The sequence below is a fragment of the uncultured Helicobacter sp. genome (genome assembly GCF_949282165.1).
Taxonomy (GTDB): domain Bacteria; phylum Campylobacterota; class Campylobacteria; order Campylobacterales; family Helicobacteraceae; genus Helicobacter_F.
On sequence record NZ_CASDOV010000001.1, the window covers coordinates 282,900 to 377,512 of the forward strand.

96 protein-coding genes and 2 pseudogenes (1 of these 98 only partly in view) are annotated in these 94,613 nt (G+C 47.0%); 33 read left to right on the top strand and 65 right to left on the bottom strand.

Features of this window, described 5'->3' with window-relative positions; all coding sequences use genetic code 11:
- The 3 genes in view from leuD to kdsB are tightly spaced (at most 34 nt apart) and all read left to right on the top strand, a layout consistent with a single transcriptional unit that may run on beyond the window.
- Window positions 1-128: the final stretch of a 3-isopropylmalate dehydratase small subunit gene (gene leuD / locus ACH2BK_RS01435; protein WP_395001805.1), read on the top strand. Its footprint begins 367 nt before the window's first position; 128 of the gene's 495 nt are visible here — the last part of the coding sequence; its start codon lies beyond the left edge, outside the window; its stop codon occupies window positions 126-128.
- 24 nt (window positions 129-152) lie between these two features.
- Window positions 153-1,235, top strand: coding sequence for a 3-isopropylmalate dehydrogenase (gene leuB / locus ACH2BK_RS01440; RefSeq protein ID WP_395001806.1), 1,083 nt, complete (start codon window positions 153-155; stop codon window positions 1,233-1,235).
- 34 nt (window positions 1,236-1,269) lie between these two features.
- A complete protein-coding gene (gene kdsB, locus ACH2BK_RS01445) occupies window positions 1,270-1,995 on the top strand; it encodes a 3-deoxy-manno-octulosonate cytidylyltransferase (protein ID WP_395001873.1) in 726 nt (241 codons plus the stop codon).
- A gap of 43 nt (window positions 1,996-2,038) precedes the next feature.
- Here the strand turns inward: kdsB and ACH2BK_RS01450 are convergent, their stop codons facing one another.
- A complete protein-coding gene (locus ACH2BK_RS01450) occupies window positions 2,039-2,218 on the bottom strand; it encodes a hypothetical protein (protein ID WP_395001807.1) in 180 nt (59 codons plus the stop codon).
- 236 nt (window positions 2,219-2,454) lie between these two features.
- Complete coding sequence (locus tag ACH2BK_RS01455) at window positions 2,455-2,892, bottom strand: DNA starvation/stationary phase protection protein (protein ID WP_395001808.1); 438 nt, start codon at window positions 2,890-2,892, stop codon at window positions 2,455-2,457.
- A gap of 276 nt (window positions 2,893-3,168) precedes the next feature.
- On the opposite strand from ACH2BK_RS01455, the gene ACH2BK_RS01460 reads away from it, so the two are divergent.
- A complete protein-coding gene (locus ACH2BK_RS01460; RefSeq protein WP_395001809.1) occupies window positions 3,169-3,678 on the top strand; it encodes a hypothetical protein in 510 nt (169 codons plus the stop codon).
- A 40-nt stretch (window positions 3,679-3,718) separates the two neighbouring features.
- A complete protein-coding gene (locus ACH2BK_RS01465) occupies window positions 3,719-4,660 on the top strand; it encodes a radical SAM protein (RefSeq protein WP_395001810.1) in 942 nt (313 codons plus the stop codon).
- Window positions 4,661-4,720: 60 nt separating this feature from the next.
- Here ACH2BK_RS01465 and ACH2BK_RS01470 read toward each other — a convergent pair whose 3' ends face one another.
- The 11 genes and pseudogenes from ACH2BK_RS01470 to folD form a co-directional block, all read right to left on the bottom strand.
- Window positions 4,721-5,740 carry an LLM class flavin-dependent oxidoreductase gene (locus ACH2BK_RS01470; RefSeq protein WP_395001811.1) on the bottom strand — a complete coding sequence of 340 codons (1,020 nt, stop codon included), beginning with the start codon at window positions 5,738-5,740 and terminating at the stop codon, window positions 4,721-4,723.
- Window positions 5,737-6,738, bottom strand: coding sequence for a RimK family alpha-L-glutamate ligase (locus ACH2BK_RS01475; protein WP_395001812.1), 1,002 nt, complete (start codon window positions 6,736-6,738; stop codon window positions 5,737-5,739). The genes ACH2BK_RS01470 and ACH2BK_RS01475 overlap by 4 nt, the downstream gene beginning before the upstream one ends.
- Window positions 6,728-8,191 (bottom strand): LLM class flavin-dependent oxidoreductase, encoded by a 1,464-nt coding sequence (locus ACH2BK_RS01480; RefSeq protein WP_395001813.1) that lies wholly within the window; start codon window positions 8,189-8,191, stop codon window positions 6,728-6,730. The genes ACH2BK_RS01475 and ACH2BK_RS01480 overlap by 11 nt, the downstream gene beginning before the upstream one ends.
- A gap of 511 nt (window positions 8,192-8,702) precedes the next feature.
- Complete coding sequence (gene ychF / locus ACH2BK_RS01485) at window positions 8,703-9,803, bottom strand: redox-regulated ATPase YchF (RefSeq protein ID WP_395001814.1); 1,101 nt, start codon at window positions 9,801-9,803, stop codon at window positions 8,703-8,705.
- 110 nt (window positions 9,804-9,913) lie between these two features.
- Window positions 9,914-11,308, bottom strand: a pseudogene (locus ACH2BK_RS01490) (leucyl aminopeptidase); the annotation flags it as partial.
- Between the two features lie 2 nt (window positions 11,309-11,310).
- Complete coding sequence (locus ACH2BK_RS01495; protein WP_395001815.1) at window positions 11,311-12,033, bottom strand: DedA family protein; 723 nt, start codon at window positions 12,031-12,033, stop codon at window positions 11,311-11,313.
- A 9-nt stretch (window positions 12,034-12,042) separates the two neighbouring features.
- Complete coding sequence (gene apt, locus ACH2BK_RS01500) at window positions 12,043-12,573, bottom strand: adenine phosphoribosyltransferase (RefSeq protein WP_395001816.1); 531 nt, start codon at window positions 12,571-12,573, stop codon at window positions 12,043-12,045.
- A gap of 28 nt (window positions 12,574-12,601) precedes the next feature.
- The gene (locus ACH2BK_RS01505) at window positions 12,602-12,940 is read right to left on the bottom strand and encodes a hypothetical protein (protein ID WP_394954676.1); all 339 of its coding nucleotides are present in this window, start codon (window positions 12,938-12,940) and stop codon (window positions 12,602-12,604) included.
- A gap of 29 nt (window positions 12,941-12,969) precedes the next feature.
- On the bottom strand, window positions 12,970-13,395 hold the full coding sequence (gene rpiB / locus ACH2BK_RS01510; protein WP_395001817.1) for a ribose 5-phosphate isomerase B: 426 nt from the start codon (window positions 13,393-13,395) through the stop codon (window positions 12,970-12,972).
- Window positions 13,396-13,405: 10 nt separating this feature from the next.
- Window positions 13,406-14,536: a signal peptidase I gene (gene lepB / locus ACH2BK_RS01515; protein ID WP_395001874.1), complete on the bottom strand. Its 1,131-nt coding sequence runs from the start codon at window positions 14,534-14,536 to the stop codon at window positions 13,406-13,408.
- Between the two features lie 2 nt (window positions 14,537-14,538).
- Window positions 14,539-15,384: a bifunctional methylenetetrahydrofolate dehydrogenase/methenyltetrahydrofolate cyclohydrolase FolD gene (folD, locus tag ACH2BK_RS01520; RefSeq protein WP_394994328.1), complete on the bottom strand. Its 846-nt coding sequence runs from the start codon at window positions 15,382-15,384 to the stop codon at window positions 14,539-14,541.
- Window positions 15,385-15,462: 78 nt separating this feature from the next.
- Here folD and ACH2BK_RS01525 point away from each other — a divergent pair, with 78 nt between their 5' ends.
- Complete coding sequence (locus tag ACH2BK_RS01525) at window positions 15,463-16,005, top strand: c-type cytochrome (RefSeq protein ID WP_395001818.1); 543 nt, start codon at window positions 15,463-15,465, stop codon at window positions 16,003-16,005.
- Window positions 16,006-16,104: 99 nt separating this feature from the next.
- Here the strand turns inward: ACH2BK_RS01525 and ACH2BK_RS01530 are convergent, their stop codons facing one another.
- The 7 genes and pseudogenes from ACH2BK_RS01530 to ACH2BK_RS01560 all read right to left on the bottom strand — a co-directional run.
- Window positions 16,105-17,058 (bottom strand): hypothetical protein, encoded by a 954-nt coding sequence (locus tag ACH2BK_RS01530; protein ID WP_395001819.1) that lies wholly within the window; start codon window positions 17,056-17,058, stop codon window positions 16,105-16,107.
- Between the two features lie 62 nt (window positions 17,059-17,120).
- The gene (locus ACH2BK_RS01535; protein ID WP_395001820.1) at window positions 17,121-18,665 is read right to left on the bottom strand and encodes an ATP-binding cassette domain-containing protein; all 1,545 of its coding nucleotides are present in this window, start codon (window positions 18,663-18,665) and stop codon (window positions 17,121-17,123) included.
- An 82-nt stretch (window positions 18,666-18,747) separates the two neighbouring features.
- Complete coding sequence (locus tag ACH2BK_RS01540) at window positions 18,748-19,353, bottom strand: UbiX family flavin prenyltransferase (RefSeq protein WP_394994317.1); 606 nt, start codon at window positions 19,351-19,353, stop codon at window positions 18,748-18,750.
- Window positions 19,350-20,225, bottom strand: a complete 876-nt coding sequence (flgA, locus tag ACH2BK_RS01545; protein ID WP_395001821.1) for a flagellar basal body P-ring formation chaperone FlgA — start codon at window positions 20,223-20,225, stop codon at window positions 19,350-19,352. The genes ACH2BK_RS01540 and flgA overlap by 4 nt, the downstream gene beginning before the upstream one ends.
- A 49-nt stretch (window positions 20,226-20,274) precedes the next feature.
- Entirely contained in the window at window positions 20,275-21,078 is an 804-nt protein-coding gene (locus ACH2BK_RS01550) for a hypothetical protein (protein WP_394994311.1), read from the bottom strand.
- A 57-nt stretch (window positions 21,079-21,135) separates the two neighbouring features.
- Entirely contained in the window at window positions 21,136-21,594 is a 459-nt protein-coding gene (locus ACH2BK_RS01555) for a low molecular weight protein-tyrosine-phosphatase (RefSeq protein WP_395001822.1), read from the bottom strand.
- 64 nt (window positions 21,595-21,658) lie between these two features.
- A pseudogene (locus ACH2BK_RS01560) lies at window positions 21,659-21,736 on the bottom strand (hypothetical protein); the annotation flags it as partial.
- A 582-nt stretch (window positions 21,737-22,318) separates the two neighbouring features.
- Here ACH2BK_RS01560 and ACH2BK_RS01565 point away from each other — a divergent pair.
- The 6 genes from ACH2BK_RS01565 to ACH2BK_RS01590 all read left to right on the top strand — a co-directional run bounded on the left by ACH2BK_RS01565 (window position 22,319) and on the right by ACH2BK_RS01590 (window position 27,606).
- Window positions 22,319-22,525: a hypothetical protein gene (locus ACH2BK_RS01565; RefSeq protein WP_394994305.1), complete on the top strand. Its 207-nt coding sequence runs from the start codon at window positions 22,319-22,321 to the stop codon at window positions 22,523-22,525.
- Window positions 22,518-22,790 carry a type II toxin-antitoxin system YafQ family toxin gene (locus tag ACH2BK_RS01570; RefSeq protein ID WP_394994303.1) on the top strand — a complete coding sequence of 91 codons (273 nt, stop codon included), beginning with the start codon at window positions 22,518-22,520 and terminating at the stop codon, window positions 22,788-22,790. Before ACH2BK_RS01565 ends, ACH2BK_RS01570 begins: the two co-directional genes overlap by 8 nt.
- Before the next feature lie 352 nt (window positions 22,791-23,142).
- Window positions 23,143-24,471 (top strand): aromatic amino acid transport family protein, encoded by a 1,329-nt coding sequence (locus ACH2BK_RS01575; protein ID WP_395001823.1) that lies wholly within the window; start codon window positions 23,143-23,145, stop codon window positions 24,469-24,471.
- 9 nt (window positions 24,472-24,480) lie between these two features.
- Window positions 24,481-25,839 (top strand): L-serine ammonia-lyase, encoded by a 1,359-nt coding sequence (locus ACH2BK_RS01580; RefSeq protein ID WP_395001824.1) that lies wholly within the window; start codon window positions 24,481-24,483, stop codon window positions 25,837-25,839.
- A gap of 131 nt (window positions 25,840-25,970) precedes the next feature.
- On the top strand, window positions 25,971-27,407 hold the full coding sequence (glnA, locus tag ACH2BK_RS01585; RefSeq protein WP_395001825.1) for a type I glutamate--ammonia ligase: 1,437 nt from the start codon (window positions 25,971-25,973) through the stop codon (window positions 27,405-27,407).
- 28 nt (window positions 27,408-27,435) lie between these two features.
- A complete protein-coding gene (locus ACH2BK_RS01590) occupies window positions 27,436-27,606 on the top strand; it encodes a hypothetical protein (protein ID WP_394994292.1) in 171 nt (56 codons plus the stop codon).
- Between the two features lie 45 nt (window positions 27,607-27,651).
- Here ACH2BK_RS01590 and ACH2BK_RS01595 read toward each other — a convergent pair whose 3' ends face one another.
- On the bottom strand, window positions 27,652-27,780 hold the full coding sequence (locus ACH2BK_RS01595) for a hypothetical protein (RefSeq protein ID WP_395001826.1): 129 nt from the start codon (window positions 27,778-27,780) through the stop codon (window positions 27,652-27,654).
- A 6-nt stretch (window positions 27,781-27,786) separates the two neighbouring features.
- Complete coding sequence (locus ACH2BK_RS01600) at window positions 27,787-27,921, bottom strand: hypothetical protein (RefSeq protein WP_395001827.1); 135 nt, start codon at window positions 27,919-27,921, stop codon at window positions 27,787-27,789.
- Window positions 27,922-28,220: 299 nt separating this feature from the next.
- Between ACH2BK_RS01600 and ACH2BK_RS01605 the strand changes: the two genes are divergently transcribed.
- Complete coding sequence (locus tag ACH2BK_RS01605; protein ID WP_395001828.1) at window positions 28,221-28,592, top strand: hypothetical protein; 372 nt, start codon at window positions 28,221-28,223, stop codon at window positions 28,590-28,592.
- 431 nt (window positions 28,593-29,023) lie between these two features.
- Here ACH2BK_RS01605 and ACH2BK_RS01610 read toward each other — a convergent pair whose 3' ends face one another.
- The 13 genes from ACH2BK_RS01610 to ACH2BK_RS01670 all read right to left on the bottom strand — a co-directional run bounded on the left by ACH2BK_RS01610 (window position 29,024) and on the right by ACH2BK_RS01670 (window position 38,817).
- A complete protein-coding gene (locus tag ACH2BK_RS01610; protein ID WP_395001829.1) occupies window positions 29,024-30,004 on the bottom strand; it encodes a glycosyltransferase family 2 protein in 981 nt (326 codons plus the stop codon).
- Window positions 29,970-30,239 (bottom strand): hypothetical protein, encoded by a 270-nt coding sequence (locus ACH2BK_RS01615; protein WP_394994278.1) that lies wholly within the window; start codon window positions 30,237-30,239, stop codon window positions 29,970-29,972. The genes ACH2BK_RS01610 and ACH2BK_RS01615 overlap by 35 nt, the downstream gene beginning before the upstream one ends.
- Window positions 30,240-30,254: 15 nt before the next feature.
- The gene (locus tag ACH2BK_RS01620; protein WP_395001830.1) at window positions 30,255-30,419 is read right to left on the bottom strand and encodes a hypothetical protein; all 165 of its coding nucleotides are present in this window, start codon (window positions 30,417-30,419) and stop codon (window positions 30,255-30,257) included.
- A gap of 15 nt (window positions 30,420-30,434) precedes the next feature.
- Window positions 30,435-31,415, bottom strand: coding sequence for a beta-ketoacyl-ACP synthase III (locus ACH2BK_RS01625; RefSeq protein ID WP_395001831.1), 981 nt, complete (start codon window positions 31,413-31,415; stop codon window positions 30,435-30,437).
- Window positions 31,416-31,424: 9 nt separating this feature from the next.
- Window positions 31,425-32,408 carry a phosphate acyltransferase PlsX gene (gene plsX / locus ACH2BK_RS01630; protein ID WP_394994273.1) on the bottom strand — a complete coding sequence of 328 codons (984 nt, stop codon included), beginning with the start codon at window positions 32,406-32,408 and terminating at the stop codon, window positions 31,425-31,427.
- 48 nt (window positions 32,409-32,456) lie between these two features.
- The gene (gene rpmF / locus ACH2BK_RS01635) at window positions 32,457-32,606 is read right to left on the bottom strand and encodes a 50S ribosomal protein L32 (RefSeq protein ID WP_095627775.1); all 150 of its coding nucleotides are present in this window, start codon (window positions 32,604-32,606) and stop codon (window positions 32,457-32,459) included.
- 2 nt (window positions 32,607-32,608) lie between these two features.
- The gene (locus tag ACH2BK_RS01640; RefSeq protein WP_395001832.1) at window positions 32,609-32,962 is read right to left on the bottom strand and encodes a hypothetical protein; all 354 of its coding nucleotides are present in this window, start codon (window positions 32,960-32,962) and stop codon (window positions 32,609-32,611) included.
- 53 nt (window positions 32,963-33,015) lie between these two features.
- Window positions 33,016-33,429 (bottom strand): nucleoside-diphosphate kinase, encoded by a 414-nt coding sequence (gene ndk / locus ACH2BK_RS01645; RefSeq protein WP_395001833.1) that lies wholly within the window; start codon window positions 33,427-33,429, stop codon window positions 33,016-33,018.
- Between the two features lie 151 nt (window positions 33,430-33,580).
- On the bottom strand, window positions 33,581-33,787 hold the full coding sequence (gene kcuS, locus ACH2BK_RS01650) for a KCU-star family selenoprotein (protein WP_394994266.1): 207 nt from the start codon (window positions 33,785-33,787) through the stop codon (window positions 33,581-33,583).
- Window positions 33,784-35,961, bottom strand: a complete 2,178-nt coding sequence (locus ACH2BK_RS01655) for a carbon starvation CstA family protein (protein ID WP_395001834.1) — start codon at window positions 35,959-35,961, stop codon at window positions 33,784-33,786. The genes kcuS and ACH2BK_RS01655 overlap by 4 nt, the downstream gene beginning before the upstream one ends.
- 210 nt (window positions 35,962-36,171) lie before the next feature.
- A complete protein-coding gene (gene dapF, locus ACH2BK_RS01660) occupies window positions 36,172-36,984 on the bottom strand; it encodes a diaminopimelate epimerase (protein WP_395001835.1) in 813 nt (270 codons plus the stop codon).
- Window positions 36,985-36,992: 8 nt separating this feature from the next.
- On the bottom strand, window positions 36,993-37,628 hold the full coding sequence (coaE, locus tag ACH2BK_RS01665) for a dephospho-CoA kinase (RefSeq protein ID WP_395001836.1): 636 nt from the start codon (window positions 37,626-37,628) through the stop codon (window positions 36,993-36,995).
- A 19-nt stretch (window positions 37,629-37,647) separates the two neighbouring features.
- Window positions 37,648-38,817 carry a glutathionylspermidine synthase family protein gene (locus tag ACH2BK_RS01670; RefSeq protein WP_395001837.1) on the bottom strand — a complete coding sequence of 390 codons (1,170 nt, stop codon included), beginning with the start codon at window positions 38,815-38,817 and terminating at the stop codon, window positions 37,648-37,650.
- Between the two features lie 108 nt (window positions 38,818-38,925).
- Here ACH2BK_RS01670 and ACH2BK_RS01675 point away from each other — a divergent pair, with 108 nt between their 5' ends.
- A complete protein-coding gene (locus ACH2BK_RS01675) occupies window positions 38,926-40,212 on the top strand; it encodes a hypothetical protein (RefSeq protein ID WP_395001838.1) in 1,287 nt (428 codons plus the stop codon).
- Window positions 40,213-40,425: 213 nt separating this feature from the next.
- Here ACH2BK_RS01675 and ACH2BK_RS01680 read toward each other — a convergent pair whose 3' ends face one another.
- A complete protein-coding gene (locus ACH2BK_RS01680) occupies window positions 40,426-41,424 on the bottom strand; it encodes an aminoglycoside 6-adenylyltransferase (RefSeq protein ID WP_395001839.1) in 999 nt (332 codons plus the stop codon).
- Window positions 41,425-41,497: 73 nt separating this feature from the next.
- Between ACH2BK_RS01680 and ACH2BK_RS01685 the strand changes: the two genes are divergently transcribed.
- From ACH2BK_RS01685 to ACH2BK_RS01695, 3 genes are all read left to right on the top strand, one after another.
- Window positions 41,498-42,328, top strand: a complete 831-nt coding sequence (locus ACH2BK_RS01685; protein ID WP_395001840.1) for an NYN domain-containing protein — start codon at window positions 41,498-41,500, stop codon at window positions 42,326-42,328.
- Window positions 42,297-42,437, top strand: coding sequence for a hypothetical protein (locus ACH2BK_RS01690; protein ID WP_394994245.1), 141 nt, complete (start codon window positions 42,297-42,299; stop codon window positions 42,435-42,437). Before ACH2BK_RS01685 ends, ACH2BK_RS01690 begins: the two co-directional genes overlap by 32 nt.
- Window positions 42,438-42,592: 155 nt before the next feature.
- Window positions 42,593-43,591 carry a YeiH family protein gene (locus tag ACH2BK_RS01695; protein ID WP_395001841.1) on the top strand — a complete coding sequence of 333 codons (999 nt, stop codon included), beginning with the start codon at window positions 42,593-42,595 and terminating at the stop codon, window positions 43,589-43,591.
- On the opposite strand, the gene ACH2BK_RS01700 is transcribed toward ACH2BK_RS01695, so the two are convergent.
- The 14 genes from ACH2BK_RS01700 to ACH2BK_RS01765 form a co-directional block, all read right to left on the bottom strand.
- Entirely contained in the window at window positions 43,588-44,298 is a 711-nt protein-coding gene (locus ACH2BK_RS01700) for a TonB C-terminal domain-containing protein (RefSeq protein ID WP_394994239.1), read from the bottom strand. The genes ACH2BK_RS01695 and ACH2BK_RS01700 overlap by 4 nt on opposite strands.
- A complete protein-coding gene (locus ACH2BK_RS01705) occupies window positions 44,299-44,700 on the bottom strand; it encodes an ExbD/TolR family protein (RefSeq protein ID WP_394994237.1) in 402 nt (133 codons plus the stop codon).
- Complete coding sequence (locus ACH2BK_RS01710) at window positions 44,697-45,269, bottom strand: MotA/TolQ/ExbB proton channel family protein (RefSeq protein WP_394994234.1); 573 nt, start codon at window positions 45,267-45,269, stop codon at window positions 44,697-44,699. The genes ACH2BK_RS01705 and ACH2BK_RS01710 overlap by 4 nt, the downstream gene beginning before the upstream one ends.
- Before the next feature lie 41 nt (window positions 45,270-45,310).
- On the bottom strand, window positions 45,311-45,703 hold the full coding sequence (gene atpC, locus ACH2BK_RS01715; protein ID WP_394994232.1) for an ATP synthase F1 subunit epsilon: 393 nt from the start codon (window positions 45,701-45,703) through the stop codon (window positions 45,311-45,313).
- Between the two features lie 15 nt (window positions 45,704-45,718).
- On the bottom strand, window positions 45,719-47,122 hold the full coding sequence (gene atpD, locus ACH2BK_RS01720; protein WP_394994229.1) for a F0F1 ATP synthase subunit beta: 1,404 nt from the start codon (window positions 47,120-47,122) through the stop codon (window positions 45,719-45,721).
- An 18-nt stretch (window positions 47,123-47,140) separates the two neighbouring features.
- A complete protein-coding gene (gene atpG / locus ACH2BK_RS01725; RefSeq protein WP_394994226.1) occupies window positions 47,141-48,043 on the bottom strand; it encodes an ATP synthase F1 subunit gamma in 903 nt (300 codons plus the stop codon).
- A gap of 17 nt (window positions 48,044-48,060) precedes the next feature.
- On the bottom strand, window positions 48,061-49,575 hold the full coding sequence (gene atpA / locus ACH2BK_RS01730) for a F0F1 ATP synthase subunit alpha (protein WP_395001842.1): 1,515 nt from the start codon (window positions 49,573-49,575) through the stop codon (window positions 48,061-48,063).
- 20 nt (window positions 49,576-49,595) lie between these two features.
- Entirely contained in the window at window positions 49,596-50,126 is a 531-nt protein-coding gene (locus ACH2BK_RS01735) for a F0F1 ATP synthase subunit delta (protein ID WP_394994221.1), read from the bottom strand.
- Window positions 50,123-50,641 (bottom strand): F0F1 ATP synthase subunit B, encoded by a 519-nt coding sequence (locus tag ACH2BK_RS01740; RefSeq protein WP_394994219.1) that lies wholly within the window; start codon window positions 50,639-50,641, stop codon window positions 50,123-50,125. Before ACH2BK_RS01740 ends, ACH2BK_RS01735 begins: the two co-directional genes overlap by 4 nt.
- Window positions 50,642-50,650: 9 nt before the next feature.
- Window positions 50,651-51,076 carry a F0F1 ATP synthase subunit B' gene (locus ACH2BK_RS01745; protein ID WP_394994216.1) on the bottom strand — a complete coding sequence of 142 codons (426 nt, stop codon included), beginning with the start codon at window positions 51,074-51,076 and terminating at the stop codon, window positions 50,651-50,653.
- Between the two features lie 107 nt (window positions 51,077-51,183).
- A complete protein-coding gene (locus ACH2BK_RS01750; protein ID WP_395001843.1) occupies window positions 51,184-52,047 on the bottom strand; it encodes a ParB/RepB/Spo0J family partition protein in 864 nt (287 codons plus the stop codon).
- A 16-nt stretch (window positions 52,048-52,063) separates the two neighbouring features.
- Window positions 52,064-52,846, bottom strand: coding sequence for a ParA family protein (locus ACH2BK_RS01755; protein WP_394994212.1), 783 nt, complete (start codon window positions 52,844-52,846; stop codon window positions 52,064-52,066).
- Between the two features lie 12 nt (window positions 52,847-52,858).
- Window positions 52,859-53,518: a biotin--[acetyl-CoA-carboxylase] ligase gene (locus ACH2BK_RS01760; RefSeq protein ID WP_394994210.1), complete on the bottom strand. Its 660-nt coding sequence runs from the start codon at window positions 53,516-53,518 to the stop codon at window positions 52,859-52,861.
- A 26-nt stretch (window positions 53,519-53,544) separates the two neighbouring features.
- Window positions 53,545-54,366, bottom strand: coding sequence for a carbon-nitrogen hydrolase family protein (locus tag ACH2BK_RS01765; protein WP_394994207.1), 822 nt, complete (start codon window positions 54,364-54,366; stop codon window positions 53,545-53,547).
- 137 nt (window positions 54,367-54,503) lie between these two features.
- Between ACH2BK_RS01765 and purB the strand changes: the two genes are divergently transcribed.
- Window positions 54,504-55,901 carry an adenylosuccinate lyase gene (purB, locus tag ACH2BK_RS01770; RefSeq protein WP_395001875.1) on the top strand — a complete coding sequence of 466 codons (1,398 nt, stop codon included), beginning with the start codon at window positions 54,504-54,506 and terminating at the stop codon, window positions 55,899-55,901.
- A gap of 95 nt (window positions 55,902-55,996) precedes the next feature.
- Here purB and ACH2BK_RS01775 read toward each other — a convergent pair whose 3' ends face one another.
- The 9 genes from ACH2BK_RS01775 to ACH2BK_RS01815 are packed head-to-tail and all read right to left on the bottom strand — an operon-like array spanning window position 55,997 to window position 72,440.
- Complete coding sequence (locus tag ACH2BK_RS01775; RefSeq protein WP_395001844.1) at window positions 55,997-59,107, bottom strand: DEAD/DEAH box helicase; 3,111 nt, start codon at window positions 59,105-59,107, stop codon at window positions 55,997-55,999.
- 3 nt (window positions 59,108-59,110) lie between these two features.
- Window positions 59,111-59,539, bottom strand: a complete 429-nt coding sequence (locus tag ACH2BK_RS01780) for a polymer-forming cytoskeletal protein (protein WP_394994202.1) — start codon at window positions 59,537-59,539, stop codon at window positions 59,111-59,113.
- On the bottom strand, window positions 59,452-60,390 hold the full coding sequence (locus ACH2BK_RS01785) for a M23 family metallopeptidase (RefSeq protein ID WP_395001845.1): 939 nt from the start codon (window positions 60,388-60,390) through the stop codon (window positions 59,452-59,454). The genes ACH2BK_RS01780 and ACH2BK_RS01785 overlap by 88 nt, the downstream gene beginning before the upstream one ends.
- Before the next feature lie 6 nt (window positions 60,391-60,396).
- The gene (locus tag ACH2BK_RS01790) at window positions 60,397-61,320 is read right to left on the bottom strand and encodes a peptidoglycan DD-metalloendopeptidase family protein (protein ID WP_395001846.1); all 924 of its coding nucleotides are present in this window, start codon (window positions 61,318-61,320) and stop codon (window positions 60,397-60,399) included.
- Window positions 61,305-62,597, bottom strand: coding sequence for a bifunctional folylpolyglutamate synthase/dihydrofolate synthase (locus ACH2BK_RS01795; RefSeq protein ID WP_395001847.1), 1,293 nt, complete (start codon window positions 62,595-62,597; stop codon window positions 61,305-61,307). The genes ACH2BK_RS01790 and ACH2BK_RS01795 overlap by 16 nt, the downstream gene beginning before the upstream one ends.
- A 9-nt stretch (window positions 62,598-62,606) precedes the next feature.
- A complete protein-coding gene (locus tag ACH2BK_RS01800) occupies window positions 62,607-63,881 on the bottom strand; it encodes a hypothetical protein (RefSeq protein ID WP_395001848.1) in 1,275 nt (424 codons plus the stop codon).
- Window position 63,882: 1 nt separating this feature from the next.
- Window positions 63,883-64,500: an LPS assembly lipoprotein LptE gene (lptE, locus tag ACH2BK_RS01805; RefSeq protein ID WP_394994187.1), complete on the bottom strand. Its 618-nt coding sequence runs from the start codon at window positions 64,498-64,500 to the stop codon at window positions 63,883-63,885.
- Between the two features lie 4 nt (window positions 64,501-64,504).
- Window positions 64,505-66,961: a leucine--tRNA ligase gene (gene leuS, locus ACH2BK_RS01810; RefSeq protein WP_395001849.1), complete on the bottom strand. Its 2,457-nt coding sequence runs from the start codon at window positions 66,959-66,961 to the stop codon at window positions 64,505-64,507.
- Window positions 66,962-67,007: 46 nt separating this feature from the next.
- Entirely contained in the window at window positions 67,008-72,440 is a 5,433-nt protein-coding gene (locus ACH2BK_RS01815) for an alpha-2-macroglobulin (RefSeq protein WP_395001850.1), read from the bottom strand.
- Between the two features lie 288 nt (window positions 72,441-72,728).
- Between ACH2BK_RS01815 and ACH2BK_RS01820 the strand changes: the two genes are divergently transcribed.
- The 6 genes from ACH2BK_RS01820 to ACH2BK_RS01845 all read left to right on the top strand — a co-directional run bounded on the left by ACH2BK_RS01820 (window position 72,729) and on the right by ACH2BK_RS01845 (window position 81,466).
- The gene (locus ACH2BK_RS01820; RefSeq protein ID WP_395001851.1) at window positions 72,729-74,009 is read left to right on the top strand and encodes an outer membrane family protein; all 1,281 of its coding nucleotides are present in this window, start codon (window positions 72,729-72,731) and stop codon (window positions 74,007-74,009) included.
- Window positions 74,010-74,275: 266 nt separating this feature from the next.
- A complete protein-coding gene (gene trxA, locus ACH2BK_RS01825) occupies window positions 74,276-74,593 on the top strand; it encodes a thioredoxin (RefSeq protein WP_394994173.1) in 318 nt (105 codons plus the stop codon).
- Between the two features lie 80 nt (window positions 74,594-74,673).
- On the top strand, window positions 74,674-76,152 hold the full coding sequence (gene nhaA, locus ACH2BK_RS01830; protein WP_395001852.1) for a Na+/H+ antiporter NhaA: 1,479 nt from the start codon (window positions 74,674-74,676) through the stop codon (window positions 76,150-76,152).
- Between the two features lie 105 nt (window positions 76,153-76,257).
- Window positions 76,258-77,661, top strand: coding sequence for a TolC family protein (locus tag ACH2BK_RS01835; protein ID WP_395001853.1), 1,404 nt, complete (start codon window positions 76,258-76,260; stop codon window positions 77,659-77,661).
- Window positions 77,662-77,675: 14 nt separating this feature from the next.
- Window positions 77,676-78,377, top strand: a complete 702-nt coding sequence (locus ACH2BK_RS01840; protein WP_394994165.1) for an efflux RND transporter periplasmic adaptor subunit — start codon at window positions 77,676-77,678, stop codon at window positions 78,375-78,377.
- A gap of 20 nt (window positions 78,378-78,397) precedes the next feature.
- Window positions 78,398-81,466: an efflux RND transporter permease subunit gene (locus ACH2BK_RS01845; RefSeq protein ID WP_395001854.1), complete on the top strand. Its 3,069-nt coding sequence runs from the start codon at window positions 78,398-78,400 to the stop codon at window positions 81,464-81,466.
- Between the two features lie 299 nt (window positions 81,467-81,765).
- On the opposite strand, the gene ACH2BK_RS01850 is transcribed toward ACH2BK_RS01845, so the two are convergent.
- The 3 genes from ACH2BK_RS01850 to cysK form a co-directional block, all read right to left on the bottom strand.
- Entirely contained in the window at window positions 81,766-82,083 is a 318-nt protein-coding gene (locus tag ACH2BK_RS01850; protein WP_395001855.1) for a hypothetical protein, read from the bottom strand.
- 91 nt (window positions 82,084-82,174) lie between these two features.
- Window positions 82,175-82,321 (bottom strand): hypothetical protein, encoded by a 147-nt coding sequence (locus tag ACH2BK_RS01855; RefSeq protein WP_395001856.1) that lies wholly within the window; start codon window positions 82,319-82,321, stop codon window positions 82,175-82,177.
- Between the two features lie 519 nt (window positions 82,322-82,840).
- Window positions 82,841-83,761, bottom strand: a complete 921-nt coding sequence (cysK, locus tag ACH2BK_RS01860; protein ID WP_394994156.1) for a cysteine synthase A — start codon at window positions 83,759-83,761, stop codon at window positions 82,841-82,843.
- Window positions 83,762-84,136: 375 nt separating this feature from the next.
- Here cysK and ACH2BK_RS01865 point away from each other — a divergent pair, with 375 nt between their 5' ends.
- The gene (locus tag ACH2BK_RS01865; RefSeq protein ID WP_395001857.1) at window positions 84,137-84,433 is read left to right on the top strand and encodes a hypothetical protein; all 297 of its coding nucleotides are present in this window, start codon (window positions 84,137-84,139) and stop codon (window positions 84,431-84,433) included.
- A gap of 56 nt (window positions 84,434-84,489) precedes the next feature.
- Here ACH2BK_RS01865 and ACH2BK_RS01870 read toward each other — a convergent pair whose 3' ends face one another.
- Complete coding sequence (locus ACH2BK_RS01870; protein WP_395001858.1) at window positions 84,490-85,242, bottom strand: SDR family NAD(P)-dependent oxidoreductase; 753 nt, start codon at window positions 85,240-85,242, stop codon at window positions 84,490-84,492.
- A 446-nt stretch (window positions 85,243-85,688) separates the two neighbouring features.
- Window positions 85,689-87,908, bottom strand: coding sequence for a phosphoribosylformylglycinamidine synthase subunit PurL (gene purL, locus ACH2BK_RS01875; protein ID WP_395001859.1), 2,220 nt, complete (start codon window positions 87,906-87,908; stop codon window positions 85,689-85,691).
- A 158-nt stretch (window positions 87,909-88,066) separates the two neighbouring features.
- Here purL and ACH2BK_RS01880 point away from each other — a divergent pair, with 158 nt between their 5' ends.
- The 8 genes from ACH2BK_RS01880 to dapE are packed head-to-tail and all read left to right on the top strand — an operon-like array spanning window position 88,067 to window position 93,649.
- Window positions 88,067-88,438 carry a hypothetical protein gene (locus ACH2BK_RS01880; RefSeq protein ID WP_395001860.1) on the top strand — a complete coding sequence of 124 codons (372 nt, stop codon included), beginning with the start codon at window positions 88,067-88,069 and terminating at the stop codon, window positions 88,436-88,438.
- Window positions 88,439-88,456: 18 nt separating this feature from the next.
- Window positions 88,457-89,194: a hypothetical protein gene (locus tag ACH2BK_RS01885; RefSeq protein WP_395001861.1), complete on the top strand. Its 738-nt coding sequence runs from the start codon at window positions 88,457-88,459 to the stop codon at window positions 89,192-89,194.
- 3 nt (window positions 89,195-89,197) lie between these two features.
- A complete protein-coding gene (locus tag ACH2BK_RS01890) occupies window positions 89,198-89,500 on the top strand; it encodes a hypothetical protein (RefSeq protein ID WP_394994134.1) in 303 nt (100 codons plus the stop codon).
- 8 nt (window positions 89,501-89,508) lie between these two features.
- A complete protein-coding gene (locus ACH2BK_RS01895; protein WP_394994131.1) occupies window positions 89,509-89,862 on the top strand; it encodes a hypothetical protein in 354 nt (117 codons plus the stop codon).
- Window positions 89,840-90,187 (top strand): YtxH domain-containing protein, encoded by a 348-nt coding sequence (locus ACH2BK_RS01900; protein WP_395001862.1) that lies wholly within the window; start codon window positions 89,840-89,842, stop codon window positions 90,185-90,187. Before ACH2BK_RS01895 ends, ACH2BK_RS01900 begins: the two co-directional genes overlap by 23 nt.
- Before the next feature lie 9 nt (window positions 90,188-90,196).
- On the top strand, window positions 90,197-92,344 hold the full coding sequence (locus ACH2BK_RS01905) for a heavy metal translocating P-type ATPase (protein ID WP_395001863.1): 2,148 nt from the start codon (window positions 90,197-90,199) through the stop codon (window positions 92,342-92,344).
- Window positions 92,319-92,504, top strand: coding sequence for a hypothetical protein (locus ACH2BK_RS01910; RefSeq protein WP_394994123.1), 186 nt, complete (start codon window positions 92,319-92,321; stop codon window positions 92,502-92,504). The genes ACH2BK_RS01905 and ACH2BK_RS01910 overlap by 26 nt, the downstream gene beginning before the upstream one ends.
- Window positions 92,504-93,649, top strand: a complete 1,146-nt coding sequence (gene dapE / locus ACH2BK_RS01915; RefSeq protein ID WP_395001864.1) for a succinyl-diaminopimelate desuccinylase — start codon at window positions 92,504-92,506, stop codon at window positions 93,647-93,649. The genes ACH2BK_RS01910 and dapE overlap by 1 nt, the downstream gene beginning before the upstream one ends.
- Window positions 93,650-93,677: 28 nt before the next feature.
- Here the strand turns inward: dapE and ACH2BK_RS01920 are convergent, their stop codons facing one another.
- Window positions 93,678-93,926 (bottom strand): hypothetical protein, encoded by a 249-nt coding sequence (locus ACH2BK_RS01920; RefSeq protein ID WP_395001865.1) that lies wholly within the window; start codon window positions 93,924-93,926, stop codon window positions 93,678-93,680.
- Window positions 93,927-94,613: the final 687 nt, after the last annotated feature.

Consider the following 94,613-nt stretch of genomic DNA (forward strand, 5'->3'; position numbering starts at 1 on the left):
ACAAAGGCGAGATCACCAACCTCGCCACAAACGCAACATTTAAAACCACACCATTCCCGCCATTTATCCAAGAAATCATCAATGCCAATGGTTATCTTAATTGGATCGCTAAGAGAAAGCAGGCATAGAATCCAACACAATAAGGGAGCAATATGCAAAAGAGTATAGCAGTAGTGCGCGGCGATGGAATCGGCGCAGAAATCATCACACAAGCCCTCAAGGTGCTAGAGAAAATCGCACAAAAATACAACCATAGCTTTGAATCCAAAGAAGTGCTAGCCGGAGGCTGTGCGATCGATGCGTGTGGCGAGTGCCTCCCAAAAGAAAGCCTAGAGATATGCAAGCAAAGCGATAGCGTGCTTTTGGGCGCGGTGGGCGGTCCTAAATGGGATAATGAGCCAAGCCACAACCGCCCCGAGCAAGCCCTGCTACGCATTCGTAAAGAACTCGGACTCTTTGCCAATATCCGCCCCGCCACGCTCCTCCCCCAACTCCAAAGCGCAAGCCCGCTCAAAGAGGAGATTCTGACAAAAGGCATTGATTTTATCATCGTGCGTGAGCTCATCGGTGGCGTGTATTTTGGCGAGCACAAAACCCAAGAAATCGGTGGCGAGCTCGTAGCAAGCGATGATATGCGCTATAGTGCCTCGCAGATAGAATCTATCGCGCGCGTGGCGTTTGAAATCGCAAAAGGACGCAAAAAAGAGGTGGTATCTGTAGATAAGGCAAATGTGCTCGATAGCTCGAGGCTGTGGCGCAAGGTTACCGAGGAGGTGGCTAAGGACTATCCCGATGTGAATCTAGTTCATATGTATGTCGATAATGCCGCGATGCAGATTTGCCGCGCGCCGTGGCAGTTTGATGTGATTTTGACTGAAAATATGTTTGGCGATATTTTGAGCGATGAAGCAAGTGTGATCACCGGCAGTATCGGCACGATCCCCTCCGCCTCGCTCGCACACACAAACAAGGGCTTGTATGAGCCAATCCACGGCAGCGCGCCAGATATCGCGGGGCAGGATAAGGCAAACCCTATTGGCACGATTTTGAGCGTGGCGATGATGCTAAGGCATTCTTTTGGATTAAATGATGAGGCAAAAGCCATAGAGCGCGCGATAGAGGAGGTTTTAAACCAAGGCTACCGCACGCTTGATACGCTAAATCCTAGCGACTCTTCGCTCAAAGCCGTGGGCTGTGAGGCGATGGGCGAGCTCATCACAAAGGCGATTAGATGATGTATCAAATGGCGTGCGTGTATCGGGGCGCGCGATGATCATTATCCCTGCGCGTTTAGAATCTACGCGGCTGCCAAAAAAAGTTTTGTGCGATCTTGGCGGCAAGCCTATGATCGTAAGGACTGCCCAAAACGCCCAAAAAGTCGATGAAGTCGTCGTGGCGTGCGATAATGAGGAGATCGCACAAGTGTGCAGGGCGCACCATATCACAAGCGTGCTCACTGCCAAAAGCCACTCTAGCGGCACCGATAGATGTGCAGAGGCAGCGAGAATCTTAGGACTCAAAGACGATAGTATCATTATCAATCTCCAAGCCGATGAGCCATTTATAGAATCTAAAGTCCTAGAAACCCTGATAGGGCTCACAAAAGAGAGCAATGCGTTTGTCAATACGCTTGCCAAAGTCATTCCGCCCGAAAAAATCGCTGATACCAATCTCGTAAAAGTCGTGATTGATGTCCGCAAGCACGCGCTGTATTTTTCACGGCTAGGCGTGCCCTATGCGCGCGATGGTGTGAATGATAAGATTCTAAGCAGCTACCCATATTTAGGACATTTGGGCTTGTATGGATTTAGGAAGCAATGCCTTGATGAGTTTTGCGCTCTGCCACAAAGCCCCCTAGAGCATATCGAGAAGCTCGAGCAGCTCCGCGCACTCTACCATAGCAAAACCATCGCGCTTGAGATCGTGCAGACAAATAGCGTGGGGATCGATACGCCAGAGGATTTATACGAGGCACAGAGGCGTTTTGGAATCTAAGGCTTTTGGATTCTGTAATGCCGCTTGGTGGCTTTAGATTCTATTATTTAATGCAAGTTTGCTTCACAAACTTGGTATCGGCAATGTGAGCTAAGCCCCCATTGCCTCCGCTTACGCGATCACTCACTGCGTTTTTTGGCAAGTTTATAGAATCTCTTGGTGCAATCGCGTCAGGAACGCGATTTGACAATGGCACAGATTCTATAAACCCGACTTGAGTCATTATTTAATGCAAGTTTGCTTCACAAACTTGGTATCGGCAATGTGAGCTAAGCCCCCATTGCCTCCGCTTACGCGATCACTCACTGCGTTTTTTAGAATCTAAGATTACCTAGATTCTGTAATGCCGCTTGGTGGCTTAGATTCTATCAATTTGGCTTAAGACAAACAAAAATATAAAAAAGTGTGGGATAAAAAAAAGGGGGGGGGTTAAGCCCTCACCAAAGTGAGGGGTGGATACTAGCTAAGCTGCGCTTTTAGCATCCAGATGGCTTTTTGGAGTTGCGCGCATTTATCATCAGCATACGCTGCACTCACCTTATCGCCTGCCTCATCAGCACTTTTAGAGAGAGCACTAAAGGCGTTTAGAAAATACTCATAGTCTGTCAAAATCGCCTTAAGGATTGTTTTAGAATCAAAGCTATGGGCACTCTCTTCTTTAATCTTAGCAGCCTTTAGCATATCAGCAAGGGTTACATAGGGCACGCCACCCAGCTGCAGCACGCGCTCCGCCATATCATCAAACACATCGGCAAACTCCTCATAGATCTCTTCTGTCGCCTTGTGTGTGGGGTGAAAATCCATGCCCTTAACATTCCAATGATAATTATGCACCTTGATATAAAACACCTGTGCGTCCGCCTGAATCTGCTTGAGTTGATCGATAATGTTACTCATCGTATCCTCCTTTTGGATTAATTTCTTAAAAAATTTAAGATGAGAAAATTCTAAAAAACTTTAGTAAATAAAGTTTGTAATAAATAATAATTTTTATCGTTTGTGTTAAGCTTAGATCAATTTTTATATTCCAGATTCTATGACTTCCAAAGACAAAATAACACCAATCCACGAGAAATGCCCTCATAGTGGCAGAGCCTCGCAAAACTTAAGAAACAACTTTGGGTTTTTGTATTAAAATATAACCTCAAACCATTTACCACAAGGAGTTTGGCAATGAAAAAGCTGATCGCATTGGCAATAAGCGGATTTATCGCGCTTGGATTCTTAGCCTGCTCGAGCAAAAATGAGTTAGGCAACACCTCTGGCTTCGATCTTGATGGCGCGCCGTCATGGGTGCTAGGCAAACCGGAAAAGGAAGTCTATGCCGTAGGTAGCTCGCAGGTCAAAAACAACAAAGTGGATTGGGCAATGAAAGAAGCCACGATCAAGGGGACTGCCGAGCTTGCGACGATCTTCCAAGGCAAGATAGAGCAAAAAGCGCGTATTTTAGAATCTAATGGAGAGAGTGAAAGCGTGATCGCTATCAAGCAAAGCGTAGATGCACTGCTCTCTGGTGCTACTCGCACGGATACTTGGATTAGCAAGGGCGGTATGCTCTTTGCCAAAGTGCAGCTGCGAGAGGTGGATCAAAGCGTTTTGCAAAAAAATCTCGCTAATCTCCAAAAAGTCGATCAAGAGGCAGCTAAGGCACTCGCTCAAACCGTCGATGAACTTCTACGATAGGTAAAGCCCCTTCTTGCTAGGGGTTTAGCACGATTTACCTATGCAAAACCTTATCTTTGGTCCTATCATCTCGCGCAGATTTGGCTACTCTCTAGGCGTAGATCTCTCGCCAAACACAAAACAATGCAACTTCGACTGCCTATACTGCGAGCTAAAGGGTGCTAAAACCCAAGATTCTATGCGCGAAGTAGTCCCGGTAGGCGAGTATGTGGATACCATATCGCGTTATCTCCGCACTCATCCAAGGCAAAAAATCGATGTGCTCACTTTTACCGCTAATGGCGAGCCCACGCTCTACCCGCACCTACTAGAGCTCATAAAGACGCTAAAGCCCTCCCTGCCTCCACATATCAAAACACTTATCCTAAGCAATGGCTCGCTCTTTTGGCAGCAGTCCGTGCGCGAGGCACTCCTAGAGTTTGACATCGTCAAATTTTCACTAGATTCACTAAATGCGAGTGCCTTTAGCCGTATCGATCGCCCACACAAAAGCCTAAATCTAGAATCTATCAAAGAGGGCATCGCCACCTTTGCCACGGAATTTACCCAAAAAACACAGGGCAAGCTAGTGGGCGAGATTTTGCTCCTAAAGGGTATCAACGACTCCCCTGCCCACGCCAAAGAGTTAGCGCGCTTCCTCTCTCATATCCCCCTCTCACGCCTTGATATCGGCACGCTCGATCGTCCGCCAGCACACCGCGCCACGCCCCTTAGTCAAGCAGAGATAGAATCTTTTGCCTCACATTTCACGGGGATTTGCGTCTATATCCCTAGCCGCACACCACAAGATTCACAATCCCCCAAGCGCACACTAAGCCGCTCCGAGCTTATCCAAGCCCTTAGTATGCGCCCTCTCACGCGAGAGGATATGCAGGCACTCTTTTGTGAAGACACGCTCGCCCTTGCCGACACGCTCACACACTCACACATCCTCCGATGGGAGCAGGTGGGCAACATAGCCTTTTTGCGCCCAGCCACATAGCCAATCCCACCAATGATCCCACTTAAGCCAAATGCACCAATCCCGCATTCTGTAAGATTCTCACACCAGCGGAAACACTTCCTTAGCAATATACTCTAGCTCCTCTTGCATATTCGCACACTGCACGATGAGCAGATCTAGCCCCGCTTCTTTGTAAGCGCGGATTTTCTCCGCCACCTGCTTAGGCGTGCCTATAAGCTGCGGGCGCAAGCCCCGATTGGACACGCTATAATCGTATTTAGAAACCTCCACATCGAGGTTAGAATTACCTGTGAAATCCTTATAGGAGTTCTCATACTCCGCATAGTTTTTGATAGTCGTGATACGCTCTAGCTCCTCTCTCGCCTCCTGCTCGCTTTGGCGCACTATCATATACACCGCCATACCAAAGCCCTCAAAAGGCGGCAATCCCGCCCTTTGCTTGCGCGCTTTCATATCTATGATTTTCTCGCGCACTTCCTCTAGCGTGCCTCCGTGCATTAGGTATTTATCCGCAAAGCGCGTGATAGCCTCCCTGCCACTCTCACTCTCGCCGCCCGCATACACAAGCGGCGTCTTTTGGGGCTTTGGCTCATTGTAAGAATCTGCAAACTCAAAATACTTGCCCTTGTAGCTAAAGGGGCTTTGCTCCCAAAATCCTCGCAAAACCTCCGTGTATTCGCGCGTGAGTGTGTATCTGTCATCGTGCCCATCAAAGCTTATGCCATACTGACGCGCTTCCTCCTCCCACCACGCCGATACCATATTGATACTAAAGCGCCCATTACAAATCTGACTGATTGTGGCGATTTGCTTTGCAGTGAGGGCGACTTGGTGGTATTGCGGACGCAGAGCAGCGAGAATCTCTAGCCTTTGCGTAAGTGCCGCCAAGCCATTTGCCACCGCCCACGCATCGAGTGCTGGGGCTTTGTGCCCTTTTATATCATTTAAGTAGAGCTCAGGCACGAGGGTTAGGACATAGCCTAGAGATTCTGCCTTTAGTGCCAAATCCCTGCAATACGCCCAAGTGCCCTGCGTGCTGTCCTCATCGACATTGCGTAGCCAGCTCCCAAAAACCGGTGTCCAATAGCCAAATTTCATTGCTTGCTCCTTTGTATTGTCTCTAATTGCGCGGATAAAAATTCCACGATCCTATCCGCTGCTGCCTGCCTGCCTTGCTCTCTTAGGCTAGATTCTACCTTGGCGTTGTAGTTTGTGTTGGTATTGATGTCATACACGACTATTTCGCCCTCGATACTTTCTATAAACTCCACACCCGCCACCTCTATCCTGTGGGCTTGCAAAAACCGCTCTAGCTCCTGCACGATAGGCGTGTGTGAATCTATATCCGTGCGCAGGGAGAATTTATCCGCCCCACCTATATCACACGCCCCACCAGCGAGCTTAGGTAGGGCTTGGGCGCGCTCTATCTCGCACGCATCAGCAGGGCATAGCTCAAACGCCCCATCGCTCGTATCCACGCGCACAGCATAGTGAAACTTCCCACCGATAAACTCAAGGCGCGTAATAAAAAACTCCTTTGCCCGAATGTATTCTTGCAAAAGCGTAATGCCATCAATTGGCGGCTCAAACGCGCTAGATTCTATGTATGCCCTTAATTCTTCAAGATTCTCAAACCGCTGCACGCCTAAGCCCTTGCCACCTTGATTGTGCTTAGTGATAAAGGGCGTAGCCATCTGCTTGGCGCATTCTAGCAAGTCCTCTTTGCCAAAGACAGCACGCGTTTTGGGTGTGCGGAATCCTGCCTTATTAAGTGCTAGGTATTGGCGCACCTTGCTCACTTCTAGCTCTAGCACGCTGCTACCATTTATCACGCGCCGCCCGTGGGATTCTAGCCACGCTAAAATCGCGCGCCCATAGTCTTTAGAGAGGGAATGATCGCGTGTGTGACTTGAGGCAGAGAGCCTGCTCCAAAACACGCCATCTGGCGGGAGAGAATCTATATCGATACTCCCTTGTGTGAGATAAATCTCCCCAAAGCCCACGCCAGCGCGCCTAAAAGCCTCCGCAAAGGGCGGAATCCACTCTGTGTTTTCGTGCAAAATATAAATGCCTGCTTGCAAGTTGTTATATAACATATTCTATATCCTTCTTTTTGGGTTGTCTCCTGCCGGTGCCGGCATAGTCGTTGATACTTGATTTTGCGCCATTGACGCGGTATTGTGAGGCGATATGATCGTGTCCTAGCCTATCGCCCTTGCCAAAGAGCTTATGGCGCAAACTCCCCTCGGTATAAGCCTGCTTATACACGCCGCGCCGCTGCAATTCAGGCACGATAAACTCCACAACATCCGCAAAACTCCCCGGTGTCGTGGCATAAGCGAGATTGAATCCATCGGCATCGGAATAGGCGATGAAATCCTCTAGCATATCTGCTACTTGGGTAGGAGAGCCGATAAATTTAGGTCCTTGGCAGCCTATGCCTGTGAGTTTGATTAAATCCCGCAAGGTCCAAGCCTTGCCCTCATTGGTCGTGGAATTGCTTAGGGCTTCGACTTGGGCTAACATCGCATTGGATTTGATATTGCTTAGTGGGTCATCAAGCTCATAGCGGCTCAAATCTATGCCTAGCCACCCAGAGTTTAGCACCAGCGCGCCCTCACTGCTTGCATAAGAGAGCAAGTCTTTGTATTTTGCCTGTGCTAAATCCTCATTAGAATCTGTGATGATAGTCGCAAGGCAGTAGATTTTGGCACTATGTGGGTCGCGCCCAGCGGCTATGAGAGCGTCTCGCACCTGCTTAACAGCGACTTTGGCGTATTCTTTAGTCGGTGGTGCGATAAATATCGCCTCGGCGTGTGTAGCGGCAAACTTACGCCCACGCGCGGAGTTTCCTGCTTGGAAAAGCATGGGAGTGCGTTGGATACTAGGCTCACAGATATGGATACCGGGCACATCGAAATATTTGCCATGATGTCCGATGTGATGAATCTTTGTGGGGTCCGCAAAATGCCCACTCTTAGAATCTAAAATAACCGCATCATCTTCCCAACTCCCCTCTAAGAGCTTATAAATCACTTCCATATACTCATCGGCAAGCTCATATCGCTCATCATGCGGTAGCTCACTCCCACCCATATTTTTATTGGCACTTGGGAGATAGCCAGTTACGATATTCCAACCCACACGCCCTTTGGTGAGATGGTCGAGCGTGCTAAGACGTCGCGCAAAAGGGAAAGGGTGCTCAAATGGCACACCAGCGGTTATCCCAAAGCCTATGTGCTTGGTTACACCTGCACCGATTATGGCAAGCTGCATAGGGTCATTGACAGGCACTTGTAGAGCGGTTTTTAGCGCGCCTAAGTCGTTGCCGCCATAGACATCATACACGCCCAGCACATCAGCGATAAATATCGCGTCAAATAGCCCTTTTTCGGCGATTTGTGCAACTTCCTGCCAATACTCTATGTCCTTATACCGCAGGGCTTTATCACCCGGATAACGCCACAATCCGGGGCTTAAATGCGCCACGCAGTTCATCTCAAAAGCATTCAGAGAGATCTGCTTGCGCTTGTTGTTGCTTTTACTCATCACGCACTCCTTGACTTAAAGAATTTCAAAAACAGGTCTATTATAACGCATTTTTTTAAAAACACAATATGTGTTTTTGATTTTTTGCATAACTGTGTAAAAATGTTACTTTTCTGATATGAAGGACAGCATAAAAATAGTTCGTGATTGGGTATCTCCAAAAAAATGCCAAAGATTATGAAAACAACCTAAATTAAAGAAGATGGTATGAAGGCACAAACAAAGTGTGAGCAAGATGGGTAATACAGATTCTATAGATAGAAGAAGTGCGCTGCGACAACCGGGCTTTTTGCGCAGTGCCATTTATTAGCGATGCATAATATACATAAACACCTGCGGTAAAAATGGTAGAGAGGTTGTCCCCTCATCACGACGCGCACTGCAATAAAAAACGCGGAGTTTGTGCTACTAAGCCACAGCTGAAGCTAAGGGGACTAAAGATGGTGACAAGGCTCAAATATTCCAAAAAATAAATAAAAACCTCCAAATTCTCTCTAGAAGTTAAGCTAACTCATACATTAAACCTAAAGTGCATCACATCGCCATCTTGCACGATATATTCTTTACCCTCACTTCGCATAGCCCCCGCCTCTTTGGCTTTTTGCTCGCCGCCATATTTGATAAAATCCTCATAGCTAATCGTCTCGGCACGGATGAAGCCCTTCTCAAAGTCCTTATGTATCACGCCAGCAGCCTGCGGAGCTTTATCGCCCTTTTTTATCGTCCAAGCCCGCACTTCCTGCACCCCAGCAGTAAAATAGCTGATAAGCCCAAGCTTTGCAAAGCCCACACGGATAATCTGCGCGAGCCCGCTCTCGCCAGCCCCAAGCTCGCCCAAAAACTCCGCACGCTCCTCATCACTCATACCCACCATATCTTCTTCTATCTTGGCACAGAGTTTGATCACCTCACTTCCCTGCTCCTCTCCATACGCACGCACTTTTTGCACGAGCTCATTATCCACACCCAGCGCGCTTTCATCGACATTTGCTCCATACACCACTTCTTTGTTACTCAAAAATCGCAATTCCCTATCAAGTCCTGCAAACTCTTCACTATAGCGAGATTCAAAGCTCTTAGCACTCTTGCCAGATTCTAAATGCGCAAGCAATGCCCTTGCAAGCTCGAGCGTCGCGTTTGCGCCCTTTTGCGCCTTGCTCTCTCGCTCTAGTTTTGCGATACGCTTTTGCAATGTCGCAATATCTGCCAAAATCAGCTCTAGCTCGATAATCTCAATATCGCCCAGCGGATCAATGCGATTTTCTACGTGCGTGATATCACTATCCTCAAAACACCGCACAATATGCAAAATCACATCAGCCTCTTTGATATTTGCCAAAAACTGATTGCCTAGCCCCTCGCCCTTACTCGCGCCACGCACTAGCCCAGCGATATCGACAAACTCCACCTGCGAGTGCAAGATTCTCTGCGGATTGACAATCTTAGCCAGCTCCCCCAGACGCGCATCCGGCACGCTCACCACCGCCTTATTGGGCTCTATGGTGCAAAATGGATAGTTCGCCGCTTGGGCGTTTTGGGTTTTAGTCAGTGCGTTAAAAGTCGTGGATTTCCCCACATTTGGAAGCCCCACGATACCGATAGACAATCCCATCATCGCGCCTTTTTTGTGGATTTTTTGGCTTTTAGATTCTGTGTATTTGGGCTTTTGTGCGCCTTTTTAGAATCTTGTGGCAAGCTCTTGTTAGAATCTCGCTTAAAATCCCCCCTAGATTCTAGATTCTGTATAAATTCCAATACCGCGCGCACTCCCGCACCACTCGCACCGCTTGGGTTTATATCCCACTCACGCTCCACATACGCAGGTCCGGCGATATCGATATGCAGCCATTTGTCCCTATATTCATCGCGCACAAATTCTCCCAAAAACATTCCAGCACTCACCGCCCCGCCATAGCGGCTTGAGCCGATATTGCAAAGATCTGCGATTTTAGATTCTAAAAGTTTTTTGATATGGCGATTAAAGGGCAGGCGCGCCATCAGCTCGCCGCTGCGCAATGCACAAGATTCAAACTCCTCTTTGAGCTCCTCATTATAGCCCATAATCCCGCTCGTGTATTCGCCAAGCCCCACGACACACGCGCCCGTGAGCGTCGCGAGATCTATGAGCACATCGGGCTTTAAGTCTTGGGCATAGCTTAGACAATCACACAGCACCAACCGCCCCTCCGCATCGGTGTTGCGCACCTCTATGCTTTTACCCTCACGCGAAAAGAGCACATCATCGGGCTTATACGCATTGCCCCCTATCATATTTTCTGCCGCGCCGATGATCCCGTGTGTCTCGATACTTAGCCCAAGTCCCGCCACAGCGTTCAAAATCCCTATCACTGCGCACGCGCCGCTCTTATCTGCTTTCATCGTTACCATATAATCACTAGGTTTGAGGCTAAGCCCCCCGCTATCGTATGTCAGCCCCTTGCCCACCAGCACAACGCGCGCTAGCGGCTTTTTGGGCTTATAGCTTAGATGCACGAGATAGGGCGGATTGCTTGATGCTCTGCTTACCGCGAGATACGCGCCCATACGCTCTTTTTGCAAATCCTTTTCATCTAGGATTTTGCACTCTAGTTCCCTTTTTTGCGCGAGCTTTTTGCAATACTGCGCGAGATAGAGCGGTGTGGCGACTTGGGGCATTGTATTGATGAGTTCGCGCGTGATACGCAAGCTTTTGGCGACAATCTTTGCCCTTTTAGCCTCCTGCTCAAGCGTGCGCGCTCCTTGTATGTAGATTTTTTTTAGCGCGTAGTCTTTTTTGTCTGATTTATACAGCGCGCCATCTTGTGAGCCTGCCAAAATCCCAAGCATAAGCGCGTAGTCGAGATTCTCATCATCAAACGCCTCTATACCCACACTCTCAAAGCTTAGATTCTTAAAAAATCGCGCGATATTCGCACCCGCCTCACGCACCATATCCACATCGCACGCCTGCAAGCACACAACCAAAGTCTTGCTTGCCTGCACGAAAAACTGCCCCTTGCCATCAAAGCCAAATTCCCTAGCCCTGTGCAGATTCTCACTGCTAGATTCTGTAGAATCTAGCACAAACTCCACATACGCCTCGCCCTGCTTAGAATCTATAATTTTAATCTCAATCATCGCTATCCTTTGTTTTGTAATTTTGTAATGCGTCTATCCACTCGCTTTGTCTGCGTCTGAAAATACCAAAGCACCCCACCACCGATACAAATCGCTAGCGGAATGAGTAAATAGGGATGATCCTTAAACCAATCAAGCACGATAAAAATCTCCTCGCCAAAATACCAAGTGAGCACAATCGTGATCGCCGCCCACACCTGCGCGCTCACAAAGTTAATAATCGCAAACTTCGTCCCATCATATCGCGTCGTGCCGATACTCATCGGGATAATCGTGCGCATACCATACATATAGCGTTGGACAAAGATGATGGGCCAGCCGTATTTTTGGAGCAAAAGATTGGCTAGGGCAAACTTGCGCCGTTGGGATTTGAAACTCTCTTGAATCCCTTTGCGATTAAACCTCCCGATATAAAAATAAATCTGATCGCCCACAAAGCCCCCAAGCCCCGCGACAAAAATCGAGGCTAGCAGCTGCATCTTACCATCATGCACCGCAAGCCCGGCAAAGATAAGCCCAAGCTCGCCCTCCAAAATCCCCCAACAAAACAAAATCACATAGCCCCAAGTCTCGACATGCTCCTCCCACAATGCCGTGATAAACTCCTCAAGCGAAAACCCTGTGCGCTGATAATACACCACAAGCCCTACAATCGCAAGGACTATAAACGCCCAAGTTAGCACCTTTTTAGGCTTTTGCTTGATAAAAGACCACACGCTGCGCATACACAACCTCTAAATATCTAGCACACAATGCACATCACAAAGCTCCTCAAGCTTTGCCTTCCCTCCAAGCTCACGCAAATACAGGATAAACACCGCCTCCACGCACTGCGCACCAAGTGTCTTGATAAGCTTCACGCCCGCCTGTGCCGTGCCACCCGTGGCGATAAGATCGTCAATAAGCACCACGCGCGCATTTTTTTTACGCTCAAACGCATCGATATGAATCTCCACTTCATCAAACCCATACTCAAGGCTATATTTTTCACTCACCGTGGTAAAGGGGAGCTTGCCCTTTTTGCGGATGGGGACAAAGCCCACGCCAAGTGCGTATGCCAACGCCGCTCCAAAGATAAAACCACGAGATTCTATCCCTGCGATAAAGTCAATCCCACGATCCTTGTAGCGCGCCGCTAGAGATTCTATAAGCTCAGAAAACACCTCATCATTGCCTATCATCGTCGTAATATCATAAAACAAAATCCCCGGTTTAGGATAGTCCGGGATCTTGCGTATAGAATCTGCGAGTTTTTTTGTATCCATAATTTGCTCCTTTGTGTGATTGCTTATATTAGAGCAATGCCTCGATTTTTTGCTCTAGCTCCTTGATACGTGCCTTGTATTTGTCTGTCTCGATTCTGTATTGTGAGTTGCGCGCCTTTAGCACCTTGACTTCGTTTTTGAGCGCGTTCATCTCTTGCTGCATATTATCGATATTGCCAAGTGCGCGCTGGAGCTGTAGTTGGTGCTTGCGCACGAGGATTTCGGCTTCGCTTAGTGTGAGTTTCATCGAGGCGGAATTTTTTTCTTCCTTGCGCGCGACACTTTTATAAAAAAATGTGCGCACAATCATATAGAGCACAAAAAGTATAAATCCCGTGAGAAAAAACCATTGTGCAAAAAAATTCATAGCTTCTCCTATCTATGCCCTTCTGTGCTTCATCCGAGCTTACGCACCCGCTCGATGTGCCTGCCACCCTCAAACTCCACGCTAAAAAACTGCGCTACCATCTCTTCTGCCTCGCCCTGCCCTATCACGCGCTCCCCCATACACAATACATTAGCATCATTGTGCAAGCGCGCCATTTTGGCTAGATACGAATCCGTGCAGAGTGCGGCGCGTATGCCGCTAAAGCGATTGGCAGCGATACTCATACCTATGCCGCTACCACAGATAAGCACGCCCTTAGATTTTGGCGTGGCGAGGACACGCTCACAGAGCTTTTGTGCAAAGTCCGGATAATCCACGCGCTCCTGTGAATCCACACCCAAATCACACACTTCCAAACCTCGCTCTGTGAGCACTTTTTTCACAAATTCTTTTAGTCCAAACCCTGCGTGATCTGAAGCGATAAATACTTGCATTATAACACTCCTACTGATGGCTTACACCCTCTTTGAGACCTTTAGATTCTCCACTACTATGCTCTTGCACAATGTCAGCCTTATCCTCTGCATATCTCCTTGCTAATTTCTCGACACCATCTAGCCCCTTAAACAAACGCTCCCATCGCACGAGATAACGCTCCGATGTGTCCATATCCGCGCCCGCCTCCTCGCTATTAGCCTTGGTAAGGCTAAAATAAATAAACCACGGCTGCCCTATGATATTGCTATATGGCACACTGCCCCAAAAGCGTGAATCCGAGCTGTTGTTGCGATTATCGCCCGCCATAAAGAAGTGATCCTGCGCAACCTTGGTATAAAAAAACACCTCGCCCCGCTCATCGCGTAGCTTGCTCATCGCTATATCAGGGCGCGCACTCATATCCTCAAAGCCGATATTTGGCACATACACAAACTCATCTTGGGGCAAATCACTATATTGCTTCACAAAAATATCGCAATCTAGCCGCCTATCCGCGTTAGAGAGCACGCCCTCATCTTTTTTACACACTTTGGTATAAAAGCCCCCTTCATCGCGAAAATACGCGCGCTTCCAAAGCGGTATAAGGCTAGGGTTTGTCGCATCGGATTTGTGCCACCATCTCGGTGCATACGCAATCCCCGCATACTGCAGCACAAAAGGATCTTTGATAAACTTCCTGCCCAAAAACTCGCGTATCTGCGCACTCTCTCCTAGCTGCACTCTTAATGCATCAATCCCGGCGTCGCCCTCATTTGGGCGTAGATAATACCCCTCTTGTGTGAAAATCACCTCATCGCCACCCACGCCAAACACGCGCTTGACAAAATATGTCCTATCGTCCTGTGGCGGGATAAATACCACAACTTCCCCGCGTTTAGGACGCTCGCCCTCAATCAAATGCCCATTACCATTAAAATCGGGCAAAATCGGTGTATTAAGCCACGGAATGCGCGGTGTGGGGATACCATAGCTGAACTTCTTGACAAAGAGCAAATCCCCCTCAAAAAATGTCCCAACCATCGAACGCGTGGGGATAACAAAGCCCTGCGCAATAAAAAAAATCACAAAAAGCACGATGATAATCGTCCCGCTCCAGCTCGATGAAAACGCGCGAAGCCCTTGCCAAAATCGCCTTATGCTCATTGTGCCACTCCTTGTATCTGCTTGGCTGCCTTGAGCGTGTTTTGGAGCAGTGAAGCAATCGTCATAGGTCCCACACCACCGGGCACGGGCGTGATAGCCAGAGCCTTTTTACTGACATTTTCAAAATCCACATCGCCCACTAGCGCGCCAGAATCTAAGCGATTTATCCCGATATCCACGACGATAGCACCGGGTTTTATCATAGATTCTGTGATGAGATTGGCTTTGCCCACGCCCACACACACGATATCCGCCCTGCGCGTGTATTCTCCCACATCTTTGGTGAGGATATGGCACACACTCACGCTCGCCCCGGCATTGAGCATCAAAGTCGCAAGCGGTCTGCCCACGATATTGCTCGCGCCCACGATAACCACATCCCTGCCGCGCACACTAATCTCATAAGCCTCAAGCAAGCTCATCACGCCCAAAGGCGTAGCGGGGACAAATCCATCAAGGTTGGTATTGAGCCGTCCGACATTATAGGGGTGGAATCCATCGACATCTTTATGCGGCACGATAGATTCTAAAACCACAGAAGTATCGATATGCTTTGGCAATGGCAGCTGCACCAAAATCCCGTGAATCTCAAAATCCGCATTAAGCTCTGCAATCAAATCCAAAAGCTCGCCCTGGGTGCAGCTCTGTGCTAGCTCATATTTACGCGAAGCAAAGCCCACGCGCTGACACGCCCGCTCTTTCATATTGACATACGCCCGACTTGGCGCATCATCGCCCACAAGGATCACTGCCAAACCCGGCTTTAGCCCCAAAGTCTCGCATTCTCTACTAATATCTCGCTGAATCTTATCACTCAAACCCTTGCCATCTAGAAGTATCACCGCTTTCCTTTGTGGAGTTTTTAATTTTGCGTATATTATAATATTTTGGATTAAAAAACTAGATTTTGGTGGCACTCTATGAAAAATTTCGCGCTTTTTTGCCTTTTGGCGACATCCACACTGACGCAAACTCTCGCGGGCGACACGCCCACTTCCACATCCACTTCTACACCCGATTCTACATCCACTCCTGCGTCCGATCCTGCGCCCACTCTGCCCACACAGGAGCACTCCTCTGCCTCGCTAGATTCTAAAGATTCTATAGATTTTCAAGACAGCGCGCAGGCTAGCGAGATAGAATCTAGCGCACCACACAAGGAGTTTGACAACGAGGGCTTTATCACATTTAAAGAATATGGCAAAAATCTCTATGAAAATCCACGCGGTATAGGTTGCCACCACTGCCACGGCGCAAAGGGCGAGGGCAGCATCATCGCGCATTATAAACACAAGGGCAATGCCAAGACACTAAGCGCACCAGCTATCAATACGCTTGAGTTTAGCGCATTTGCTAAGGCTCTAGATTCACAAAAAATCGGAGTTATGCCACGCTACTATCTCACGCCCAAGGAGATTCAAGCGATATATTTTTATCTGTATGAGGGGGATTCTAGGGAATAAAACATAAGTTTTGTTTGAGAATCTAGGGGGAGATTTGAGTGAGTAAGCGGTGCTAAAACACAATAACTCCCCCAAGTCCCCCATAAGGAGAAGTGAAGACTACTCTACTCCTGCCAACCCATTGCGCCTTATCTCTGTATAGAGCTCTTTACCAGAGATGAGAAGCACACTTACCACAATCCCAGAGAAGAGTCCCAAAACCAAAATAATCCATCTTTTCACGCCAAACTTAGGGTTTGGTGTGATATTAAATGTTACAAAAGAAGCATTTTTGATACTGCCATCTCCACGCATAAGGTTATATTTTGCGATCTCTTGCTCAAGCTCTAGCAAGGTTTGGTTTTGGATACTAAATTTGCTACTCTCCGATCCGTCGATAGAAATTTGTAGCTGACCTAGGTAGTTGCTGAGTGTTTGGTATTGAGTCGGGGTAAGGGATTCTTTTTTGAGTTCTTTTTTGAGTTCTTCTATATCGGCAGTTGAGCGAGAAATTTTAGTATCAATATAAGGCAAAGTGTTCTCCTGTATATTTTTGATACGTGCTTCAATCCGCTCGATGAGATAGTCTAGATTGATTTGATGCTTTTCTAATCTATCCTTGTTTTTGTCTTGGATATACTCGAGCACCGCATTCATAGCTGCTTTAACATCATCTTGTGTTTCACCACGCACAGTAACCTTGACAAAAGGCAATCCGGGGTTTTTGAGATCGACTACATCCACTTGTTTGATAGCCCATTTTCGCTCCTTTGCCTCCTCTGGCGTGAGAAATTTAGCAGATTCTATAAACACCTCTTCTATCTCTTTGATAACCTCTACCGTGTTTAAGATACGCCCTTTCCCACCATTTTCATTAAGGATATAGCCCGTGTCTATGACACCCATACCCTCATACATAGGTTTAATCATCATATACGCATAGACAAACGCCAAAACCACGCCAAGTCCCACACAAGTAGCAAAAACCCATCGATTTTTCCACAACAAAAACAAAAATCGCTTAACCTCAGCCTTATCGTTATTACTCTCACTCACGCTTTTTTCCGCTTCCATATACCTTCTCCTTATACAAAGTTAAAATCCCGCAATTGTAGCACAATAGTCTTTGAATCTCCTTAGCGACTCCCTAGCCCCAAAAGCTGCCTAAAATACGCGCTTTTGGGCGCGCTAAAGACTTCACTACTCGCCCCACTCTCCTCCACGCACCCGTTTTTGAGCACGATGAGCGTGTGGCTTAGAGCGCGCAAAATATCCAAATCGTGCGTGATAAAAATCATACTAAGTCCAAGCTCGCGCTGCAAAGATATAAGGAGTGAGAGAATCTGCTTTTGTGTGCTTTTATCAAGCGCACTTGTGGGCTCATCGAGTAGCAACACACTGGGCTCTAGTATCAACGCCCGAGCGATCGCCACGCGCTGCCGCTGCCCGCCACTAAGCGTGTGTGGATAGCGCGTAGCAAAGCTCATATCTAGCCCCACGCTTTGTAATGCCCTCTGCAGTCTTTGGGGCACATCGTCTATATGCTTGCGATGGTATTTTAGCCCCTCGGTGATACTCTCCCCCACGCGCATACGGGGATTTAGCGAGGCAAAGGGATCTTGAAATATCACACCCATTCGCGCACACAGCGCGAGCCGCTCCTCCTTGCTAAACTCCCTAATGTCCTTACCAAAAAATGCTATCTCGCCCCTATGCGCCATCAGCCGCATAATCGCTAGCCCGAGGCTACTCTTGCCCGAGCCAGATTCACCAGCGATGCCTACAATCTCGCCTTTGTGCAAAGACAGATTCACATCACGCGTGATAAAAAGAGGCACATTGCGCCAAAACTGCCTTTTTATCGCCACCGCGCTAAAATCCCGCAAACTCAAAACCTCGCTAGATTCACAGGGCTTAGGCGTGAGTGTAGAAAAATCTAGCGCGTCTAGTAGCTCCCTTGTGTAAGATTCTCTAGGATTGCTAAAAATCTCACTCGCCCTATTAGATTCTATAATCCGCCCGTGCTGCATAACCACAATACGATCCGCGATATGCGCCACCGCGCCCAAATCGTGCGTGATGAGCACCACCGCACTCTGTCGCGACAAAGAGCGCAAAAGCTCTAGAATCTGTCTCTGTATGAGTGCGTCCAATGCCGTCGTGGGCTCATCACAAATGAGAATCTTGGGAGCATTGATGATACTCATCGCAATGAGCGCGCGCTGCCGCTGCCCGCCGCTAAGCGTGTGTGGATAGCGCGTAGCAAAGCTCATATCTAGCCCCACGCTCTGTAGGGCTTTGGCGAGCACTTGCTTGCGCTTTGTGGCGGGGGTTTTGGGATTGTGCAGGAGGTAGGATTCTAAAATCTGTGTGCCGATTTTTTGCACGGGATTGAGCGCACTTAGGGGATCTTGGGGGATATAGGCGATCTCTTTGCCCCGAAAGCCACACCATTTTTGAGAATCTAGCGCGCTCATATCCCTGCCATCAAACATCATCTTGCCCCGTGGCAAATCCCCACATAGTCCCAAAATACTCTGTGCCAAAAGACTCTTGCCCGAGCCGGATTCACCCACGATGGCTAGCACTTCGTGTGCATTTAGCGTAAGCGTAATGTCTTTGAGCGCAAAGTCCTCGCTTACTCGCAAAGAAAAATCGCGTATTTGTAGAATCCCTGCCACATCTCTCCCTATTTTGTGTTATTGCGCTTTTGCTAGCCTACCCGCCTATCTTGCTGCCCATTTGCCCTGCACTAAGCGCACCCTACTGCGTGCGCGTATCGCCCCAGGGCGTAAAAAGGCTATGAGGTATGCCAAGCACATCATACCATTTGCCCACAAAAAACCGCTCCATATCCTCCAAGCTCTCCACCCCGCCATAATACCCCACAATCGGCGGCGCGACACACACGCCAAGGCGCGCGAGCTTTAGCATATTTTCTAGCATAATCGCGCTTAGGGGCATTTCACGCACTGCTAGCAGGAGTTTGCGCCCCTCTTTTAGTATCACACTAGCACTCCGTGTGATGAGCGTATCGCTCACACCCATTGCGATTTTTGCCACCACATCAGAGCTTGATGGAATGATACACATCGCCTCCATACGCGAGCTTCCCGAGGCGATACACTTATGCAGTGCATCGTTGCTAAAAATCGTGAGATTGTGCGGGCGCACAGAATGCAGGACATCGTGGAGGGATTGCGTGGCTTTGTGCTCGTGGGCATACACGCGCTGCGCGCCATCACTCACCACCGCATACACTGCCACATCACTAGGCAAATGCCGCACAAACTCCACGCCCAAATGCACGCCACTCGCCCCACTAATGCCCACCACAAGCCTTTTGGGATACTGCCCATCTCTTCTCATAACACTATGCCTTGATTTTTGCCCACTATCTTGATTTTTAGAATCTTCTTACTATCGCTCGCCCTTGCTTCTATCACTTCGCCAAACCTCCCGCTTTGCAATGCCTCTAGGCGCGTCTGCAGGGCAAATCCCCCGCCCACGCTCCGCACGAGCACAATCTCGCCCTTTTTGACAAGCACGAGCGGACGCACCTTGTCTTTTGTGAGCAAGGTGCCTTGGGGCAGGTAGCTGCGCGCACTGGCAAAGGCGATTTCTCCCTCACATACCGGCAAAGCCCCGAGCTTTTGGAATGCCACTTCTTTAGATTCTGTATGCCCTTCTATGCCCTCCCCTGCACTCAACGCCTTGCTCACATAGAATGCCCTAAAGCGTGCCTTAATCTCATACACAAATAAGATTTTAGAATCTTTTGTGCGCGCTATGAGCACCCCGCTAGGTTTTTTTAGCGTAGCCTGCCTGCCAAAAAGCTCAAAATCCGCGTGGGAGAGAATCTCACTAAGATCGCGTGAGTGCCGCTCATCCTGCAGGCGCACCGATACAGAATCTATGCTAAAGCTCCCCGGACACACGCCCTCAAAATACTCGGTGTAGAGTCGCTCTATCGCCTCTTTGGGCTTGCGCAGCTCCATAGAGGAGCGATAGACAAACTCCACATCAGTGTGTGGCGTGTGCAGCACAAAGCCATTTCTTTTAAAAATCGCAGCGACTTCATAGGCGCGCATTTTAAAGCTAAAGCCCTGTTGGGGGAAACTCGCGATAGGGAAGGATTTGGGGATTTGGGGGAAGAGGCTTGTGGAGAGAATCTGCGTGTGTGAGAGTATGTAGCTAGGCTCTAGGGTGTATTCTTTGGGTGCGATAGTGTGTGTGCTCATCTCCTCGCTTCCTAGCACGCCCCACAAGAGGCTTATAATGCACAAGATTCTAAAACACATACACATACCCAAAAGTCATACTCAAAACTTGCCGAAACACGATGGGATTTGAATTGACACTTAGGAGAGAATCCTTGCCCTCACGCACATCGGTGAGCCTCTTAAACATCACTTCAAGGCGGTGCTTGCTCCTAAACACATAGCCAAACCCTAGCCCCAAAGCCACTTTATTGCCCCCTATGAATCTATCCTCGCCAAAGCTTTGCACGCCACTTGCGTTGGTGTGCGTCCATTCTGAAACAAACCCGATATGTGGCACATACGCCAAATCCACAATCACGCTAAGCATATGATCGTATTTTTGCCCCAAGTTGGTATCTAGCACGATACTCACCCCGGCGTTATACATCTCAATCTCGTATGTGCGCTCATAGCCGCCACTGCCATAGATTTCATTAGCATACGATCGCCCATACTCGCCATACACGCGGAAGCCCACAAAGGGATTGGAAAAATACATATAGCCAAGCTTGACATCAAAGCCGCCGCTAATGGGGTAAATGTCGTTATATACCGCTGGCGTGGTGGTATCGGTGCGCACCACAGGTATGAGGCTAGCCCCCAAGCTGACAAACACGCCGCTTTTTGTTTTGGCAATGTCTTTCCACTCGATAGTGGGCTTGCCAAAGAGGTTTGCATAATCAAGGGGCTGCTTGTCTGTCGTATCGGGCGTGATATAGCGCATAGATTCTGGCTGGACTCTGAGGGAATCAAGCAACTCCTCATCGCCCTCCGCACCTTGTGCTATCATCGCACAACACATCAATACGCCACACACCCACGCTCTTTTCACAACTATGCCTTGTTTCAAATTTTTGGCATTATAGCAGACTTCCCCCAAAATCGTGGCTTATGCTTTTAGAAGGGCTAGCTCTGCTAGGAGGTTTTTCACACCGCGCTCTATCATCGCATACACTGCCTCAAAGCCCTCCATATCCCGATATGTGTAGGGATCTGGCACATCGGCACCATTTAATCCATAATCCCCGAGCTTGCGCACTTTCTCTTTTGCAAAGCCAAGTGCGAGAATGTCTCTATAATTTTTAGAATCTAGCGCGATGATGAGATCGAAGCGATCGTCAGCATACACACTTAGCCGCCTCCCGCGTAAATCATCGATACTAAAGCCGTGCTGCCTAGCCACCGCCCTAGAGCCCTCACACGGCGGCTCATCAATATGCCAACCACTCGTCCCTGCAGAATCCACCTCTATAGCGAGATTGTTTTGCTTGATGATTTCTCGTGCCACACCCTCAGCAAGCGGAGATCGACAGATATTGCCCAGACATACAAACAAAATCGATTGCATAAAACCTCCTAAAACTAGTCTTAGAATCTTGTAGTGTGCGTATTTTACCCCATTTATCCAAGGCTTAGCTTGGGATTATGGAGTTTTTACGCGCGGTTTTTTGGAGAGAGAAAAGGACTAGAAGCATAAGGATAGTATTTAAGCGGGCGATTTGGGACAATGTCAAAGTCAAGTATTGTTGGTGCTTGCTCGTTTGGCAAAAAGCTTGCGTTTTGTATGCGGGGCTGTATCTGGGCGAGATTTTCTTTAGAAACAGAAAGCCCGAGAAAAAGAGCGCCTAAAATCTCCTCTTGTGCCTTTTGTATCTCACTCTTAAAATCAACCTGTTTATCGGTATTCTCACAATCTTTCATAATGCCTCCAAAAACCATTAAATCTCTTTTGATTAATTTTAGTCAGAGCAATTTTTATACCAAACAAAAATATTATAACCCAAAGATTCATTCTCTTTGAGTATCAAGCCTCAAAGCAGATATGCAAAGAGCTCATAGCACATATTTAGATTCTCTAGGCACTCCTAGATATGGCTACAAACAAAGCAAAGGGGAGATACTACTTTGGCATATGAAGCGGATTTGGTCTCATAAGGTATTTTGATGAGGCAATGAATCTAAGTGCAAAAGAGCCAAATATGAGATATAATGGCTACAGGATTAGCTAGCTTAGGTGCTTGCCTCTTTGCTATGGAGGTAATTTACAAATATTGGTATAAAGAGAGGTGTTTATGACTATCACAATAACAAATGCAGATAAGAGCTTAGTCAAGATTCTTGAAACACTCAATGAAAAACTCCCAAACCCCTATGAGATCATCACTGATGATACTTTGCCCACAGATGAGACATTAGAGGCAATCCAAAATTGCGGAAAAGGATATTCTAAAACTTATAAAGATTTTTCAAGCTATATGCAAGAAGTGGATAATGCTTGAACTTGTTATCGAAAATAGCTTTGATAAGGATTACAAAAGAGAATTAAAGAGTGGGTTAGAAAAACAAACCCTCTTAGATGTTGTGAATAAACTTCAAGCACGAGAAACATTGGAAACTAAATACAGAGATCATCCATTAAGGGGCACACTAAGAGACTTTAGAGAATGCCATATAAGACCTGATTTGCTTTTGATATATCAAATAAAAGCAAAAAGTCTGCATTTGGTGAGACTAGGGAGCCATAGTAAGTTATTTAAGAAATAGCAAGCCTCTCTTTGATAAGCGTAACTCCTTAACTGATTGTAGTTTTGGGAAACAAAATACTTGGTGGCACTTCAGCTCCAAGCCTAACAAGCCTCAAAGCAGATATGCAAAGAGCTCATAGCACATATTTAGATTCTATAGGCACTTCAAATTTTGCTTGATAGACAAAGGGCTCTCATAAGGATTTATAAAACATATCCTTACCAAATACCCCAAATGCCAAAACTCCATACCGATACCACACAAAAAGGTTACACTCACACACAAAATCCACAGATATTGTGCCTAATGCCTTAATTTTGGTGCAAAATTTGCTACACTTGCGGATTGATGATGATTTAAGGAGGAGAAAATGTCTCAAAACAACAAATGGTCGTCCTTTGATACGCGCTGGATGCTTAGTCTCTTTGGCACGGCGGTGGGCGCTGGGATCTTGTATCTGCCTATCAAGGCTGGGGCTGGTGGATTTTGGCCTGTGGTGGCGATGTGTATCGTGATATTCCCTATGGTGTATCTTAGCCATAGGGCTCTTAGCCTCTTTGTCTCCCAAGCAGAGGGTGAGAGAGACATTACTCACGCTGCGGAGGAGTATTTCGGGCGTAAGGTGAGTGTGTTTATCTCGGTGCTGTATTTTTTCGCGATTTTTCCCATTTGCTTGGCGTATTGCGTGGGGATTACTAACACGATTGAGAGTTTTATCTACAATCAGATTCTGCCGCTTATTACAGAATCTAATGAAAGTATCACGGGATTTATCCAAAGCGTCTATGCGACTTCGATAAATGACAAGGGGCAGGAGATTCACAAGCTACTTCCACTTTATCGCGCGATTTTGGTGTTTTTGGGCGTGAGTGCGTTTATGGGGATTATGCTCTTTAGCGAGCGATTTATCACGCGTGTGTGCGAGCTGCTCGTGTATCCGCTGTGCGCTGCGCTGCTTATCTTTTCACTCTATCTTATCCCCTATTGGTCTTTTGATACTTTCACGCATACGCCACAATGGGGGGACTTCCTGATGGTTGTTTGGCTGACTTTGCCCGTGCTTGTGTTTTCTTTTAACCACTCGCCTGCAATTTCTACCTTCGCACTTAGCGTCAAGCAGGAATACGGCACACAGAACGCGCTCAAAAAATCCAATTCCATTCTCCTTGCCACCTCAAGCATATTGCTCGTGTTTGTGATGTTTTTTGTGTTCTCGTGCGTTTTGGCTCTAAGCCCCGATGAGTTTGCCCACGCTAGGGAGCAAAATATCCCCATACTCTCATACTTTGCCAACAAACTCAATCAGCCAATCATCGCCTATGGCGGTCCTCTCATCGCGTTTTTGGCAATCACGACTTCGTTTTTTGGGCATTATTTCGGTGCGCGTGAGGGAGCGTATGGGATCGTGCGCAAATGCTGCAAGCTCGCAGGCAATGAGAATCCAAACCTAAAACTCATCGCCATTAGCTGCGGCGTGGTAATGTATGCGATAATGCTCATAGTAGCCTATCTCGATCCTAGCGTGCTAGGCTTTATCGAGAGCTTGGGCGGTCCTATCATCGCAGCGATTTTGTTCCTTATGCCAATCATTGCGATTTGGAATGTCTCTAAGCTCAAAAAATTTCGCAATCCCGCCCTTGATGCCTTTGTGCTCATCACGGGGATTCTCACGATTATCACGGTTATTTATCAGTTTTAGGACTAAGCGATGTCAAGCAACTTTAGTATTTTTAAAATCGGTGTGGGTCCCTCCTCCTCCCACACGCTTGGTCCGATGCTAGCGGGCAATCTCTTTTGCAAAAAAATCCTTAGCAGCCTCGCACATATCGAGCGTGTGCTCATCACACTCTATGGCTCGCTCTCACTCACAGGCAGGGGGCATTTGAGCGATAAGGCAGTGATTTGGGGGCTTAGTGGATTAGAAGCAAAGCATCTAAGTGCGAGCGTGCAGGAGCAGACTATCAAAAACGCGCTACAGGAGCATACCATCACGCTCTGTGGGCAAAAAAATATCGCATTTAATTACCAAAGCGATTTGGTGTTTTCTCAAGAGTTTTTGCCGCTGCACGAAAATGGTATGAGACTTCAGGCATTAGATTCTAAAGGCGCGGTGCTAGAGGAGGAGACTTACTACTCTATCGGTGGCGGGTTTGTGCTAAGCGCAAAGGAGCTAGAAAATGAGCATAGTGCCAAAAAAGAGCGGACAAAACTCGCCCTAGAAGTCAATAACGCACATCAGGCATTAGCACTCTGTGAGAAGCATAATTGGGATCTCGCCAAACTCTCCTACAACTACGAGCTGCAATTCCACACAAAAGAGGAGATTTATAGCTATTGTTTGGAGATTTGGGAAGTGATGCAGGAGGTGTATTACAACGGCACGCACCCCGCACAAGAATACCTACCCGGATCGCTGCGCCTAAAGCGGCGCGCCAATGGGCTTAGAGAGAGAATCTCGCTCACGACTGATCCTATGGGGATTATTGATTTTATCTCGCTCTATGCCATTGCGATTGCGGAGGAAAATGCTAGCGGTGCCAAAGTCGTAACCGCCCCAACCAATGGCGCGTGCGCCGTGATCCCTGCAGTGATGCTCTATCTCAAAAACCACACCATAGGCTTTAGCGATGAAAAAGTCGTAGAATTTTTGCTCACTGCTATGCTCATAGGCTCGTTTTACAAAAAAAACGCAAGCATTAGCGGCGCAGAAGCGGGCTGCCAAGCAGAGATAGGCAGTGCGAGTTCAATGGCAGCGGGAGCTATGGCAACAGCCCTAGGCGCGGACGCGCACAAAGCGTGCAATGCCGCAGAGATGGCTATGGAGCACCATTTGGGGCTTACCTGCGATCCCGTAGGCGGATTGGTGCAAATCCCTTGCATTGAGCGCAATGCCTTTGGCGCGATAAAGGCGATTTCGGCAGCCAGAATGGCGATGACGCGCAAAAGCACGCCAAAAGTCGGGCTTGATGAAGTGATAAAGACAATGTATGAAACCGGCAAGGATATGAATTACAAATACAAAGAAACTTCGCTAGGTGGGCTTGCCAAAAATCTAAGTGTGTGCTAAGTGTGCGGCGCTAGAGCCTGTGAGATTGTAGCCCCTCATAGCCCACGCACAAGGCGTTTATGAGAATTTTAAGCTCCAAAAACATATAATTGCCCCCGCAGCATTTATCTCCAATGTGTAAGGAATCCAAAATGAGCAAAATCCAAATTGATAAACAAGCAGTGGCGAGATTTTTTGAAGAATGCAAAATGCACGAGGTGGAATTTATAGATTTTAGATTCACAGACATTAAGGGCGTGTGGAATCATATCTCTTTTAGCGCGAGTGCGGTAGATGAGAAGACTTTTGAGGGCATTCCCTTTGATGGGAGCTCCGCGCCGGCGTGGCAGCCTGTGGATAAATCCGATATGATTCTAATCCCCGATCCCGTGCGCTACTTCATCGATCCCTTTACCGCCGATACCACGATGGTGGTGTTTTGCGATGTGTGGGATATCTACAAAAACCAACCTTATGAAAAATGTCCTAGAAGTATCGTTAAGCGCGCTATGCAATACCTCAAAGATTCTGGAATCGGCGATGTGGCGTATTTCGGACCTGAAAATGAATTTTTTGTGTTTGACTCCATTAAGATAAAAGATTCTGTAAATTGCCAATACTATGAGATTGATACTGAAGAGGGCGAGTGGAACCGCGATAGGGAGTTTGAGGGTGTCAATATCGGGCATCGTCCGGGCACTAAGGGTGGATATCTGCCCGTGGCACCGGTGGATTCTATGGTGGATATCCGCGCCGAGATGGTGAAGGTGCTCAATCAAGTGGGGCTAGAGACTTTTATCGTGCATCACGAGGTGGCGCAAGGACAGGGCGAGATCGGCGTGAAGTTTGGCGATATGCTTGAAGCGGCTGATAATGTCCAAAAACTCAAGTATGTCGTCAAGATGGTAGCCCATCTCAATGGCAAGACTGCAACATTTATGCCAAAGCCTCTGTATAACGACAATGGGAGCGGTATGCACACGCATATCAGCATTTGGAAAGAGGGCAGGAATCTCTTTGCTGGCGATGCGTATGAGGGACTAAGCGAAATGGCGTTGCACTTCCTAGGGGGTGTGCTTAAGCACGCGCGCGCCCTAGCGGCTTTTACCAACGCGAGCACCAACTCCTACAAACGTCTCATTCCGGGCTTTGAAGCACCAAGTATCCTCACCTACTCCGCACAAAACCGCAGCGCAAGTATCAGAATCCCCTATAATAGCGGAGAGAAAGCCAAGCGTATGGAATTCCGCTTCCCCGATAGCTCGAGCAATCCTTATCTGGCGTTTGCGGCACTTTTGATGGCGGGGCTTGATGGGATTAAGCAAAAAAGCGATCCGGGCGAGCCTATGGAGATTAATCTCTTTGAGCTAAGCCTTGATGAAATCCGTGAAAAGGGTATCAAGCAGCTGCCACACACATTGCGCCACGCGATCGAGGAAATGCTCGTGGATAAGGCATATCTCAAAGAGGGCGAAGTCTTTAGCGAGGAGTTTATCCAAACCTACAAACAATACAAGTTTGAAACCGAGATTTGGCCTTGGGAAGGGCGTCCGCACCCATTTGAGTTTTTGACGACTTATAGCTGTTAGGAGGCTTATCGTTTGTGCAAATTTGCTTGTGGCAAATTTGTTATCGCTCGTGGGGGATAGTCCCCACTCGCTGCACTGCGCATACCATCGGTGCATTTTAGAATCTAAGATTAGATTTTGGAATGAGATTCAGAATTTAGCTCCACAGAATCTAACGCAGTTTCAAAGACAAACACACAATCCAAAGCGGAGATTCTAAAAAATGCACAACGACGGAATCTAAGCCCCAAAGAGCCCGCACAATCTACAACACAGAATCTAATATTCTAGCCTTTAAGATTCTAGTCTTATAGATTCTCAAGCCATTATAGAATCTAGTTTTTATAGAATCCACTCCAACAGATTTAGAATCTAGACTTAGAGATTCAAACACAAAATCTCATTTCACAGAATCTAAAACAGATTCACAAATCCACCCACCCCAAAAAACTTTGTGCGAGGCTTTGCCAAATATAAATAATAATGTGCGCAATAGCGCAAGCCGAGCAGAATCTAAGTCCTTAGATTCTGCCATTTTTGCGCAGCAAAAATCCAATCAATATGTAGGTGCGATAGCACCAACCGACACTCGCCCGCTTCGTGGTGTGCAATCGTTGGAGAAAGGAGGCAGGAGTGCCTCCGCAACGATTGTGCTAGAAGCGGAAAAAGCGAGGCTCTCTCCCCGTTTGCCGTGCCGAAGGCTTGCAAGCAAAGCGCAGCAAAAACAGTGGAGACTTTTTCGGGGCTTTAGCGAGTGGGGAGGGGATAACACCCCTTTTTGCGAAAAAACAAAGTAATACACAGAATCTAGAAAGTATTCGTGAGAATGTGACTTTGAGAAATGGAAAAATGCAGAATCTAAGCAATATGGAAATTACAGAATCTAAAGTGGATTCAGAATCTAGATTCAGAGTTTTGGTTTTAGATTCAGATTTAGAATCCAAAACAGATTTACAATCTCATCAAACCTTAGAATCTAGCCTCTTAGATTCACGCTCTCACGGATATGTTCCAGATTCTCATCATCACTTGTTTGCGCAAAAAGAAAAGGGGTTTCCCCTCTCCCCGCTCTCCCCAGCCCCGAAAAAGCCGCCGCTTTTTGCGCAGCCACAAAGTATATCTTTTGGCGGGAGAGCCTCGCTATCTCCTTGTCTAGTCAAAAATGCTAAAAATGCACTACTGCATTTTTTTAACGCATTTTTCTAAAGAAACTTCGTTTTCTAAAGAAGCTTACGCTTTGCCACACACGACAAGGGCGAGGGGCGGTATGCACTTGCGTGCTACACATTTTATTTGATTTTTGCTGCGCAAAAATGGCAGAATCTAAAGATTTAGAATCTTTAGATTCTGCTTCGGCTTGCGCTGACGCGCACACTATTTAAATTTGGCAAAGCCTTGATAAGGTTTTTTGGGGTAGGGGGATTTGTGAATCTGTTTTAGATTCTGTGAGATGAGATTTTGTGTTTGAATCTCTAAGTCTAGATTCTAAATCTGTTGGAGTGGATTTTAAAGTGGCTTTAGATTCTGTGAGGCTAGATTCTGAAACTAAATGATTAAATCTCGTTTTGTTTAGATTCTATTCGTGCTAACGCAATTTACGCGCTTGAGGGGGGCAAAGCAAAGCGCATAGCCTCCCTTTAGCGAGAATCCTTGCGCCAAAACAATGCTTTCCATATCTTAAGGATAAAGTTTTGCGCATAGCGTTTGTAGCGCGCTCTTTTTTTAGCATAAGAGAGCTTGCGTGAATCCCGCGGGCTAAAAGTGCCCTCACGCCTTTTATACTCAGCCTGCAAGCCCGCGATCTGCCACGCTATAAGCTCCAAATATCGAGCGCAAAACACCCTTTGCGCAAAGGAGCTCTCGTGCGCGATGGAGTGAAAATAACGCTGTATGTGCGCATAGACAAAGTTATGGTGGTGTATGTGTTGCGTGATACTTTCAGGCGTGTTGGCTGCGCTCATAGACTGCGCGTGTATGCGGTATGTCAGCAGCGGGGCTTGGAGCGTGATGGCATTGCGTATGAGGCTGCTGTATGCCGCATAGAGCAGACAATCCTCGGCTACCCCAATGCGTGTGTGGGGATCAATAAGCGCAAAAGCTTTGAGATAGAGCTCTTTTTTGAGGAGTTTGCCCCATATATTCCAATTTATCCACGATTTTTTGAGGCAAAAGAGATAAAAATCCTCCCTACTCGCGTAAATAGCGTCGCGATAATACAATACAGGGTGCGTGTGTGAATCTTGAAGGGTTTTATAATTAAAACAGACTAAATCTAATTCCCCCCCCCCCGGTTGTCGCATAGCATCTACACAAGCCTGCAGGGCGTCAGAATCTAGCATATCATCGGGATCGAGAAACATAATATACTCTCCCTGCGCGACTTTCACGCCCTCTGCCCGAGCCGCAAACAATTGGAGATTTTCTGCATTATGCACGATTTTTACGCGCGTATCCCTCTTGGCATATTCTTTGGCTATGGCTATGCTACCATCACTCCCGCAGTCATCAAGCACGATAATCTCTATATCTCCAAAACTCTGCTGTATGCAGCTCTCCATCGCCTCCGCGATGAATGGCTCTACATTATAAGTGGGCAATATAATGGAAACAAATGGCATACAATCTCCTTTTATTATAATCTATCCCAACAAATTGCCACCACAGGGTGTGAGACAGAGTCCCATCATTTAATGCAAGTTTTGCGTGGCAAAACTTGCTATCGGCAATGTGGGCAAAGCCCTCATTGCCTCCGCTTACGCGATCACTCACTGCGTTTTTTAGCAAGTTTATAGAATCTCTTGGTGCCGCCACCTCATTGACGCCGCTTGCGCTAGCACCTTTTCTATAAACCAAACTAGATTCTAACATTTAATGCAAGCTTGCTAAAGCAAGCTTGTTGCCGCTCGTGAGGAGTGAATCCTCACTCGCTCCGCTTACGCGATCACTTACTGCGTTTTTCAGCAAGTTTATAGAATCTCTCGGTGCCGCCACCTCATTGACGCCGCTTGCGCTAGCACCTTTTCTATAAACCAAACTAGATTCTATCCCTTATAAGCCATTAAAATACACGAGCGCAGAGCCCCAAGTAAATCCACCCCCAAACGCATCAAGCAGGAGCAAATCGCCATTTTTGAGCTTGCCCTGCTTGTAGATTTCATCAATCGCCATAGGGATTGAAGCGGCGGAGGTATTGCCGTATTTTTGCACCGTGAGCACGATTTGATCGGGCGAGAAGTCTAGCATCTCTCCCACTGCATTGATAATGCGTAAATTTGCCTGATGCGGGACAAAAAACCGCACATCTTGGGGCTTTATGGCATTGTGCTCTAGGATATCTTTGACATCTTGTGCGAGAGTTTTGACTGCTTGTTTAAACACTTCATTGCCCTTCATCTGTAGGCATTGCTTTGGCGAATCGCTCGTGGCATTGAATCTAGGCGTATAGAGCAAATCCCCATATTGCCCATTGGCAGCGATATGCACATCTAAGATGGATTTGCGCTGCTCTGTGGTGGCACTCACGACAGCCGCGCCGCCCCCATCGCCAAAGAGCACACAAGTGCCTCGATCCTCAAAATCTAGCACAGAGCTCACTTTCTCCGCCCCTATGATGAGGATATTCTCGTATGTGCGAGATTCTATAAAGGACTTAGCGACATTGAGCAGATAGACAAACCCACTACACGCCCCGCTAATATCAAACGCGGGCTTGTTGTGGATACCAAGTTTGTGCGCGGCAATGCACGCAGTGGAGGGCATCGTGAGATAATCTGGGCTTAGAGTAGCCACTATCACCGCGTCGATATCGCTCGGAGTGAGGTTGGCGCGCTCGATAGCCACCTTGCCCGCCTCATACGCAAGATCGCTGGTGTTTTGATCTGGATTAGCAAAATAACGCGTCTTAATGCCCGTCCTTTTGCTAATCCACTCATCGCTAGTGTCTAGGGTTTTTTCAAAATCCGCATTACTAACACATCGGGGCGGAATGTAGGAGGCGATGGATATGAGCGAAGCAAAGACTTTTTCCATAACTATCCCCTATCGAGATTCAAAGACTTTTTGGAGTTTTGCACAAATTTCAGAATCTAGCGCGCCCAAAGCCTGATACACGGCGCATTCTATGGCTCTAGCATTTGAGCTCCCGTGGCTGATGATGACGACTTTTTGCACCCCTAGCAATGGCGCGCCACCATACTCACTATGATCGATTTTTTTCTTAAGATTCCTAAACACGCCTTTCATAAGCCACGCGCCAAGCGCACGGATAGGGCATTTTTTGATCTCTGATTTGAGTATGTGAGAGATCGCACTCGCCACTCCCTCGCTTGCCTTAAGCACGAGATTGCCCGAAAACCCATCACACACCACCACATCCACGCTGCCATTAAAGATATCGCGCCCCTCCACATTGCCCTTAAAAAACGCAAATTCTTTGAGCAATGGAAAGGTTGCTTTTGTGAGTTCATTGCCCTTGGTATCCTCCTCGCCATTAGAGAGAAGCCCCACGCGCGGGCTGGCATAGCCCATCACGCTCTTAGCATACTCATACCCCATAATCGCAAAATCCACCAAATACTCGGGCTTGCAGTCTGTATTTGCCCCTGCATCGAGGATCATACTTGGATTTTCATAGATGGTGGGCATCGTGGTGCAGATAGCCGGACGCGAGACGCCTTTAATCCGTCCGAGCTTGAGTGTGGCAAGGCTCATAGTCGCACCGCTATGTCCGGGCGATACGAGCGCATCGGCTTTGCCCTCACGCACCAATTCCGTGGCGACAAAGATAGAAGATTCTTTGCGCTTTGAGGCACTCGCGGCACTCTCCTCCATCTTGATATAATCCACACAATGCACGATTTGCACACGATTTGTGAGCTCAGCTGGTATCAGCGGCGCGATTTGGGCTTCATCGCCCACGATGATAGCCTCAAACTGTTTGTGCTTTAGTGCCTCTATAACACCAAGCACGATAGGCTCTACGCCGTGATCCGCGCCCATTACATCAATGGCAATCTTTTGCATCGACACCTCCCATTTCACGCCACACACAAGTGCGTGGGTTTATTTGCCTTATTTGTATTGCCCGCTAAATTTGTTGATACGATGGGGCATTTTCCAACTGCCATCTTTGTCTTTGATAGGCATAGCGAGGCTTACCTTGTAGTGTGTCCTGCGCTTTGCTGCTCTAGTTTTGCTCACTCTTCTTTTTGGAACTGCCATAGTTACTCTCCTTTTATGTGATAATCCATTTTGATAGATTCTATCTCGCTTTGCAAGATATACTCTACATCTATAAAACCATCGAAAAACTCAATAACATCAAGACTATCAAGCCCACTTTGGCTTTGTGTATCCCAAAGTCCATCTGAGATATACAAAACCAAAGACTCATCAAAATGCTTCATAAACGCCTCGCCACTCCTATCACACACAAGCTCCAAATCGCCACTAAGCCTCCCATCAAGCTTAAAGGTTTGGGGCTCCACCCGCACGAGCGTGCCACTAAGCTCCAAGCCTTCAGATTCTATACTGAACGCTTTGGGAGAGGAAGCGATTTTTTTAAAAGCAATTTTCATAAAATTTATTGTGTGTTAGATTCTAAATGCGCGTAAGATTCTATAAAGCAAGCCTAGCAAATCTCTCGCTTGGCAAAGAAAAAGGCAATTTCGTTTTTGGCATTCTCAAGGCTATCGCTACCATGCACGGCGTTTGCATCGATACTATCGGCAAAATCCGCGCGGATAGTCCCGGGCTTCGCCTCTTTGGGGTTTGTCGCGCCCATAAGCTCGCGATTTTTAGCCACAGCATTCTTGCCCTCTAGCACCATCACCACCACGGGACCACTCACCATAAAATCCACGAGATCGTTAAAAAATGGGCGCTCCTTGTGAATGGCATAAAACTCACTAGCATCACAGCGTCCAAGCTGCAGCTTTTTCATCGCTGCTACACGCAAGCCATTGCTCTCAAATCTATCGATAATCTTGCCAATCACGCCTTTTTTTACCGCATCGGGCTTGATGATAGAAAGTGTCTGCTCCATAGCCAACTCCTAAAAGAAAATTAAAAAAAGTGAGGGATTCTACCACAAACAACTTTTCTTTAACCTTAGAAAATTTGTGGCTTGTGCTTTTTTCAGGATTTGGGTGCGTGGAGTGAATCTTGTGTATGCAAACCTTGCATTATCGCACTTATCAGCATTTTGTCCTTCCCGCGCCGTATTTTTTCTCCATAGCGTCTTTGAAAAACTCCCTTTGGCTCTTTGGAATCTCCCCGGGGTGGTGGAGGCGCATATGCTCTAGGTATTTGTCATAGCTAGGCATACCCACGAGCAAATGCAAGAATCTATCAGAACGCCTATAAATCTCTCGCACAGCCCCCCAAACTCTCGCAAATATCATTTATGCACAGCGATTTTGCCATCAAAATCACTAGCTTTCACATAGGGAGATTGGGCTAATGGTATCGTTGGCTTGCCACTTGCGGCTTTGAGGCAGATTCTAATACACTGCACAAGGATTAAGCAAGTAACAAGCATAAAAAACCCACACAAAATCGCATTAAGCAAATTGTTGCTAGCTATAAGGCTAAGTTTTTGCGCCTGTGCGGTGAGTGAGGCTACCATATCCGGATCTGTCTGTGCGGCTGCCTCGGCGAGCTTGGAGGCTGCGGCTGCCTTGTTGTTTTGCCAAGTGGCGATATGACTTACAGCATCGTGAATCTTCTCGCCATTTGCCGGAAGGAGCTTGAGCACCCCTGCATACAGCGTGCTTGCAAGCACCCAAACAGCAGGCACAATCGCAATCCACGCTTGCTTGCCCTTGCCCATCTTAAAGAGCACCACAATCACAGTGAGCAATGCCATACCCGCTAGCATTTGGTTAGAAACCCCAAAGAGCGTCCAGAGCGACTTCACGCCACCTTGTGGATCAGTAACGCCCTGATAGAGGATATAGCCCCAGCCAATCACACATAGCAAGGTCGCCAAGATTCCATAAAAAATCGAGTGGATATTGCCAAATGGCTTATAAACATTGCCTAGCACATCTTGCACCATAAATCTCCCCGCTCTCGTCCCCGCATCCACAGCCGTGAGGATAAAGAGTGCCTCAAACAAAATCGCAAAATGATACCAAAACGCAATGGATCCTTGTGAGAATAGCGGCACTTGCGAGATGATAGTCGCCAATCCGATAGCAAAGGTGGGCGCACCACCGGTTTTGCTCAATATCGTTTTTTCGCCAATCTCATTAGCAGTGTTTAGAATCTGCTCGGGCGTGATAACAAATCCCCAAGAGCTAATCGTCTGCGCCGCTGCTTGCGCCGCAGCTAAGGCGTCTTTGAGCGCACCACCCTCATAAAACGCCGCCGTGCCTAGCGCAGCAGGCGCGACATTGACAGAAAAATACAAGCCCGGCGTGAGGATTACCGCTGCGATAAGTGCCATAATCGCCACCGCAGATTCCATAAGCATCGAGCCATAGCCCACCATTCGCGCGTGGGATTCACGCTCTAGCATTTTGGGCGTCGTGCCGCTTGAGATGAGCGCGTGGAATCCACTTATCGCACCACAAGCAATGGTGATAAACAAAAACGGAAAGAGCTTACCGCTAAAAACAGGTCCGCTCCCATCGACAAACTTCGTAACACTTTCAAAGCGCACATCAGGTGCGACGATGAGTATCCCCGCAGCCATCAGCACAATCACGCCAATCTTTAAAAAGGTGCTTAGATAATCCCTAGGAGCGAGCAAAAACCACACCGGCAAAATCGCCGCCACAAACCCATAGCCAATCATTACATAAGTGAGTGTAACAGGGCTTAGTGTAAAAAGCGGTGCGAGCGTCTCACTCTCTGCCACCGCACGCCCATAATAGAGCGCTAAAAGCAACAAAGCAAAGCCAATGATACTCGCCTCCCCGATTTTGCCCGGGCGCAAAAACCGCATATGGATACCCATATAAATGGCAATGGGGATTGTCATCGCAATCGTGAAAAGCCCCCAAGGAGATTCTGCGAGGGCATTCACCACCACAAGTGCCAAAATAGCGATGATAAGCATCATAATGCCCAAAATCCCAAGCATTGCGATACTTCCCACACCCCTGCCAAGCTCAAGCTTGATGATCTCCCCCAAACTCTTGCCATCTCTGCGCATAGAGATAAAAAGCACGGTAAAGTCATGCACCGCACCCGCTAGCACCACGCCCACGACGATCCAAATCATACTAGGCAGATAGCCCATTTGTGCTGCGAGGATAGGACCTACGAGGGGACCCGCTCCGGCAATGGCGGCGAAATGATGCCCAAAAAGCACGATTTTGTTAGTGGGCACGAAGTCGCGTCCATCGTTATTTACCACCGCTGGTGTGGCGCGATTGTCATCAAGCCCTAGGACTTTGTAAGCGATGTATTTGGAATAATAGCGGTAGGCGATGGCATAGATACACACCGCTGCCACCACGATCCATATCGCACTGATACTCTCTCCCGTGTGGAGCGCAAGCACCCCAAAACAATACGCACCTATGAGCGATACCAACGCCCATAGCACAATACTCAAAGCCTTATTCATACTGCACCTTTGTGTTAGATTCTCATTTTGCAATGACTAGGTTTCATTCTATAAAAGTGCTTTTGTGTAAGTCAAGGTTTTTGTAATAAGTTTTAGCAACAGAGCGGAGATGTAACATTTTGGGATTTTGCGCTAGCTGCGATGAGATTTTGGACACTCGCCTGCTAAACAATACAAGTGTGAGGGAGAGCCTAAAAGATTCTGTATGAGTTACACCAAATCCTCCACCTCGCACACTGCCACGCGTTGCACCAAGCCTTTAAGATAGATGAGATTTTGAGAATCTATACGCACTTCTAGCATTTCCCCGCCCGGTGGCATAATGCACACCTTAGAATCCACTAGCCCAAGCCTATGTGCCGCTGCCACCGCCGCTGCTGCGCCCGTACCACACGCTAGAGTGATATCCTCCACGCCCCGCTCATAGCTCGCATACGCCATATCCCCTCGACTCTGTGCGCACGCGATAGTGATGTTGGCATTGTATCTCTCGCGCAAACCTCGCAAAAACGCATTGTGCGGGCTTTTGGGCTTTGGCAATGCACATTGTGCGTTTGTCAAACACACCAAATGCGGCACGCCCGTATCTAGCAGATACCACTCCTCGCCCCACAGGCTAGATTCACGCACCTGCTTTAAAAACGCATATTGTCCTAGCGCACTCTCTACCATAAGCGGATTGTGAGAATCCACCTCCACGCCTATCTCGCCCGCTAGGCTCAAAAACCTATGCGCCCTAGGTGCTAGCCCCTCGACATAGGCGAAGCTCCCCACGCAGCGACTTGCATTGCCACACATCTCCCCCACACTCCCATCAGCGTTGAAAAACTCCCACTCATACGCGAGAGATTCTATCGTGCTTGGCTTTAGCACCACAAAGCCATCAGCCCCTATGCCGCTATGCCGAGCGCACCATTTGCGCGCGCACTCCACATAATCTAGTGAATCTAGCCCAAAATCCCGCCCAAACGCGTTGTAAATCAAAAAGTCATTGCCATTAGCACAATATTTCACAAGCCTCATATCTTTCCTTAGCGTGTAGATTCTATCTTTGCCAAAACCTCGCCCACTAGCCCCTCTAGCGCCTCCCTCTCGCCTGTATTATTGATGATATAATCACTCATTGCGCGCTTTTGCTCGATATCCATCTGTGCGTTAATACGCGCCTGTGCGGACTCTCTCTCTAGTCCATCGCGCTTTAGGATACGCGCTAAGCACTGCTGCTTTGGCGCATACACGAGCACGATTTTTGAAACCGGGTAGCTCTGTCTGCCACCAGATTCAAAAAATAGCGGAATATCTAAAAAATAGACTTTCTGCTCTAGCTCGAGCTCCAACGCCCTAGAGAGTATCTCCGCGCGTATTTTTGGGTGCAGGAGGGATTCTAGCTTTTTGCGCGCGCTCTCATCGCCAAAGACAATCGCACCCAATGCCTTTCTATCCACGACACCATCACGCACGCATTCTGTCCCAAAAGCCTGCGCCACCTCGCTAGCACTCGCTTGCAAGATTCTATGCGCCACCTCATCGGCACAAATCACGACATAGCCTCTCTCTTTGAGTATGGCTGACACGCTGCTTTTGCCACTGCCGATACAGCCTGTGAGTGCCACGCCATAGACTAGATTCAAAGGCGCGTTAAAGTCAGAATCTAAAGAATTTGCCATCGCTTAAAGCCTCATTGCGCTAGCGCAAAATATGCGACACAAACTTCGCGTAATTATCGAGTATCTCGCCACCCTTGCGGAAGCCCAGCCCACAAGATTCATAGGCAAAAAACACATTTGCTTGGTAGTGCGCGCCATTATGGCTATTTAACTCGCAAAACTCCTGATACACGCGCTTTTGCACTCCATACATACCCTCTTTTGCGCTCAAAACCCTGCCTTGTGCGTCCAAAATCTCTACATTCTCCCCCTCTCTGCCAAAGGAGGGCTTGCTCACTTGCTTGCACCCAAGCGGGTTGAAGCTAGATTCTAAAAGCAGGGGGTGGCGCGGGAAAAGATCCCAGAGAATCTTTAGCATTCGCTTGCTTTGAAACATCAGCGTGTAGGCGGGGTTTAGAAAAATCGTGTTTTTGTTTGCCATCATTTCGCGCATTAGAGCGAGCATTTCGGGCTCATCGATAGCGATAAATTCCCAAGGTATGAGCTTAAACAAAAATTCATATTGTCTATTTTCATACACCACGCCATCTTGTGCGCTAAAGCTCACCGCATCAATAGGCGCATACTCGCTCTCAAACCCCGCTTCTTTAGCCAGCTGACACAAAAACCGCGTCGTAACCTCCTCCTCGAGATTGCCCTTAATGCTACAAAAGAGAATCTTCCAGCCCTCATAAAGCTGCTCAAATGTGCTCGTATCAGAATCTAGCGTGATGAGGCGTTTAAAATTTTCACGCAGAGCTTGAGAGATGTCATTAAACTGCAGGCTTTCATCAAAGCCATTGGCTTTTAGCAATGCCCATTGTATCAGCGCGCTCTCATAGAGCATCGTGGGCGTATCGGCATTAAACTCTAAGAGCTTTATGGGCTTGCCATCAAGCCCGCCGGATAGATCAAAGCGTCCATAAAGATGCCAGTGTATATCCTCCTCCCAACTCTGATAAATCATATCGTGCAGGCTCGGCGGTATGTCTAGCTCAAAGAGGAGATTATGCTCTAGCACATACTCCCCAGCCTCTATATACATATCATAGAGCTCATTCCCAGCGTTGTAAAACGCCTCTGCCTCCTCCTGCGTGATACACACCGCCTCATTATCGATGTATGCGGAGTTATCCAAATCCGTATGCCAGCCTAGCCCAATCTCCTCTAGTGTGCGTGAATCTAGGGGATGTAACGATACAATTTCCATAGAGTTTGTTTCCTTTGCTTAGAATCTCTTTTACAAAGTATTATACAAAAGCCGATAATACTTTTGCTTTAATTTTGTATTTCGCATCTTTCAAACAAAGGAGCAACGATGAAAAAACTATCTATCTCACTTACTTTGGTAGCGGCTTTGGGTGCTAGTGCTAGCGCAGCAGAAGTCACTCCATTTGGATTTATCGGTGGGTATTACTCCCAAGGCTTTAGCAATATGCCAACCCAAACAAGTGCCACTAATAGCAAAGAGGTGGGCGAGGCATACGCCGCCGTGGCTGCACACCTAGGGCTTGATGTGGGACTTAGCCCAAATATCAGCTTTGGCTTGGGATTTTGGGGTGGCTTGCCGCTCTATGAGACTTACTATACCGGTGGTGTTACGCCTGTAGGCGATAGATTCTATCCGCAAAATTGGGATGTCTCTGATGCGTATTTGAAGTTTGATAGTCAATCGGTTTCTGTCATCGGCGGGCGCTTTGATGTGAGCAGCTTCTATCACGGCAAAGACGGCAAGGACTACACCGGTATGGATTGGCTTTGGGGCAATATCCAAGGCGCAGCGTTTAATATGAAAAGCAAAAACATTGGCTTTTGGGCATTGTGGATGAACTCTAAACTCGGAGTAAATGGCAACTACAACAGAATGGCGTATGATATGGCGTCCTTTGGGACATACTCGGCGTTTAAGCACAACCATGTGGGCGAAGTGTTTATGGGCGGTGTTGATTTTGATTATGACACATTTAAGTTTAGTCCATTTGTGATATATGATACCAACCATCAGCATAGTGGCACTGCAGGCACACGCAGCGTGCTAAGCGCAGGAGCGAAAGTAGTGCTCGATGTCAAGGGCAATGGCGTAGAGTCCATCACCACACTCCGCGCACTATGGCAGCAGTATGAATCTGCAGGGCGTGATGTGAGCCCGCTACTACTATGGATCGATGAGGAGCTCATCTTTAGCGATATTTTCAAAGTCGGCGCGGGGTATATCAAAACAAACGATTATGGAATCTTGCTCTATGGCCATGATAAGAGTAGATTCTATGGGTATCGCTCTAGCGGTGCTTCAGGCATATACAGTAGCGGCGGTATATATGGCGCGGGCAACCCACTCTATTATGGTGGCAACTCCGGCACATATTATGTCTTTGCAGGCATTAAGCCAGATTCTAGATTGGAGCTTGATTTGCTCTTTGCTGGTGGGGATTATTCTGAATTCTCTGCAGTGGGGCAGTTCCGAGTGCTCGGACAAGCAGACAAAGTCAATCTCAAAGTCGGCGCGGGATTTGTCAGCACAAGGGGGTATAATTGGGATACTACCTCTGTTGATTTTGACAAGCGACGCAACAACCTCATCGCGTTTTTGCGCCTCTCTCTGTAGGGCTTATACGACTTAGATTCTATGCTAGGGGGCTTCTCCCCCTACGCTCCTCCTTTCTATCCCACACTTTTACTCACAAATCAAAACCGCCTTAACCCGCCTCTGTCTTAAACTGATTAAGCCAATGCAATTTGCCTCCACACCTTAAGTTTATTAGCCTTTGTGAATCTAGCTGCAGAGATTCAAGCTCTGTAGTTTATGGAATATAAATTCTTAGATTCTGTGTATTTTGCTAAGTGCCTTTGTGTAGGCTTTTAACGCCCTTTTATAGGGCGGGATTGCAAAGCCTGTGGTTTGAGCGATTTTTTTACTAGCTTTATCGCAGAGAATCTGCAAGGCTTTGAGGGCTTTTTTGCTTTGCTTGAGATTGCCGAGTGCGTAAGTTTGTAGCAATAGCTTATAAGTCTTTTTAGGCAGGCTCTTGGGAAGGTATTTGTAATGCTTGCCATAAGAAAAATTAAAAGTGTGGAGAGAATCTTGCTTAGATTCTATAACGCCACTTGTGGATTCTATCGCGCTTAACGCCCTCTGCCACGCTAGGAGTATCAGCACGCATTCTCGCATAGAATCCACATAGGCATTATACGCTAACGCCTCCCTGCGTAAAAAACTCCGCAACGCATAGCCTTTGAGATGATAAAATTCATTCAGACAATCCTCAAAACTCCTTTGTGTGAGCGGCTTTAGCCAAAAGTCCCTATCACTTGGAATCCCGCTTGTATCAATGCCGCTTTTTGCCACTATGTTTTCTTTATCAAGCAGCACCTGTGTGAGCCTCTCATTTGTGAAATAAAACTCCACATCACTTAGCGGAATGAGTGTAAAATCAATCTTTAGCCCGCTTGCGTAGATGGCAAGATAGCTAAACCACCCCGCCTTTAAATCCGGCGCGAAAAGCTCCATAGATTCTGGCATCTGCACCATAAGCACCTCGCCAAAACGCCCTAGCCAAGTGCTATCCTCACGCAATGGCGTAATATCTGGCATAAAAAAGCTAATATCGTAGTCTTGGAATTTATCTCTTTTGGCATTTTTATTCGCACGCGAACCCTCGAGCGTAACAAGGGCTATGTCTTTGTGGGAAGTGGCAAAGGCAAGAATTTGCTGCAAAGTGGTGTCGTAAGTCGTGTCGTGGGTGGTGTCGCGAGAAACATTGCAAGTCAAATCGTGGGCTAAATTGCAAGCCAAATTAGAAATTAAATGGGAGCGCATAACAATCCTTTTTGCACAAAAGTATAGCAAAATAGAATCTAGCGATGAGAGAGGCTCCAAAATTAGGAGCTAAGTGGCTTTTGGTATAATGCACAAACTTACCTTGCAACAAAGGGCTAAAGTGGCAAAAACAATAGCGGTGTTTTTTGATTGTGAAAATGTCTCGGCGCATTGCGTGAAGTTTGTGTTTAAAAAGCTTAAGAAAAAAGGTAAAATCATCGTCGCGCAGGCTTTTAGGGATTGGTCAAAAGAAAGCAATTGGAATAGAGAAGTCATCGAGCAATACGCGATTGAACCCGTGCAGGTTTTTGGTATCCCAAACAAAAATAGCTGCGATCTTAAGATTCAAAATGCTGTTTTTAATGTGCTAGAGCGCGGGGTGGCTAAGATTATCGCGATTGTTTCTAGCGATAGTGATTTTAGGCATATTGCGCTGGAGGTCAGGCGACGCGGGCTAAAAATGATGATTTTTGGAGAGCCAAAGGCTAAGCCACTATTACGCGCAAGTTGCGATAAGTTTATCGAGCTGCCTATGAAAGCAAAAAAGCAAGCTATCGAGGCAGCGGACACAAAGGACGTGGAAGCTAAAAAGGACGCGCCCCAAACAGAAACCAAGCTCAAATCGCTAGAGGAAAAAAGGCAAATGCTGCTTAGTGCTATCACTCACTGCAAAAAGGATAGCAATGGCTGGTGCCATATCCAAAATCTCGTCATCTATCTCAAGCAAAATCTCGCGCTTTCTCGCAAGAGTTTTGGGAGGAGCAAATGGGCAAGTGTTTTTGATATGTATCCGCAGGATTTGGAGTATGTGAAGCTAGGGAATGGTATCCTCATAGTGCGACTAAGGAGCGTGGATACAGGCGTATTTATTAATGGCTCTTATGGGAAGCTATTGTCGTTTTAGTCTCGCTCTCAAATCCTTGCAGATTCTACAAAGCTCCACACTGCTGTATGTGTTTAGAATCTTAGCGCGTGATTGGGACACAAAATCCACTCCCATAGATTCTGTTTGAATGCAAGTTTTGCTAGATTATAGAATCTTTTGGTGCCAGCGCGTCAGGAACGCCACTTGGGCTAGTGCCTTATTCTCAAACTGACTAGATTCTATAGCCACGCAACCTCCAAAAAGATTGGATATACTTTCTTAACCTCATACCAAAGGAAAGATATGCGACATTTTTACGACTTTATCAATGGCTTGGCTCTCGTGCTTCTCATCGCACTTGGGAGCCTATATATCGCCTCACTCGACGCACTGGCGCGCTACCATATCTCGCCGCTCATCATAGGCATAGTGCTAGGTGTCCTCGCTTCATCACTCTATCGCAATGCCCAACAATCCTGTGAAAAAGGCGTAACGCTAAGTGCCAAAAAGCTTTTGCGGCTAGGGATTATCCTCTATGGATTTCGCGTAAGTCTTGAGGGCATTATGAGCGTGGGGCTCTCTGGCACGCTCATTAGTCTTAGCGTGGTGGTGGGGATTTTGGTGCTTGGGAGCGTGATTGGGGTGAAGGTGTTTGGGCTGGATAGAGAGCTTGCGCTGCTTGTGAGCGGGGGGAGTGCGATATGCGGCGCGGCGGCGGTGCTCGCTATAGAATCTAGTATCAAATCCCAACCCTACAAAGGCATCATCGCCGTGGGGAGCGTAGTGGTGTTTGGACTCATCTCGATGTTTTTGTATCCGCTTGCGTATGCGATCTCAAGCCTCGGGCTTAGCGAGATTCAGTGGGGCGTGTATGTGGGTGCGACGCTGCACGAGGTGGCAAATGTCGTGGGTGCAGGCAGCGGGATCTCGCCTGAAGCGGAAAAAATCGCTGTGATTATCAAGATGATACGCGTGCTTTTGCTAATCCCCGTGCTCCTTATCGTGCCACTGCTCTTTGCCTCCACACAAAGCGGAGCCAAGCGCAACCTGCATATCCCGTGGTTTGCCTTTGGGTTTTTGGGTGTGGTGGTGCTAAACTCCGTGATTACCCTGCCCGAGTGGCTCATCTCTAGCGGGGAGAGTGCCTCTACATTTTTACTCGTGATGGCGATGAGTGCGTTGGGGCTGCAGATTGATTTCAAAAAATTCCTAGATTCTGGAGGCAAGGCATTTGGGCTTGCTTTTGTGCTAGCACTCATACTGATTTTTGGCGGATATGGCTTAGTGTATGTATGCCTCTAGCGATTTTTGCTCCTAAGACTCCCAAAACTCACACTAAAACTCTTTGTGCTCTTTGGCGGGGGGAAAGGGTAGGTTTCTAGCTCTTTGAGTGTGGCATCAAGCGCACGATCAAAGGCATCATCAAGCGCGTATCGCTTAACCATATAGTGCATTTTCCCCTGCGCGCTAATCTCAAACACCACCACGCCCTCCAAATCCGGAGCCAAAAATTGCGAGCGTCTGTCCCAATGCGAGAGCAAAATCTTGCTAATTATGGCAAACCATTCATCATACGCACCATCCTCTTGCTGCGCGCTCTCATTTTGGATTGTGATGGTGGTATTGAGGTTATGAAGTTGTTGGTGCAAGTCCTTGCTTTGCTGCGCGAGATCGCTAAGTTTTTTGGCATTTTGGGCGTGCTTGTCGCGATCATCAGGGGTTTCTTGGGATTTGGCAAAGGCATTGGCATCAATTTGGGCAAACATATTTTTGATACCACTGCCCTCGAGGGGATTGCTTGTGGGATTTTGGGGCTTGGATTCTTGTTTGGGTGTAAGATCGAGGTAGGCTTGTATATCAATAGATTGGATTGTGATTGCAGATTCTGGCAGGGTGGTGTATTTGGTAGGCTCTCCCCTAAATGCCCCAAAGAAAAACAACACAAGCAAGGCATAGAAGCAAAATGCAATCACGCCACTCGCCACAAACATCACAAAATTAAAGCGCATCTAACCACCTGTAACGAGCGAAACCTTTAAAAAACCAGATTCTTTGAGGGATTTGAGGACATAAATCACATCATCATACAGCAGGGCTTTGTCAGCGCGTATGAAAATGGGAATATTTTTGTCAAAGCGTGCGCTTTTTAGCACAAAATTTTCTCCAAAAGTCGCGAGATCATAGACTTCATCTCGCACATACACCTTTCTATCTAGACTCACACGCACTTCTAGGATAGAATCTTGGGCGAGCTTCTTGCTTTTTGAGCCACGGGGTAGCGCAATGTCCTCTTGGTAGGTTATGGTTGGTATGCCTATCATCAAAATCGCTAGGAGCACAAGCATCACATCCACTAGAGGCGTGATATTTAGCTCGGGCTTCTCATCGAGATCGAACTCATCTTCTCTCATAGACTATTTCTTTGCGAACTTAACATAAGGTTTATTTGCATTTGGATACAAACGCCTATGTTGTAGGCTTTGCGCTTTAAAAGGAGATAAAACGAATACGCCGGAATAGCCACCAAAATCCCGCAAGCAGTAGCCACGAGAGCCTTAGAAATCACGGGTGCGATGATATCAAAAGACACATTGCCACCGCCGAGATGCGAAAACGCCTCCAATATCTCCACCACCGTGCCAAAAAGCCCGATAAAAGGCGCAGTCGATGAGATGATACTCAAAAACACAAGTCCCCGCGTGGCTTTTTGTATAGCTCTAGTTTTCCAAACCTGTAACAAATCCGCATCGATGATATTGTGGCTATTTAAGAGCGTAGCGAGAATGGCGTTTTTGGGAATACTCACAGGGCTTGTGCTCAGCAAATCGACATTGTGTTGCTCTCTAGAGAGCCAATCCCCAAGCGTGAAAGTTTTGTAAATATAAATCCATAAAGTAGTCAAAAAATAGAGACTAAGCCACCCAAGCACCACAAGAGTAACAGGCGTGCTCTGGGCGATAAACACCAAAAAAGTATCCATACAAACCTCTACAAAAAATCACAAAATGTGAGTTTGTGAATCTAAAATTTTGTGCGTGCGGCAGTCTCTATGCGTGAAACGACAGAGGAGATAGCGACACGATCGTTGCTCGCCTCTTCTAAAAGCTTTCTAGCATCATCAATAGCAGCAGCCACTTGATCTTCTGTGCTACCATTGATAGATACCGCACCATCGGCTATAACATCGACTTTGTGCGGCGAAACCTCGGCATAACCCCAATTAATCGCTACAAGCTCTGAATCTCCACTAGGCATAAAAATCTCAATAACACCAGTTTTTAGCGAAGAGAGGAGATTGCAATGCCCCGGATAGACGCCAAACTCCCCCTCGCTACCGGGCATCACTACTGACTGCACCGCTCCATCGTATATTTTGCCATAAGGGGTTACGATACTTAGCATTAAAGTTTCCATACTATCGCCCTCCTGCTATGCCTTTGCCTTAAGTTTTTCTGCCTTTTCTAGTGCTTCTTGGATATTGCCTACCATATAGAAGGCATTTTCTGGGATATGATCGTATTTCCCTGACAAAATCCCCTTAAAGCCCTCTAGTGTCTCTTCAAGCGTTACATATTTGCCCGGACTTCCCGTAAAGACCTCTGCTACGAAGAATGGCTGAGAGAGGAATTTCTCGATTTTTCTCGCTCTATCCACAGTTTGCTTGTCTTCTTCAGAAAGCTCATCCATACCCAAAATCGCGATAATGTCTTGCAAATCTTTGTATTTTTGTAAAATCTGCTGCACACCCGTAGCAATTTTATAATGCGTCTCACCCACTACTTGTGGATCCAAAATCCTCGAAGTAGAATCTAGAGGATCCACCGCAGGATAGATGCCCTTTTCTGTAAGCTTTCTATTAAGAACCGTAGTGGCATCAAGATGCGAGAACACCGACGCAGGAGCGGGGTCAGTCAAGTCATCAGCTGGCACATACACCGCTTGTACAGAGGTAATGGAACCTTTCTTTGTTGAAGTAATGCGCTCTTGCAATTTACCCATCTCACTAGCAAGTGTAGGCTGATAGCCCACCGCTGAAGGAATGCGTCCCAAAAGCGCAGACATTTCGGCACCAGATTGCGCGTATCTAAAGATATTATCAATAAACATAAGCACATCTAAGCCTTTCTCGTCTCTAAAATACTCTGCCATAGTAAGTCCTGTAAATGCGATTCTATTTCTCGCTCCCGGTGGCTCATTCATCTGTCCATAGCACAATGCCACTTTATCGAGCACGCCGCCCTCTTGCATTTCGTTATAGAGATCGTTCCCCTCTCTTGTGCGCTCGCCCACGCCAGCAAACACAGAATATCCGCTATGCTTATAGGCGACATTGTGGATAAGCTCCATAATCACCACGGTTTTACCCACGCCGGCACCACCAAACAAGCCTACTTTACCACCCTTAGAGTATGGTGCGAGCAAATCCACCACTTTGATACCTGTTTCAAACATTTCTGTTTTGGTGCTTTGGTTATCAAATGTCGGAGCTTCTCTGTGGATAGGCCACTTAAGATCTGTGTTTATCGGCTCACCACCGTCTATAACATCGCCCGTTACATTAAAGATTCTGCCCAAAACTGCCTCGCCTACGGGCACTTCAATCATCTTACCACGAGCCTTGACACTCTCGCCTCTTGTCAAGCCCTCCGTCATATCCATAGCAATGGTGCGGACACGATTATCGCCCAAATGCCCCACCACTTCAAGCACAAGCTTATTCTTACGCCCTTCTACATCAAACTCCACATCTACGGCTTCATTAACAAATGGTAGATAGGAATCAAACTCTATATCCACAACTGGTCCCATAACCTGTATAATCTTACCTTGCATTTTTTCTCCTCTTTAGATTTATTTCATCGCCTCAACACCGGCATTGATCTCAACAAGCTCGGTTGTAATCGATTCTTGACGCGCTTTATTGTAAGCGACACTAAGACTTTTTACCAAATCACCCGCATTACTTGTAGCGGCATCCATAGCCTGCACCCTCGCACTATGTTCTGCTGCTAGAGAATCTATCAGTGCGTAATACATATTGTATTCCACATATTTTTGCGCAAGCTGATCTAAGAGCACATCTTCCACTTCCTCAGATTCTATACTCATCGTATCGTGCTCTTCAAGAGCTTTCTGCACATCAATATTAATCGTTAGTGGAAGCAAAGCGCGAGTTTCTAACACTTGAGAGATCATATTTTTAAAGCCATTATGCACAATGATAACCTCATCGGTAAGCCCATCAAAAAAATCCTTGACGACATTTTGGATAAATTGTGCAGCCCCCTCATATGTAGGCATTGCGCTAAGTCCCACAACCCTATCAAGCACTTCAACATCATTGAATGTAAAAAATGAAATCCCTTTTTTGCCAATACCACGCAAACGCACCTTGACATTCTGCTCTTTGTAATGCTTCATAAGGCGCACTACTTCTTTAATTGTGGATTGATTGAAACCACCACATAAGCCCTTGTCAGCAGTGATAAATACGATATCAATTTTTTTAATCTCCCGTGGTTTGGAGCCCAAAAAATATTTGCTATTGATATTTTCAACACCCTTTACAAGAATTTTGCGGACGATTTCATCAAACATTTCATTGAGCTTTTGCGAATACACCTTAGAACGCCTTGCTAATTCTTCCGTTTTTTTCAGCTTGGAGGTCGAAACAAGCTTCATCGCACGCGTTGTTTTCTGCGTGTTTTTTACGCTTGTAATCTTCCGTCTTATGTCTTTAAGATTACCGCCCATCCATTACTCCTTATCTCTTATGCAGAAAAGCTTGTTTTGAACTCTTTAAGTGCGTTAGTAAGCTCTTCTTCCATATCTTTGTCTAAAGCTTTCTTAGCGCGGATATCTTCAAAAATCTTAGGGAATCTCGCCTCCAAGAATGGATAAAACTCCGCCTCAAAATCCAAAACTTTACTAGCAGGAATATCATCAAGGAAACCATTTGCGCCCGCATAGATGAGCACAATCTGCTTTTCAATCGCAAGTGGCGAATACGGAGGCTGCTTGAGTACTTCAACCATTCTTTGCCCTCTCTCAAGCTGCTTACGACTCACCTCATCAAGATCAGAGGCAAATTGTGAGAATGCTTGCAACTCTCTATATTGCGCAAGATCAAGTCTTAGTGTCCCTGAAACTTGCTTTGTAGCTTTGATTTGTGCAGCACCACCCACACGAGAAACCGACAAGCCCACATTGATCGCAGGACGCACACCGGAGTTAAACAAATCTGTTTCTAGGAATATCTGTCCATCTGTAATGGAGATCACATTGGTTGGAATGTAAGCTGAGATATCTCCCGCCAATGTCTCAATGATAGGTAACGCAGTCAAAGAGCCCGCACCCAACTCATCACTAAGCTTCGCGGCACGCTCAAGAAGTCGTGAGTGGAGGTAGAACACATCTCCGGGGAATGCCTCGCGTCCCGGTGGTCTCCTAAGAATAAGTGACATCTCTCGGTATGCCACCGCGTGCTTGCTCAAATCATCATAGATAATGAGCGCGTGGCGTCCATTATCCCTAAAGTATTCACCGATAGTAACGCCTGTGTATGGAGCGAGGAATTGCATTGCGGCAGAAGACGAAGCAGGAGCATTAACCACAACTGTGTATTCCATCGCCCCGTGCTCCTCTAGCTTTCGCACCACTTGCGCCACTGTGGATTCTTTTTGCCCCACAGCCACATAGATACATACGACATCTTGTCCTTTTTGGTTGATGATAGAATCTATTGCAACGGTTGTTTTACCTGTCTGTCTATCGCCAATGATAAGCTCTCTTTGACCACGACCAATTGGCACAAGCGCATCAATAGCCTTAATCCCCGTCTGAAGTGGCTCATGCACAGATTTTCTCGCCATAATACCCGGCGCTTTCTCCTCTACGAAACGAAACTCGCTAGCCTCTATCGCACCCTTGCCATCAATCGCATCGCCTAAGGTATTGATCACACGCCCTACTACGCTATCTCCGACAGGCACTTTCATAAGTTTTTTTAATCTCTTAACAGAAATACCCTCTTTGATATCTTTACCACTACCAATTACCACAACGCCGACACTCGACTCTTCAAGACTCATCGCAATGCCGATGTCACCTGTCTCAAACTCCACCATCTCATAATACATTACATTATTAAGCCCATACACCTTTGCCACACCATCGGCATAGGTAACGACTCTACCTGTTTCACTAATATCTACATTGATATTAAAGTTCTCTATGCGCTCCTTGATGATTGAGCTGACTTCTTCTGATCTTAGTTTTGCTACCACTTTCGACTCCTTTTTTGGGTTTAAATTGCTTTTAGAATATGATTTGTCAAATCTGTGAAAAATCTCTCTTTAGAAAACGAGATTTCAACGCCCAAATCCTCCACACTCAATCTAATACCATCAATGGCTGCCCTCTCTTGGCGCACATCAAGATTGACATTTAGCCTAGACGATAGGCTTTTAGCGATATTTTGCAAGGTTGTGGAATCTAGCTCCTCTTTTATTTTAAGCACCGCGACATATTGTTTTTTGTCTGCGAGGATTTTTTTCTCAAGAGTCCTTACAATGCCCGGTATAGCAGAGATTCTATCCGATCGCACCAAAAGTCTGATGAGATTCTCAAACTTCTCCTCACACTCACTAAAAACACCGAGTAGCAACTCCTCTTTTTTGGCTTTTTCGATAAATGGTGAATGGATAAAATCTCTCAACGACTTATCCTCAAATGCCTTATTAAGTGCGGATAGCAGTGTGATAACCTGCTCTATTTCTTGAGTAGAAAAACTATCCAAAATAGCTCTTGTGTATTTTTTGGCTACCAAATCCATCATGATGCAATCCTTTTTGTGATTATATTGACATAATCCTTGTTCTCAAGCTGCACATCTTTTGAATGGACTACCTCACTCAAAATAGATTCCACAACCTCTCGCATAGCTTTTGCCTGCTCAAACTCCATATTTGCTTCCATCGTCTGAATCATCGCTTGAATCTGTGCCTGTGTCTGCTGAGCAAAACGCTGCGAGATCATACTCGCTTCCTTTTTGGCAATCTCGACAATCTCCTGTGCTCGCGCTTGACTCTCTTCTAGTTTTTTGAGAGCGTCGGCTTTCTCCCTTTGGGCTTTATGGAGTTTGTTTTGTATCTCCTCAAGCTGTGAGGCTATATGAACCCTGCGATTGACAAAAATCGCCTTGATACGCGCAAACGTGAAGTACCACAAAATAGCCACAAACAATATAAAATTGACAAGCCTCGGGATAAAATCACTCTGCTCAAAACTCCCCGCAGCACAAGCAACACCGGGTAATGCCAACATCAAAATTATGGTTATCATATGTCTCATCGCCACTCCTTATACTTGCTCAAGCTTTTTACGTATGCTCTGCTTGTATTCCCCGATATGCGAGCCCAAATCACTTCTTAAGTCTTCCTGATACCCCAAAAGCTCCTGCCTAAACGCAAGCATTTTGGATTCAATCTCTGCCTTTTTTTCGGCTAATTTCTCTTCTAAAAGTGTCTTTTCTCTAGCCGTGGCTTGTTCGATAATCTCTTTTGCCTCTCTCTGCGCGTCACTGATAGTTTTGGTTATCTCCTCTTGAATCTTTGCTATCTCCTCTAAATTGCCCTGTGTATCTTGCAAGTCTTTTTTAATCATCTCATCACGCTTATTCATAAAAGCAATCATAGGCTTATATAACCATTGGTTAAGCAAAAAGAGTAAGATGATGAAACAACAAAACACCAAAATCATCAGTTTAAAATTTACTGATATTTCCATAACTAAGCCACTCCTTCCTAAAATTTAAGCTCCTAAAGTCCGCTTATAATCTAGACTCTCAACCTATTTTAACAATTTAAGTTATGAATTTTCTTAAACTTTTTAATTTAGTGAGCAATTTTTTCAATAAACGCCTGAATTTCTACATCTTGAGAAAATTCTATACAAATCTGATTGTTCTTAACACTCGCTTTGTAGGCATTTTGGCGTAAAATCTCCTGCGCTTCCTTCAAAAGCTCTCTATCGATATTGGCTTTAGGCTGCGATTTGCTAGGAATTTTGCTTGGGTTTTTGATATTTTTAATCAACGCTTCACTATCACGCACGCTAAGCCTCTGACCGATAATAGAATCCATCGCCAATCGCTGCTCCTGTGGTGAGAGTGTGACCAAAACCTTAGCATGTCCTTGCGTGATTTTGCCCTCTATGAGAGATTCTTGCACAAATGCCTCAAGGCTTAATAATCTTAAAGTATTTGTGATTTGTGTCCGCGATTTTTTAATCCTTTGTGAAAGCTCCTCGTGGGTAACGCCATACTCATCAAGCAATTCTTGATACGAATATGCCAATTCTATGGGATTAAGATCTGCGCGTTGGATATTCTCTATAAGCGCCAACTCTCGCATTTTGTGAGTATCTATATCAGCCACTATTGCTTTGATAGTGTGCATTCCAGCTAGCTTGCTAGCGCGCAATCGCCGCTCTCCAGCCAGCAGCACATACTCTCCATTTTCATCTTCACAAACCACGATAGGTTGCAAAAGCCCGTGATCCTTGATAGAATCTGCTAGCTCCTGCAGGGCATTTTCTTCAAAATACTTTCTTGGCTGATAAGGATTTGGCTTAATGATCTCCACACTTAGCTCAAGCACCGCACGTTCAGAATCTCCCATACTATTTTCATAAGCTTGGGAAACCTCCCCAAAAATCGCATCCAGTCCGCGCCCTAAGCCCCTATTTTTTTTTGCCATTACGCGTCCTCCATACTTATGCGCCCTCTAGGATAAGTTCGGCAAGGTTTTGATACGCGATGCTTCCACTAGACTTGGCATCATAAAGTAAGATAGGCTTCCCAAAGCTTGGAGATTCTGCTAGTCGCACGCTTCGGGGCACGATGATATACTCTCCTCTTTCACTTTTAAAAAGATGTTTTTTAAAATGCTGCGTGAGATCGTCAAACACTTGTTTTGAGAGGTTGTGCTGATTAGAATACATAGTGGGCAAAAAGCCTCTGATACTTAGGTTTGGGTTGCTCGTATCTTTGATCACTTTCACGGTATTCAGTAGCTGCGCCAATCCCTCAAGTGCGTAAAACTCGCACTGAATGGGCACGATCACAGAATCTGACGCTACTAGCGCATTTACCGTCAAAGCCCCTAGAGCGGGCGGAGAATCTACGATGACAAAATCATACTGATCTTTTATCTCATCAAGCTTGTTGCGTAGGATTGTCTGTCCGCTTTTTTTGTTATAAAAATCCTTTTCAAACCCAGCTAAGGCGATACTAGAGGGCACAAGGGATAAAAAAGGAATCTCTGATAAATCAATAATCGCATCGCTAAGCGTATTGCGCCCGCATAACACCTGATAAATATCGGCTTGAATATCCGTGCGCCTAATGTTAAATGTCGTGGTTGCATTGCCCTGCGGATCGCAATCAATCAACAAAACACGCTTTTCAGATATCGCCAACGACGCCGCTAGATTCACAGCAGTCGTCGTCTTGCCAACCCCTCCTTTTTGATTTGCGACGGTTATAACCTCACTCATTCTCCAAACTCCTTATCTACAACTATACACGATCTGTGAATCCACCACTATCGCGCCATCTTCTAGCAACTCCGCATCCCTAAAAGAGACTTCCCTGTCGTTATGATGGAAGCTAAAACCAAAATTGTTGTGGAATTCTAACGCATAGAATCTAAAAATTTGCTTCCAAGATGGTTTTTTCTCAAGACTTGCAAAATATTTAGACAAAAACGCTCTAAGCTCGATCAGTGCGCTTATATCGGGCTCTAGTGTCGCATACCCTCCACGCTCCTTAGTGCCCCTATCATAGAGATTGATACCTATCCCACACACGAGATAATCCTGCCATTTATTACACAGCACGCCCCCGATTTTTTGCTCTCCTATATAGAGATCATTAGGCCACTTTAGCCAAACCCGCGAACCAAGCTCCCTTAGCACCTCCTTGCACAAAAACCCAAAGTATATAGAGGCAGATTCTATCCTCAAATCCTCTGGCAAATCCCAAAGTGCTAGCACAAAGGAAAAATACAGCGCATTTGACTGCTCCTCCCACGCATTGCCACGCGAGCCTATGCCGTGCGTCTGCCTACGCGCACTCACACACATAGGAGCGTGCAAATCCCCCGCTTTTAGCCCTTGTAAGAGAAAGGTTTGCGTAGATTCTAAGCAGTCATAGATTTGTATATCCATTGAGTCCCTAATGCTTTTTGCGTGGCTTAAGTTTTTGCAAATGGCTTATGAAAGCCCCACACTTCCCGTGCCTTGCGTATAGATTCAGAATCTAGCGAGACAATCATCACGCCTTCATAATCCTGCAAACTATCCTCTATCTGCCCATACGCATTGACATACAAACTATCGCCATAAAAACTCCAACTACTCTCATCAATGAGCTCCGTCCCCACGCGATTAACCCGCAAAATCGCACAGGAATTTAAAAATGCGCGCATCTTACACAGAGATCGCCATCTCAGCAGAGAATCAAAGGTATTAGCACAGGGCACAATCAGCACATCATAGCACTCTGGCTTCATCGCGACAAAAAGCTCATCAAAATGCAGCTCAAACCCCGATAGTATGCCCACTTTTAAGCCCTCTCGCTCTATGCTTAGGGGCAGTTTTGGCTTCTTGTAATGTTTATTAGCAAAAAACGCGCGTTCATTCCAATGCTCAAAATCTATCAAACGCTGCTGGATAGAGAATCTAAAGCCCTGTGAATCTATGAGGGCGATTGTCTTATAAAATTTGCTTGAAAGCCTATTAGATGAGAGTTTAAGCGTGTAAGAATCCACCACAATGGGCGTGATGATCTCTAGCTTGTATTGCTTGGCAAAGCGCGTGAGATCTCGCAATATGCTGACATTGTGGCTTGCCACAAGCTGCGGCGAGGGTAGAGATCGCAAATGTCCAAAAAATGGCTCAAAGGTGTATTCTGGCAGGGCGACTAGCGACACGCCTTGTTTGGCGCAATTTTGGAAATACGATTCTAAATACAGAGGCGATTGCACCTTAGAAACCTGCAGGAGAGCTACACGCATTGCACGACCTTGTGAGAAAATAAGCGGGATTTTACTATTCTTAAGCTTAGAATTGCTTTGGCGACATTAACAATTCTTAAAGAGGGGTTGTGCTAGGATTGCGCGTTTTGGATTCTAAAAATTTAAGGAAAATGGCAATGGTAGAGCGATACGCACGCGAGAAAATGAAAAAGCTTTGGGATTTAGAGGCGAAATACTCCGCTTGGCTAGAGGTGGAAAAGGCGTTGGTTAAGGGCTGGAATGCTTTGGGGCTCATTCCAGATTCTGATTGTGAGAAAATCTGCAAAAACGCAAAATTCGATATTGCAAGAATTGATGAAATCGAGGCGGTAACCAAACACGATCTAATCGCCTTTACCACAAGTGTGGCAGAAAGCTTGGGCGAGGAGTCGCGGTGGTTTCATTATGGAATCACCTCAAGTGATACGATTGATACTGCCGTGGCATTGCAGATGAGGGATTCTCTACAAATCATCATCGAGGGCGTGAAAGGCTTGCAAGAGGCGATAAAAAAGAGGGCGTATGAGCATAAAGACACGCTTATGGTGGGGCGAAGTCATGGGATTCACGGCGAGCCTATTACCTTTGGGCTTGTGTGTGCGATATGGTATGATGAGATTACGCGGCATTTGAGGGCATTAGAATCCACACTAGAAGTCATTAGCGTGGGCAAAATCAGCGGGGCTATGGGCAATCTAGCCCATACGCCAATAGAGCTAGAAGAGCTAGTGTGTAAAAACCTAGGGCTAAAGGCTGCCCCTGCGAGCAATCAAGTCATTCAAAGAGACAGATACGCTAGGCTTATCACGGATTTAGCCCTTTTGGCAAGTAGCTGTGAGAAAATCGCAGTAGAGATTCGGCATTTGCAACGCACAGAGGTGTATGAGGCGGAGGAGTATTTTAGCAAAGGACAAAAGGGTAGCTCTGCGATGCCCCACAAACGCAATCCCGTTTTATCTGAAAATATTACGGGGCTTTGTCGTGTGATACGAAGCTACGCCCTGCCTGCTATGGAGAATGTCGCGCTGTGGCACGAGAGGGATATTAGCCACTCTTCTGTGGAGCGATTTATCCTGCCAGATAGCTTTATTACGAGTGATTTTATGCTAGCACGCCTCACGGGGCTTATTGAAAATCTAGTCGTGTATCCCAAAAATATGCTAAAAAATCTCAATCTAACCGGGGGCTTGGTTTTCTCTCAAAGAATCCTCCTAGAGCTACCAAAATGCGGGGTGAGCCGCGAAGATGCGTATAAAATCGTGCAGAGAAATGCGATGAAAGTGTGGGAATCTCTGCAAAATGGCGAGGCAGCGGTAAATGAACGGGGAGAATCGCTATATCTGCAATATCTCTTGGCAGATTCTGAACTTGTGGGGCTTTTAAGCAGAGGTGGAGATTCTAAAGATTCTAAAAGCGTGGTGGATTCTAGCAAGGCAGAATCTAAAAGCGGCGAGGCGATAATCCGCCAATGCTTTGACTTTGGCTACTATACCAAAAATGTAGATTCTATCTTTAAGCGAGTGTTTGGGGAATAGGGGTGGCACAAAGAAAAACCTCACAACAATCTCTCGATATAAAAGTGTGCGAGTGCGCCTAAGCCCACAACACGCTTAAGATAGACACCATTTCATCACACACAATCTCTCTTTTTGCGCAAAAACGCCATAATGCTCCCTAGCACATCGTCCCAATCCTTGCTTGGAGATTCTATGCGCTCTTTAGTATCATCGCTATAAGTAATCGTGATATTTTGCCCATAGTGCGCAATTTGCTTGAGCTTTAGCGCATTTGCTAGCACGCGGATTTTGATAAGCTCCAAAAAACTAAGCGTAAATGAATCTAGCTTACCAAAGCGGTTTTCTATCTCGCCCTCTATCTCATACACATCGCTTAGATTCTCACATAGGCTCAATCGGCGATAGAGCTCAAGGCGCAGCTTATCACTCCCCACAAGCTCAGGATTGATATACGCGCTTATATTGAGCTTGAGATCCACTTGCGCACTTTTTTGCACCCCAGAGCCGCTAAGCTGATTGATACAGTCCTCTAGCATAGAGAGATACAAGCCATAGCCGATTTTTTTGATATGTCCGCTTTGGGCTTCCCCTAGGAGATTCCCACCACCGCGAATCTCCAAATCGTGATAGGCGAGATTTTCCCCACTGCCCAGATAAGAATTTTTCTCTAGCGCGCCCAGTCGCTTTTTTGCCTCCTCCCCCAGCGCACTCTCGCGCGCCACACACAGATAGCAAAACCCCTCCTTGCTCCCGCGCCCCACACGCCCGCGTAATTGGTGCAAATCCGCTATCCCAAAGCGATTTGCCTCCTCCACGATGATGGTATTGGCATTGGGCAGGTGCAAGCCAGATTCTACGATGCTTGTGCAAAGCAGCACATCAAGCTCTTTGCGCACAAATTCCGCCATCACTTCTTGGGATTTGCTATCCTCCACTTGAGAGTGCAGTATCCCTATGCGCAGCTTTGGCAGCAGCTCGTTTAGCTCTTTAGCCTTTTGCGCAATCCCCGCAATGTTGTTATACACATAAAACACCTGCCCACCGCGGCGCAACTCACGCAAAATAGCCTCGCGTATGATTTTTTCATCATAGATTTTAAGAAATGTCCGCACGCCCTTGCGCTCCATAGGCGGTGTGCGTAGCGCGCTAAAACCTTTGATATGTGAGAGTGCCATATTGAGCGTGCGCGGGATTGGCGTGGCACTCATACTAAGGGTATGCACATTTTTGCATAACGCCTTCATCTTTTCTTTTTGCTTCACACCAAACTTATGCTCCTCATCAATCACCACAAGCCCAAGCCTACTAAACTCTAGCCCCAAAAGCGCGTGCGTGCCTATCACCACATCAATCTCGCCATTTTTGAGCCCTGTATTTACACGATTTTTATCCTTTGTGAATCTATCGACTTTGGCTATGTGTATGGGCTTGCCATTTTCTTTGCTAAGCGCACCTAGCCGCTCCTGCAGGGTAACAAAATGCTGCGTGGCAAGCAAAGTCGTAGGCACGATAAAGGCGCACTGATAGCCCTGCGCGATAAGTGCCACAATCGCGCTCATCGCCACTTCCGTTTTGCCAAAGCCCACATCACCGCTAAGCAGTCTATCCATCACGCGCCCAGATTCTAAATCGTCTAAAATCTCTCCGATGCTGCGCTCCTGATCCTCGGTGAGCGCGAAAGGACGGGATTTGTCAAAGGCATAGAGCAGTGCGCAATCACGCGTGATTTTCACACCCTCTAAGAGCGATCGTTGTGCCGCAAGCTCGATGATAGCCCCAGCGATCTCAAAAAGCTTCTTACGCACAGAATCTTTGAGCTTGCTAAAACTTCCCTTGCCAAGCTTATCCACAATAGGCAGTGTGCCAGAATCCGCCACATACCTATCGATCATATCCAGTCGCTCCACGGGTAGCAGCAGCTTATCCTCGCTCTGATAGGCAATCTCGATAAAATCCCGCACCACGCCAAGCACGCTCGTGCTCTTTAAACCCTTAAACACTCCTATGCCATAATCCGTATGCACGACATATTCGCCCACATTGAGTTCATTGAGCTGCAGGCGCGAGCGTTTGGGCTTTTTGGCGCGCTTGGCGGTTTGGTTAAAGGACAAAATAAGCCATTGCTGGTGCAGGATATTGACATTTTGCGTGCCTAGGGCGACTTTGAGGCGTGCGAGATTCACATCTAGGGGCTCAAGCAGCCTTGGCGGCGTGCTACTACAATCAAGCCCATAGGATTTGAGCAAGGCGTAGTTTGGGGTAATGAGCGTGATCTCTCTGTCTTTGTGCAAAGCAAGGAGTGAGGGGAGCATATTGGGACTAAAGAGAATCCCCTCGCACACCTCGCTACGCGCAACAAGGGGCATTGCAAAGAGAGAATCTAAGCTAAGCGCAGAGGGCAGCTCCTCCTCTATACTATGGATTTCTTTAGCTTCCTCAAGCGCGCTTGGTGTGAGAAAGCACGGATAGGACGCGCTCAAATGCGCGCCCTTATCGCCCAAACGCCACAGCCAAGACGCGCCCATCTCTAGATGAGATTCACTCTCCCAAGGCGATTGCGTATCCGCCTCATCGCTCGCCTCGCTTAATTGCGCGCGCTCCTCCTGCACCCCAAAAAGCGCGATGGGGATTTCAAGGGAAGCAATCTCGGATTTTTGACTAAGCTGCGTGCTCACATCAAAAACGCGTATGCTCTCCACACTCTCATCAAAAAAGCAGATTCTATGTGGGCTAGCCTCATTTGGCAAAAATATATCCACAATCTCGCCGCGCAAGCTCATCTCCCCGGGCATCTCCACCACTTCCACGCTCTCATAGCCATAGCCTAGGAGCTTTTGGGCGAGTGTGTGGGGATCTATGGGCGTGGTTTTATCGATAGTGAAACTTTGGAGACATTCTGATTTGGGCAGCGGATAGAGGATACTTGAGATAGGAGCGCAGAGAATCTTTGGGCTCTGAGATTCATAAAACGCACGCAAAACCTGCAACAACTCAAGCAAATCCTCGCGAAAGGGCGTGAGATCGTCGCCAAAATGCACGCGCACCTCGGGCAGCACAAAGGGCACAAAAGGGCTAAAATCTCTATGTGTGCGACAAAAATCTATCACTTCATAAGACGCCCTCGCCTCCTCATAGTCCTTGCAAACTACGATAAAGGCATTCTTAAAATCCTTTGTTTGCGCGCACTCTTGGGATAAAAGCGCGTAAATATCGCCCTGTATCAAATCCTAATCTTTCTTTTTGGAATCTAAGTCCTTGATACCATCTTTGCCTAAGAGTTCCCTTGGATTCTTACTATCGCGCACCTTGCTTTCACCGACAAACATACCTTTGCGCTCGACTACAAGCTCATTTGTGGTGATCGTCCCTTCAATGCGCCCCTGTGCTTTGAGCTCGAGGAAGTTTGAGACAGAATCCCCCATAAGCTTGCCCGCCACCACGAGCGCGTTGGCATTGATGACACCCCTCACCACGCCGCTTCTGCCTATCATCACCGTATCTTTAGAGTTGATAGTCCCCTCAAAATCACCATCGATATGCAGACGACACTCGATATTTATCTCCCCCTTTATTCTTGTGCCGCTGGCGATGATAGTGGCTCCTCCTGCGGAACTTGATCCATCAAGCTGTTTATTGTCGTTAGTAAAGATTGCCATGATACATTCCTTTCGTTTTCAAAGATTGATGAAAAATCACTCATCGTCCATTCGATGAAGTTTTTGGGATCTAAGACATTGCCCAAAAACCTCACCTCATAGTGCAAATGAGGACCCGTGCTAGCGCCACTATTGCCAGAATACGCTATTAGCTGCCCTTTTTTGACAAAACTGCCGTGTGCTACGACGATTTTATTAAGGTGCGCGTAATAGGTGCGAAATCCAAACGAGTGGTCGAGTTTAACCAAATTGCCAAAACCGCCGTTATAGCCCATTTGAGCAAACTCCACAACTCCATCTGCAGTCGCATACACCGGCGTGCCAATATCGGTAGCAAAGTCTATCCCTGTATGCAAGTGCTTGGTAAAATACAAGGGGTGGATTCTATAACCAAAATCCGCAGACACGCGCTTGTAATAATCTAGCGGATAGCCATTTGGCACAAACTTCATCACAAAAACCTTCTGTGCGCCCGTGAGTGAAGCCACATCTATGCGCTCACGCAAATCCTCTCTCATAGTATCTTGCGCGTCTTTAACGCCTATGATATTCTCCAAATCCTCCACCCTATCGCCCACGAGCCCGATCTCCTCGGATCGCTGCTCGATTTGGAAGTTGAGATAGGCGTTTTTTTCTTGTGTTTTTTGGTATTGTGCGAGGATTTTTTCATTGAGTGCGGACATACTCGCGATTTCCTCCTTAAACGCTCGCACAGAAACAATCCCATAGACGATACACACTGCCAAAAAAATCAGCGCATACAAGCCCACCTGTCGAAAGATAGAGTGTATATTGACATAGCGCGTCCTCTCCTGATCGGTTATCATCAATATCAGACGCTTATTATTCATCAGAATCTACTCTATGCTCACTTTATTTGGGTTTGAATCCACCTGCGCAGTCCTATAAGTGTGAATCTGTGCAAGATCATCAAGCGCCCACACAAGACTTTTCCAATCAATCCTGTCTTTATTTTTGGTAACTGCATTAAAATTATTGAGATTCCATAACGCATAATCCATCGTGTGCAACGGCGTGCCCAAAAAGCGCAGCTCATACAAAAGCCCATCTTTTTTAGCACCACCACTCTGCCCGCTATAGCCGATAAGCTGCCCTTTTGCCACAAACTCGCCCTTTTGCACCACCATAGAATCTAAATGCGCATATCTTGAGGTAAAGCCAAAAGAATGCGCTAGCTTGACATACACGCCATAGCTTCCGCTTCGTGAGTTGCCTACACTATCTACTATCCCATTTGCAGTCGCATACACCGGCGTGCCCCTTGGGACTTCATAGATCCACGAGTGCGCTACACTCTGCTCTGTATCTTGTGTAGCCAACGCCTCCCAGCTATACCCACGCACCGGATCGCCATTAGGCATAATCTTTAGCACCATTTGCTTTTGCTCATCACTCAAAGTGTCCAAATCAATATCTTGCTCATCAACCTGCGTATCAAGGTTTTTGTGAATGCTCACGATTTTTTCTAGCTCGCTAATCTGCATATTTGCCTTTAAGAGCTCATTGGTTTTATACTCCACGCTGCGTGCTAGCTCGCTATTTTTTTCATAGAGCTCTTGGAATTGTTCCCTTGCCTTGTTTTTTTCGGCGATAATCTCATCAAGCTCCCCTACCAAAAACCTCACCATCACAAAATACACCACCAACGCCACTCCAAGCGCAAGCAACACATACAAAAGCACGCGTTTGATAATCTTATGCACGCTAAATTGCTTGAAAGTATCGCCATCGATGATGGAAATCGTTAGTTTGTTTTGCATAGCTCTCCTTCAAATATGTCCAAAAATCCAGCGACTACACTAAAAGATCCAAAAACCACATAATCTTGAGAATCTCTCATCTCTTCACGCACAAAATCCCTATAAACAATCCCCAAATCGCCTAGTATCGCCTCCAAATCACTGCGTGCAATCACACGAGGATTATCCACTAGGGGGAATATCCACACTTCTTGGATACAGGGCTTGAGCAATGCCAAAATATGCCGGACTGACTTATCAAAATAAGTATTATACACCAAAATCACGCGCCTTTGCCCAAAACTTTGCTCTATGACTGATTTTAGAGCCCTTGCACACTCCTCATTATGCCCCACATCAAGCAAAATATGAGGGCTAAGCCACTCACAACGCCCCCGCAAGTCAAGCACTGCGAGATTGCCACAATCCACCCTAAGCCCAAAAAAACGCCACACAAAGCTTGCCACCAAAAGATTTTGCGCCAAAAACTCCGCATACCCATAGCGTGCCACATACGCCCTATACGCCTGCCACCACTCATTTTCCTCTCTAGATTCTAGCCCAAAGCACGCACAAAACGCCTCAATCTGTGTGCATAGCTGCGCACTAGATTCTATAATCCCTAGCTCACACAATCTCGCGCCCCGCTCTTTAGCTATCGCGCGTGCTATGAGCGAGCTCTGTGCATAGGGCTGCGGGGCGAGCAGCACATTATCCCCCATAGCGCGGAGCTTAGTGCCCGCAATAGATTCTATATCCGCTCCCAAAAAGTCTTTGTGATCGACCCCAATAGGCGTAAAGACGCTCAAATGCGCCCTCAATACGCTTGTGGAGTCAAACTCCCCACCAAGTCCCGCCTCAAGCACCAAAAAATCGCATTCCTGCGCCAGATAAAGCCCCAAAAATGTCGCATACTCAAAATAACTCGCCTCGCACACAAACCCAAAGCGTTGCAAAAACCTATGCGCCTCCTCTAGCTCCTCATCACTCACATCAGCACCATTACGATAAAACCGCTCCCTAAAGTGCCACAAATGCGGCGAGCTAAAATGCAGCACCCTATGCCCACATTGCAAAAGCCCAAGTGTAATAAATCTCCCCGTGCTTCCCTTGCCATTTGTGCCCAAAATATGGATTATCCTTAAATGCTCTAGCTTAAGCATAGGGGCGAGTTTGGCATAGATTCTATGAGCGCGCTTGGGATCAAAGGGCGCGTATTCTTGCCCTTTAGATTCTAAAAACTCCCAGAGACTTTGTGCGCACCAAAGGCCCTTAGAATCTACAGAATCTAGCCCCATCACATTCCTTCACACTTCTTTGATATAAGCCAAAAGATTGGTGAGTGTCTGCAAAAAATCGCTTGAGCGCGTGAAAAGCCGACCATCAAATTCTAAAATCTCATGGTGCTCTTTGTAAGAAAACACTTGCTCAGAGAGCTTATGACAAAAGTCATCAAAGGCGCGCTCTATCGCACTTAGATCGCCCTCTAGCAACAGATACAATACGCCATCTTTGGGCATAAACACATCGCGATTTTTACGCATAGATTCAAAATGGCGCAAAAACATCTGCTTTAGCATACGCACCTGCCTATCGTAGCCCTCTGTGCCAAAGGAGCGCGCAATCTGACGATGGTTAAACACACGAATGACACACAGCACGCCCTCACTCTCCTCAAAGACGCGCAAAGTCTGCTCCCATGCCGCACCAAAATCTTTGGTAAAAAAGTCCGCCTTATACGCACAGCCCACAGGGGAAAATTCTTGGGAAGGCTTAGAATCTTTTTGCAAAGAGGTTTTTGCGCTTAGATTCTGTGGGTTTTCTTTTGGTGTGTGTAAGTCCCGCGGGCTCTGTGGTGCGCTTAGATTCTGTGGTGGGTTAAAAAGTGCAATGATTTTTTCACAATAGGCTTGCGTAGTTGCCTGCAAGCTTTTAAGTAAGTCTTTGTGCAGCATCTCCAATACAAAATCCCTCGACTTAGATTCAGTATTAGGCCTAATGCCTAGCTGCACTCTCACAGCCTCAAACAAGGCCTCGCCTATGTATTTTGCGATTTGCTCACACGCCTCTTTTTCGCGTTTAGAATCTTGCATTATAGCCTGCGTGATAGCCCCACCTAGCTCGACGACATTGCTAGGATCTTGTGCAAGCCTATCCAAAAGCTCGGTGCGCTCATTTGCATGCACACCACCTTCACCCCCACGATCGCGCAAAATTTCGCTTTTTAAGGCACTCATCGCAAGCGTGGAAAGCGTGTGCAAAATATCCGTGTGTATGTGTGCATTATAGGCGTGTAGCCACGCTTCATAAAGCTCCTCTTGTCCTTGTAACGTGTGGAGCGAGCCGATTTTAAAAAGATAATCATACTTTTGGCGCATATTTGGAGAAAAAAGAGCGCGCACAAAGCGTAATAACACGACATTGAGCGCACCGCTTTTGCTTTGATTTTTGCTCTCTCTTGCGAGATCTTGTGGGGCGTAGCGTGCCGAGATTTTTTGTGCTAGTAGCCTTGCGCGCTCTTGCTCATCTAGGTTTTGTGTGAATTGGAGGGTTTCTAGGATGAGTTCTTTTAGAGATTGCATTTTATTTAGCACCAGATTTTTTAGATTCTGACTTTTTAGAATCTAGAGGCTTTTTAGATTCTAAAATCGCTTTAGATTCTGCCTCTTTGCGCGCATTTTCTTTTTTGCGCTTGTCCATATCCTCACGCGCGGCTTGGTAGGCGACTTGCGAGATAAATTTATCAAGTGCTTGCACAGTTGCGTTTGACACTGCGCCCAGCTTGGATTCTTCAATCAGCAATGCCGAGGTGGAGCTCGCCGCGTAGTCATAATACCCCGAGCTGCTTGCATTAAAGCTCGTGCCATTTTTATTGCGCACATTAAAGGACAAGCTCACCGTGGCGCGATAATGGCTCACAAAGCCGTTGTTGTCGTATGCCACAGGCGTGCTACTGACTGAAAGCACGCGCATATCGATGATTGTTTGGGCACTTTGTTTGGAAGCTAGGGAGTTGTTTAGACGCGTGAGCACCGCGAGATTTATCGCGTCTTTAGCGCCCACGGAGGCTTCAGGGAGCTGCGGATCCATCGTTATCTGCACATACACGCCCTCCCCAAAGACTTTATCGCTAAAGCTCGCCACGGGCACATACCCACAAGCCACAAAGAGCAACGCCACCAACGCCACAATATGCTTCATTACCTTAAGCTTTTACCACAAAATTCACGAGTTTCTTTGGCACCACGATTTCTTTGATAATCTCGCCGCTAAGCCATTTTGCCACGCTTTGTTTGCTAAGAGCTAGCAGCTCTTTATCATCTATATCCGTGCTCACCTCGATTTCTGCGCGTTTCTTGCCATTAATCGTGATAGCAATAAGCATCTCATCACTCCTAAGCGCGTCCGTATCAAGCGCGATGGGCGCGAAGTTTGAACGCCCAAAATACCTCTCGCTAAGCTCCCAGCAGATATGGGGCACGATAGGCTCTAGGATATGCAGCAGGATAAAATACCCCTCGCTATACACCGCCTCATTGTCCTGCTCGCTAAGCGCGTTAAAGGCTTCCATACACGCTGCGATGAGTGTGTTAAACGCATAGCCAGATTGCTTTTTGCTAAAAATATCGTGAGATTTTTGCAGGGCTTCATAGACTTTTTTGCGCGCGAGCTTTTCTTGTTTAGTAAGCACGCTAGATTCTATAATAGGCAAGCTTGTGCAGGGTTTGAGACGCCCACTGCGCTCCCAAACGCGCTTTAAGAATCTAAACGCCCCCTCCACCGCGGCATCATTCCACTCTAGCTCACGCACAGGCGGTGCGGCAAAGAGCACAAAAAGCCGCGCCGTATCCGCACCATAGCGCGCGATAAGCTCATTTGGATTGACGACATTTCCCTTAGACTTGCTCATTTTCGCGCCATCTTTTAGCACCATACCTTGCGTGAGGAGATTGGCAAAGGGCTCACTCAGATTCACATAGCCCAAATCCCGCAATACTTTGGTAAAAAATCGCGCATAAAGCAAATGCAAAATCGCGTGCTCAATCCCGCCAATATACTCATCGACACTAAGCCAATAAGCTATATCCTCGCTCCTAAACGCACACTCCTCCCAATGCTCCCTAGACGTGGCATAGCGCAAAAAATACCAGCTTGACTGCACAAAAGTATCCATCGTATCGCTCTCTCGCTGCGCGCTAGCTCCGCATTTAGGGCAACTGCACTGCTTCCATGTAGGGTGTTTGTCCAGTGGATTGCCCTCGCCATCGATTACCACATCATCGGGCAAAAGCACGGGGAGATTCTCTATCTTTTCGGGCACTATGCCACATTGTGGGCAATGCACCATCGGGATGGGCGCACCCCAATACCGCTGCCTAGACACGCCCCAATCGCGCAATCGGTAGTTAATCACGCCCTTGCCTAGTTTGCGCTCCTCAAAATACGCGATGATTTGCTCACGCGCCTGCGCACCTTTAAGCCCACTAAATGCGCCAGATTCTATAAGCTCGCCATCATCACAAAAGGGCAGTGAATCTAGTCCGGGCTTGAGCACGGGCTTAATGGGCAGGGCGTATTTTTGTGCAAACTCATAATCGCGCTCATCGTGTGCGGGCACCGCCATCACTGCTCCATTGGCGTATTCTATGAGCACAAAATTCGCCACCCAGATAGGTATCTCCTCGCCACTAAGGGGGTGGATAGCCCTAAGCCCTAGATCAAAGCCCTCTTTGTCCATCATCGAGCGTTCTTTAGCGGGGAATTTACGCACCTCTTCTATCTTGCGCACTTGTGCAGCATCCAACAATCCCCTTTGCAAAAGCGCATCCACTAGTGGGTGCTCGGGCGCGATCGCACAATAAGTAACGCCAAAAAGCGTATCACAACGCGTCGTAAAAACCTCAAAGCTCTCTATGCCTGTTTTTTGCTTAGAATCCTCACTCAAAGTAAAGGCAAAATTTAGCCCCTTAGATTTGCCTATCCAATTTTGCTGCATAGTCAGCACTTGACTTGCCCAATGCCCCTGCAAGGTTTGTAAGTCATCAAGGAGTTCTTGGGCATACTGCGTGATTTTGATATAGTATTGAAACATCTGCTTTTGCACCACGGGCGTATCGCACCGCCAGCATTTCCCCTCTATCACCTGCTCATTTGCTAGCACCGTCTGATCGTTTGGGCACCAATTCAGATACGCCTCTTTGCGGTAGATGAGCCCCTTTTCCCACATTTTGATAAAAAACTCTTGCTCCCAACGCGTATAGATAGGATCACAAGTCGCAAACTCCCTATCACGCGAGAAGCTCAGTCCCAAAGACGCGAGCTCGGCGCGCATTGTATCGATATTGGCATAAGTCCATTGCTTGGGGTGTGTTTTGTGCTTGATAGCGGCATTTTCGGCAGGCATACCAAAGGCATCCCAACCCATAGGGTGCAGGACATTAAAGCCATTGTGCCGATAATGGCGCGCGAGCGCATCGCCTATGCAGTAATTACGCACGTGCCCCATATGAATCGCACCGCTAGGATAGGGAAACATCGATAAAATGTATTTTTTGGGTAGCTCCCTGCTAGATTTTGGCTCAAACACCTTATGTTCTTGCCAAAATTTCTGCCATTTAGATTCTATAATTTTTGGTTCATACACACTCTCACACGCTTTCATCGCCTAACACTCCGAAGTTTTTGAGCCATTATAGCAGACAAAGCCTTTATTTAGCCAAAACCCTCACGCTTTGGCTTCTGGTGGCTGCTTGGAAGCTGTTATCATACATCGCCTCGGCATAAGCGGCTGGGAGCGTGTAATCCCCGGGCGTGATGGCATTTATCTTAGCAAACACCACCTGTGTGCTATTGCCATAAGGCATATCAAAAAACCACATAATCTTATCATCGCGTATATCAGTATAGCTCACTTCTCTGCCCTGCTTGGTGCGGATAAATTCTGGCAGCTCATCGTGGTTTAGGCGCAGATTCTCTATCTCCCACCCACTTGGCAGAGCCTGTGTGAGTGCGATATTGCTAATCCCGCCTATGCCGCTAGTATTGCCCACTCTAAGCACGATCCAAAAGCTACTCGCACTCTTTAGCTCGCTCACATCAAGTGCATTACCAAACTCATCATAAAACTCCCGCTTTATTTCTAACCCCCTAGAGCTTGGTTTGATACTCTCGCCCATAGGGATTCCCTCCCACGCATACGCGACATATAGGGGCGTTTTAGATTCTATAAATGCCTCGCCTTGATTGAGGCTAAAGCTAAGGCTTTGGGTGGATTCTGAAAAACTCTCTTTTTTGCCATTACGCTTGATAACGCCTTTGAGCTTGCCCTCTTCTTGCGCATTTTGCGTATTTGCAAGGCTCAAAAGTGCGTAGCCTGAATCTTGGGTTGAGAGCCATTTGCTAGATTCTAGCGCGGCTTTTATGCTATCAAACAACGCATCGTGCGCGCCGCCATAGATGATTTTGTAGCTATCTAGTATCATCGCTTCATCGCGCAAAGGCGAGCCATAGCTATACGCGTAGTATTCCTTTGAGGCATTGACTTTCACACTCAAATCCCGCGTGATATTCTTTGCGATTTCCTCATAACCCGCCATCTTATACGCCGCGCCAAGCAGCCATTTGTCTGTGTTGCTAAGCCCACGCATACCACTCTCATACAAGGCATTCATCACCACGATTTCTGGCTCATTAGCAAGAGCTAGCAAAAAGAGTGGATACGCCTTGTAGCTTGCGTCCCTAGAGGATTTTACGAAGTTTTTCTCATACGCTAGCCAACCCCTATACACAGAATCTGGCACATAATAGCCAAGCTTTTTGGCCAATACCAAAAAATGCCCGGCATAGTGCGAGCCCCACTCGCTGGGCTGCGCTCCCCCCTGCCAATACGCAAAGCCCCCACTTGGCGTTACAAACCCACCTATGCGCGCAATGCCTGCATTGATGTTTTCTACAATCTCTTTTTTGTCGATGTCCTTAAATGTCCCAAATGCCTCGAGATAGAGCTGTGGCAGCACGCTTGAAGTCGTCTGCTCTATACACCCATAGGGATAATGCACCAGCCAACGCACACGATGATTGATATTTAGCAATGGATTGCTGCTAATAGTGATTGTCCCCTTGTTTGTGCCTTTGACAAAGTCCTGTGGCGCGACGATATGTAGCTCCTCATCACTTTTGAGATAATGCGAGCTCTGTGAGCTTATAAAAGGATTTATGGCTTTGATATCAATCTCGATGCTATCTGTCATCACTCCTTGTGCTGAATGCGCGCTTAGAGTGATTGTCTCCACGCCCACTTCATTTTGCACCTCCGCTTCAAAGACGATGTTTCGTGGCTTATTGCCATCAAAAACGATGTTTTGTGAATCTTGCTTAAACTTCACAATCCCCTTAGCACTGCTTATGCTTATTGTGGCATTTTTCACGCTCTCTTTGCTATCGGTGGCTTTGGTGACAAACACCTCAATAGGTATTTGGAATCTATCGCCCACTTTAAGCGCGCGCGGGATAGTAGGGAGCATCACCACAGGCGCGCTCACTTGGATATTTTTGGAGCTTGAGCCATAGAGCTTGCCGCTAGCCCCCACCACCATCACGCGCACACTGCCTATGTAGGTTGGCATTGTAAATCGTAATCTTACATTGCCCTTCTCATCAGTCTTGCTTGGGGCATTATAGAGCACCACGGGTTTAAATCTATTGGCATTTTCATCGCCCTTTTGCTTACTATAGCTTTGCAAATCCACGCCATCTCCACCGATTTTTAGAATCTTTTGCACCTTCCCAAGACTCCTGCCCACAATCAAATCATAGCTATCATAGATTCTAAGCCCAAGGGCGAGCTTGGCATAAAAATACTGCCACGGATTGGGTGTGGCAAAATCCGTGAGATTGAGCAAACCCTCATCGACAAGGGCAATCGTGTAGGTGGATTCTATGCCTTGCTTAGTAGAGAGGCTTATTGCAAACTCACTGCCGGGTGTTACCCTCTCTGGCGCGCTAATCTCATAGTCTAACCTTGAATCTCTCTTATCCACCATAAGCGGAATCACACCATAAAGCCGCATTAAGCGATCGTTGCTCACGCTCTCATAGTTTTGCAAAAACACCACGCTCACATAGACATTAGGACTCATATCCTCTGTGATGGGGATAGCTAGACTAGTTTGGTTAGGCTTAGTCTCCACCCAAAAGCGTTTGAGTACCTTATGCGCTTTGCTCACCACCACGAGCGCCTTGCCTTGTGCTGTGCTTTCAAAGCGCACATTTGCGCTCTCGCCCACGCCATAGCGTGCCTTATCGGATTCTATCTTTAGGGCTGTGATTTTTTGCGCACTTAGCGGCTCGCCCCAACCTGATGTATAAAACGATGTCCCGCTTAGCGCGCCACTCTCCTCATCGACAAACTCCACATAGACTTCCCCGCTCTGCTTTGCCTCATACTCAAACACCACGGGCTTATCACTGCTTATTAAACTCCCTTGGGCGAGAATCTTAGTGTTGCGATCGGTTTTGATAGAGCGCAGGTATTGTGCATAGGAGTCGTAATCCCACCACCACGAGTGTTGATTGTGGTAGATTGTATAAGAGACTTTGCGCCCTTTGATGAGCGTAGAATCCTCGCTTGAGACTACAACCACTGGCAGGGAGACTTTCGTGCCTGTCTCTATATAGCGATTTGCTAGAGGCTTTATACCCACAAAGCTATCAAAAAGCTTTATGGGTATCTTTTTGCGCGTAGCTACGACCCTGCCGTTGCTCTCATACACTTTAGCGATGAGTAAAGCCTCAAGATTGCTCTTAACCCCTTGGAGTGAATCTAGCCCGATACTGCCACTACCCACGCCGCTCTCATTTAGCGTGCCACTCACGCTATCGCTATGGCTAAAGTGCAAGCTGCTTGGCACGCCAAAGACATAATCACTAAAACGCTTGCTTTTAAACTCCAAAGGCTTGAAGTTTGCCACCACGCCATACTCTAGCTCTGAAGCGGGCGCGCCAAAGAGATATGCGCTCTGCAGCGTAAAATCCATCTGTGAATCTTGGCGCAAATCTAGTGAATCTGGCACCTGCAAATCGACTTTGAGGCGATTTGGTGCGACACTCTCTATGCTAAGCTCTTTTCTAAATACAGAATCTCCGATGTGCAAAATCGCTTCCCATACGCCTGTATCGGCGTTTTTGGGCGTTTTGATCTCGTAGTGATAAAATCCCTCGCCTCTAGATTCCATCATACGCTTATCGACAAATGCCTTGCCCCTTGGGGTTTTGAGCGTGAGCAATACCGGGTGGGCTGAATCTAGAGGCTTGTCGTTGTAGCGCACAATCGCATCGAGATAGATTGTATCCCCCGGTCTATGCACCCCACGATCGGCATAGACAAACGCCCTCATACCGCCCTCGCTCACCACGCCTTGTGTGTCAAAGCCATCAGTGCCTACAAGCGAGCTGCCTAGTTTGAGCACTGCGAGATCGCTCGTGTTTTGTGTGAGGAAATAAAGCGTGTTTTGCGTATCGACTTTAGAAAAAATTGCATCGCCATTGGCGTTTGTCGTTTTTGTCTCTACTACTTGATTTTTCTTATTGATCGCACTGATTTGCACGCCTGCTATGGGCGTGTTTTTGGCGATATCTAGGGCGGTGATGACAAACTGCCTATCGAGATTCTGCCCCAAAAGCGCAGTGTTAGAAAAGATAAGATGTTTAGCAATCACCCCATATTTTCTAAAAAAATTATCCACGCGCCACTCGCTCATATCGCCAAAATCATAATCCACATTGTCCTTGCCAAACTCCAAGCTCACGACAAACACCCCGCTCAAATCGCGCAAGCCTTCAAAATCGAGCTCGTTTTGAATCCATTGGTTTTTGAGTGAATCTATGCTAAATTCCCTCTCTAGCACCCTATCGCCGATACGCTCCAAATCTAGCCCGCTTGAGCAGTATTCATAATACTCCTCATATTCCTCATCGTATGAGTTTTTGCATTCTCTAACCTGCGCGCTATTGCTTTGAGAATCTCCGATGAGATTGTTGTCATACAAAAACTGCGTGAGGTTGTTTGGGTAGATTCTATAAAGCTTTAGCACCACCTTTTTGACATTGACGGATTTAAAGGCGATTTTTTTGTTTGCTGCGCGTGGGACAAACACCCCACTAGAGGCAAACGCGATACTAGGAGCTATCTCCCTAGCTGTGATATCAAAGCTTGCATCTTGCTTTAAACTCGCGCCATTGATAGACTTTAGCCCCTCTAGCACCTTGATATTGTAATTTGTCGCGAAGTCAAACTTCCCACTTAGCACGATCACAGAGCCACTTTGTGAGGCGGTAAAATGGACATTTGGCGTTACTTGGATATAGCTTTTGAGATCAGGGGTTTTGGCAAGCTCTTGGGAAAAATGCACAATCACATTGGGCTGGGCGCTCTCCTCTGTGCTCTCTATACGCATCGCATACAAATCCGTGTTTTTGGGTAGTATAATCGTGCGCTCCTTAGTCTCGCCATCTGCGCCTAGGAGCTTTGAATCTAGTGTGAGTATGTAGTGCAAATCCTGCGTATTTGAGGGCGTGATCGGCTCTGAAGTGATGAGATAATCACTAGGATTGCTTTGTGTAAGAGACAGAGTGATATTTTTAGAATCTAGCTTGAGACTTAGGGCTTTTTTTAGAATCTCCATTGGGACAAATTGCGAAAGCTCGAGGTTTGCCACTAGCCTAGATTCACTGCCTTGCTGCCGCACGCCAAGATCGCTTAGAAAAAACTCCGTGGGCTTAGTTTTTACCTGCATTTTAATCGTCTTTAGCGGCGGCTCAAAACCCCGATCTTTGGCGATTTTGGCAAAATCAATGGCAATATCATAGCTCGTGTTTGGCGCAAGCTCTTTAGGGATAATCACAAGCGTCGTGCTATTGCTAAACCCATATTGCCACGCAGCGTCCTTGCCATTTACCTTAAACGCGCCCTCGGTGACAAACAATGTATCACTCACGCCTTTATAAAATCCCTCATTAAACTCCACGCGCAGCTTTGCATCTGTGCTAATCTCGCCCTGCGTGATAGAAAAGATCTTATCATCATTCCCACAGCCCCAAAACACAAATCCTAGCATCGCCACACACCACAACAACACTCGCATTAGCGCACTCCTAAATAAGGCTTAAAGCCCAAGCAAGATTCTAAAGCCCCTAAATCACTAGGGATTCTAAAAATTATATTTTGTCGTTTCTTAGAATCTCTTTTGCTATCACAAGATTTAGGCTGCGGACTAAGGATTGCCCAAAAGTGGCAGGTTACGATTTTGCCTCTAACTCATAGATAAATATCAGGGTATCGCACTCCTCTCACTTTGATTTAAGCGATTTTTTATGATAATAAAGCAAGTAGCTTAACTACCAAAAACAACAATGTTTCGAGGAGGGCGCAGATGAAAAAAGCTTGTTTAAGCTTGGTTTTAGTGCTTGCAAGTGTGCAGGCATTTGATTATAAGGTAAGTGGCTCGGCGGAGACATTTACCAAATGGGGATTTAACAACATCACTCCCAATACAGATACAGGAGCAGCTCCCACAGACAGCTGGACATCGCTTTTTGCACAGCTTAATCTCAAGGCAGATTTGGGTGCGGGACTTGAATTTGGACTAGGTGGTAGCTTGGGAGGATTGGCATTTGATTCCACACAAAATGGGCCTACAAGCCTCAATGGCTCGCCGGTGCAAAGCTCATATTTTGGCTATAGTTGGGATAAAAATAAGGTGCAAAACTACATAGTCCAAAACGCCTATTTGAGCTATGAAAATAGCACTTTCTACATCAAAGCTGGCCGCTATCAATCTGGCAAAGTCGGCGAGTATTTTAGCGGATACAACCAAGGTGCCGAAGGCTATGTGCAAACTGGTGCGTTTAAACTCTGGGGCTTTTGGTCAAACCGCAGAGGATTTGCCTATAACCAATGGTTTAATGACTTCTATCGCGTGCATGGACTAAAAAAAGATATCTTTGGTGCAGGGATTGACTTTAGCTTTGGTGGGTTTAAAACCTCGATATTCTCTTACTATGTCGATAGCAAGGTAACCGCACCGGGTGTGAGCCTCACATACAATACTAATCCTAATTTTGAACTCTTAGGATTCCGCTCTCTAACTCGCGTGCGCACGCTATTCCCGCAGGCAAATGAGCATTATAGGGAGAACAATGTATCGGGACGGGATTGGCGCAGCATCAATGCTAGCTCCGCGACACTTTGGATCGATCAGCGATTTGATGTCGATAACTTCCACTTTGGCGTGGGTATCTACAAAAACTTTGGCAATGCTAATGAACTCATCGGACGCTATGGCAACCCCGTGCTATCTGTAGTGGATTTTTGGACTGGCGGTGCGTATGATATCGGACAAGCTCTTTCAGATATGATAGCCAAAGACGCCTTTAGCGGTTATGGCTATGTGGGCGCAGCCTATGGTGCGTTTAATTGGCAAATACTAGCACGCGCGACAAACTCTCCTAGGAGTGCGGAGCAAAGCGTGGCACTCAATCTAGGCTACAAAATCCGCGAGGATTTCAAGGTGGGTGGTAAAATCGAGTGGTTTAGCGATACTACCAAGGCGGGATACAATCCATTCGCAGGTGTGGGCGTAGGGAGCGCACTCGCCGCAAATCGCACTGATGATCGCAGTCATATATTCTTCTATATGGAACACACATTCTAATTACGCCTATACCCCCTCGTGGGGTATAGCTTAGAAGTATCTCACAAGCGATATTTTAACCATTAAGGAGTGAATGAATTATGTTATACACATTGTTTTTAATCGCGCTATGGCCTATCACGATTTTTGCATGCTACAAATTTATAATACTCAATATCAAAGAGACAGAGCACCGCGACAAAGAATTAAAAAATCGCGAAAATTTCTTAGATATGTAACTTTTTTTTCGTATAATCCGAGCGTTATATCAACTAAAGGAGCAATCAATGGGAAAGTATTTTGACTTAACAGAAGCTAATTTCGATGAGAAAACAGCAAAGGGTGTAGCACTTGTGGATTTTTGGGCACCATGGTGTGGTCCGTGCAAAATGTTCGCGCCGATAGTAGAGAAGCTTGCTGAAACTTTTGATGGCAAAGCCACAATCTGCAAAGTCAATACAGACGAAGAGGGCAACCTCGCAGCAAAATTTGGTATCCGCAGTATCCCAACTCTCATCTTTATGAAAGATGGGCAAGTGGTAGATACCATCATAGGAGCAGTGAGCGAATCCACAGTCACAGAGAAACTCAACTCTATGCTTTAATCTCTCTATTTTTAGAGAATCCTCGCCCTTTTAGGGCGCTCCAATCGTGCTTGTTTGAGCAACAAATTAAAGGAGAAGTGATGCTACAAAACCAGCACACAGCCAATCGTCATTATTCTTATGTCAAAGACAAACTCCAAAACGGCTTACAACGCTTTATCACTCACGAATCTTTTGGTGGTATTTTATTGGTATTTTGCGTGGTGCTAGCTATGGTGGTGGCGAACTCCTCGTATGCAAACCTGTATTTTTGGATTCAAAAATTTGAATTTGGCTTTTTCTTAGGGAGCTTTGAGCTCAAAATTGAATTATTGCATTTTGTCAATGATGTGTTGATGTCGTTTTTTTTCTTACTTGTGGGATTAGAGATGAAGCGTGAGATTCTCTATGGGGAACTTGCGGGATTTAAAAAAGTAAGCTTTTCAATTATGGCGGCTCTTGGTGGGATTGTTGTGCCCATTGCGCTGTATTTGTATTTCACTGCTGGCACACCCTATGAGAGAGGCTTTGGGGTGGCGATGAGCACCGATACGGCGTTTGCGCTCGGGGTGATTTTGCTCCTTGGCAATAGAGTGCCAAAAATCGTCAAAGTCTTTCTAGTAACCTTGGCAGTGGCTGACGACTTGGGGGCAATTAGCGTTATTGCGATTTTTTATTCCGAGCAGATTGATATGGCTTGGATTGCTATCTCTGTGCTACTTGTGGGGGCTCTGGGGTATTGCAACTACAGAGATACAAAATACCTTAGCTTGTATTTTCTCTTTGGAATCTTGCTATGGATTAGCGTGTATTTTAGTGGCATTCATGTGACTATCGCCGCTGTGATTTTAGCCCTCACGATCCCAGGCAGGACACAACGTGTCAATAAAAAATATTTTCGCAATATGCTTTCAGAATTTGATCGTATCAAAATGATCACCAACGATGGTGCGGATATTTTGCATATCCAAGAGAGCGAGAAGCTAGGATTTTGGAAATCCACTTGGCGCAATATCAAAAACTTTATGGCTTCCTCGGCTAGCACGCGTAGCATCAATATGGCAAAGGCTAGTGAGCTCGTGTATATCTTAGATAGCATAGGGGTATATGCGCGCTATGCCCAAAATCCTCTTTTGCGCCTTGAGCACGCGTTGCAGCCCGTATGCGCGTATTGTATCGTGCCTTTGTTTGCATTCATAAACGCCGGAGTGAGCGTGGATTCACACATTGATCTTGGAATCGATGGCGTGATGATTGGCACGATTTTGGGACTTGTGATAGGCAAGCCCATTGGGATTTTTCTCTTTGCCTATCTTGGAGAGAAGTGCAATCTCTCTGTGCGTCCTGAGGGCTTATGCAACTTTCATATCCTTGCTGTTGGGGCAATCTCTGGCGTGGGATTTACTATGTCAATTTTTGTCGCAAATCTCGCGTATGGCGATGATGTGAGTGCTATAGATCTCTCTAAGATCTCCATTCTCATCGCCTCAAGTATCGCAGTCGTGCTTGGCATCATCTTAATGAGCTTAGCGACGCGCACCCCGCGCCAAAATGAAGAACAAGATTCACAAGACTTATAGGGAATTTTTTGATAGTAATATTTATTTACAATAATATTTTTATGCTATAATCTCCTCTCTTAATTTTCCAATCCAAAAACTTTCATATCAGATGAGGAGAAAACAATGTATTTTAGGATTATTCCGGTATTGGTGGGCTTGGTATTTGCCTCCCAAAGCCTCGTGTGTGCGCCAACCCAAGAAAATACAGAATCTCAAACAACAAAATCCCAAACACTCAGCATATTGAGCACCACCACTAGCGATGAGAGAGGCTATACGCTCATAGAGCTTTTGGAAGCTGCCAAAAACAACTACAACCTCGAAGCCAAAGATATTGCGATATTGCAAGCAAAAGCAAACCAAGCTGCTGCAAAAAGGGAGTTTTTGCCCACGCTTGATGGGAGCTATTCATTCCAAGATACCAACAACACCTATCGTACAATGCAAACCCAAAGTGCCCAGCTTCAGGCAAAATGGGAGCTTTTTAGCGGACTCAAGACTTATAATAAAGTGCGGGAGAAAAACTCGCTTTATCGCTCAAGCATAGCCGATAGAGCAAACACCCAAGAGCAGATTTTTTTAAGCGTTATTGAGCAGTATTACACATATTTTTCTAACAAATCCCAAAAAGTAGCCCTAGAGCAGCAGCATAAGCAGCTTGAAGAAAACATTAAACGCACCGAAAAACTCTATCAAGCAGGGCTTACAACTATCGATGATGTAGAATCCTTGCGCGCAGAGATCCTCTCTACTGAGCACGATATGGCAAATATCGTGCTTGAAATGGAGCGCAACAAACTCATGCTCTCACTCCTCACTAATCTCGAGGTAAAAGAACTCTCGCGCATTACGATTAAAATGCCTACTTTCACACTCCAAAAACGCCAAGATCTCATCGCCCTTGAAGAGCAAGCAAATAGTGTGATGTATCAAGCCAAGCAAATCACCTATCTGCCCACAATTGCGCTTAGCGATACCTTTGCGTGGAATTATTTTGACACGGGCTCATACAGATCAAAACCCGCCCTAAATGATTTGTTTGCAAGCATAGGTGGCGGTGGCACTAGTGGCGTAGGTGCAGCGTATGGCAATCCAACCTTTATGCAGATGAGCTACCCACCAACCCAAAATGTTATCGGCGTGAGCGTGAATATGCGTCTGTTTGATTGGTTTAATCTCTCTAAACAAAAAGAAGCGGTGCGCTATGCGGCTATGCAGCGACAAAAGGAGCTCGCGTATAAAAAATACGAGCAGGAAAAAGACGAAAAACTCTATCGCAAGAGCATAGAAATCGCTGAGGCGAGGATAAAAAGCGCGGAGGCAGCGCTCAAATCCGCCTCTGTGTCTTTTGAAAATGTCGCGCGTCGATACGAAGCACAAGTGCTAAACTTCTCGGATTATCTGCAATCCCTTAGCAGGAGATTTAGCGCAGAATCCACCTACACCCAAAGCCTCAATGACTATGAGATAGAAAAGGCACGATATATCTATTATAGTGGGCAGCAAATAGAAGACTATATCGAGTAAGACAAAGGAGTGGTATGGGATTAAAAGTATGCGTGGCAAGCTTGCTGCTTGCCGCAGTGGCGTATGCAGAGGAAGTGTATGCGATTTTTAACGCACAAGCGATTAGAGATGCCAACCTTAGCCTAGGGAGCAGTGGGATTGTCACCAAAATCTATGTTGATGTGGGAAGCGAGGTCAAAGAAGGCGATATTCTCCTCACACTTTTTAACAAAGACCAAAGCGCGCAGGTGGATTCTATCCGTCAGACTTATCTCTTTAACAAAAAGCAATACGAGCGATACGAGCGATCCGGCGGGGCAGTGGATAAAAACACGCTCAATAAATACTACGCAGATTATAAGCGATATGAGGCAGATCTCGCCTATCAAGAGGCATTGCTTAGCAAAACCATTTTGCGCGCGCCATTTGATGGGATAATCGCCTCCAAAAATATCGAGCTTGGCGATGGCGTGGGGGCTAATAGCACGGAGCTTTTTCGGCTTATCAGCAAGGAAGTAAAAATCGTGCTAGAGTTTGACTTTAAATACATTAGCAAAGTCAAAGTGGGCGATACCTTTGAGTTTAGCGTCGATGGCATAGAATCTAAGCAAATAGCCGTGATTAATAAAATCTATCCCACTGCAAGCGAGAGCAACCGCAAAGTCAAAGCCGAAGCATTGGTGCAAAATATCGTGCCCGGGACCTTTGGCGATGGGTATATCAAAACCAAAAACTAGCGCGCATTTAAGGATTCACAATGTATAAGTTTGCCATTACGCGCCCGGTTTCTACGCTGATGTTTGCGCTAGCTGTGATGTTTTTTGGATTCTTAGCAGTGCTCAAGCTCCCCGTATCGCTTTTCCCAAACATTGACTTTCCTATCGTAACGGTTATCACGACTTATCAAGGCGCGAGCGCACAGACGGTGGAGACAAAAATAACAGACAAGATAGAAGAAGCGGTGATGGGGATTGATGGGCTCAAAAAAGTGACCTCCTCAAGTGTGCGCAACACGAGTATTGTGATTATAGAGTTTCAGCTAGAAAAGGATCTCGATGTCGCGGTGGCAGATGTGCGCGATAAAATCGGCACGGTGCGCTTAGAAAGTGGGATAGATTCACCCTCTGTGCGCAAAGTCGATACGGGATCAGCTCCCGTGATCTCGCTATTTTTAACAAGCACCAAAGTGCCTCCATCTGAGATGATGAAGCACGCGGATAATGTCATCAAGCCAATGCTCCAAAAGATTAGCGGCGTGGGTGGCGTGGAGCTGCGCGGGTATAGAAAAAGACAGATTAGAATCTATCCTGATCCCACACTTATGAACAAATACGGGCTCACTTTCTCAAACATTGGGCGGCTTATAGGGCAAGAAAATGTCGAGATCGATGGCGGCAGGCTCGTTAGCACCACATACGAGTGGGCGCTTACTACTGATGCAAATAGCTATAGCATAGAGGATATGGGCGAGCTGCGCGTGGCTGATGGCGTGAGGCTCAAAGATATCGCTAGGATTGAGGATTCTATCGAGGAGGATAGGACTTATGCGAGCTATGACAAAACGCCCGGCGTGATCTTTGAAGTCCAAAAGATTTCTGGACAAAACGATATCAAAATCGCTGATTCGGTTAAAAAGGTGTTTCCCGAGATTTTAGCACTTAGTCAAGACTATGAAGTGCAGGTGTTTAAGGACACGACGCAATACATTAAAGATTCTGTAAATGATGTGAAGTTTGACTTGTTGCTTGGGGCGATTTTGGCGGTGGTTATCGTCTTTGTGTTTTTGCGCAGCGTGAGTATCACGATCGTGGCGGCGTTGAGCCTGCCTGTATCCATTATCGGGACTTTTGCGCTGATGAGCTATTTTGATCTCACACTAAATATGCTCACACTCCTTGCGCTCACACTCGCGATTGGGATTATCATCGATGATGCGATTGTGGTGATTGAAAATATCCACAAAAAGCTAGAATCTGGGCTGCCCAAACGCGAAGCAGCGTATGAGGGCGTGCGTGAGATTGGCTTTGCCATCATTGCGATTTCTGCGATGCTGCTCTCGGTGTTTATCCCGGTAGGGACGATGAGCGGTATCGTGGGGCGATTCTTTCAGAGCTTTGGGATTACGGTGGCACTAGCCATCGGGCTCTCATACATCGTGGTTATCACCATAATCCCTATGCTAAGCTCCATCGTGGTGAGCCCACAACACTCAAGATTCTATCATTGGAGCGAGCCATTTTTTAGAAAGCTTGATGAGTGGTATGTGCGCACATTGCGCTTTGTGCTCTCACACAAGCTCGTCGTGCTGCTTGCCGTGATTGGTGTGTTTGCAGGCTCGCTTTTTTTGGCGGGCAAGCTTGGCTTTGATTTTATGAAAAAGGAGGATAAGGGCGAATACAACGTCTTCCTAGAAGTCGCGCCGGGTATCAGTATGGAGGAGATGAAAAGGCGCGCAGGCGTGCTGCAAGATATTATCCTAGCGGATTCAAGCACGGAGTTTGCGACTTTGCAGATTGGCTACAATTCCCAAAAAAATATCTTCAAAGCCCAAATCTATACAAAAATGCTCGATCGCAAGGAGCGCACCAAGGAGCAAGGGCAATTTGAGATAATGGACAAAATGCGCACTCTCCTAGCCCAACAGAGTGCCGCAGAGGGTATGACGATCTCCATCGTGGAGGTTTCGGACTTTGGCGGCGGGGATAACTCGCCATTCCAAATCGCGATCCTAGCCCCAAACGATGAGCTCCTAAAGCAATCCCAAGAAAATCTCTACAAGCTCTTTGAGGAAAAGCTCGCGGGCAAAGTCGTGGGCGTGCATCTCAACAAAGCCGACGATCAACCCGAGTATAGATTCCATATCGTGCGCGCCAATGCCAACAAATACGGCGTGAGCTCTGAAGAGATAGGCAATACCATTAGGGCGGCGTTTTCTGGGGAATATCCCGTGGGGTATTACAAAGAGCGGGGCAAGGAATACGACATTACCGTGCGCGTGCCTGATGGCGATAGACGCGTGCTAGAGGATATCAAACGCTTGCAAGTCAAAAATGCCAAGGGCGAGCTGATGTTTTTGGAGGGGCTCGTCAAAATCGAGGAGACAATGACGCCCTCAACCATCACGAGATTCAATAGGCAGCGCAGTATGAGCGTGTATGCCTCGCCCAACACAAATGCGGGCGTGAGCTTGGGCGATATTTTTGCTGTCGTGCTAGATCCGAGCAACAAATGGCTAGCCGAGGGTGCGAGCTACAAGCTACAGGGCGAAGCTGAAAATATGCAAGAGACTATAGAGGCGTTTGTCGTGGCGATTTTGACGGCGATTGTGCTCATTTATCTAATTTTAGCGGCGTTGTATGAGAGCTTTTTGCAGCCACTTATCATTATGATCACCTTGCCGCTTAGTTTTTCTGGGGCGTTTATCGCGCTCTTTCTCACAAACGAAACCTTTAGTATGTTCTCAATGCTAGGACTTATGCTGCTTATGGGTATGGTGGGCAAAAACGCGACTTTGCTCATCGATGTGGCAAACGAGAAGCGCAAGGAGGGTATGGAGATGATAGAGGCGCTCATCACTGCTGGCGAGCTGCGTCTGCGCCCGATTTTGATGACGACGATTGCGATGGTGTTTGGTATGCTGCCCTTAGCCATCGCAAATGGCGCGGGAGAGGCGATGAAAAATCCCATAGGCATTGCGATGATTGGCGGACTTATCGTCTCTATGCTGCTTTCATTGCTCATCGTGCCGGTGTTTTATCGATTTCTAGCCCCGCTTGATGATAGGATTCAAAAGTTGTATAAGCCAAAGGAGGGGGATAAATTCTAAGGGATTAAGCCCCACAATCTAGCTTTGTAGAATCTAAAATAATTTGCACAATCCACCGCTTCAAAAACCTTATGCGAGGCGTTGCCGATTTAAAATAATGGGGTGCGAGAGCGCAAGACCTAAGCAGAATCTAAGGATTTAGATCCTGCCATTTTTGCGGAGCAGCAATCAAATCAATATGTAGGTGCGCTAGCACCAAGCACCCCTCGTCTGCTCGTGGGTTGGATTCTGAATCCATTTTAGATTCTATCTGCATTGTAGGTTCTGCAGATTCTTTGATTGTTAGATTCTGTGTTTGTTCATTGTTCAGAATCTCTTGGGCTAGATTCTGTAAATGCCTTAGATTCTGAATCTGCTTTTGATTGCGTGCTCTCTACATTTGCTTTTGTAGATTCTGTAATCGTCTTTGAATCTGCTTTAGAATCTTTAGATTCTGTGCTTCCTAGAATCTCCGCGTTAGATTCTGTAGATTCTCTGTTTCCTAGAGTCGCATTCTCACGAATACTTTCTAGATTCTGTGTATTGCGTTGTTTTTTCGCAAAAAGGGATATTCCCCTCTCCCCGCTCTCCCCAGCCCCGAAAAAGCCGCCGCTGTTTTTGCTGCGCTTTGCTTGCAAGCCTTCGGCACGGCAATCGGGGAGAGTGCCTCGCTGTATCCGCTTCTAGCGCAATCGTTGCGGAGGCACTCCTGCCTCCTTGTTCCAACGATTACGCACCACGAAGCGGGCGAGAGATTGTATGCGCTGACGCGCTACACATTTTATTTGATTTTTGCTGCGCAAAAATGGCAGAATCTAAGGACTTAGATTCTGCTCGGCTCGTGCTACCGCACGCACTATTATTTGAATCGGGCAAAGCCTTGATAAGGTTTTTTTGAAGTGGTAGATTCTGTGAGTTGATTAGATTCTAAAAAGCTAGATTCTAAATTTTGCTTTTGTGAATCTTTAGAATCTATGGAGTTAGATTCTGTATTTGAATCTGAAGTATTGAATCTTAGATTCTGTGTTTGTTTTAGATTCCAAATCTGTCAAATTGGATTCTGTGTTTAGTTTAGCTTAGATTCTCAATCTACTTTTAGATTCTGTTCGATTAGATTCTAAGCTTTCTTTAGATTCTGTATTTTCCTTACATTCCATACTTGGCTTGCCCTCTTGGTGTGGTGTGGATTGTGTGGGGCTATCAACGCAAACAAAAAATTAGCCATTGCGGTGGTGCCTGTGGGGTTTTGAGCGAGTTTGGGGGGTAGGAGTTGCTAGAGGGTGAGTGAGCCTCCCCAAACCCGCCAAATCTCTGCAATGACTAGCCGCTTTGGCTTAAGCGAGCGCGAGAGGCAAAAAGAGTCGCGCTCCCGCTCACAAGCTTGAGTTTCTACGATCAAGCCTGCTCAAACAAATCCGTGCTTAGGTATCGCTCCCCTGTATCACACAAAATCGTTACGATATTTTTGCCCGGATATTTTTTTGCCATTTCTTGCGCCGCCCAGAGGTTTGCGCCACTTGAGATGCCCACGAGCACGCCCTCATTTTTGGCGATTTTGCGCGACTGCTCTGCCGCCCACTGCGCATCGACTTGCAGCACCTCATCGATGAGGCTCATATCCAAAGTCTCAGGGATAAATCCCGCGCCAATGCCCTGAATCTTGTGCGGTCCGGGCGCGCCGCCACTAAGGACGGGCGAGTTTATAGGCTCCACGGCGATGATTTTCACATTCGGATTTCTCTCTCTCAGCACCGCTCCTACGCCGCTTAAGCTCCCGCCTGTCCCCACAGCACTCACAAACACATCGATTTTGCCCTCCATCGCTTCCCATATCTCCAGCGCGGTGGTTTGCCTGTGAATCTCGGGGTTGGCGGGGTTTTGGAATTGCTGCAGCACAAGCGAGTTTGGAATCTGCTCTTGGAGCTCTAGGGCGCGATTGACTGCCCCCTTCATTCCTTGCGTGGCGGGGGTTAGCTCTAGCTTCGCCCCAAAGGCACTAAGCAGCTTGCGTCGCTCGATACTCATAGATTCTGGCATTGTAAGGATTAGCTTAATCCCCTTGGCAGCGCACACGGCGGCTAGTCCGATACCCGTGTTGCCACTGGTTGGCTCGATGATAGTCGTCTGAGCATTGATTTTGCCCTCTTTGAGCGCGGATTCTATCATATTGAGCGCGATTCTGTCTTTGACGGAGCCGCTTGGGTTGAAAAACTCGCATTTGCCATAGATATTTGCCCCGCATTCTTTGGATAGGGACTTTATAAACAACAGAGGCGTGTTGCCGATAGTCTCACTGATGGATTGGATTACTTTCATTAAAATCTCCTTAAACTTTGTGATAACCCACACATTCTATGGCATTTTTGTATCAGATTTGTAAATGTATTTCCAAATAGACACTTCGCCTGTGCGCTAAAGTAACACTCAAAAGTAACAATACTAGAAAGCCTGCAAGAAAAATCTAAGATTGAAGTGTGATAGAGGCGCACCGCCCAATGGAGGAGGGGTCATTGGGAATCGGGCGATGCTTGATGTTTAGGGTATTAGTGCCATCAGACTTGGAGGGAGTCTCGGGGAAACACTAAAAATACACAAGCCTAATGTATCCCCATATCTTAAGCTTGCGGGGTGCATTATACGAAAAAATAGTAAAGAAAAGACAAAAAATCTTGAAACTTTTAGAATCTTAAGTTGGTTTATAGAAAGGGTATTCGATTAAGCGGCGTGCCTGACGCGATTACACCAAATAGCCTCTTAGATTCTGTAAAACTCTTTGTATGCACGCGAAGCGGAGCGAGTGGGGATTCACTCCTCACGAGCGATAACAAGTTTGCCCTAGCAAACTTGTATAAAATTAATAGAAAATACGCTAGCCCAAATCGCATTCCTTGCGCGGCTTATCCTAAAGTTACACAAATTAAAGTTACGCAGTCCCGCACTAGATTCTATAATAATCGCACAAGGTGGGGCAGGATTGCTTTGAGATGAGAGCAACCACACATAAGCTACCCGCACACTCACATTTAAGAGTGACACAGCCCCCGCTATTGCTTATGCACATTGAGTGCCGCGGGGGCTTGGATTGTAGGCATAAGCTCGATGGTATTGACATTGATATGGCTAGGGAGCGTAGCCACCCAAAAAATCGCCTCGGCTATATCCTCGGGCAAAAGCGGCTTAGTGCCCTCATACACGGCATTTGCGAGCTTTTCATCGCCTTTAAAGCGCACGAGTGAGAACTCACTCCCGCCCGATAGCCCGGGCTCGATATTGCTCACGCGGATATGCTTGTCGTATAAATCCGCGCGGAGATTGAGCGAAAACTGCCGCACAAACGCCTTTGTCGCGCCATACACATTGCCGCCCGGATAGGGGTATCGCCCCGCGATAGAGCCGATATTGATGATATGCCCCTTTTTACGCGCCACCATTTGGGGCAAAAGCAGCCGTGTCAGACGCACAAGCGCTAGCACATTTGTTTGTATCATTTCTTCCCAATCCGCGATATTTGCCTCATCCGCACTTTGCAATCCTAGCGCAAGCCCCGCATTATTGAGTAGCACATCAATTTGCTTAAAATCCTGTGCTAGATTTGCTAGGGCAGATTCTATGCGCGCGGTATCGCACACATCACACGCGATGATTTGCGCGTTTTCCTCCCCGCCGAGCTCCTTTTGCAACGCCTCTAGCTTCTCAAGCCTGCGCGCTAGCAAGATGACTTTATGTCCATTAGCGACAAATTTCCTCGCACTCGCCGCCCCAAATCCGACCGAAGCCCCCGTGATAAGAATTACCATTTGTAACCTCCTTGATTATTTAATGCAAGTTTGCTGCAAGCAAACTTGTTATCGCTCGCGGAGAGTGAATCTCCGCTCGCTCCGCTGCGCGAACATACACTGCATTTTTGGCAAGGTTATAGAATCTCTTGGTGTCAGCGCGTCAGGAACGCCCTTTGGCAATGGCACAGTTTCTATAAACCCGACTAGATTCTATATTTTTTTTAGAGCTTAGATTCTGTCTTTGCTTATTTTTAGAATCTCTCTTTGGATTTGCGCCTTGTAGATTCTGTGTGTGAGAATCTGTGAGGAATTGCGTAGATTCTGTGCCACTTGGACTCTGCGTGTATTTTAGAATCCACCTTGTTTAAATCTCAATCCTTTTTTCAATCCGTAAGGACAAATTTTAAAATTCTAAATCTAGATCCCAAAACGCCTTTGGTGGCTTAGATTCTATAAACCCAAGCCTACACCACACATTGCGCAAAGCTCCCAAAATACAGCTCCCCTGCCCTCTCTTGTGAAAGTCGCACAGAATCTATGCAAATATCAGCCGCGCTCACCACGCCGATTTCACGCACGCTTAGCCCCAAAGAGCGCGCCCTAGATTCTATCACAGCGCGATTTTGCGCCGCGACTTCTAGCACCACACAGCTTGGACTTTGGGCAAAGAGCAAATCCCACGATTTTAGCCCGCTTTGCACCCTCACGCCCTTGCCGCCCAAAAGTGCCATTTTGGCTAAAGCGATGGCAAGCCCGCCCTTGCCCACATCTTTGGCACTGACAATCGCGCCATTCTCCTCACAGAGCAGATCCCACAGCCGCGCTTCTTTTTGTAAATCTATGCGTGCCACCTCGCCATAGATTCTGCCCTCGCACAGCTTTTGTGCCACACTCCCGGCAAAATCCGCACCAATCTCGCCCACCAAAAGCAAGGCATTGCCCTCACTTTTAAGCGCGCTTGTGATCGTGTCTTTGGCATCGGGCACTATGCCCACGCTCACGATACTAGGGCTTGGATAGATATCAATCCCATCGCTTTGGTTGTGCAGCGAGACATTGCCACTCACCACGGGCGTATTTAGCGCGCTGCAGGCTTGCTTTATCCCCTCACACACCTCCTTAAACTCCCACATCACCTCGGGATTATTTGGCGAGCCAAAATTGAGACAATCGCTAATCGCCTTTGGGCGCGCGCCTCTTGTGGCGCATTTACGCCCTGCCCCAGCCACACTCAACTTAGCACCCTCACGCGGATTGAGATAGCATGCGCGCACATCACAATACACATTCATCGCCAGCCCCACGCCATTTTCTTTGATACGCACCACGCTCGCATCGCATTTACCGCTATCCACGATTGTGTTGGTCTGCACACTGCTATCATACTGACTATACACCCATTTTTTATCGCTGATATCCACGCTAGAGAGGAGTTTTTCAAACACCTCCTGCGCGCTTAGCTCTGTGCGCAAATTTTCTGCCCTCTCGCTCTCACGCCTAACCTCTCTTATCGCTCTATCGAGCATTGGCGCACCATCGCTAAGCTCATCTATGGGGATTTGGGCGCATTTTTGCCCATACCAAAAGAGCTCCATCACGCCGCTATTAGTCACTTCCCCTATTACCGCGACATCTAGCTCCCATTTTTCAAAGATTTCTATCACTTTTTGCTCATAGCCCTTTTTGGCACAAATTAGCATTCTCTCTTGGGATTCGCTAAGCATTAGCTCGTAGGGATTCATACCGCTCTCGCGCATTGGGACTTTATCGAGATCTAGGCGCATACCGCTGCCGCTTTTTGCCGCCATCTCAAAGCTCGAGCTCGTGAGCCCCGCTGCGCCCATATCCTGAATCCCCACGATATAATCCTTTGCAAAAAGCTCCAAACACGCCTCTAACAGCAGCTTTTCGGCAAATGGATCGCCCACTTGCACCGTGGGGCGCAATGCCTTAGAATCTGAGCTAAAGCTATCGCTACTCATCACTGCCCCGCCCAAGCCATCACGCCCGGTTTTGCTCCCCACATACATCACGGGATTGCCCACGCCCTCGGCTTTTGCATAAAAAATCTCTTGCTTTTTTGCCACGCCTAGACAAAAGGCATTGACCAAAATATTGCCGTTATAGCTAGATTCAAAGCTCATTTCCCCGCCGATGGTGGGCACGCCCATACAATTCCCATAGCCGCCTATGCCCTCAACCACGCCGCGTAGCAGATAGCGGTGCTTCTTACCCAGCGCGCCCTTGTCCTCGATATCGCCAAATCGTATAGAATCAAGGCTAGCTATCGGACGCGCACCCATCGTAAAAATATCGCGCATAATCCCGCCCACGCCCGTAGCGGCTCCTGCGTATGGCTCGATGAAGCTGGGGTGGTTGTGAGATTCTATCTTAAAAACCGCGGCATAGCCCCCGCCAATGTCTATCACGCCAGCATTCTCGCCCGGTCCCTGTATCACCCAAGGAGCCTGTGTGGGGAAGCCACGCAAGTATTTTTTGCTCGATTTGTAGCTGCAATGCTCGCTCCACATAGCCGAAAAAATCCCTATCTCTATGAGGTTTGGCACACGCCCTAGAATCCGCACGATAGCCTCATAATCCTGCTCGCTCAATTTGTGTGAATCTAAGATAGATTCTCGCTCATTTTCCTGTATGGGCGCACTCAAAGCCTCAATATCACGCATATTTTCTCCTTGTAGATTCTGTGAAAAATCAAAGCGAAATAAAGTCCGGGATTGTAGCACACAAACACTTGGGCTACCATAAGCGCGTTGCAATTTTGTGCTACAATGCGCGCCTAATTTTCACACCTAGCCACAAGGGCTAATCACAAGGACAATGTATGCAAGAGAGGGCTTTACACATCTCGCTTCAGGACATAGAGCAAGTCGCGGGGTTTTTTCACATCGTGCATCACATACCCGGCAGGATCCGCATCCGCGCTAATCTCTCCGCCCTACCCGCTGCCAAAAAATGGGCACAAACCACGCCGCTACGAGAGTTTCTCCCAGATTCACACAGCACGCAAGAGATTATCTTCGCACTCCTAAAGCACATACCGGCGATAGAGGATATTAAGGTAAATGCGATTGTGGGGAGTGCCACTATCCGCTACGACAAGGCACGCTTTGAGCCAAGCCTATGGGAGTCGTGGGTGAAAAAAGAAAATCTCCAAGCACTCCAAAATAAATTTAATGAACTCATTAATGTATGAATCTTGTAAGAAAGTCCGATGATTACACACGCACACGATGATTTACTTGCCTTTGTCCTGCATACAAGAGCGCGGGGCGTGGGCTTGTATGAGTTTTTAACACAGCATTTTTACACAGACAAGAGGGCGCAGGCACTAGCATCACTTATCGCGCAAGAGCGCGCTTTGCTTGATCAAGCCTCTAGTCTCTATCCACAAAATGCCTTGTGCGAGGGAGACTATCACGATTTGCACGCATTACAGAATCTAGTGCCACAGCAGTATATCCTGCCCGATATTGCGGCACTTTGTGAGGAGATTTGTGCGCATAATTTTAATTTGACACAAAGCCTCTGTATCGCGCTAGGTATGGAAACAAACCATATCCATATATGCGATATTTTGCTCCAATCACAAGAGCTAGCACAAGATTCTCCCCGAGATTCTTATCTGGATATGCTCTATCGCCTTGAGGCACTAAGCTACAACCACCACATACCGCTTTTGCGCTCACTGCTTAGCGAGGATTCTCACTCGCCGCTCTCTAGCCTCCAAGCACTGCTAGGGCAGCAAAATCTCACAGAGATTCTAACCCCTCTACAAGCCTCTATCAAGGAGGCTAAAAATATCGTGCAAAAACTCCAAAATGGGCAAATCTCCCATCAGGAATTGACACAATTTTTAGAAAAAATTAATTTTTCTCTTATTGGTGGGGGCATTTTAGGGAGTTTTTGTGCTATTATTGCGGGCAAAATTTTGCACACAAACAAGGAGTAACTTATGGCATTACCATTTCTCGCAGGACTGATTTTGGGCGGAGGCGCTGTGTTTGCCTACAACAATCGAGCAAAGATTTCTAAGTCGTTGCAAGACGCAGCCAAAGACATAGAGATAAAAAAACCGGGCAGAAGAGGTAGGAAGCCAGCCCAAGCGCTCGTATCTGAAGCAGAAGCGACAAAACAAGTAACAAAAACTAGAAAACCTAGAAAACCTCGCGCAAAACGCGCAACAAGCACTACGACAAGCACCACAGAGACACCAATCTTAACACCGCTAGCCTCCATAACTGAAACCAACATTTGAGAGCCCCTATGATAATCGATACAGGTATGCCCAGATCGCTCAATGCCCACGCTGTGAGCGGTGCAGCGGCGGGACTCATAGCAGCGGGGATTAGCAACTATCAGCAGTATAAAAAGGGAGAAATTTCCAAACCACAAGCCCTAGGCAATACGATAAAAAGCACGGCACAGGGTGCGTTGCTCGGGATTTGCACCATCGGCATAGCCAACGCGCTTGGTAGCCCCAAGGCTGCGCTAAGCAATGTTTTGGAATCTAGTGCCTACCTGCTGGTGGGTGTAGCCGGAAGCTACGCGCTTGAAAATATAGATTTTTCACAATTTTTTACTCAAGGAGCTTTAAATGACAACAAACACGACAAATGACAATCTCGACAATCTCCATTCCGTGCAGGACAATCCCTATATCAATCAGCCAAAGACGGATACAAACGCGACAAACACCACAAACCAAAGCACCAACGCTCAGAATCTTTTCGCCTCTTTTTTCAATAGTGGCAACACCCAGCAAGACTTCCTAAAAGGCGCGCTTATCGGGGCAGTGGCGACATTTATCCTCACTAATGAGGACGCACAAAAGGCGATTTTTAAAGGATTTGCCAAGCTCTCTAGTCTCTTTGAGATGGGCATAGAGGAGCTAAAAGAGCGGTATGAGGACGCCAAGGCAGAAGTGGATTCTCACAAAGAATAATGAGCTTATATGTCAAAGCTTGTCCTTAGGCTTATCCATCACACGCCTACTCGTGCGCGCTTTGCGTATGTATGCCCCGAGGGTAGCACGATACAAGCCCTTATCTTGCGTGTGGAGCTAGAGAAACTCCCCTCTATCACAAGCGTGCGGATTAATGACATATTGCATAATATCATCATCACCTACCACGGCAGCCTTGAGAGGATAAAACGAGAGATTTTTGCGATTTTACAAAACCTCACCACGCTATCAAACAAAAAAGCCTCTGAGGATAGCTACCTCGCCCTGCGTGGCGAGATACCTAGCTCTGTGGAAGTCGTGCGCTCGGCTACGGCGTTAGTGAGCGAGTCGCTTTTGCCCGCCAATCCCCTCAAATCCGTATTTTCCTTTATCGCTTGTGCCCCCATCCTCACAAGCGGCATAAAGGAGATTTTTACCCAAGGTATCACTTCACGCGTCTTAGAATCTATGGCGATAGCCATATCACTGTATCGGCAGGATTATCGCACGGCAAACTCCACGAATTTTATGCTCACTCTTGGCGAATACATAGAAGAGATGTCTATGTATAAAAGCGATGATTTATTAAAAGAGCTTAGCAAGCCCCAAGGTGGCGATGCGTGGGTGGAAAAGTATATAAATGATAAAACCGAGCTCGTATTAGTGCCTAGTAGCCAAATACAAGTGGGGAATATCGTAGTCGTGGGCGCGGGGCAGACAATCCTCATCGATGGGCATATCGTCTCTGGAGAAGCCTTAGTCAATCAAATCTCAATGACGGGCGAAGCCACGCCCGTGCATCGCGCTCGCGGAGATAGGGTGCTCTCTGGCACGATCGTGCAGGAGGGCAAAATCAAGATTTGGGCGGAAAGCGTGGGCGAGCAGACAGCCACAGCGCGCATTAGAGAATATATCCAAACAACGCTCTCACAAAAATCCTCAATCCAACTTAGTGCCTCACAAATGGCGGACAAGCTCGTGCCCATCACACTTGGGCTTGCGATTATCTCATATGTCTTTAGTCGCGATCTCACGCGCGTCGCCTCTGTGTTGCAAGCCGATTATTCCTGCGCGCTCAAGCTCGCCACGCCCGTGGCGTTTAAATCCACGATTTCCAACGCCGGCAAAAACGGCATCATCATCAAAGGTGCAAAAAGCCTTGAAACCCTCAACCAAGCGCAAGTGTTCGTGTTTGACAAAACCGGGACGCTCACAAATGGCGAGCTAGAAGTGGTGGAGGTGCATTCCTTCAATCCCGCGTGGCACACAGATGAGATTCTCAATCTCTCAGCAAGCATTGAAGAGCATTATTTCCACCCCGTGGCGGAAGCCGTGGTGCGCGCAGCGAGGGAGCGGGAGTTTATCCATATGCACCACGATGAGGTTACCTTTATCGTCGCGCACGGGGTAAAGAGCCAAATCAATGGCAAGGAAGTGCTCATTGGCAATCGCCATTTTCTAGAGGACGATGAGGGTGTGGATATGAGTGCGCACGATGCAGAGATTGCGAGGCTACTAGATTCTGGGCACACGCCGCTTTTCATCGGATATGACAAAGAGCTCCTCGCAGTCATTATGCTCAAAGACACCTTGCGCCACAATGCCAAGCAAGCCATAGCGCGCCTGCGCAAATACGGCGTGCAGGAGATAGTTATGCTCACAGGCGATGGATACCAAAAGGCTAAAGAGATTGCAGACTCGCTTGGGATTGATAGATTCTATGCGGAGTTGCTGCCCACACAAAAGGCAGAGATTTTAGAATCCATTATGAGCGAGGGAGAAAAGGTGGCGTTTGTGGGCGATGGGATCAACGACGCGCCCGCGCTCATCAAGGCAGATAGCGGCATAGGTATGCACAAGGGCGCGGATATCGCAAAAGCAAGCGCAGATATCGTGCTGCTTAGAGACGATATAGAAGCCGTAGCAGATGTCAAAGAATACGCAATGCAATGCCTTGCAAAAGTGCGCAAAAACTTCATCATCACCGTGGTTACCAATAGCGTGATTTTGGCTTCAGCCACCTTTGGCAGGCTTTCGCCGATACAGACGGCGTTTTTGCACAATGGCACGACTATTTTCTTGCTTCTTAACGCCCTGCGACCTATCACACTTAAAAAGCAAAAGGAGAATTATGAAACTCAAAAAACTAGAATCTAAGCGAGAGCTAGCAAAAGTCGGTATGACTGCGTCTATGGCACTTTGTGTCGGTAGTGCGTTTTTTATGAAAAACAAAGGCGCGAAGAATCTACATATCCTTTCAGGCATAGCGTTGGTGGGCTTTAGTATCTGGCATCATAGCTTGTATAACAAAAAATAATGAATCTTAACGCTCTCTCGCTCTTAGAGAGACTCATAAGCTATCCGAGCATAACGCCTAAGGAATGCGGGATATACGCGCTAGTGGAAAAGATTTTCGCACAAGCTTTAGGCGAGAATGCACGTGAAGTCATCACGCAAGAAAGAGAGGGCGTGAAAAATCTCTTTTTATACACGCCACGCAAGGCGCAGCGGCATTTGTGCTTTGCTGGGCATATCGATGTCGTCCCGCCGGGCGAGGGCTGGAGCAGCGATCCCTTTACCCCCGCACACAGAGATGGCTATCTCTATGGGCGTGGCGCGCAGGATATGAAAAGTGGCGTGAGTGCGTTTGTGTGTGCGGTACGGGATTTCCTAGTGCGCAACCCTAGTGCGACACAGGATTTGCAAATCTCGCTTTTGCTCACAAGCGATGAGGAGGGCGAGGGGACTTATGGCACGCGATATATGCTAGATGAGTTAGAATCTAGAGGGCTGCTGCCCACTATGGCGATCGTGGCTGAACCCACCGCGCACGCAGTTTGTGGCGATGTGATAAAAGTGGGGCGGCGCGGCAGTATCAATGGCAAAATCACGATTTTTGGCAAGCAAGGGCACGTCGCCTATCCCCAAAACTGCATCAATCCCACTGAGCTTTTGGGCGCGCGGCTAGGCGAGCTCGCTGGTGTGAATCTTGACAAAGGCGATGCGCATTTTGAGCCAAGCAAGCTCGTGATCACCGATATACGCGGCGGTATGGAAGTTGTGAATGTGACGCCAAATGAGCTAAAAATCCTCTTTAATGTGCGCAATTCCCCACAAACCACAAAAGAAGATGTCCGGTCCTATGTGCGCAAGGTGCTAGAGGGGCTAGACTTCACGCTTGAGCTTAGGCAGAGCTCAGTGGGGTTTTTGAGCGATTCATCGCTTGTGGCGATGATGAGCGCGTGTATAGAATCTGTGTGTGGGCGCGCCCCGGAGCTTAGCACGAGCGGGGGCACGAGCGATGCGAGATTCTTTGGTGCTAGGGGCATACCGGTGGTAGAAGTGGGCGTGCCAAATGACAAAATTCACGCCATAGATGAGCGCGTCAAACCCCAAGATGTGCAAAGGCTCTATGAGATTTTCACGCGCTTTTTGGAGCAAGTTAGCAGAGGTATTGCTTGATACTGGTTTGCTAGGGCAAGCTCGTGCATCAGGGTGTGAGGCAGATCCCTTGCCGCTGCGTTGGTGCCGCCACCTCATTGACGCCACTTGGGCTAGCACCTTTTCTATAATTTTTATGCAAGTTTGTTTCACAAACTTGATACCGCTTCGTGGCAAGTGAATTGCCACTCGCTCCGCTTACGCGTTCATACACGGCGTTTTTTAGCAAGATTATAGAATCTTTTAGTGTAATCGCGTCAGGAACGCCACTTGGGCTAGCACCTTTTCTATAAACCAAATTAGATTCTATCAAAAAGAAAACGCGTTAGAGAATCTAAGCAAATCACACAATCCCCTACTTCAAAAACCTTGTGCAAGGCTTTGCCAAATATCAATAATAGTGCGTGCGGTAGCACGAGGCCTAAGCAGAATCTAAAGATTTAAAAGCCTTAGGTTCTGTCATTAATGCAGCGCAAAAATCAAATCAAATGTGTAGCACGCAAGTGCATACCGACACTCGCCCTTGTCGTGCGTGGCACTCCTGCCAAAAGATACACTTTGTGGCTGCGCAAAAGAGCCAACGGGTTGCAAGTAAAGCGCAGCAAAAAAGTGGCGGCTTTTTCGGGGCTTTAGAAGCGGGGAGAGGGGAATACTCCTTTTTGCGAAAAAACAAAACAATACACAGAATCTAGAAAGCATTCGTGAGAACACAACTCTAAGAAACTTAGAATTTACAAAATCTAGCGCGGAGATTCTAAGAAATAAGCAAATACAGAATCTAAGCAGCATAGAATCTGTGCAATTCCTCACAGATTCTCGCACACAGAATCTAGGATGCGCAGAAGTCTAAAAGATACACAAATGCAGAATCTAAGCCTAAAAAAATTTGCAGAATTTACAACACAGAATCCAAACAATCTAGAATCTAGAGCGGATTCAGATTCTAAGGAAAGCTTAGATTCTAGTCTTTCAGATTCGAAGCAAC

Coding starts and splice junctions, on each gene's coding strand:
- leuB (WP_395001806.1), top strand. CDS start 153: ATGCAAAAGAGTATAGCAGTAGTGCGCGGCGATGGAATCGGCGCAGAA.
- kdsB (WP_395001873.1), top strand. CDS start 1,270: ATGATCATTATCCCTGCGCGTTTAGAATCTACGCGGCTGCCAAAAAAA.
- ACH2BK_RS01450 (WP_395001807.1), bottom strand. CDS start 2,218: ATGACTCAAGTCGGGTTTATAGAATCTGTGCCATTGTCAAATCGCGTT.
- ACH2BK_RS01455 (WP_395001808.1), bottom strand. CDS start 2,892: ATGAGTAACATTATCGATCAACTCAAGCAGATTCAGGCGGACGCACAG.
- ACH2BK_RS01460 (WP_395001809.1), top strand. CDS start 3,169: ATGAAAAAGCTGATCGCATTGGCAATAAGCGGATTTATCGCGCTTGGA.
- ACH2BK_RS01465 (WP_395001810.1), top strand. CDS start 3,719: ATGCAAAACCTTATCTTTGGTCCTATCATCTCGCGCAGATTTGGCTAC.
- ACH2BK_RS01470 (WP_395001811.1), bottom strand. CDS start 5,740: ATGAAATTTGGCTATTGGACACCGGTTTTTGGGAGCTGGCTACGCAAT.
- ACH2BK_RS01475 (WP_395001812.1), bottom strand. CDS start 6,738: ATGTTATATAACAACTTGCAAGCAGGCATTTATATTTTGCACGAAAAC.
- ACH2BK_RS01480 (WP_395001813.1), bottom strand. CDS start 8,191: ATGAGTAAAAGCAACAACAAGCGCAAGCAGATCTCTCTGAATGCTTTT.
- ychF (WP_395001814.1), bottom strand. CDS start 9,803: ATGGGATTGTCTATCGGTATCGTGGGGCTTCCAAATGTGGGGAAATCC.
- ACH2BK_RS01495 (WP_395001815.1), bottom strand. CDS start 12,033: ATGCGCAGCGTGTGGTCTTTTATCAAGCAAAAGCCTAAAAAGGTGCTA.
- apt (WP_395001816.1), bottom strand. CDS start 12,573: ATGGATACAAAAAAACTCGCAGATTCTATACGCAAGATCCCGGACTAT.
- ACH2BK_RS01505 (WP_394954676.1), bottom strand. CDS start 12,940: ATGAATTTTTTTGCACAATGGTTTTTTCTCACGGGATTTATACTTTTT.
- rpiB (WP_395001817.1), bottom strand. CDS start 13,395: ATGCAAGTATTTATCGCTTCAGATCACGCAGGGTTTGGACTAAAAGAA.
- ACH2BK_RS01525 (WP_395001818.1), top strand. CDS start 15,463: ATGAAAAATTTCGCGCTTTTTTGCCTTTTGGCGACATCCACACTGACG.
- ACH2BK_RS01530 (WP_395001819.1), bottom strand. CDS start 17,058: ATGGAAGCGGAAAAAAGCGTGAGTGAGAGTAATAACGATAAGGCTGAG.
- ACH2BK_RS01540 (WP_394994317.1), bottom strand. CDS start 19,353: ATGAGAAGAGATGGGCAGTATCCCAAAAGGCTTGTGGTGGGCATTAGT.
- flgA (WP_395001821.1), bottom strand. CDS start 20,225: ATGAGCACACACACTATCGCACCCAAAGAATACACCCTAGAGCCTAGC.
- ACH2BK_RS01555 (WP_395001822.1), bottom strand. CDS start 21,594: ATGCAATCGATTTTGTTTGTATGTCTGGGCAATATCTGTCGATCTCCG.
- ACH2BK_RS01565 (WP_394994305.1), top strand. CDS start 22,319: ATGACTATCACAATAACAAATGCAGATAAGAGCTTAGTCAAGATTCTT.
- ACH2BK_RS01570 (WP_394994303.1), top strand. CDS start 22,518: ATGCTTGAACTTGTTATCGAAAATAGCTTTGATAAGGATTACAAAAGA.
- ACH2BK_RS01575 (WP_395001823.1), top strand. CDS start 23,143: ATGTCTCAAAACAACAAATGGTCGTCCTTTGATACGCGCTGGATGCTT.
- ACH2BK_RS01580 (WP_395001824.1), top strand. CDS start 24,481: ATGTCAAGCAACTTTAGTATTTTTAAAATCGGTGTGGGTCCCTCCTCC.
- glnA (WP_395001825.1), top strand. CDS start 25,971: ATGAGCAAAATCCAAATTGATAAACAAGCAGTGGCGAGATTTTTTGAA.
- ACH2BK_RS01600 (WP_395001827.1), bottom strand. CDS start 27,921: ATGGCAGAATCTAAGGACTTAGATTCTGCTCGGCTTGCGCTATTGCGC.
- ACH2BK_RS01610 (WP_395001829.1), bottom strand. CDS start 30,004: ATGCCATTTGTTTCCATTATATTGCCCACTTATAATGTAGAGCCATTC.
- ACH2BK_RS01625 (WP_395001831.1), bottom strand. CDS start 31,415: ATGGAAAAAGTCTTTGCTTCGCTCATATCCATCGCCTCCTACATTCCG.
- plsX (WP_394994273.1), bottom strand. CDS start 32,408: ATGCAAAAGATTGCCATTGATGTAATGGGCGCGGATCACGGCGTAGAG.
- rpmF (WP_095627775.1), bottom strand. CDS start 32,606: ATGGCAGTTCCAAAAAGAAGAGTGAGCAAAACTAGAGCAGCAAAGCGC.
- ACH2BK_RS01640 (WP_395001832.1), bottom strand. CDS start 32,962: ATGAAAATTGCTTTTAAAAAAATCGCTTCCTCTCCCAAAGCGTTCAGT.
- ndk (WP_395001833.1), bottom strand. CDS start 33,429: ATGGAGCAGACACTTTCTATCATCAAGCCCGATGCGGTAAAAAAAGGC.
- kcuS (WP_394994266.1), bottom strand. CDS start 33,787: ATGATATTTGCGAGAGTTTGGGGGGCTGTGCGAGAGATTTATAGGCGT.
- ACH2BK_RS01655 (WP_395001834.1), bottom strand. CDS start 35,961: ATGAATAAGGCTTTGAGTATTGTGCTATGGGCGTTGGTATCGCTCATA.
- dapF (WP_395001835.1), bottom strand. CDS start 36,984: ATGAGGCTTGTGAAATATTGTGCTAATGGCAATGACTTTTTGATTTAC.
- coaE (WP_395001836.1), bottom strand. CDS start 37,628: ATGGCAAATTCTTTAGATTCTGACTTTAACGCGCCTTTGAATCTAGTC.
- ACH2BK_RS01670 (WP_395001837.1), bottom strand. CDS start 38,817: ATGGAAATTGTATCGTTACATCCCCTAGATTCACGCACACTAGAGGAG.
- ACH2BK_RS01675 (WP_395001838.1), top strand. CDS start 38,926: ATGAAAAAACTATCTATCTCACTTACTTTGGTAGCGGCTTTGGGTGCT.
- ACH2BK_RS01680 (WP_395001839.1), bottom strand. CDS start 41,424: ATGCGCTCCCATTTAATTTCTAATTTGGCTTGCAATTTAGCCCACGAT.
- ACH2BK_RS01690 (WP_394994245.1), top strand. CDS start 42,297: ATGGCTCTTATGGGAAGCTATTGTCGTTTTAGTCTCGCTCTCAAATCC.
- ACH2BK_RS01695 (WP_395001841.1), top strand. CDS start 42,593: ATGCGACATTTTTACGACTTTATCAATGGCTTGGCTCTCGTGCTTCTC.
- ACH2BK_RS01700 (WP_394994239.1), bottom strand. CDS start 44,298: ATGCGCTTTAATTTTGTGATGTTTGTGGCGAGTGGCGTGATTGCATTT.
- ACH2BK_RS01705 (WP_394994237.1), bottom strand. CDS start 44,700: ATGAGAGAAGATGAGTTCGATCTCGATGAGAAGCCCGAGCTAAATATC.
- ACH2BK_RS01710 (WP_394994234.1), bottom strand. CDS start 45,269: ATGGATACTTTTTTGGTGTTTATCGCCCAGAGCACGCCTGTTACTCTT.
- atpC (WP_394994232.1), bottom strand. CDS start 45,703: ATGGAAACTTTAATGCTAAGTATCGTAACCCCTTATGGCAAAATATAC.
- atpD (WP_394994229.1), bottom strand. CDS start 47,122: ATGCAAGGTAAGATTATACAGGTTATGGGACCAGTTGTGGATATAGAG.
- atpG (WP_394994226.1), bottom strand. CDS start 48,043: ATGGGCGGTAATCTTAAAGACATAAGACGGAAGATTACAAGCGTAAAA.
- ACH2BK_RS01735 (WP_394994221.1), bottom strand. CDS start 50,126: ATGATGGATTTGGTAGCCAAAAAATACACAAGAGCTATTTTGGATAGT.
- ACH2BK_RS01740 (WP_394994219.1), bottom strand. CDS start 50,641: ATGAGACATATGATAACCATAATTTTGATGTTGGCATTACCCGGTGTT.
- ACH2BK_RS01745 (WP_394994216.1), bottom strand. CDS start 51,076: ATGGAAATATCAGTAAATTTTAAACTGATGATTTTGGTGTTTTGTTGT.
- ACH2BK_RS01750 (WP_395001843.1), bottom strand. CDS start 52,047: ATGGCAAAAAAAAATAGGGGCTTAGGGCGCGGACTGGATGCGATTTTT.
- ACH2BK_RS01755 (WP_394994212.1), bottom strand. CDS start 52,846: ATGAGTGAGGTTATAACCGTCGCAAATCAAAAAGGAGGGGTTGGCAAG.
- ACH2BK_RS01760 (WP_394994210.1), bottom strand. CDS start 53,518: ATGGATATACAAATCTATGACTGCTTAGAATCTACGCAAACCTTTCTC.
- ACH2BK_RS01765 (WP_394994207.1), bottom strand. CDS start 54,366: ATGCGTGTAGCTCTCCTGCAGGTTTCTAAGGTGCAATCGCCTCTGTAT.
- purB (WP_395001875.1), top strand. CDS start 54,504: ATGGTAGAGCGATACGCACGCGAGAAAATGAAAAAGCTTTGGGATTTA.
- ACH2BK_RS01780 (WP_394994202.1), bottom strand. CDS start 59,539: ATGGCAATCTTTACTAACGACAATAAACAGCTTGATGGATCAAGTTCC.
- ACH2BK_RS01785 (WP_395001845.1), bottom strand. CDS start 60,390: ATGAATAATAAGCGTCTGATATTGATGATAACCGATCAGGAGAGGACG.
- ACH2BK_RS01790 (WP_395001846.1), bottom strand. CDS start 61,320: ATGCAAAACAAACTAACGATTTCCATCATCGATGGCGATACTTTCAAG.
- ACH2BK_RS01795 (WP_395001847.1), bottom strand. CDS start 62,597: ATGGGGCTAGATTCTGTAGATTCTAAGGGCCTTTGGTGCGCACAAAGT.
- ACH2BK_RS01800 (WP_395001848.1), bottom strand. CDS start 63,881: ATGCAATCTCTAAAAGAACTCATCCTAGAAACCCTCCAATTCACACAA.
- lptE (WP_394994187.1), bottom strand. CDS start 64,500: ATGAAGCATATTGTGGCGTTGGTGGCGTTGCTCTTTGTGGCTTGTGGG.
- leuS (WP_395001849.1), bottom strand. CDS start 66,961: ATGAAAGCGTGTGAGAGTGTGTATGAACCAAAAATTATAGAATCTAAA.
- ACH2BK_RS01815 (WP_395001850.1), bottom strand. CDS start 72,440: ATGCGAGTGTTGTTGTGGTGTGTGGCGATGCTAGGATTTGTGTTTTGG.
- ACH2BK_RS01820 (WP_395001851.1), top strand. CDS start 72,729: ATGAAAAAAGCTTGTTTAAGCTTGGTTTTAGTGCTTGCAAGTGTGCAG.
- trxA (WP_394994173.1), top strand. CDS start 74,276: ATGGGAAAGTATTTTGACTTAACAGAAGCTAATTTCGATGAGAAAACA.
- nhaA (WP_395001852.1), top strand. CDS start 74,674: ATGCTACAAAACCAGCACACAGCCAATCGTCATTATTCTTATGTCAAA.
- ACH2BK_RS01835 (WP_395001853.1), top strand. CDS start 76,258: ATGTATTTTAGGATTATTCCGGTATTGGTGGGCTTGGTATTTGCCTCC.
- ACH2BK_RS01840 (WP_394994165.1), top strand. CDS start 77,676: ATGGGATTAAAAGTATGCGTGGCAAGCTTGCTGCTTGCCGCAGTGGCG.
- ACH2BK_RS01845 (WP_395001854.1), top strand. CDS start 78,398: ATGTATAAGTTTGCCATTACGCGCCCGGTTTCTACGCTGATGTTTGCG.
- cysK (WP_394994156.1), bottom strand. CDS start 83,761: ATGAAAGTAATCCAATCCATCAGTGAGACTATCGGCAACACGCCTCTG.
- ACH2BK_RS01870 (WP_395001858.1), bottom strand. CDS start 85,242: ATGGTAATTCTTATCACGGGGGCTTCGGTCGGATTTGGGGCGGCGAGT.
- purL (WP_395001859.1), bottom strand. CDS start 87,908: ATGCGTGATATTGAGGCTTTGAGTGCGCCCATACAGGAAAATGAGCGA.
- ACH2BK_RS01880 (WP_395001860.1), top strand. CDS start 88,067: ATGCAAGAGAGGGCTTTACACATCTCGCTTCAGGACATAGAGCAAGTC.
- ACH2BK_RS01885 (WP_395001861.1), top strand. CDS start 88,457: ATGATTACACACGCACACGATGATTTACTTGCCTTTGTCCTGCATACA.
- ACH2BK_RS01890 (WP_394994134.1), top strand. CDS start 89,198: ATGGCATTACCATTTCTCGCAGGACTGATTTTGGGCGGAGGCGCTGTG.
- ACH2BK_RS01895 (WP_394994131.1), top strand. CDS start 89,509: ATGATAATCGATACAGGTATGCCCAGATCGCTCAATGCCCACGCTGTG.
- ACH2BK_RS01900 (WP_395001862.1), top strand. CDS start 89,840: ATGACAACAAACACGACAAATGACAATCTCGACAATCTCCATTCCGTG.
- ACH2BK_RS01905 (WP_395001863.1), top strand. CDS start 90,197: ATGTCAAAGCTTGTCCTTAGGCTTATCCATCACACGCCTACTCGTGCG.
- ACH2BK_RS01910 (WP_394994123.1), top strand. CDS start 92,319: ATGAAACTCAAAAAACTAGAATCTAAGCGAGAGCTAGCAAAAGTCGGT.
- dapE (WP_395001864.1), top strand. CDS start 92,504: ATGAATCTTAACGCTCTCTCGCTCTTAGAGAGACTCATAAGCTATCCG.